Consider the following 115,343-nt stretch of genomic DNA (forward strand, 5'->3'; position numbering starts at 1 on the left):
GGAAGCCGAGCAGCTGCGCCAGGAAATGCGCCGCGAGCTGATTCAGCAAGTGGTCATGCGCATCCAGCGCATTACCCCGGCCCAGCTCGACCAGCTGCAGCAAGAGGCGGAGGCCAGGGCTCGCGCCGAGGCCGAGGCGCTCGAAGCCGCTCGGCGCGAGCAGGGCGCGCAGCCCCTGCAGTCGCCGATCCAGCTGCCGCTGCAGTGAAGCCGGAGGAGCCGCCGCCGCGGCTCCTCTCGTTTGCCGTCAATGAAACTCTCCCCCGCCCAACTCGCCAAGCACCTGCAGGGTTCGCTGGCCCCGGTTTACGTGGTCTGCGGCGACGAGCATCTGCTCTGCCAGGAAGCCTGTGACGCGATCCGCCAGGCGACGCGTGGCCAGGGTTTCAGCGAACGTCAGGTGTTCAATGTCGAGACCGGCTTCGACTGGGGTCAGCTGATCGAGGCTGGCGCCAGCCTGTCACTGTTCGCCGAGAAGCGCCTGATCGAACTGCGCATCCCCAACGGCAAGCCCGGCGACAAGGGTGCCGCGGCCCTGCTCGATTATCTGGCGCGCCCGGCCGAAGACACCGTGCTGTTGATCAGCCTGCCGAAGCTCGACGGCAGCACGCAAAAGACCAAGTGGGCCAAGGCGCTGATCGACGGCAAGGATGTGCAGTTCGTGCAGATCTGGCCGGTCGACGCCGCGCAGCTGCCCCAGTGGATCCGTCAGCGCCTGGCGCAGGCCGGCCTGGCCGCTGACCAGGAAGCGGTGGAAATGATCGCGGCGCGCGTCGAGGGCAACCTCCTCGCCGCTGCCCAGGAGATCGAAAAGCTCAAGCTGCTGGCCGAAGGCGGGCAGATCAACGCCGAGACGGTCCAGGCCGCGGTAGCCGACAGCGCCCGCTACGACGTATTCGGCCTGATCGACGCCTGCCTGCACGGCCACGCCAGCCATGCCCTGCACATGCTCGAAGGCCTGCGTGGCGAAGGCATCGAGCCACCCGTGATCCTCTGGGCCCTGGCCCGCGAGCTGCGCCTGCTGGCCGGCATTGCTCAGCAATACGCCCAGGGCCTGCCACTCGAGAAGGCCTTCGCCCAGGCGCGGCCTCCGGTGTGGGACAAACGCAGGCCACTCGTTTCCAAGGCCTTGCAGCGGCACAGCGCGCAACGCTGGAACCAGCTGCTGATGGATGCCCAGCGCATCGATGCCCAGATCAAGGGCCAGGCCGAAGGCAATCCCTGGACCGGGCTGGCCGATCTGTGCCTGCAGTTGGCTGGCACGCGCATCCTGACCCGCTGAGCCAAGCGTGGCACAGGCGGTCGCCTGCCCCGCGCAAGCCGCACAAAGCGTGATAATGTTCTCAGCCGATTTCCCCATCGAGAGTGGTGATGTTCTACCCCTTCGTTCCCGTGCTGTTGCTACGCACGCTGGTCGCCGGCACGGCGCTAGGGCTGGTGGCCTGCGCCGCCAAGCCGCTCGCCGAGAGCTATGCGCCCCAGCCCGCTTCATCGGCAAGTCAGAGCACCGCAGAGGCGCCGACGGCCGGCGCCCCCGCGGCACTGCCATTGCCGGGTTTTGCTGAATGGCGCGATCAGTTTCGGCAGCAGGCGCTGGCCGCGGGCATCAGTCCCCGCGTATTCGACGAAGCCTTCGCTGGCGTGACTCCGGACCCGACCGTCATCACTGCCGACCGCAGCCAGCCGGAATTCACTCGCCCAGTCTGGGCATATCTCGACGGGGCGCTTTCGACGCAACGCGTCGAGCGCGGCAAAAGGCTATTGACCGAACATGCCGACACGCTGGCCCGCATCGAAGACCGCTACGGTGTGGATCGCCAGGCGCTTGTCGCCGTGTGGGGTCTGGAAAGCAGCTTTGGCCAGATCATGGGCGACAAGTCGGTCATTCGCTCGCTGGCCACCCTCGCTCACGAAGGCCGGCGGCCGGAGTTCGCTCGCACCCAGCTGCTCGCCGCCTTGCAGATCCTCCAGAGCGGCGACGTCCGCCCCGAGCGGATGCGCGGCTCCTGGGCCGGCGCCATGGGCCAAACCCAGTTCATTCCCACCACCTACAACACCCACGCGGTCGACTTCGACGGCGACGGTCGCCGCGACATCTGGGGCAGCGCGGCTGACGCACTGGCATCGGCTGCCCACTACCTGCAAGCCTCGGGTTGGAGCCTCCATCAACCCTGGGGTACGGAAGTGCGCCTGCCCTCGGGGTTCGACTACGCCCTGGCCGATGCCAGCATCCGCAAGCCGCTCGGGGACTGGCGTGCGCTGGGCATCGCCGGCATTCCGGACGGCGACGACAGCGCGCAGGCCAGCTTGCTGTTGCCGGCCGGGCACCGCGGCCCCGCGTTCCTGGTGCTGGATAACTTCCGTAGCATCCTTCGCTATAACAACTCGTCTTCGTACGCGCTGGCGATCGGCCTGCTGGCCGATCGTTTTCGCGGCCGTGGCGAGGTCGCCGGCGAATGGCCGCGTGACGAACAACCGTTGAGCCGCTCCGAGCGGCTGGAACTGCAGGAGCGCCTTGCGCGCCAGGGTTACGACCCCGGCACGGCCGACGGCATCATCGGCGCCAATACGCGCAAGGCGATACGCGGTTTTCAGCAAACCCTCGGCTGGCCGGCCGACGGGCACCCCACCCAGGAGCTGCTGGGCCGTCTGCGCGCGCGTCCCTGAGCGATCACGGCAACGAAAAAGCCCCGGAATCCGGGGCTTTTCATTTGACGCTGCGGTCCGCTCAGTGCTTCACGGCCACTTCGTAGAGATAATCCGGCAGTGGATCGATGACGATCTGCTGGCCTTGATAGTGGGCGCGAACCGACTCCCGCGGCACGACGCCGTGCGGGACCCGCTCATCGCCACCGAGGCGCTGCCGAGCACGGTAGTCGATGACGCAACCATCGGCCTCGACCCAGAAATGCGGCTTGACCACTTTTCCGTCGAGCTCGACCTGCCCCAGCATGGCGCGATAGGGAATGTGCTGCTTGGCCAGGCGCGTCACCACCAAGCGACTCATCGCGTCGCATTCGACCTTGGCGGTATCCAGATCATCGAGCAGATTCTTCAACTGGGGGTGGTTCATGAGCTATGGCCCTCGGCCTGATGTTGACGGCCGACACTATAGACCAAAGTCTAATGCGGCGGAATGACGCAATTTACTTGCCAAGCTAACTAACGATCCTGTGGTTTTTTCAGGCAGCCGTCAGCATCCCGGTGCATCAGGTCAAGAGGAAAAGCCACTACATGGAAAAAGGCCCGGCGATTGCCGGGCCTTTCTAGGTCACTCGCCCTTGGCGGCATGCGCCTGTTGGTCGGCGTGATAGGAGGAGCGCACCAACGGGCCCGAGGCGACGTTTTTGAAACCCATCTTCTCGGCTTCGTCGGCGAACCAGGCAAAAGTGTCCGGATGGACGAAGCGCTGCACCGGCAGGTGGTTGCGCGAGGGCTGCAGGTACTGGCCGAGCGTGAGCATGTCGATGTCATGCTCGCGCATGCGCTGCATCACCTCGATGACCTCCTCGTCCGTCTCGCCGAGGCCGAGCATGAGGCCGGACTTGGTGGGGATACCGGGCACGCGCTCCTTGAACTTCTGCAACAGGTCCAGCGACCACTCGAAGTCAGACCCCGGACGCGAGGAGCGGTACAGCCGCGGCACCGTTTCCAGGTTGTGATTGAAGACATCCGGCGGCTCGCTGGCGGTGATGTCCAGAGCGATGTCCATGCGCCCGCGATAATCGGGCACCAGGGTTTCGAGCTGGATCGATGGCGACAGCTTGCGGATCTCCCGCAGGCAGTCGGCGAAATGCTGGGCGCCACCGTCGCGCAGGTCGTCGCGATCCACCGATGTGATCACCACGTACTTCAGACGCATGTCGGCGATGGCCTGGGCCAGGTTCTTCGGCTCGTCCGGATCGAGCGGCTTCGGCCGGCCATGCCCCACATCGCAGAACGGGCAGCGACGCGTACAGATGTCGCCCATGATCATGAAGGTGGCGGTCCCGCTGGAGAAGCATTCGCCCAGGTTCGGGCAGGAGGCTTCCTCGCAGACGCTGTGCAGCCTGTGCTTGCGCAAGGTCTGCTTGATATTCTCGACCTCCGGCGAAACCGGGATACGCACCCGAATCCAGTCGGGCTTCTTCGGCAACTCGTCGGTGGGAATGATCTTCACCGGGATGCGCGCCACCTTCTCGGCGCCACGCAGCTTGACCCCCGCCTCGACTTTCGCCGGTCGCTTGTCCGTCGTTTCAACAGTACTCATAGCTTTCGATTCCGCCCGCAAGGGTCTTCTGTTGCGTATAGCCAAGGTGGTCGGCGAGACGATCGCGCAAGCTGTGCGCGACCTCTTCCAGTTCGACCGGTTCGGCGATGAGGTCACGCAGCTGGGTCATGGCCAGCCCGGCATAACCGCAGGGGTTGATTCGCCGGAAGGGCTGCAGATCCATGTCCACGTTAAGCGCCAGGCCGTGGAAGGAGCGTCCGTTGCGAATGCGCAGGCCGAGGGAGGCGATCTTCGCGCCATCGACGTAGACGCCCGGGGCATCGGCCTTGGCCGCCGCAGTCACGCCCCGCTCGGCGAGCACCTCGACGATGCTCTGCTCGATCAGCGAGACCAGCTGGCGAACGCCAATGCCCAGCCGCCTCACATCCAGCAGCAGGTAGCAGATCAGCTGGCCGGGACCGTGGTAGGTCACCTGCCCTCCGCGATCAGCCTGCACTACCGGGATCTCGCCGGGGGACAGCAGGTGCTCGGCCTTGCCGGCCTGGCCCTGGGTGAATACCGGGGGATGCTGCAGCAGCCAGAGTTCGTCCGGCGTCTGCGGCCCACGCTCGTTGGTGAAACGCTGCATCGCGCGCCAGGCGGTCTGGTACTCGACCAGACCGCACTCGCGCACGACAAGCTCGCCAGACGCCATTACAGGACCATATGCACGCGGCCGGTCGCCCGCAGGTCCGTGTGGATGGCCTGCAGCTGCTCGACGCCGGTCGCGGTGATCAGCACCTGGACGGAGAGGAAACGCCCGTTGCGACTGTCGCGCAACACCACGCTGGACTCGTCCAGTCCGGGCGCATGCCGCTGAATGACTTCGATGATCAACTCACGGAAGCCGTCACCGGCATCACCGATCACCTTGATCGGGTAGCGCTCGCAGGGAAATTCGATTTTCGGCGCCTGGGCGTCGTTAGAGGTATCGGTCATGAGACGGACCCGTGATCCGCAAGGCGCACCGGCGGCCTGGTGAGCACCGGTGCGCGAACGCGTCAGTTGAACAGGCTGAAGAAGAACAGGCGAATACTATCCCACAGACGACGGAACAGCCCACCCTCCTCCACGGCTTCCAGCGCGATCAGATCGCTGGTGTGCAGCACCTGCTCACCCTGCTTGACCTCGACCTTGCCAATCACCTGGCCCTGCGCAATCGGTGCGATCAGCGTATCGGCGAAGCTCATCGAGGCCTGCAGCTTGTCCAGCTGGCCGCGCTGCAGAGTCAGCGTCAGGTCTTCGGCCAGGCCAGCCTTGACCTTGTCCTGCTCGCCTTTCCAGACCTGCTGCTGCGCCAGCTCCACACCCTTCTGGTAGAAGGTCCGGGTTTCGAAGAAGCGGAAGCCGTAGGTCAGCAGCTTCTGCGTCTCGGCCGCGCGGGCCTGCTCGCTGTTGGTGCCGAACACCACCGCGATCAGACGCATGCCGTCACGCACGGCCGAAGCGACCAGGCAGTAGCCGGCCTCTTCGGTGTGACCGGTTTTCAGGCCATCGACGGTCTTGTCGCGCCACAGCAGCAGGTTGCGGTTCGGCTGCTTGATGTTGTTCCAGAGGAACTCCTTCTGCGCATAGATCGCATAGTGCGCCGGGTCCTCGTGAATGATCGCGCGCGCCAGCTTGGCCATGTCGGCAGCCGAGGAGTAATGCTCGGGATGCGGCAACCCGGTGGCATTCATGAAATGGGTGTTGTTCATACCCAGGCGCTGGGCAGTCGCGTTCATCAGGTCCGCGAAGGCCTCCTCGCTGCCGGCGATATGCTCGGCCAGCGCTACGCTGGCATCGTTGCCGGACTGGATGATCACGCCATGCAGCAGGTCGCCCACCGAGACCTGGCTATTGACCTGGATGAACATGCGCGAGCCGCCCGTGCGCCAGGCCTTTTCGCTCACAGTGACCATGTCGCTGTCGCTGATCTGCCCCTTCTTGATTTCCAGGGTGGCGATGTAGGCGGTCATCAGCTTCGTCAGGCTCGCCGGCGGCAGGCGCTCGTCGCCATTGTTTTCCACCAGCACGTTGCCGCTGGCGGCATCCATCAGCAGATAGGACTTGGCGGCCAGCTGCGGTGGTGAGGGGATGATCGGTGCCGCCCAGACCGCCGGCGCGATCGTCAGCAGGGCCAGGACCATGAAGCGTTTCAGGTAAATGGTGATGTTCATCCGGTTCTCGATGGGTTGGTGTATCGGGTGCCACGAAATGGCGCGGACTCAGTCAGCCTTGACTCGCCGGGGCTGACCGAGATTGGCAAGCCGCACGCTCTGCTCGAGCTGTGTGGCCTCACTCTGCGTCTTGATCGGCCCAAGCCTCACACGATGCAGAATCTGCTGGTTGTGCACGACCGAGCTGACGAACACCGGCGCGGTGACCACGCCCGCCAACTTGTCCTTGAGCAGTTCGGCGGCGTCCGGATTGGCAAAGGCGCCGACCTGCAGATACAGCCCCTCGTTACCGTTCGCGCGCTGCGAGGCGGGCTCGACCTCGACCGGCAGCACGGCCGCGGCGTGTTGCTGCGGCGGCGGTGTATAGCGCTCGACCGGCTGAGCGATGGAGCCAGCCGCCGGCTTGGCGGCCGCGGGCTGGGCCAGCACCATCGGCACGGCCTTGCCGCGCGCCGCCCACCACTGCTCCGGGTCGATGCCCTCGACCTTGACCCGCGCCGTGCCGCTTTCGGCGTAACCGAGCTTCTTCGCCGCGGCAAAGGACAGATCGATGATGCGATCGGAATAGAAGGGCCCGCGATCATTGACCCTGAGCGTGACGCTGCGGCCGTTGTCCAGGTTGGTCACCTTGACGTAGCTCGGCAACGGCAGGGTCTTATGCGCCGCGCTCATCCCATACAGGTCGTAGGTTTCGCCATTGGCCGTGGCCTGGCCATGAAACTTGGTGCCATACCAGGACGCTGTGCCGACCTCCGCATAGCGCCGGCCATCGTTCATCGGGTAATAGGTCTTGCCGAGCACCGTGTAGGGATTGGCCTTGACCGGGCCGTAATGAGGCATCGGCGTGGCATCGGGGATCTGCGAGACATCGACGTCCCACCAGGGCGCGCCATCCTTGTGGGGCCTGGCGTAGCTCCCAGCGGCGCCGGCCTGGCCGCCGCTCGTATCGCGCGGCCCCGGAGCAGACGAGCAGCCGGCCACGACCACGCAGGCAAGCGTCAGCGCCGACAGCCCGCGACGTGCCTTCATAGCGTCGCTCCCTTGGCTTGCGCGAGCTTCTCGGACAGCTGATGCACTGCCATGGCGTACATCACGCTGCGGTTGTAGCGCGTGATCACGTAGAAATTCGGCAGGCCGACCCAGTATTCGTCACCCTCGGCGCCTTCCAGGCGAAAGGCGGTTACCGCGGTGCCATCGGCCACCGGCGTATCGGTACGCCAGCCCAGGCCACGCAGCGCGGCGGCATCGAGCACCGGCTCGAGACCGACTGTCAGCCCCTTCTCGTGTTCCGGGCCGTCGACCTCGGCACGTGCGACCACCGGCTCGCCAGCCACCCAGCCATGCTGCTTGAAATAGCTCGCGGCGCTGCCGATCGCATCGACCGGATTGCTCCAGATGTCGATGTGGCCGTCGCCGTCGAAATCCACCGCATAGGCGCGGAAGCTGCTCGGCATGAACTGTGGCAGCCCCATCGCGCCGGCGTAGGACCCCTTGAGCGTCAGCGGATCGACCTGCTCCTCACGGGCAAGCAGGAGGAATTCCTTGAGCTGCTGGCGGAAGAACGGCTGGCGCGGCGGATAATCGAAGCCCAGCGTCGACAAAGCATCGATCACCCGGTAGTTGCCAGTATTGCGTCCGTAGAAGGTTTCGACGCCGATGATCGCGACGATCACCTGTGCCGGAACACCGAACTCGGCCTCGGCGCGCGCCAAGGCCGCCTCGTTCTGCCGCCAGAAGTCCACCCCCTGGGCGATGCGCGAGTCGGTGATGAAGATCGGACGATACTCCTTCCACGGCTTGACCCGCTCGGCCGGCCGCGAAATCGCGTCGAGGATCGCCTGCTTGCGCTGCGCCTGGCCGAACAGCTCGTGCAGCTGCTCGGCCGCGAAGCCGTATTCCTGGGTCATTTCGTCGATGAACTGGTCCACCGCCGGGCCCTGGTAGTCGCCGGCAATGGCCGACTGCGCGCCGGCGAAGACGCCGACCAGCCCCAGCATGCGGAGCGTTCGCGTCATCCAGACACGCGTTGTAGGAATCAAGGAATTCACTCTCATCAAACCTGGGCGATCCACTTGCGATGGGTGTGGATCGACATCAAAACCCCGAACCCTGACAGCAGGGTCACCAGCGAAGTTCCACCGTAGCTGATAAAGGGAAGCGGCACCCCCACCACGGGCAGCAAGCCGCTGACCATGCCGATGTTGACGAAGACATAGACGAAGAACGTCATGGTCAACGCACCGGCGAGCAGTTTGCCAAACAGCGTCTGTGCCTGCACGGTAATGGTCAGCCCCCGCGCGATCAGCAGCAGGTAGAGCACCAGCAACAGGCAAACGCCAACCAGCCCGAACTCTTCGGCCAGAACGGCAATGATAAAGTCGGTATGGCTTTCCGGCAAAAAATCCAGGTGCGACTGGGTGCCGAGCAGCCAGCCCTTGCCGAATACGCCGCCCGAGCCGATCGCCGCCTTTGACTGGATGATGTTCCAGCCGGTACCGAGCGGATCGCTTTCCGGATCGAGAAAGGTCAGCACGCGCTGCTTCTGATAATCGTGCATGACGAAGTACCACATGCCGACGGCGACCGGCACCAATGCGGTCACCGCACCGAGAATCCAGCGCCAGGGCAGCCCGGCAATGAACAGGACGAAGGCGCCGGACGCGAGGATCAGCAGCGAGGTCCCCAGATCAGGCTGCTTGAGAATCAGCACGAACGGCACGACGATCAACGCCAGGCTGACCAGCGTGTGCTTCAGCCGTGGCGGCAGGGGGCGCGACGACAGATACCAGGCGATGGTCATCGGCATGATGATTTTCATGAACTCGGACGGCTGGAAGCGGATCACGCCCGGAATGTTGATCCAGCGCGTCGCCCCCATCGCGGTGTGCCCGAGAAACTCGACGACCAGCAGCAGCCCGACCACCACCAGATAGCCCAGCGGCACCCAGCGTGCCATGAAGCGCGGCTCGAACTGTGCGATTACCAGCATCGCGCCGAGGCCGAGGCCAAAGGAACTGGCCTGCTTCATCAGCAGGTCGAGGTTCTTACCGCTGGCCGAGTAAAGGATGAACAGGCTGGCCGCCGCCAGCGTCAGCAACAGCAGCAGCAACAGCCCGTCGATGTGCAGGCGCTGCAGCAGCGTGGCCCGGCGACGCATCACGTCCTCGCGCGAAAGCGTGCGATCGAAGGTACCGCTCATGATTTTTCGCCTTCCGCCTTGGCCGCAGGCGCGTATTCCGCCTTCAGCTGACCACTGTCGTCGAGCAGCCAGGCGTCGAGCACCGCCTTGGCGACCGGGGCGGCCACGCCCGAGCCGGATTCGCCATTCTCGACCATCACCGCCACCGCAATCTCGGGGTCCTGGACCGGGGCGAAGGCAACGAACAGCGCATGGTCGCGATGCCGCTCGGCCAGCCGCGAGCTGTCGTACTTCTCGCCCTGCTTGATCGCCACCACCTGCGCCGTGCCACTCTTGCCGGCAATGCGGTAGGCGGCGCTGTCGCCAACCTTCTTCGCGGTACCACGCGGGCCGTGCAGCACCTGCTCCATGCCGTGGATCGAGTAGTCCCAGAACTTCGGATCGCGCAGCTCGATATCCGGCATCGGATCCGGATCCACCGGCGGCTCGCCGCCGATGCGCCGGGCCAGATGCGGACGAATCCACTTGCCGCGGGTAGCCATCAGCGCCGTGGCCTGGGCCAGTTGCAACGGCGTGGCCTGCATGTAGCCCTGGCCGATACCGAGAATGACCGTTTCGCCTGGGTACCACGGCTGCCGGTAACGGCTGCGCTTCCACTCGCGCGAAGGCATCAGGCCGGCGGTTTCCTCGTACATGTCCAGCGCCACGCGCTGGCCCAGGCCGAAGCGCGACATGTAGTCATGCATGCGATCGACCCCAAGCTTATGCGCCATGTCGTAGAAGTAGGTGTCGTTGGAACGCATGATCGCCAGCTCCAGGTCCACCGAGCCGTCGCCGCCGCGGTTCCAGTTGCGGTACTTGTGCTTGACGTTCGGCAACTGGTAGTAGCCCGGGTCGTAGACGCGGCTGGTCGGCGTGATCACCCCGGCATCCAGCCCGGCGATCGCCATCATCGGCTTGATCGTCGAACCCGGCGGATAGAGCCCGCGCAGCACGCGGTTGTACAGCGGGCGGTCGATCGAGTCGCGCAGCGCACCGTAGTCCTTGAAGCTGATGCCGGTGACAAAGAGGTTGGGATCGAAGCTCGGCTGGCTGACCATCGCAACCACCTCGCCGGTCTTCGGCAGCAGCGCCACGATCGCACCGCGACGCCCGGCCAGTGCCGCCTCGGCAGCCTCCTGCAGTTTCAGGTCGAGGGTCAGCGTGATGTCCTTGCCGGGCACCGGGTCGGTGCGCTTGAGCACGCGCAGCACGCGACCGCGCGCGTTGGTCTCCACCTCTTCGTAGCCAACCTGGCCGTGCAGCACGTCCTCGTAGAACTTCTCGATGCCGGTCTTGCCGATGTGATGGGTGCCGGCGTAGTTCACCGGATCCAGGCTCTGCAGTTCCTTTTCGTTGATCCGCCCGACATAGCCCACCGAGTGCGCGAAATGCGCACCCTGCGGGTAGTGGCGGACGAGCTGGGCGGCGACTTCGATGCCCGGCAGGCGGAACTGGTTCACCGCGATCCGCGCGATCTGTTCCTCGCTCAGCTCGTACATGATCGGCACCGGCTCGAACGGCCGCCGCCCCTGCAGGACACGCTTCTCGAACAGCTCACGCTCTTCGGCGCCGAGCTCGAGCACCTCTACCACGCGGTCGAGGACTTCCCGCCATTCGCCGGCGCGCTCGCGGGTGACAGTCAGGCTGAAGCTCGGCCGGTTGTCGGCGATCACCCGCCCGTTGCGATCGAAGATCAGCCCACGGCTCGGCGGAATCGGCTGCACATGGACGCGGTTGTTTTCCGACAGCGTGGAGTGGTAGTCGAACTGGATGACCTGGAGAAAGTACATCCGTGCCACCAGCACACCGGACAGCAGCAGCACGACGAGCGCGCCGACGATGATCCGGCGGCGGACCAGCAGTGCGTCTTTTTCGTGATCCTTGAGCTGAATCGGCTGCGGCATGTCGAGCGCTTCGGCGAACTACTTGTGATAGGGGTGACCGGACAGAAGCGTCCAGGCGCGATAGATCTGCTCGGCAACCAGCACGCGCACCAACGGATGCGGCAGGGTCAGCGGCGACAGCGACCAACGCTGCTCGCTGCGGGCACAGACCTCCGGTGCCAGCCCTTCCGGGCCGCCAACCATGAGGTTGACGTTACGTGCGTCCAGTCGCCAACGGTCGAGCTCGGCGGCCAGCTGTTCGGTGCTCCAGGGTTTGCCATGCACCTCCAGCGTGACGATTCGCTCGCCAGGCTGGACGCGCGCCAGCATGGCCTCACCTTCCTGGCGAATCAAGCGCGCGACGTCAGCATTCTTGCCACGCGTGTTGAGCGGGATCTCGGCGAGCTCGAGTGGCAGCTCGCCGGGCAGCCGGCGGGCATATTCCTGCCAGCCCTCCTCCACCCAGCGCGGCATCTTCGAGCCGACGGCGATCAGGCGGACGCGCACACCTACTCCGCGGACTGACCGTGCTGGGCGCGACTCTGTTCGGCGCCCTGCCAGAGACGCTCGAGGTCATAGAACTGCCGGGTCGGCACCTGCATGACGTGAACGACCACATCGCCGAGGTCCAGCAGGGCCCACTCGCCGCCGTCCAGCCCTTCGCTGCCGAGCGGACGCACGCCCTGCTCCTTGACCTTCTCCAGGACGTTCTCGGCCAGCGCCTTGACCTGGCGGCTGGAGGTACCGCTGGCAATCACCATGTAATCGGTAACGCTGGTCTTGCCTCGTACATCGATGACCACGATGTCCTGGCCTTTCAGATCTTCCAGCGCGGCAACCGCCAGCTGGACCAGTGCTTCATTTTGCATAGGGGAAAACAACCTCAGTTCGACGCCCGGTACAGCCCGTGCGCGTTGATATAGGCCAGGACCGCATCGGGCACCAGGAAGCGCACCGACTTGCCACTGGCCAGCAATTGACGAATCTGCGTGGCAGACACCTCCAGTGGTGTCTGCCAGACAAAGGCGATCTGCCCGGCCGCGCCGGCGAGCGCCTGTGGATCGGGCACGCTGCGCGCCGCCACCAGGTCCTGCAGCGCCTGCGGCGCCTCGCTGCCGGCATCCGGCCGCTGCAGGACCAGGATATGGCAGTAGTCGAGCAGTTCTTCCCAGCGATGCCATGTTGGCAACCCGCAGAAGGCATCCCAGCCCACGATGAGCAGCAGCTGATCTTCGGCTGCCAGTTCGGCGCGCAGCGAGATCAGCGTATCGAGCGTATAGGACGGCCGGTCGCGCTCCAGTTCGCGCGCATCGACCGCCAGCGGCGGCAGGTCCGCCACCGCCAGCCGGACCATGGCCAAGCGGTCCTCGGCCGAGCAACTGGGCGTCTCCCGGTGGGGCGGACGCGCGTTGGGAATCAGCCGCAGCTCGTCCAGATCGAACATTTCGGCCACCTCCAGCGCGCCGCGCAGGTGGCCGATGTGCACCGGATCGAAGGTTCCGCCAAGGATGCCGATGCGCCGAACCATCAGGTGCGAATATGCCCGTCGCCGAGCACCACGTATTTCTCGCTGGTCAGCCCTTCCAGGCCGACCGGCCCGCGTGCATGCAGCTTGTCCGTGGAAATGCCGATCTCCGCCCCCAGGCCGTACTCGAAGCCGTCGGCGAAGCGGGTCGAGGCGTTGACCATCACCGAACTGGAATCCACCTCGGTGAGGAAGCGCCGCGCATCGGTAAAGTTCTCGGTGACGATCGCGTCGGTGTGCTGCGAGCCGTAACGGTTGATGTGCTCGATCGCCGCGTCGAGCGAATCGACCAGGCGGATCGACAGGATCGGCGCGTTGTACTCGGTCGCCCAGTCCTGCTCCGTGGCTTCCAGCACATCGGCTCCCAGCAGCGCCCGCGTTGCGGCGCAGCCACGCAGCTCGACGCCCTTGTCGCGATAGATCGCGGCCAGCGGCGGCAGCACCTCAGCAGCGATCGCCTGGTGCACCAGCAGGGTTTCCATGGTGTTGCAGGGCGCGAAACGCTGGGTCTTGGCGTTGTCGGCGATGCGGATGGCCTTCTGCGGATCGGCCGCCACGTCGATGTAGACGTGGCAGATGCCGTCCAGATGCTTGATCACCGGCACTCGCGCATCACGGCTGATGCGCTCGATCAGCCCCTTGCCGCCGCGCGGCACGATCACATCAACGTATTCGGGCATGGCGATCAGCGCACCGACAGCCGCGCGGTCGGTGGTCTCGACCACCTGCACGCTGGCTGCCGGCAGCTCGGCCTCGAGCAGGCCCTGAGCGATGCAGCGGGCGATGGCTCGATTGGAATGGATCGCCTCGGAACCGCCGCGAAGAATGGTCGCGTTGCCGGACTTCAGGCACAGGCTGGCGGCGTCGATGGTCACGTTCGGCCGCGACTCGTAGATGATCCCGACCACGCCCAGCGGCACTCGCATCTTGCCGACCTGAATGCCCGACGGCATGTAGCGCATGTCGCGGATCGCGCCGATCGGATCGGGCAGCGCCGCGACCTGGCGCAGGCCTTCGATCATGCTGTCGATGACCTTGGGCGTCAGCGCCAGGCGATCGAGCATCGCCGCGTCCAGGCCGTTGGCCCGCCCCTGGGCCAGATCCTGCTCGTTGGCGGCGACCAGTTCGTCGCGCGCAGCGTCCAGCGCGCGAGCAGCGGCCTGCAGGGCGCGGTTCTTCTGTGCCGTGCTGGCACGGGCAAGCACCCGCGAAGCCTCTCGTGCGGAGCGGCCCAGACGGGTCATGTAGTCGAGTACGGACTCGGTCATGGTATGGCTGGCCTGATCTGGAGGGAAAGCGGCTGATTATAGCCAGGCGCGTCGCCCGCGCCCAGCGGCGTCGACCGAAGGCCCGGTTGTTGCAGCGGGTAAAGAATTCGCCGGCCGAGGCCGCCAGGGCGCGGCTATCATCGCGGCACGCAACCGCTCATCGCATCGGTGGTCGAAATCGTTCCGTAGCAAAGGAAGTCCTGCATGGGCCATTGGCTCGACTCGCTCACCGCCTGGCTGGCTGCCAACCCGCAGTGGCTCGGGCTGACCCTCGTCATTGTCGCCTGCCTGGAATGCCTGGCGGTCGTCGGCCTGCTGGTGCCCGGCACGGCGCTGGTTCTGGCCCTTGCCGTGCTCGCCGGCAACGGCGTGCTGAGCCTGGGCGAGACGCTGCTGCTGGGCTATGTCGGCGGGCTGCTCGGCGACCTCCTGTCCTATGCCCTGGGTCGGCGCTATCACCGCGGCATTCGCGGCCTGCCCGGTCTGCGCCAGCACCCCGAATGGCTGGAAGGCGCGGAGGCCTACTTCGCCCGTTATGGCGTCGCCAGCCTGCTCGTCGGCCGTTTCATCGGGCCGCTACGGCCGATGCTGCCGATGACCGCCGGCATGCTGGACATGCCGTTCGGCCGCTTCCTGCTGGTCAGCCTGGTCGCGGCGGCCGGCTGGTCGATGGCCTACCTGATGCCCGGCTGGACGGCCGGCGCCGCGATGCGCCTGCCTCTGGCCGAGGGCTTCTGGGGCGAAGCCGCGATCGTTGCCGGCGGCACCTTGCTGGTGATCGGTCTGATCGTCCACGGCAGCCTGCGGCAGTTTCGCTGGATCACCCTGCTGGCCGCCGGCGCGACCCTGGCGCTGCTGGCCGGCCTGTTCTTCGGCTGGCCATACCTGAAGATATTCGACGAAGGCCTGCTGGCCGTCATCCAGGGTGAGCGCAGTGCGGCCATGGACCAGGCGATGGTGCTGATCACCCGCCTGGGCGACTTCCACACCCAACTCTGGGCCGCCACCCTGCTCAGCCTGCTGCTGCTGACGATGCGTCAGTGGCGCGCGGCAACCTTCGCCGTCAGCACCCTGCTCGGCACCGCACTGGCCAATGGCGCGCTGAAGGCGACGTTCGCGCGCCTGCGCCCGGAGGTACTCAGCGAGCCTCTGACCAGTTACAGCTTTCCCAGTGGCCACAGTTCGGCGGCGTTCGCCTTCTTTCTCGTGCTCGGTGTGCTGGCCGGTCGCGAGCAGCCACCACGCATGCGGCTGACCTGGCTGCTGCTGGCCTGTCTGCCGGCCACGGCGATCGCCCTTTCACGCATGTACCTGGGTGTGCACTGGGCCACCGACGTACTGGCCGGCGCGCTGCTGGCCGCCACCCTGTGCGCGACCAGCCTGACCCTGGTGCAGTGGCATCGCCCGCTACCGGCGCTCAGCGCGCGTGTCTGGTGGCTGCTACTGCCGGCCTGCCTGGCGTTGCTCGGCGCCTTCGCCGCCTGGCGCCTGCCGGATGCGCTGCAGCTCTACCACTACGTGGCCGGCTGACCTGCGCTAATCGGGCACATCGCCCTGCAACCGTTCCAGCCACTGTTGGATCAGTTGCAGGCGCTCGGCGGGCTCGTCGGTCGCGAGCAACTGGAGCTTCTGTGCGGTTTCGAACGGCAGCAGGTAGGCCAGTTTGCTCGCCAGCTCGGCCTGCCCGCGGATTTCGCCCGGCATGCCCAGCGTTCGCACCATCGGGTGCTGCCCGAGCGCCTGCAGCAGCACCAGCAAGTCCTCGTACTGGGCATCGAGCGCCCGGTCGCAGACCTCGTCGCGCCAGCTCACCTCGGCGACCAGCAACTGATCGCGCTGCACCTCGGTCGACTGCACATCGAAACGCCGGCCCCCCTCGACGCGAATTCCCAACAGGCCATTGGGGCGCTGCTGCCAGTCGCGAATCAGGGCCTCGCAGCCGACCATGGCATGGGCGCTCGGCGCCGGGCCCACTTCGTGACCCTCGAGAATGCGCACCACGCCAAAGCCGTGGCCGGCCTTCAGGCAGGCGCTGACCATGTCCAGATAGCGCGGCTCGAACAGCTGCAGATCCAGTACGCAACCGGGAAACAGCACGGTATCGAGCGGGAACAGCGGCAGATTCATAACGGCTCCATCACAGCAACAGGGATACCACCAGCGGCAGCAGCACGGCGGTCATCACGCCCATCAGGCTCATCGCCAGCGCGGCGAATGCACCGCACTCGTCACCCTCCTGCAGCGCCTGGGCGGTGCCGACCGCGTGTGCGGTCAGGCCGAGCGCCATGCCGCGGGCCGCAGGATGGAGAACCCCGCAGCGGCGCAACAGTTCCGGCCCCAGGATCGCGCCGAGCACGCCGGTCAGCATGACGAACACCGCCGCCAGCGCGACCACGCCGCCGATCTGCTCGGCCACCAGCATGGCGATCGGCGAGGTCACCGACTTCGGCGCCAGCGTCATGAGAATCATCTGGTCGGCACCGAACAGCCAGGCCAGACCCATGCCCAGCGCCGTAGCCGCCGACCCGGCCACCAACAGGGTCACCACGATCGGCACGAAGAGTTCACGGATACGCCGCATGTTCAGGTACAGCGGTACCGCCAGCGCGACGGTCGCCGGGCCGAGCATGAGCGTGAGCAGGCGCGAACTGCCGGCGTAATCCTCATAGGCCAGGCCACACAGCAGCAGGATGGCGATGATCATCAGCGCCGAGACCAGCACCGGCTGCAGGAACACCCAGCGCGTCTTCTCATAGGCGGCAAAGGCCAGCTGGAAGGCGGCCAGCGTGATGCCGACGCCGAACAGCGGATGGTGGATCAGCGCCTGCCAGGCGGCGTGCCATTGCAGGGCCGTCATGCCTGTTCCCTCTGGCGCTGCTGCCGACGAATCAGCGCCTGCATCAGCCGCCCGGTCAGCACCAGCGACAGCAGCAGCGAAATCACCAGGGTGCCGACGATTGCCCAGAAGTCTTCGAGAATCGCCTCGGTATAGACCATCACGCCCACCGCCGGTGGTACCAGCAGCAGCGGCAGATAGCGCAGCAGACTGCTGGCCGCCAGCTGGATGGAGTCGCTGGCGCTACCTCGGAGCAACAGCGCGAGAAACAACAGCACCATGCCAATGATCGGCCCCGGCAGCATCGGCAGCACGAGCACGTTCACGACGGTGCCAAGCAGCTGGAACAGCACCAGCCAGGTCAAGCCGCGAAGCAGCATAGAAAAGCCTCCCGTTGAAATGCAGCGAGTATAAGCCGCCCGTGCCAGGCGGCAGGAATATCGGCCGGCGTGCGAGCTATGCCCGGGCATTCGTGCAGGTCATGCGAGTTGTCGCCCACTCGATGGCGTGCTGATCTAGCCGGACAACAACAAGTCTCAGGAGGTCACATGCCGCAGGTACCGATCGAACAACTCAAGGATTACATCGGCAAGGAACTCGGCCACTCCGACTGGCTGACCGTCGACCAGGAGCGAGTCGACCGTTTCGCCGACTGCACCGGCGATCATCAGTTCATCCACGTCGATCCGGAGCGCGCGCGCGAAACTCCGTTCGGCGGCACCATCGCCCACGGCTTCCTCTCGCTGTCGCTGATGCCGATGCTGATGGAAGGCCTGATGGTCACGCCCGCCGGCACCCGGATGGGCGTCAACTACGGGCTCGACAGCCTGCGGTTCATCCAGCCGGTGCGCGTCGGCTCGCGGGTTCGCCTGGCGCTGACGCTGCTCGACGCCTACGAAAAGAATCCCGGCCAGTGGTTGCTCAAGGGCCGCGCGGTGATGGAGATCGAGGGCGCGGAGAAGCCGGCCTACGTCGCCGAGACCCTGGCGCTCTGCATTCTCTGAGCGTCACCCATGGCGCTGGCGCGTCCTGCGCTTTGCGGCATACTCAGGGCATCCTGCAGTCCGGACCCGCCATGCGCCATCTCTTGCTTGCCACCGTTACCCTGCTGCTCGCCGCCTGCGGCGAGGGCGAGCCGATCCTGCCCGCCGATGGCGTGCTGCCCGATGGCGGGCGCTACCGGGGCACCCTGGTCGACGGCCTGATGCAGGGCGACGGGCGCATCGACTATCCCGATGGCAGCTTCTACCAGGGCCCGTTCCGCAACGGGCGCCGGCATGGCGAGGGCCTCTGGCAGGCCGCCAACGGTGACCATTACGAAGGCACCTTCCACGACGGCCTTTTCGACGGCCAAGGCCGCTTCAGCTTCGCCAGCGGCGGGGTCTACGAAGGGGACTTCCATCGTGGCCACATGCAGGGCAAGGGGCGGTTTCGCCAAGGCGAGGCCAGCTACCAGGGCGAGTTCCACGCCGACCTCTACCACGGCCAGGGCGTGCTCGAATATGCCGACGGCAGCCGCTACGAGGGGCAGTTCGTTGCCGGACACCCGCATGGCCTGGGCACCCGCCAGGACGCCCAGGGTACCTTCAGCGGGCAGTTTCGCGATGGCGTGCTCGCCGGGCCCGGTAGCTATGTCGATGCCTCGGGCGCGCGCTACAGCGGCGAGTTCGCCGATGACCAGTTCCACGGTCAGGGCCGCTACGAAGAAGCCGGCGACGTCTGGATCGGCACCTTCGTCAATGGCGAGTTGAGCGGCCAGGGCGAGCACCTGGCCGCCGACGGCAGCCGCTACAGCGGCGAATTCAGCGCCTGGCAGTACGACGGCCGCGGACGTCTGGAGCGCCCGGACGGCAGCGTTTATCTCGGCGAGTTCAGCCATGGCCGGTTCGCCGGGCGCGGCGAGCTGAGCCTGGCCGACGGGACCCGGCAGGTCGGCCTCTGGCGCAAGGGCCTGCGCGTGCGCGACGAGCAGGGTAGGCGCCTGCCGGACCCGCTGGAACTCGCCCTGCTCGAACAGGGCGCCCTGCTGCAGCGCGCCATTGACCAGTTGCCCGCCTCTACGCCGGCGCCGGAGCTCTACGCCCTGACGCTGGCTGGCGATGGTCGGCAGAGCGTATTCATGCGCGAGGCCGATTATGTCGACCAACTGCTGGGTGAACGTTTTGCCGCGCGCGGCCGGATCAGCCTGGTCAATCATCGCGACCAGCTCGCCGAGCGCCCGCTGGCCACGCGCGAGAATCTCGCGCGCGCCCTGCGTGCGATCGCCGAACGCAGCGGCCCCGAAGATCTGGTGTTCATCTACCTCACCAGCCACGGCACGGCAGATCATCGCCTGGTGCTGGCACAGCCGCGCCTGGCGCTGAGCGACCTCGGCGCGGACGAACTGGCCGAGCTGATGCAGCCGCTGGGCAAGCGGCGCAGCGTCGTGGTGATCTCGGCCTGCTATTCGGGCGGCTTCATCGAGCCACTGAAAAGCCCGCAGCGCTTGGTCATGACCGCCGCCAGTGCCGATCGGGTTTCGTTCGGCTGCTCGGAGCAGAACGATTTCACCTACTTCGGCCGCGCCCTGTTCGAGCAGGCCCTGCAACAAACCGACGATCTTGCCGAGGCCTTCGCACTGGCGCAAAGCCAGGTTGCCGAATGGGAAGCGGCCGACGACTATGAACCTTCGCAGCCGCAACTCTGGGCACCACCGCAGGTGCTTGAACAGTGGCTGGCGTTAAGGGCCGGCCAGGCCCGATCGATGACCGATCGCCACAAGGAGCAATAACCATGCAGTTGACGCCCCAGCACGTACTGCTTGCCGGCGCCACGGGACTGACCGGCGAACACCTGCTCGATCGCCTGCTCGACGAGCCCACTGTGGCACGTGTCCTGGCGCCGTCACGCAAGCCGCTTGCCGCACACCCGCGGCTCGACAACCCGGTTGGCGAACTCACCGAGCTGCTGCCACGGCTGCAAGGTCCGGTGGACACCGCCTTCTGCTGCCTGGGCACCACACTCAAGCAGGCCGGCAGCGAGGAGGCATTCCGCGCCGTCGACCGCGACCTGGTGATCGCCTTCGCGCAGCGCGCGCGGGAGCTGGGTGCACGTCACCTGCTGGTGATCAGCTCACTGGGCGCCGGTGCGGACAGCTCGTTTCTCTACTGCCGGGTCAAAGGCGAGATGGAGGCAGCACTCGAGGGGCAAGGCTGGCCACAGCTGACCATCGCCCGCCCTGCACAACTGCTGGGCCAGCGCCTGGAACCTCGCCTGGGCGAGCGCCTGACAGCGCCGCTGTCACAGCTGCTGCCGGGCAAATACCACGGCATCGAGGCCTGCAGCCTGGCGCGGGCGCTCTGGCGCCTGGCACTGGAGGATGGTGAAGGCGTGCGAATCGTCGAGTCCGACGAGCTGCGCCGGCTCGGCAAGTAGCGGCTGTGTCGGCCCGGGCGCGCAGCGCCTCCGGGCCGGCTCGCTCACACCTTGATGAAGTGCTCGCGATAGTGGCGCAACTCGGCGATGGAGTCGCGGATGTCATCCAGCGCCAGATGCGTGCTGCTCTTTTTGAAACCTTCCATGATCTGCGGCGCCCAGCGTGCCGCCAGTTCCTTGAGCGTCGAGACGTCCAGGTTGCGGTAATGGAAGTACGCCTCCAGCCGGGGCATCTGCCGGTAGAGGAAGCGCCGATCCTGGCAGATGCTGTTGCCGCAGATCGGCGACTTGCCCTTCGGCACCCACTGCTCGAGAAACGCCAGCGTCTGTTCTTCGGCCTCGGCCGTGCCGATGCGGCTCTCACGAACGCGTTGCGTCAGGCCGGACCCGCCGTGCTGGCGGGTATTCCACTCATCCATGCGCGCGAGCACCTCGTCGCTCTGGTGCACGGCGATCACCGGGCCCTCGGCCAGCACGTTGAGCTGACTGTCGGTGACGATGGTGGCCATCTCGATGATCACGTCGGTATCCGGGTCCAGCCCGGTCATCTCGAGGTCGATCCAGATCAGGTTCTGCGGGTTCTGCATGGGGGGCTCCTTGACTGTGGCGCGCAGTTTAGCCAGTTGCGCGGGGCCCGTCAGGCGGGTGCGCAGCCGGACGGTAGAGCAGCAGGCTCGATTGCCGCCAATCGTCGATCGGCCACTGCTCTTCGGGCGTCTTGCCGGGCACGGCGAAACTGTTGCTGATCAACTGCGCATCACGCCGCATCTCGCGCCGGGCCTTGTCCCAGAGCGCCGGCATCGGCGCTGGCGAGAGGAAACAGTAGACCACATCGTAACGACCGAGGTCCTCGCGCCAGAGGCTGCGCAGACGCACCCGGCAGTTGCGCCGCGGCAGGCAGCGCAACCAGGCGAGAAGAAAGCTCAGCGGCGCGGTCTCGACGCCGACGAAGCATCCGTCGGGGCAGGCGCGTGCCAGCCGGGCCAGAGTTCCGCCCAGGCCACAGCCCAGATCAATGAAGGTAAAGCCTGCCGGCCGCTGCTCGAGATGCTGTAGCAGCCGCTGCTCTGCCGCGCGGCCGGTGAGATACAGCGGTACCCGCTCGCCGATGGCATTCCAGTTCAGCGCCAGCAGCAGGCCGAAACCGGCCAGCAGCAGCGAGGGCGGCAACGCCTGTTCCTGCACCAGCAGCAGCCCGGGCACGAAGCCCAGGTTGATCGGCAGCCACCACTTCGACAGGCCGAGGCACTGGCCGACCGCAGCCGCGACCGCACCCTGCAACAGCGCGGCCGGAATACCCCCGAGGCGCAGACCGAACGCCAGCGCCAGGGTGTAGAGCAACAGCCAGACGATCGCCACGGCGATGACCTGGGCGAACAAGGCGACGAGCACGGGCAGACGACGGCGCAATCCGGCGAGCATGGGCGACCTCGGCATGGGGAGCGAGCCAGTCTATCCCAGTCGCCATTGCACAGGCAGGCGGAAGCCGGCGTGCTAGACTCCCGGCCCACTTATCCACTCAAGCGCAGTGCAACATCGATGGCCAAACGCCAACTCAATCGCCGGCAAAGCTGGCGTATCGAGAAGATTCAGGAAGAGCGCGCCGCGCGTGCGGCCCGCCGCGAATCCCGCGCCCAGGAAGAGCTCGAAGGGGGGGAGCTGGGCGCCGAGCAGGTCGGCCTGGTGATCGCCCACTTCGGCGTGCAGGTGGAAGTCGAGGCACAGGACGGTGACGACGCCGGGCAGGTGTTCCGCTGCCACCTGCGTGCCAACCTGCCGACCCTGGTCACCGGCGACCGCGTCGTCTGGCGCCCGGGCAACCAGGGCATCGGGGTGATCGTCGCGCAGCTGCCCCGGCACTCCGAACTCTGCCGCCCGGACATGCGTGGCCAGCTCAAGCCGGTGGCGGCCAATGTCGACCAGATCATCGTCGTCTTCGCGCCGATACCCGAACCGCACGCCAACCTGATCGACCGCTACCTGATCGCCGCCGAGCATGCCGGCATCGCGCCGCTGTTGCTGCTGAACAAGGCCGACCTGATCGACGAAGGCAACCGGGCCGCGCTCGAGTCGCTGCTTGGCGTCTATCGGCAGCTCGATTACCCGCTGCTGGAGGTGTCGGCGCACGATGGCGCCGGCATGAGCGCACTGCGCGAGCGCCTGGACGGACGCATCAGCGTGTTTGTCGGCCAGTCCGGAGTGGGCAAGAGCTCACTGGTCAACAGCCTGCTGCCTGACGTCGATACACGCGTCGGCGCGCTGTCCGAGCAGACCGGCAAGGGCACCCACACCACCACCACGGCACGGCTGTTCCATTTTCCTGGCGGCGGCGACCTGATCGACTCGCCCGGAATCCGCGAGTTCGGGCTGGGCCATGTCAGCCGTGCCGACGTGGAGGCCGGCTTCATCGAGTTTCGCGACCTGCTGGGCACCTGCCGCTTCCGCGACTGCCGCCACGACCGCGAGCCGGGCTGCGCCCTGCTCAAGGCCCTGGACGATGGCCGCATCCAGCCGCAACGCATGGCCAGCTATCGGCACATCCTCAGCAGCCTGCCGGAGCCGGAATACTGATCACCGCGGCACGTCTTCAATCGGCCGGAGGCTGATCGAAGCGCAGCGCGCCGTCCTCGAAGATGTTCAGTCGCTCTCGCAGCTGAGGCGCCTGCAGCGGTTCGGCCGGCGGCGCAGCGGCCCCACCGGCGGGCGCGGGGCCGGCCGGTGCCGGCGCCCCCCCCTCCTCGCCACCGGAGGCCTGTTCGCCCTCGATGTTGCGCTGCGCCTTGCGCGTGAGCACCAGGATGTCGATGCGGCGATTGATCGGGTTGAACGGGTCCTTGCGGTCGAACAATGCCGACGAGGCATAGCCGACCACCCGCGCGATCTGCTCGTCCGGATAGCCGCCGGCCACCAGCACGCGCCGCGCCGCGTTGGCACGGCTGGCCGACAGCTCCCAGTTACCGATGCCGCTGCGCCCGGAGTACGGCTTGGCGTCGGTGTGCCCGCTGATGCTGATCTTGTTCGGCACGGCGGCAATGGTCTCGGCCATCGCCAACAGGATGTCTTCGAAATAGGGCTGCAGTTCGGCGCTGCCGAGCTCGAACATCGGCCGGTTCTCGGCATCCATGATCTGGATGCGCAAACCGTCACGGGTGATCTCGAACAGGATCTGGTCCTTGAAGCGCTCGAGTTCGGGGTTCTCGTCGACCTTGTTCTGCAGCTCCTGCAGCAGCAACTCGAGGCGCTCGCGCTCGACCTGCTCGGCCAGACCTTCGGCCTGCTCCGCGTCGACCTCGGCCTTGGCCTGCTTCACATCCGGTTCGACCTCGGAGTTGAGGGTGCGGTCCGGCGAAGGCGTCGGCGTGCCGCCCAGATCGATGACGTGCGGGCTGGCGCTCTCGGTGAAGCCGATCGGATCCTGGAAATAGCCGGAGATCGCACGTTTCTGCTCCGGCGTGGCCGAGCTCATCAGCCACATCACCAGAAAGAACGCCATCATCGCGGTGGCGAAGTCGGCAAAGGCGATCTTCCAGGCGCCGCCATGGTGCCCGCCCGCGGTTTTCTTGACCCGCTTGACGATTATCGGCTGGTTGTTGTCCATGACCGGGCCTTAGCTGCCGCGCATGGCCTGCTCGAGCTCGGAGAAGCTCGGGCGATGCGCCTGGAACAGCACCTTGCGGCCGAATTCTGCAGCCAGCGAAGGCGGCATGCCGGAGGCCGAGGCGACCAGCGTCGCCTTGATCGCTTCGTACAGGTTGAGTTCTTCCTTGGCGTCATGCTCCAGCGCGCCGGACAGCGGACCGAAAAAGCCGTACGAAGCGAGAATGCCGAGAAAGGTGCCGACCAGCGCCGTCGCGACCTTTTCACCGATCTCGGCGTTGGTAGCGTCGGCGAGGATCGACATGGTGATCACGATGCCGAGCACCGCCGCAACGATACCCATCGCCGGCAGGCCATCGGCGACCTTGCTCACGGCGTGCGAGGGGTGTTCGAGTTCCTCCTTGAGGCTGGCCAGCTCCATGTCGAACAGGCCTTCGAGCTCATGCGGCGCCATGTTGCCCGACGACATGATGCGCAGGTAATCGCAGATGAACGCCGTCATCCGCTCGTCCTTCAGCACGCCGGGGTACTTGGAGAAGACCGCGCTGGCGGCCGGATCCTCGAGGTCGGCCTCGATCGCCATCATCCCCTCGCGCCGGCTCTTGTTGAGCACGGCATAGAGCAGCCCCAGCACTTCCAGGTAGAAGGCGTGGGTGAAGCGATTGCCGAACATCTTCAGCGACTTCTGGAAGACGATCTTCGTCGTGCTGCCCGGATTGGCCTGCAGGAAACCGCCGAGCGCGGCGCCGCCGATGATCATGACCTCGAAGGGGTGGATGAGCGCGGCGAGCTTGCCGCCAGACAGCAGGAACCCGCCGAACACGCTGCCGAGAACCACGAGAATGCCGATAATCTTGACCATACAAACCTGATTGCGGAAGGACTGCGAAGCAGCGGCACAGCGGAACCGCCAGAGGCCGGCAGCTCCCCGGCGACGCGGGTTACCAAAGAATTGTTCTGGTTATCGGAACTTTTGCGCCAGACTAAAGACCACCCCGACAAAAAGCCAGCCTGGCACCATGACGACACCCACTTCGCTTCCGCGCAGCATCCCCGCCTGGATCAAGGCTCTCGACGATGTCCAGCTGCCCGCCTTCGCCGGCCCGCATGCCAAGGTACGGGCGGCGTTGCGCAACGGCGAGCTGTCGATGCGACAGATCGCCGACGAGATTCACGCCAGCCCGGTACTGGCGCTGAACTTCATCCGCGAGGCCAATCGCAGCAGCGCCGGAGCCAATCCGGTCGACAGCCTGGAGAGCGCCCTGAGCCGCATCGGCCTGCAACGCGCCGAGGAACTGCTGGCGCGCTTCCCGGCCCGCGAGGCGCATGAAATCCCCCGGCCGCTGCGGCAGATGGTGCTGATCAGCCGCCACGCCAGCCAACAGGCCAACGGCCTGTTCGCCGCGCGCCTGGCGCGGCTGTGGCAGGAGATTCACTGGGGCAGCCTGCTGTTTCTGGCACCGGCGTGGACGCTGGTGGCGGCCTATCCGCAGCTGCTCGAACAGTGGGAACAGCGCCTGCTCGTGCGTCGTGAGCCGGCACGCCGCCTGGAGATCGAGCTGCTCGGCGTGCCCCTGCAGGAACTTTGCCTGGCGCTCGCCCGCCACTGGCACCTGCCGGAATGGATCGTTCAGGGCTATCGGCTGCTGGGCGGCAACCGCCGCCTGCTGGTCAAGGCGCTGCATATCGCGCGGGACAACGAGCACCCGCTGCACCAGCAGCAGATGCTCGATGCCGACCCGGACCTGCGACGCTGGTTGACGCTACCGTCCAACACCATCGTGCTCGCCAATGGCCTGGCGCTGTCAGCCCACCATAGCTGGGGTGACGTCCATGCCCTGCGCTGGCAGCGGCTGGCCGGCCTTTATCTGCAGGTACCGCTGGGCGAGCTGCAGCAGCTGGTCCATCAACAGGCCGTCGCCAGTGCCCAGGCCATCGGCCCGACCGATCTCTGGCATCCGGCGCAAGCGCTGCTCTGGCCCTGGGAAAGTCGCTTCCAGCGGCAGCAGGACAAACCGGCCGCGCCGCCCAGTGCCGAAGCGCTGGCTCGCTGGCGCGAACAGTGCCGCCTGCTGCTTGCCGAGCCCTCGCCGTTCGCCAACGTCCTGCAGTTGACGCAGGCCGTCCGCTCGGCGCTCGACAGCCTCGGCATGCAGCGCGTGCTGGTGATGCTCGTCGATCGCCGTCAGCAGCGGCTGGTCGCCCAGCAGACCGTCGGCCTGCCGGATTCGGCCGGCCGCCTGGTCCTCGTGCCGGAGCAGAGCCAGGTGCTGCGCAAACTGCTGGAAAAGCCTGCGCTGCTGAACCTCACGCCGGACAATCGGGCAACCTACTCGGCACTGCTGCCGGGCTCGCTCAAGGCCCTGTTCGCCGGCGGCCATCTGCTGCTGCGCTCGGTCGGTGCCGGCCGCCCGGCCATGCTCCTGGCCTCCGATCAGGCGGGCGCGCCGATCAGCGAGCTGTCGCTGCAGGCATTCGAAAAGACCGTGCAGTGCATAGAGCGGGCGATGGTCAATTTCGCCAAGCGCAGTGCCTGACGTTTTTCGCTAGACTGCGCCTTCATTCGTTCCGCAGAGGCTCATCGTGCCTGCCTTTTCCAATCTGCCCCTGGTGATCGAGCCCATCGACCTGGCGCAGCGCATCAACGCGCCGGAGCTGATCATTATCGACCTCACCAGCGCGGCGCGTTACGCGCAGGGCCATGTGCCGGGCGCGCATTTCGTCGACCCGAAACTGACCCAGCTGGCCCAGCCACCCGCCCCCGGCCTGCTGCCGCCAAAGGCGCAGCTCGAAGCGCTGTTCGGTCGCCTTGGCCATCGCCGCGACGCGGTCTATGTGGTGTATGACGACGAGGGAGGTGGCTGGGCCGGGCGATTCATCTGGCTGCTCGATGTCATCGGTCATCCTCGCTACCACTATCTGAACGGTGGCCTGCATGCCTGGCTGGCCGAACAGCTGCCGCTTTCGCGCGAGCCCGTAGCCGACGTGGGCGGTCCGGTTGCACTGCAGCTCGACCCGGCACCCACCGCGACCCGCGAATACCTGGAAAGCCGTCTGGGCGCCGAGGATCTGGTCGTCTGGGACGCCCGTTCGCCGGCCGAATACCGCGGCGAGAAGGTGCTGGCCGCCCGAGGCGGACACATTCCCGGCGCGGTGAATTTCGAATGGACGGCCGCCATGGACCCGGCACGTGCGCTACGCATTCGCCAGGACATCGCCGAGCAACTGCACGCGCTGGGCATCGTGCCGGAGAAGGAAATCATCACCCACTGCCAGACGCACCATCGCTCCGGCCTGACCTACCTCATCGCCAAGGCGCTGGGTTATCCGCGGGTCAAAGGCTATGCCGGCTCCTGGAGCGAATGGGGCAACCTGCCCGACACCCCGATCCAGTCATGAAAAGGTCCTCAATGAAAGATCGCCTGTTCGTCCTCAGCCAGTACGTGCTGCCGCACCATCTGATCTCGCGGCTGGCCGGCTGCCTCGCCGAGTGCCGTCTGCCCTGGGTGAAGAACACCTTCATCAAGTGGTTCATCGGCCACTTCCAGGTCGACATGCGTGAGGCCGCGATCGAGGAGCCCACCGCCTACGAACATTTCAATGCGTTCTTTACCCGCGCACTGAAGGACGGCGCGCGACCGCTCGACCCGACGCCCGGCGCAATCCTCAACCCCTGCGACGGGGCCATCAGCCAGCTCGGGCGCATCGAACAGGGGCGGATCTTCCAAGCCAAGGGCCACAACTACAGCGTCACCGAACTGCTCGGCGGCGACCATGAGCGCGCCGCGCCCTTCATGGGCGGCGATTTCGCCACCGTCTACCTGTCGCCCAAGGACTACCACCGCGTGCACATGCCGCTGGCCGGCACCCTTCGCGAAATGGTCTACGTGCCGGGGCGGATCTTCTCGGTCAACACGGTTACCGCGCAGGGCGTGCCAGAGCTGTTCGCACGCAACGAACGGGTCGTCTGCATCTTCGATACCGAGCGCGGCCCGATGGCCATGGTGCTCGTCGGCGCGATGATCGTCGCCAGCATCGAGACGGTCTGGGCCGGCTTGGTCACGCCGCCCAAGCGTACGCTGAAGGCAGTGCGCTACGACGAGGCCGCGCGTGCGCCAGTCCATCTGGACAAGGGTGCCGAGATGGGCCGCTTCAAGTTGGGCTCCACGGTAATCCTGCTGTTCGGCCCCGAGCAGGTCCGCTGGGCCGAGCAACTCGGCCCGCTGAGCCCGGTCTGCATGGGCGAGTCGCTCGGCCAGGCCGTAGCCGCCGAGTGACCATTCGGGTTCCGCGGCGCGGAACCCGAGGCCTCCACCGATCATCGCCTACCAGCACAAAGCCATTACTTCGCCCTGCGATACCCGGCCTTAGCTGTTAGAGTGACGGTAGATGCATCCGTCCAGCGCCGTGGAGTTGCCGGTTGGAAAGCAAGAGCCTGCATATACAGTTACGTGTTCCCACACCGAGCCGGGAGACGTTGTCCTTCTGCGAGGCGAGCCCGCGCGCGCTGCGTGACTGGCTGGCCGGCCTGCCCAAGGCCAACCTTGGCGAGACCGCCCGCCAGCTCTACCAGGCGTTGACCGAGCTCAACCAGCTGCGCGTGTCCTCTGAGCTGCGCCTGCAATTGCTGGAGCTGCTGCGCCCGGATGTCCATTTCGTCTGCAGCCATCTGGAACGCCATTACCTCAACCAGCCAATCGTACTCAGTGAACGGCCGCGCAAGGTCGCCGGCCTCTGCCAGGCGCTGCAGAACCACCTGGCGGCGGGCTACAAACTGATCGTCAGCCGCATCGTCTCGCGCCCTCAGATCGAGCGCCCACAGTTGCTCACCGCCGCGCTGCAGCGCGCCCTGCATGCACTCGGCGCACTGCTGGTACGCTCTACGCAACTGTATAGCCCGGCCAGCGAGGGGCTCTGGCTCGAGCTACACCAGCTCTACCGCCTGGCCAGTGAAAACGGGCTGCAGCACACCCCGGTACGCGATGCGCTGGCTCATGAAGGTGAGGCACTCAGCGCTGAACAGTGCTACCTCAGCACACTGCTATTCGGTAGTGCCCGCTGCAACCAGATCCGCCAGCAGCACATCGCGCCGCTGGCCGCTGCACTACAGGCCTGGGGGTCCCTGACCTGCCTGCGACCGGCCACCCACCCGGCCAGCCTGTTCGTCTTTTCGCCGCAGGTCGACGGCCCGCCGCGCTACCGTTCACTGTTCGCCGCCGACCGCCTGCCGAATATGCTCGGGCTCGACCCCAGCCAGCTGGTCGCGGCGATCGAGGCGCACCTGCAGCTCCCCGCCGAACAACGCCAGGGTTCGCGCCTGCCAGGGCGCAGCGCGCTCGGCGACGACCTGCTGCGCCATCTTGCCGCCGCCTGGGGCGTGGTCGCCGACCGCAGCTTCCAGCGCCGCCCCGGCAGCGGGCGGCTCGAAGCCTGCCTGGGCATGACCGCCCTGCACTATCAGCTGGCTGGCGAGCGCCCGTTCAACGAGGTGCTAGAGCGTCACGACAGTTCCAGCCGCGCCGTCTTCAAGCTCAACAACGGCGCTGCGGACGTCTGGGCGAAAGCGTTCGACGCGCAGAATGCGGAAACCGAACCTACCCTGGCCGACGACCACATCGAGTTCGTGCGGCCGGCCAAGCCGGCCCAGGCAACCAGACAGGAACCCGGCAGCGCACGCGAGCCCGCCTACCCGTGCTTCGCCGTCGACCTGGTCAACCAGAGCCCCGGCGGCTACTGCCTGGCCTGGCCGGCCGAGGTGCCTGCCCAGTTGCAGGCCGGCGAGCTGCTCGGCTTGCGCGAGGACGCCAATGGCCCCTGGCGGGTGGCCACGGTGCGCTGGGTACGCCAGGTACGCGGCGGCGGCACTCAGATGGGCGTCGAACTCATCGCACCGAACGCTCAACCCTGCGGCGTGCGCCTGCTGCGCAAGCTCGATCAGGGCAGTGAATACCTGCGCGCGCTCCTGGTCCCGCAAGTTTCGGCCATCGCCCGCGCGCCGACCTTGATCGTCCCGTTGCTGCCGTTTCAGGAAGGGCACAAGGTCAGCCTGAACCAGGAGGGTGAGGAATGCCGGGCGATCCTCGGCAGCCGGCAGGCGCACACCGGCAACTACAATCAGTTCGAATTTCGCCTGATCGGCGATGCGACCGTTGCGCGGGAGACCTCGATCACACCCTGGAGCTCCGCCCAGGGCAGCGCCGAGGCAGATTTTGACTCGCTCTGGAAGTCGCTGTAGATTGCCGATTCGCGTCTTTTTCCCGCCCCGCACCGCTTCGGTGTGCTTTTAAGCTGTCGCCATGGCCCTGCAGAAGAAAACCATCCGCCTGCTGATTCTCGAAGACTCGCAGAATGAGGCCGAGCGCCTGGTCAGCCTGTTCCGCAACGCCGGCCAAGCCACGCGCGTGCACCGACTGACGTCCAGCGACGATCTCGCCGAAGCACTGCAGCAGACCTGGGACCTGCTCATCTGCGCCCCGCAGAGCGAGGGCCTGGAGCCGAGTGAAGCGATCGCCGCGATTCGCCGGCAGGCCAAGGACATTCCGATTGTCCAGCTCACCGAAGGCAACGATGCCGAGGCGATCACCGAAGCCCTGCTGATCGGCGCCCAGGACGCTCTACCCAAGGGCGAAGACGAATGGCTGTTGCTGGCCGCCAACCGCGAACTCGCCAACCTGGAAGAGCGCCGTGCGCGGCGGGCTGCCGAACTGGCGCTGCGCGAAGCGGAAAAGCGCTGCCAGCTACTGCTCGACAGCTCGGTAGATGCGATCGCCTACGTCCACGACGGCATGCATATCTATGCCAACCGCGCCTACCTGGAGCTGTTTGGCTACGACGATAGCGAAGAGCTGGAAGGCATGCCGATGATCGACCTGGTCACCTCCTGCGATCAGGTCCAGTTCAAGACTTTTCTGAAGAACTACCAGAGCCTTGAAGGCAGCGCGGAGCTGACCTGCAGCGGTACCAAGCTCAGCGGCGAGACCTTCAAGGCCCGCATGCACTTTTCGCCGGCCAGCTACGATGGCGAGCCCTGCATCCAGGTAGTCATCCGCGCCGAGCAGGACAGCGCCGAGTTGCAGAAACTGCGCGAGGCCAGCAACCAGGATCCGGTCACCGGCCTGCACAACCGCAACCACTTCCTCGAATTGCTCGACGGCGCGGTCGAACGCGCCGTCAAGGAAGGTCGTGACGCCAGCCTGGCCTACATCCGTGTCGATCGCTTCGCTGCGCTACAGGCCGAAATCGGCCTGGCCGATGCCGACCTGTTGCTACGCGAGCTTGCCGAGTCGCTGCGTCGTCACTTCGGCGCCGAAACCCAGCTGGCGCGCTTCGCCGACGACGTGTTCACCGCCCTGCTCGATCAGCGCACGCCGCAGCAGGCCGAACCGCTGCTGCGCCAACTGCTCGCGCGGGTCGAGAGTCAGTTGTTCGAAATTTCCGGCCGCACCGTGCAGACCTCGCTGAGCATCGGCGTCGCCGCGCTCGATGAGAAGACCGCTCGCGCTCAGGACGCCATCGAACGTGCCCACCGCTGCGCTGACGAACTCAATGGCAATTCGCTGAAGCTCTACGATCCGGCCGATGAACTCGCGGCCGAAGCCAGCCGCGGCAACCTGCTGGCGATGGTTCGCCATGCACTGGAAACCAATGGCTTCCGCCTGTTGTTCCAACCGATCATCAGCCTGCGCGGCGACAGCCACGAGCATTACGAGGTACTCCTGCGCCTGCTCGATCCGCACCAGCAGGAGGTACCCGCCGCCGAATTCCTCAAGGCCGCCAGCGAAGCCGGCCTGGCCACGCGGATCGACCGCTGGGTGATCCTCAATTCGATCAAGCTGCTCGCCGAACATCGGGCCAAGGGCCATCGCACCCGACTGTTCCTCCACCTGACCAGTGCCAGCCTGCAGGACGCCGGACTACTGCCTTGGCTCGGCGTGGTGCTAAAGGCCGCACGCCTGCCGGCCGACGCGCTGGTATTCGAGCTTTCCGAGCCGGACGCCATTGCCTACCTGAGCACCGCAAAAGCGCTCAACCAGGGGCTGGCCGAGCTCGGCTGCAAGCTGGCCATCGCCAATTTCGGCTGTGCGCTCAACCCGTTCAACACGCTGAAGCATCTGGCTGCAGAGTACGTCAAGGTCGACGGTTCCTATACCCAGGACCTCAGCCGCCAGGAAAACCAGGAAGCGCTCCGGACGCTGCTGGCCGAACTGCACGAGCAGAAGCGCCTGAGCATTGTCCCCTTCGTCGAGAGCGCCACCGTGCTGGCCACACTGTGGCAGGCCGGCGTCAGTTACATCCAGGGCCACTATCTGCAGGGCCCGAGCCAGTCGATGGACTACGACTTCTCCTCCGACGAAAGCTGAGCCGTTCCGGCAACGTTGACCGGGATCAGCCAGCCGTCATCTGGCTCGACTAGAGTGTGCATAGCTTCGCCGCACTCTGGAGGAAACCGCCGTGGTCATGATGAGAGCCGCCGTCTTCGTCGAGCCGGGTCGTATCGAACTGCAGGACAAGCCGATCCCCGAGATCGGACCCAACGATGCGCTGCTGCGCATCACTACCACCACCATCTGCGGCACCGACGTGCACATCCTCAAGGGCGAATATCCCGTCGCCCCGGGGCTCACGATCGGCCACGAGCCCGTGGGCATCATCGAAAAAATCGGCGCCAACGTGCAGGGCTATCGCGAAGGCCAGCGAGTCATTGCCGGCGCCATCTGCCCGAGCTTCACCTCCTACGCCTGCCAGGACGGCGTGCCCTCGCAGGACGGCGGCTGCAGCTGCCACGGCTACAAGCCGATGGGCGGCTGGCGCTTCGGCAATACCATCGATGGCACCCAGGCCGAATACGTGCTTGTGCCCGATGCCCAGGCCAACCTGGCACCGGTGCCGGATGGTCTGAGCGACGAGCAGGTGCTGATGTGTCCGGACATCATGTCCACCGGTTTCGCCGGGGCGGAAGCCGCGAACATCAGGATCGGCGACATCGTGGTGATCTTCGCGCAGGGCCCGATCGGGCTCTGCGCCACCGCGGGCGCAAAGCTGCGCGGTGCGAGCACCATCATCGCCGTCGACGGCGTCGATGCGCGACTGGACATCGCCCGCCAGATGGGCGCCGATGTCACCCTGAACTTCCGCAACGTCGACGTGGTGGACGAGGTCATGAAGCTGACCGGCGGCCGCGGGGTGGATGCTTCGATCGAGGCCCTCGGCCTGCAGAGCACCTTCGAAAGCGCGCTGCGGGTGCTCAAGCCGGGCGGCACCCTGTCGAGCCTGGGCGTGTATTCCAGCGACCTGACGATCCCGTTGGGCGCGTTCCATGCCGGCCTTGGCGACCATCGGATCGTCACCTCGCTGTGCCCCGGCGGCAAGGAGCGGATGCGCCGGCTGATCAACGTGGTCGAGTCCGGCCGGGTCGACCTCAGCCCGCTGGTGACGCATCACTATGCGCTGAACGATATCGAGCAGGCCTACGACCTGTTCGCCCATCAGCGCGACGGGGTACTCAAGGTCGCGATCAAACCCTGAACACGGACAGCCCGGTCGGCGAGGAGCCGGGCTGCCCGGCCTTCACTCCAGGCCTTCGCGGTCGCGAAAGCCGAGCAGGTAGAGAATGCCGTCCAGGCCGAGCGTGGAAATCGCCTGCTTGGCCGACTGCTTGACCAGTGGCTTGGCACGGAACGCGACGCCGAGCCCGGCGAGCCCGAGCATCGGCAGGTCGTTGGCGCCATCGCCGACAGCGATCGTCTGCTCCAGGCACAAGCCTTCCCGCTCGGCCAACTCGCGCAGCAGGTCGGCCTTGCGCTGGGCATCGACGATCGGCTCGACGGCAACGCCGGTAAGCTTTCCGTTCTCGATCTGCAGCTCATTGGCGAACACGTAGTCGATACCGAGCCGCGCCTGCAGCTGTCGGGCGAAATAGCTGAAGCCACCGGAAAGGATCGCGGTCTTGTAGCCCAGACGCTTGAGTTCGGCGAACAGCACCTCGGCGCCTTCGGTTAGCCGCAGGCTCGCACCGATCTCGGCCAGCACCGTTTCGGACAGCCCTTCGAGCAGCGCCAGGCGCTCCTTGAAGCTGGCACGAAAGTCCAGTTCGCCACGCATCGCGCGCTCGGTGATCTCCGAGACCTTGTCGCCGACGCCGGCGGCCTTGGCCAGCTCGTCGATCACCTCGGCCTCGATCAGCGTCGAATCCATGTCGAACACAGCCAGACGCCGATTGCGTCGATACACCGAGTCGCGCTGGAAGGCGATGTCGACGTTCAGCTCCTGCGCGACGCTGAGGAATTCGGCGCGCAGCGCCGCGGTGTCCTCCGGCTCGCCGCGCACGGAGAACTCGATGCAGCCCTTGCCGCTCTCGTCGGGAAGCCCCAGGGGGCGCCGTCCGGAGAGGCGGTCGATATGGTCGATGTTCAACCCGTACTTGGCGGTAATGGTGCTGACACGGTGCAGCTGCTCGGCCGTGACCTTGCGCGTCAGCAGCGTCACGATATGCCGCGGCTTGCCCTGACCGGCGACCCACTGCTCGTAGTCGGCTTCGGCAACCGGCGTGAAGCGCACCTGCTGGTCATGCTTGTAGGCGGTGAACAACACGTCCTTGAGCACCCCGGAGGCGGCTTCGGTGGCGGGAATCTCGACCAGAATGCCGAAAGACAGGGTGTCGTGGATCACGGCCTGGCCGATGTCGAGAATGTTCACCCCATCCTGCGCCAGCACGCCGGTGATGGCGGCGGTCAGGCCCGGACGGTCCTCGCCGGTGATGTTGATCAGGACGATATCGCGCAAGGCGCAGCTCCCCTAGCAAATTAGGCCGGCATTCTACATCAAGGCCTCGCACCGACGCGCCCTGCCCGCGCAATGCCGACGCCAGCGAAGAGACTTTTCGTCAGCCGCCGACGCCAGACCTTCAACGCCCTGCAGGCTTTCCCTATACTGCGCGGCAATTTCCCTTCGAGAAGAGCCGCGCCCCTGTGAACCGGCCCGCGTCCGTCAAGCCTGACAATTTCTTCCTGCTGCTCTACCGCGCGATCCGCCAGCACCGCGTGCCGCTGGTGCTGCGCATTGCCGCGCATACCCTGCTGCTCGTTGTTCTGGCGCTGGTCATCTATTCCTGGGTCATCGGCATGCAGTTCAAGCACGCCATGGAGCAGCAGGCCGATGCCCTCGGCCAGAGTCTGGTGACCCAGACCGCCGCGTCCGCCACCGACCTGCTGGTGGCCAACGACATCCTCAGCCTCAATGTGCTGCTCAGCAACCTGGTGAAAAACCCGCTGGTCGCGCATGCAGCGATCTACAGCGTGGACAACCGTGTGCTGGCCGAGTCCGGCTCGCGGCCGCAGCACAACCTGCTCGGCGAGGACCGCGGCCTCTATTCGACTCCGATCAGCTTTCAGGAAGTGATCGCCGGGCACCTGCGCATCAGCCTGGACATGACCCAGTTCCAACAGCCGATGACGATCAGCCTGCAGAGCATGGGGTTGCTCAGCCTGATCCTGCTGGCCTTGGCGCTGAGCCTGAGCATGCGCCTGGGGCGCCAGCTGTCGATGCCTCTGATGCAGCTGCGCCTTTGGCTGCGCGATCCCGACGATCCCGCGCCGGGGGCCGGCCGCCAGGACGAGATCGGCGACCTGGCGCGCCAGCTGCAGGCACGCCTGGTACCGGAAAAGCCGGAACCCGAGCCGGAAATCGACCTGGGCGACATGCTCGAGGAGTTCGACGCCGAACCGCCAGTCCAGCAGTCGACGGCAGCTGCACCGACCAGCGCATCCCACCAGGCGTTTGCGGACCTCGACGAGGACGACGAGCCGCCGCTGTCCGCGCGCGATCGTTTCAGTGCCGACGAGGAGGACGACTTCGATCCGTTCGCCGAGCAAACCCCCAGTGCGCCGGCACCTGCGTCGGTGCCGCCTGCGGTCGCTGCAACGCCGGCCCGCAGCGCCGTGCTGGCCATTCAGCTCGGCGCCCAGGAGCAGTTGCGCCGCCTGCCGCGCGAACGCCTGACCGACCTTCTGCAGCGCTACCGCGACTGCCTGCAGCAAGCCGCCACGCTCTACCAGGCCGAGCTGCACACACTGAACGACGGCAGCAGCCTGATGCTGTTCCACAGCCAGGACGACGAGCAGAATTACCTGACGCACGCGGTTTGCTGCGGCGAGCTGATGCGCGCGCTGGGACATGCACTGCAGATCGAGGTCGCCGATAGCGGCATGACGCTGCAACTGCACCTGGGCCTGACAACCGGCCAAGGACTGGCCGACCTGGGCCAGGGCGAACTGCTACTCAGCGAGGCGGCGCAGGCCGCGCTGGACCTGGCGCAGCACAGCCGCAATCTGGTGCTGGTCGAGCGCTCGATCGGCGACGATTCACTGATTCGCCAGCGGGCGCGGATCCGCCCGATTGCCAGCCCGGAAGGGGCCTGCTGCGTCGAGCGCCTGCTCGACCCCTACCCCTCGCTGCTGGAGCGCCAACTGGCGCGCATGCACGAGCTGCGCAACCGTCACGCCTGAGAGTGATGGGGCAGCGAGCCGCGCAAACGGTTTTGCGCCGCCCTGGTGATCATCGGGCGGCGGGCTTAGAAGCGGAACACTTCCATATCGGTACGCAGCGGCTCCAGCGCCTTTAGTCGTGGCGCCTCCGGCTCGCTGCGCTTGGGCGCCTTCACCGTCGTCTTGGCGGCGTTGCGTGCGACGAGTACCGGCTCGATCGCCTCGGCGAGCATGACGCTCAGGCGCTGTAGCAACCGGCTCTGCGCCTGCACCTGATCGGTGATGCTGCCCTGATGTGCTTCCTGCAAGCGCACCAGGCGACTGCCCTGGCGCTTGCCGTGCTCATCGAGCAGCCGCCATTGCGCCTCCAGCACCGCAGGGTGCTGCGGGCCGGAGTCCAGGCGCGTGATAGCCAGCTCGATCTGTACATCGGCAACGAAGCCTTCGCTGGCTGGTGCAGACTCGATCTTCTGGGTCTTCAGCTGGGTAGCCAGCTGCCGCATCAGCAGTTGGTCGACGTCTTCCTTGAGGCTGCCGGCCCAACGGGCTTGCTGCGGGTCGGCGGCGATACTGCCATCGGGCAGGCGCTGCAGCAGCGCATCGCGCTGCAGGTAGTCGGCCACGCTGACCGGCCCGAGCAGCACGGCCACACCGCCCTCCTGTTCGGGCATCTCGGCCACGCCATTGTCGAGCCGGTACAGCGGCAGCGGCTGCTGGGCGACACAACCGACCAGTGCGGTGCTGGCCAGCAGCAGAACGAGGGGGAAACGCAGCACGTTGTTCATTACCTTCATGACGTTCAGGGCCACGCCTGTCTGAGTCGTTCAGCACGCAGCGACCAGGCGCCGTGGCCGGTCGCAACGTTGGAAAGGCGGGTATCTTCCGTTAATCGGCGCCCGGGTTCCAGCGTGAATTTGGCTCGACCTGTGTCAGCTTTCCACACGCAGCCCATCGACCCGCTGGAAGCCGCGTGGCAGCTTGTTGCCGCGCCGGCCGCGCTCGCCCTTGTAATGTTCCAGGTCTTCGGCCCGCAGCGACAGGGTGCGCTTGCCGGCCTGCAGCACCAGGGTCGCGCCGTCAGGCAGCACTGCCAGGTCCACCAGATATTCCTCGCGACTGGCCACGCGATCGCCGGGGATGCCGATGATCTTGTTGCCCTTGCCCTTGGCCAGCTGCGGCAGATCCCGCACCGGGAACACCAGCAGACGCCCTTCGGTGGTGACCGCCGCCAGCCAGTCCTGGTCGAGGCTACCCAATGGGCGCGGCGCGACGACCCGAGCGCCGTTCGGCAAGGACAGCAGCGCCTTGCCGGCCTTGTTCTTGGCCTGCAGATCGTCGCCCTTGACCACGAAGCCATAGCCCGCGTCGGAAGCAATCACGTAGAGCGCCTCATCCTCGGGCAGCAGCACGCACTCGAAGCTCGCCCCCGGCGGCGGGGTCAGCCGGCCGGTGAGCGGCTCGCCCTGGCCCCGCGCCGAAGGCAGCGAGTGCGCCGCCAGCGAGTAGCTGCGCCCGGTCGAGTCGATGAACACGGCGAACTGATTCGAGCGCCCGGCGGCGGCCGCCTTGAAGCCGTCCCCGGCCTTGTAGGAAAGCCCCGCGGCATCGATATCGTGACCCTTGGCGCAGCGCGCCCAACCCTTCTCGGAGATCACCACGGTGACCGGTTCGGACGGCAGCAGCTCGTTCTCCGACAGGGCACGCGCCTCGGCGCGCTCGACGATCGGCGAACGCCGTGCATCGCCATAGGTCTCGGCATCCTCGAGCAGTTCCTTGCGCACCAGCCTTTTCAGCTTGGCGTCGCTGGAGAGCAGGGCCAGCAGGCGCTCGCGCTCCTTGGCCAGCTCGTCCTGCTCACCACGGATTTTCATTTCCTCCAGCCGCGCCAGCTGGCGCAGGCGGGTGTCGAGAATGTAGTCGGCCTGCAGCTCGGAGAGCTCGAAGCGCGCCATCAGCACCGGCTTGGGCTGGTCCTCGGTACGGATGATGTGAATCACCTCGTCGAGGTTGAGGAAGGCCACCAGCAGGCCTTCCAACAGGTGCAGGCGCCTCTCCACCTTGTCCAGTCGATACTGCAGGCGACGACGCACGGTGCCGATGCGGTAGGTCAGCCATTCGCCGAGCAGGACCTTGAGATTCTTCACCTGCGGCCGACCATCGAGGCCGATGACGTTGGTATTGACGCGGTAGCTGGACTCCAGGTCGGTGGTGGCGAACAGGTGCTGCATCAGCTCGTCGGCGTTGACCCGGTTCGAGCGCGGAATGATCACGATGCGGCAGGGGTTCTCGTGGTCCGACTCATCACGCAGGTCGGCGACCATCGGCAATTTCTTGGCCTGCATCTGCGCGGCGATCTGTTCGAGCACCTTGGCGCCCGAAACCTGGTGCGGCAGCGCGGTAACCACCACGTCGCCATCCTCGACGCGATAGACCGCGCGCATGCGCACCGAGCCACGGCCGCTCTCGTACATCTTCAGCAGGTCGGCGCGCGGCGTGACGACTTCCGCCTCGGTGGGGAAATCCGGGCCGAGGATGTGCTCGCAAAGTTGCTCGACGGTGGCGTTCGGCTCGTCGAGCAGGCGCACGCAGGCGGCGGCCACTTCGCGCAGGTTGTGCGGCGGCACGTCGGTCGCCATGCCCACGGCGATGCCGGTGGTGCCATTCAGCAACAGGTTGGGCAGCCGCGCCGGCAACGTGGCGGGCTCCTCCAGCGTGCCATCGAAGTTCGGCACCCAGTCGACCGTGCCCTGCCCGAGTTCCGACAGCAGCACCTCGGAATAGCGCGACAGGCGCGCCTCGGTGTAGCGCATCGCGGCAAACGACTTGGGATCGTCGGGCGCGCCCCAGTTGCCCTGGCCATCGACCAGCGTGTAGCGGTAGGAGAACGGCTGGGCCATCAGCACCATGGCTTCGTAGCAGGCCGAGTCGCCATGCGGGTGGAACTTGCCGAGCACGTCGCCGACGGTGCGCGCCGACTTCTTGTGCTTGGCGTCGGCCGAGAGCCCGAGCTCGCTCATGGCGTAGACGATTCGCCGCTGGACGGGCTTCAGACCGTCGCCGATGTGCGGCAGCGCGCGATCCATGATCACGTACATGGAATAGTTGAGATAGGCCTGTTCGGTGAACTCGGCGAGGGAGCGGCGCTCCACGCCTTCCAGGCTCAAGAGGGATTCGCTCATGGTCGATCCGTGGCAGATTGGCGCAGCACCAGGGTGCCGGCGCGCTGGGTGAATTCGAGTTGTTTCAGGGCGCTCATGCCGAGCAGGACCTGCTCGCTGAGAAAGCCGGGGGCGACGATGGCGCGCACGTCATGCAGCACGATGTCGCCGAGTTCCAGCCGGGCCAGGCGCGTACGGTAACCGGTGCTCGGGCCATTGGCCGTCTGCAGCATGACCGGTGCGCCGCGCTCGAGGCCCAGGCGCTTGGCCAGTTCGATCGGCACCGCGACATCGGTCGCGCCTGTGTCGAGCAGAAAGGTCACGCGCTCGCCGTTGATGCGTCCATCCGCGACGAAGTGGCCGCTGGCATTGCCGGCCAGCTGGACCTCGACCTGGCCGCCTTCGATGCGCGAAACCGGCTCGCGGTTGGGGTTGAAGCGGTTGTCTTCCCAGTCGGCGAAAAAGCGCGTGGCCAGCAGCAGGCCCGCGCCCCAGGCGAGCACCAGCATGACCCGCCCGGCCCGTCGCCCCGCAGTCTGGGTCACGGCCGCGCGCCCCAGCCGCCGGCCGGAGCGGCGAAGCGCCAGATCACCGGCCGGCGTTCGCCATCGGCGCGCGCCTGGCCGTTGTTGTCCACGCCGATCCAGGCGCCTTCGGCATCCACCCAGAGCGCTTCGGCATTACCGAATGCACTGGGGTAGCGACGCGACTCGGCCAGCGCCGTGTCGGCATAGGACCAGCAGCGCTCGACATCGCCGGTCGTGGCGGCACGCCGGCATACGCGGTGGGCGTTAGGCTCGAGGCTGTACAGTGCGCCTTCGTGGTAGGCCAGATCGGTGAAGCCGAGCGGCAGCGGATCAGCGCCCAGGGCTTGCGGCGGTGGCTCGCTGCCGCCTTCGGCAAACAGCACGCAACCGCCCGTGCACTGAAAACTGCTCTGCTGGCGATGCAGCACCAGTACGCCACGGCGCTCACGCTCGGCCGCCAGCCACAGGCGGGCGGCTTGCGGGTCGACGGCGATGCCTTCGAGCATGGCGTTGAAGTTCAGCAGCATGCCGCTGGCGCGCGCCTGGCGTACCAGCGAGTCGGGTAGCGTCAACCATTGCGCCGAACCGGCCGGGCTTACCTGCAGCACGCCGGCATGGGCTTCGCTGACCAGGTAGCGATTGCCGAGCGCATCGCAGGTCAGCCCCTCGAAATCCATCTCGCCGCCGCGCACCGCCGCGCTCGCCAGGACACGCATGCGCATGCCCCAAGGCAGCCCGCTGTCTGGCACTGGCGGCAGCTCGAACGGCTCGGCGTCGGCACGCCATGGCGAGGCGCTTGCATCGAGCCGATAGAGCCGGTCGTCCTCACGGTCGGACACCGCCCACAGGGCGTCGCCACACCAGGCCAGCCCCGACAGGTTGCCGGCAGGCATGCCATCGACGACCTGCTCCTCGATCAGCTGCAGCTCTGCCACCTGAGCCAGCGCCAGCCACGGCGCACAGACCAGGCCCAGCGCCGCCATCCAGCGCCGCATCAGACCAGCACCTCGGCCAGATTGCCCTTGGATTCGAGCCAGGATTTGCGGTCACCGGCGCGTTTCTTGGCCAGCAACATGTCCATGATCTCGCGCGTGCCCTCGAAATCTTCGAGCGTCAGCTGTACCAGGCGCCGGGTATTCGGGTCCATGGTGGTCTCTCGCAGCTGCAGAGGGTTCATCTCACCAAGGCCCTTGAAGCGGGTGACCTGTGGCTTGCCGCGTTTCTTTTCCGCGGCGAGACGCTCGAGGATGCCGTCGCGCTCGGCCTCGTCGAGCGCGTAGTAGATCTCCTTGGCCAGATCGATGCGGTACAGCGGCGGCATGGCGACGTACACATGCCCCGCCTCGACCAGCGGGCGGAAATGCCGTACGAACAGCGCGCAGAGCAGCGTGGCGATGTGCAGGCCGTCGGAGTCGGCGTCGGCGAGAATGCAGATCTTGCCGTAGCGCAGCTGGCCGAGGTCATGGGCGCCGGGATCGACACCGATGGCCACGGCGATATCGTGGACTTCCTGACTGGCCAGCACCTCGCCGCCATCGACCTCCCAGGTGTTCAGGATCTTGCCCCGCAACGGCATGATCGCCTGGAACTCCTTGTCCCGCGCCTGTTTGGCCGAACCGCCGGCCGAGTCGCCTTCGACCAGGAACAGCTCGGCGCGCATCGGGTCCTGCCCGGCACAGTCGGCGAGCTTGCCGGGCAGCGCCGGCCCCTGGGTGATTTTCTTGCGCTCGACCTTCTTGCCGGCCTTCAACCGTCGACCCGCGTTGCTGATGGCCAACTCGGCGAGCTGCAGGCCGAGGTCGGGGTTGGCGTTGAGCCAGAGGCTGAACGCGTCCTTGACCACACCAGAGACGAACGCAGCCGCCTCGCGCGAGGACAGGCGCTCCTTGGTCTGCCCGGAGAACTGCGGCTCCTGCATCTTCATCGAGAGGACGAAGGCGATGCGCTCCCAGATGTCCTCGGGCGCCAGCTTGACCCCGCGCGGCAGCAGGCTGCGGAACTCGCAGAACTCACGCATCGCGTCGAGCAGACCCTGGCGCAGGCCGTTGACGTGCGTGCCGCCCTGCGCGGTGGGGATCAGGTTGACATAGCTTTCCTGCACCGCGTCGCCGCCTTCGGGCAGCCACAACAGTGCCCAGTCGACCGCCTCGGTATTGCCCGCCAGGCTGCCGGTGAAGGGCTCGTCGGGCAGGCGCTGGAACTCGCTAACCGCATCGGTGAGGTAGGAGCGCAGTCCGTCCTCGTAATGCCACTCGACCTTCTCGCCGCTGGCGCGATCCTCGAACGACACCGCCAGGCCCGGACAGAGCACGGCCTTGGCCTTGAGCACGTGCTTGAGGCGACTGATGGAAAACTTCGGCGAGTCGAAATACTTCGGGTCGGGCCAGAAATGCACACTGGTCCCGGTGTTGCGCCGGCCCACGCTGCCGACGATTTCCAGCTCGCTGGCCTTGAAGCCGTCGGCGAAGCTCATGCGGTACTCGTTGCCGTCACGCTTGACCGTCACCAGCACCCGCGTCGAGAGCGCATTGACCACCGAGATACCCACGCCGTGCAGGCCGCCGGAAAACTGGTAGTTCTTGTTCGAGAACTTGCCGCCGGCATGCAGCTTGGTGAGGATCAGCTCGACCCCGGAGACGCCCTCCTCCGGGTGGATGTCCACCGGCATGCCACGGCCGTCGTCGATGACCTCCAGCGAGTTGTCGGCGTGCAGGATCACCTGCACCGCGCGGGCATGGCCGGCCAGCGCCTCGTCGACGCTGTTGTCGATGACCTCCTGCGCCAGGTGGTTGGGGCGCGCAGTGTCGGTATACATGCCGGGGCGCTTGCGCACCGGATCGAGCCCGGAAAGAACCTCGATGGCTTCTGCGGTATAGGACATGGAGCTCCCTTAGAGAACGGAAAAGTCGATGTCTAGCCAGCGCGCCGGGGCCACGCCGGCGAACGCCAGCAGCGCGGGCAGGCGTTCGGCGAAGCCCTGGAAACCATGGTCGCCACCGGCCTGGATACGCAAGGCACAGCCCTTGTAGAAATCGGCTGCACGACGATAGTCGAGGGTTTCATCGCCGGTTTGCAGCCAGACCTGATAGCGCGCCGGATCCGCTGGCGGCGGTGTTTCCAGCTCGGCCAGCGCCGCGACGTGGTCGTGGGTCAGCTCCCAGACTTCGCCGGTGTAGAGATTGGTCTGCGCGCCCAGGTAGCCATCGAACAGGCGATGCGGCAGCACTGCCGGATTGATCAGCAGGGCCTTGAGGCCATGGCGCTCGGCCAGGTGCGTCGCATAGTAGCCGCCCAGGGAGCTGCCGACCAGCAGCGGGCGCCCGAGCTCGTCGATGCACTGCTCGAGCTGAGCGATCGCCCGACGCGGATGATGATGCAGCTCGGGGACGCGCAGTCGCTCGGCCAGGCCGACCCGCTGCATCGCTGCGCTGAGCTGGCTCGCTTTCTGTGACAGCGGCGAACTGTTGAAACCGTGAATGTAGAGAATGGCGGGTTGAGCGAGGGTCATTGGAATGCAGGCCGAAAAGGACAGGAAAGGCTACAAGGCCCGAGCGACCCACCGCAAGCCGAGCGCCCCGACGGCCCTCACGACAGGGCCCGCTCAATATCCCCGGACGCTGTAGTCGACCTCGAAGGCGATGCCGCTGACGCGGGAAACGCCGGTTTCGATCCGGCCGTCGGCATGCAGCCTCAGCCAGCGGTAGCCGGGTGCGCGGGTGTCGACCTGGAAGTCCTCGCTGCCGGGTGCGAACTGCACGCCGGTCGACGGCGACGCCAGCAGGCGCACGCCGTCACGCCAGCCGTCGAACTCCTGGTGAATGTGTCCCCACAGCAAAGCACGCACGTTGCTGTGCCGGTCGAGCACCTCGAACAGCGCCTCGGCATCGTGCAGCCCGATGCGGTCCATCCAGCGGCTGCCGATCGCAACCGGGTGGTGGTGCAGGCAGATCAGATGATGGCGATCCGGCGCCTGGCGCAGCGTCCGCTCGAGAAAGGTCAGCTGCTCCTCGGCCAGGCGGCCGAACACTGCGCCCGGCACCAGGGTATCGAGCAACACGACCCGCCAGGCGCCAACTTCGGCGACCGGCTCCAGCAGGCGTTCCGGATCGGCCACCGCGCGCATGGCGGTCAGTTCGTCGTGGTTGCCCGGGCACCAGCGAATCGGCGCACGAAGACGCGACGACTGCTCGCGAAAGCGCTGATAGGAGGCAACCGAACCATCCTGCGAAAGATCGCCGGTCGCCAGCGCCAGATCGATCACCGGCTGTTCGGCCAGCACCAGATCGACGACCTTGCCCAGGCTGTCATGGGTATCGAGCCCGAGCAGTCGGCCGTCCGCCTCGGCGAACAGATGACTGTCGGTGATCTGCACCAGCAGCACGGAATCTTCAGCGGTGGTAAGGGGGGCGCCCGGCAAGACCCTTCTCCTCGAACGGAATCGCCTGAAATTATGGTGGCCAGCCCCGTGAGGGGTAAACCACGGGTTTGGTGCCTCGGTCACATAACCGGCCGTTCACCCTGTACGCCGGCCCGCTCACCTGACCGCCGCAGCCGTCAGAGCACCGGAGCCAGTTCATGCCCGCAGGCCAGGCAATGGCTCAGCCACTCGCCAAGGAAGAGATTGAGCTGGCTCTTCTCGTCGGGCTGGTGCATCTGCGCGTTGGGATAGGCGTAGATGCTGCGCAGGCGCCGGGCGTTTTCCGCCCGCACCACCTCGGCCATGCGCGCGTCGTGGTACACGCGCACCTCCATCTTCGGCACCGGCAGCCAGCTCAGGCAATGCGCCTGACTGACCTGCACGGTACTGGTATAGGGGCAGCTCTCGAGCACCTCGAGCGTCAGCACGCCGAGGGCCAGATCGCCCTGGCTGAGGGCGATGCGGCGGGTCGCACCGACTTCGCGCATCTCGGGCAGCAGGCGCGTCAGCCGCAGATAATTGGCCTCGCAGGCGGCCTGCAATTCGCGCAGGTCGACGCGGTAGCGCTCACGCACCAGCCTCATCGCCATGCTCCCCTCACGTCGTCACGATTGAGCGCCAGCCATTGCAGGGCGATGATGCTGGCCGCGTTGTCGATGCGCCCGTCACGAACCGCCTGCAGTGCCTGCGCGAGCGGCCAGACATGCACGCGAATGTCCTCGCCCTCTTCGGCCAGCCCGAAGACGCCACCGGCAGTGGTGCTGTCGCAGCGTGCCACGTACAGGTGCACCTGCTCATCGCTGCCGCCGGGCGACGGGAAGTAGCGCGTCACCGGCCAGAGTTCGCCCAGCGTCACGCCCGCCTCTTCCATGGCCTCGCGGCGAGCCACCTCCTCCGGTTGCTCCTCCTTGTCGATCAACCCAGCCACCAGCTCGATGAGCCAGGGGTTGCTGACCTTGCCATAGGCGCCGACACGGAACTGTTCGATCAGTACCACCTGATCGGTCCGAGGATCGTAGGGGAGCACGCAGACGGCATCGTGGCGCACGAAGAGCTCACGGCTCAATTCGGCGCCCATGCCGCCGGCGAACAGGCGATGGCGCAAATGCAACCTTTCCAGCCGGTAGAAGCCGCTGAAGCATTGCTCACGTCGGAGGATCTGGACATCATCCGGACCCGGTTCGAAGGTTTCGGTCATTACTGCTCACTTTTGACTTCGGTTGCACCAGCGCAGCAGCGCCGGCACCTGGGGCGAATGAGAAGCTCCGCTGCCATGCTAGCGCGACAGCGGCAACGGCGCAGCCTCGGGCCGACCAGGCGGTCGCCCGATGGCCGCATGACGCCTGACGAACTTCACCCACCGACGACACTCGAAACGGCACTCGTATCGATAGGCAATCCGATGAAGCGTTCCCTGACTCTCGCCTCCCTGCTGCTGGTACCCCTGCTGCTTACCGGCTGCCAGCATGGCCTGCTGGCTCCAGCGATCGAACCGACCCGCAAGGTCACCGAGGTCAAGCCCGCCGGCTGCAGCAATGAAGACTGCCCACTGGTGAACATCGACCTGCAGCGTTTCGATCTGCCCGAGCTGGACCGTCTGGTCGACCAGCGCCTGCGGCAGATGACCCTCAACGCGCCGGACGACCGGCTGCCGGCCACGCTCGAAGCCTACCAGGCGGACTTCCTGGCCCGCGCCGAACCCGGCTGGGCAAGCTACCTGCAGGCCAAGCTGCGCGAGCAGCACGATGGGTTGCTGGTGGTCGAGCTGTCCAGCTATCTCTACACCGGCGGCGCCCACGGCATGCCGGGGCGTGGCTTCATCAATTTCGACCGCGAGACGAATCGCGCCGTCGGCCTGCAGGACATGCTCGTACCGGGCAAGGAAGGGGCCTTCTGGCGGCTCGCCGAGCAGGCCCATCAGCGCTGGCTGGCGGAAAACGACCTGGCCGGCGACCCGCAGTTCCAGCAGAACTGGCCGTTCCGCGAAACAAGCCATATCGCCCTGCTGAAAGACGGCGCGCTGCTCAAGTACGACGTCTACAGCCTTGCGCCCTACTCCTTCGGACATCCCGAACTGCTGATCGACTACGACCAGCTCAGGGGCATCCTGCGCGAGCGGTTTCTGCCCTGACCCCCACTGCGCATGGCGGTGGCGGAGCCGCCATGCGCAGCAAGGCGCCCGGCGCGCCGGCGGCCGCAACCGCCCGCCACCTCCAGGCGATCACACCTGCTTGTAGATCACCGAGCCTTCCTCGCGGAAGCGCTCGGCCTGCTCCTTGAAGCCCGCCTCGATGGCCTTCTGCTCCTCGGTCAGCCCGTTCTCGGCGGCGTAGTCGCGCACTTCCTGGGTGATCTTCATCGAGCAGAACTTCGGCCCGCACATGGAGCAGAAGTGCGCGACCTTGGCCGACTCCTTGGGCAGGGTCTCGTCGTGATAGGCCCGCGCGGTGTCCGGGTCGAGGCCGAGGTTGAACTGGTCTTCCCAGCGGAACTCGAAGCGCGCCTTGGACAGGGCGTTGTCGCGGATCTGGGCACCGGGGTGGCCCTTGGCCAGATCAGCAGCGTGGGCGGCAATCTTGTAGGTGATGATGCCGGTCTTCACGTCATCCTTGTTCGGCAGGCCGAGGTGCTCTTTCGGGGTGACGTAGCACAGCATGGCGCAGCCGAACCAGCCGATCATGGCCGCGCCGATACCGGAGGTGATGTGGTCGTAACCCGGTGCGATGTCGGTGGTCAGCGGGCCGAGGGTGTAGAACGGCGCCTCGTCGCAGCATTCCAGCTGCTTGTCCATGTTCTCCTTGATCATCTGCATCGGCACATGGCCGGGGCCCTCGATCATGCACTGGACGTCGTGCTTCCAGGCGATCTTGGTCAGCTCGCCGAGGGTTTCCAGCTCGCCGAACTGCGCAGCATCGTTGGCATCGGCGATCGAACCCGGACGCAGGCCATCGCCGAGGCTGAAGCTGACGTCGTAGGCCTTCATGATTTCGCAGATTTCCTCGAAGTGGGTGTAGAGGAAATTCTCCTGGTGGTGCGCCAGGCACCACTTGGCCATGATCGAGCCGCCGCGCGAGACGATCCCGGTGACGCGCTTGGCGGTCAGCGGCACATAGCGCAGCAGCACGCCGGCATGGATGGTGAAGTAGTCCACGCCCTGTTCGGCCTGCTCGATCAGGGTGTCGCGGAACAGCTCCCAGGTCAGGTCCTCGGCGATGCCACCGACCTTCTCCAGTGCCTGGTAGATCGGCACGGTGCCGATCGGTACCGGCGAGTTGCGGATGATCCACTCGCGGGTTTCGTGGATGTGCTTGCCGGTGGACAGGTCCATCACCGTGTCCGAGCCCCAGCGGATGCCCCAGGTCAGCTTGGCCACTTCTTCCTCGATGGAGGAGCCGAGCGCCGAGTTGCCGATGTTGCCGTTGATCTTCACCAGGAAGTTGCGGCCGATGATCATCGGCTCCAGCTCCACGTGGTTGATGTTGGCCGGGATGATGGCGCGGCCGCGGGCGACTTCGCTGCGGACGAACTCCGGGGTGATTTCCTTGGGAATCGACGCACCAAAGCTTTGGCCCTGATGCTGGGCACTCAGCAGGCCGGCCTCGCGGGCTTCGGCGAGCTTCATGTTCTCGCGGATGGCGACGTACTCCATCTCCGGCGTGATGATGCCCTTCTTCGCGTAGTGCATCTGGCTGACGTTGTGCCCGGCCTTGGCGCGGCGTGGATTGCGCACGTGGGCGAAGCGCATGGCGGCCAATTCGGCGTCGTTCAGCCGGCGGTTGCCGAATTCGGAGGACAGGCCCGGCAGCTTCTCGGTGTCGCCGCGCTCTTCGATCCAGGCGCTGCGCACGTCGGCCAGGCCCTTGCGCACATCGATCGTGACGTTCGGGTCGGTGTAGGGGCCGGAGGTGTCGTAGACAGTGACCGGCGCGTTGATCTCGCCACCAAAGGCGGTGGGCGTCACGTCCAGGCTGATCTCGCGCATCGGCACGCGGATATCGGGCCGCGAACCCTGCACGTAGATCTTCTGCGAACGCGGGAAGGGTTGAATGGATTGCTGGTCGACCTGGGCGCTTTCGCTCAGATTCTTGTTGCTTTGCACGCTCATCGGCTTCTCCTGGGAAATGTCGGAGCGAACCTGAGCAACACGGCGGATCAAGGGCACAGGGGGCCGCAGTGGCGGCGAGAGGCTCGCCGGTACCGCGGGCGAGGACATCTTGTTCCCTACGCAGGCCTTAACCTGATCAGGTTCAACGGGATCCGGAACTGTCCGATCTCAGCCCATGGCTCTGGGCACCCCGACAAGAACGAACCCGAGTCTAGAGGAGAGCGTTGGCGAATGCCATCGGCAACCGGCCAGGCGCCCGACCAGCGGGTCACAATCAGTCCGACGAACCACCGCGATGACCGCTTGCCAGCCCCGCAACGACGCCTGTTGCACGCGCCTTGACCCTCCAACACCTGCCGCTTAGCCTTCAGCGCTACGCCCCCCCGAGGATGGACCCATGTTCCGCAAACTTCCCCTGGCCCTCGCCCTGGCCGCATTGACCAGCGGAGCGGCTCTGGCCGCGCCCGAGGCGCCCCTGGCCAGCCGGACGGACCTGATCAGCGTCTACCAGCAGGCGGTCAACAACAATGCCGATCTCGCCGCGGCCCGCGCGCAGTTCCGTGCCACCCAGGAAGTCGTTCCGCAGGCACGCGCCGGCCTCCTGCCGAACCTGAGCGCCGGCGCCGAGCTCAGCGATACCGAAACGGACGTGGACACCAGCCTGGGCAACCGCAACCTCTCGCGCAGTGGCACCACCTACCAGGCCGTGCTCAGCCAGCCGCTGTTCCGCGCCGACCGCTGGTTCCAGCTGCAAGCGGCGCAGGCGCTGAGCGAGCAGGCCGCCCTGCAGTACTCGGTGGCCGAGCAGGATTTGGTGCTGCAGAGCGCCCAGGCCTATTTTTCGGTGCTGCGCGCGCAGGACAACCTGGCGGCGATCAAGGCCGAGGAGGCCGCCTTCAAGCGCCAGCTGGACCAGGCCAATGAGCGTTTCGACGTCGGCCTGTCGGACCGCACGGATGTCCTCGAAGCCCAGGCCGGCTACGACACCGCGCGCGCCAACCGGATGATCGCCCAGCGCCAGGTCGACGATGCCTTCCAGGCGCTGTTCACCCTGACCAACCGCGAATACCTGGCACTCGAAGGCATCGAGCATGGCCTGCCCGTGCTGCCACCGGTGCCGAACGACGCCCGCGCCTGGGTCGATACCGCCACCCGGCAGAACCTCAACCTGCTGGCCGCCAACCATGCCGTCGACGCCTCCGAGCAGACGCTCCGCCAGCGTCGCGCCGGGCATGCGCCCACGCTGGATGCCGTGGCCTCCTATCGCAAGGGCGACAACGACGCCCTCGGGTTCGCCAACAGCGGGATGGCCGACGCACTGCCCGGTTTCCCCCGCTACAACGGCGACGTCGAGCAGCGCAGCATCGGCCTGCAGCTGAACATACCGCTCTATACTGGCGGCCTGACCAGCTCCCAGACCCGCGAGGCCTACTACCGGCTCGACCAGACCGAACAACAGCGCGAAAGCCTGCGCCGCCAGGTGGTCGAGGCCACGCGCAACCTGCACCGTGCGGTGAACACCGACATCGAGCAGGTCCAGGCACGGCGGCAGTCGATCATCTCCAACCAGAGCGCGCTGGAGGCAACGGAGATCGGCTACCAGGTCGGCACCCGTAACATCGTCGATGTGCTCGACACCCAGCGCCGCCTGTATGCGGCGGTTCGCAACTACAACGACGCGCGTTACGACTACATTCTCGATACGCTTCGCCTGAAGCAGGCCGCCGGCACCCTCAGCCCGGACGACCTCGCCGAGCTGTCGGGCTACCTCAAGGCGGACTACGACCCGGATCAGGACTTCCTGCCCCCGGATCTGTCGCAGAGCGTCGGCCAGCCGGTGCGGGTCGATTATTGAGACAGGGTCTGCGAAGGCTCGCTTGAGCCATGATCGGGTGGGCTTCAGCTCACCCGACCTCTCCGAGCGCCCCGCCGCTCACGGGCGCGTTCACCCGCCAGGCCGCTACCGGCCAAGCAAGCGCTCGAGTCCCGCCAACAGCCGTTGCAGCGCGCCCTGGTTGGCCTTGAGCACGCGCAACCCGGCGTCACGCATGCCTTGCGCGACCGCCGTATCGCACCAGAGCTCGCCAACCGCCCTCGCCAGCTGCTCGGCATCCGCCACTTCGCGCAGCGCACCGGCCTCGCGCAGTTGCGCTGCGATCTCGAGGAAGTTGAACAGGTGCGGCCCGCTGAGCACCGGCTTGTCCAGCGCCGCCGGTTCCAGCAGGTTGTGCCCCCCGTTGGGCACCAGGCTGCCACCGACGAACGCCACGTCGGCAAGCGCAAACAGAAACAGCAGCTCGCCCATGGTGTCACCGACCAGTACCTGCGTTTCGCCCTGAACCGCTTCGCCGGTCGAGCGCCGAACCGCGCTCAGGCCTTCGCGGCGGCAGAGTTCGAACACCGAGGCGAAGCGCTCCGGATGCCGCGGCACCAGGATCAGCAAGGCGTCAGGGTGCGCAGCGAGCAGGGTGCGATGCGCGGCGAGCACGATTTCGTCCTCGCCCTGGTGAGTGCTCGCCGCTATCCAGACCGGGCGATGCTGCGCCTGCCATTGCCCACGCAGTTGCTCGGCCCGCTGCGGCAGCGCCGGGTCGATGCTCAGGTCGAATTTGATCGAGCCGGTGACCTGCACACATGCGCTGCGGGCGCCGAGCCGGCGAAAGCGCTCGGCCTCGGCTTCGGTCTGCACCGCGATCAGCGCCAGTTCACCGAGCATTGGCGCGGTCAGCCCGAAAAAGCGTGCATAACCGCGCGCAGAACGTTCGGACAGGCGGGCGTTGGCCAGCGCCACCGGAATACCGCGCTGCGCACACTGATGAATGTGGTTCGGCCAAAGTTCGGTTTCCATCACCACCGCGAGCCGCGGACGGGCCCGCTCGATGAACCGCGCCGCGGCCCAGGGCAAGTCGTAGGGCAGATAGCAATGCTGCACGCTGTCGCCAAACAGCGCACGGATGCGCTCGGAACCGGTCGGCGTCATGCAGGTGACGGTGATCGGCAGTTGCGGATGGCGCGCCATCAGCTGGCGAATCATCGGTGCCGCGGCAATGCTCTCGCCCACCGACACGGCATGCACCCAGATGCCGCCGGGACGCAACGCCGGCAGCCCGAGCGCGAAGCGTTCACCGATGCGCTGCCGATAGGCCGGCGCACGGCGTCCGCGCCAGAACAGACGCAGCAGGATCAGGGGCAAGCCGAGGTGGAACAGCAGCGTATAGAGGGTGCGATTCATGGGCGCGGAGCTTAACAAGCCGCCTGGCCGCGAGCCACAGCCGCTGCCGGGCGAACTTGTCAGCGGGAGCACGACCGAACGATATGGCCCTCGTCACCAACAGGATTGCGTCATGTCCGGCTACCTCTACCTGGCTATCGCCATCTGCGCCGAAGTTGTCGCCACCACCTCGATGAAAGCTCTGGCTGGCTTCAGCCGCCCTCTGCCCTTGCTGCTGGTGGTCACCGGCTACGGCCTGTCGTTCTGGATGCTTGCCCTGGTGGTTCGCACCATCCCGGTGGGCATCGCCTATGCCATCTGGGCCGGGCTCGGCATCGTACTGGTCAGCATCGCGGCGGCGATCCTCTATCGCCAGCACCTGGACCTGCCGGCCGTGCTGGGCATGGCGCTGATCATCGCCGGCGTGGTGGTCATCCAGTTGTTCTCCGGCAGCACCGGCCACTAAGCTGCTGGCGGACTGCAGTTATACTGCGCGACCGTTTCCTCCAGATGAGGTCTGCACATGCCCGAATCCCTCAGCACCGACGTCCTGATCGTTGGCGGCGGCGTCGCCGGCCTCTGGCTCAACGCACGCCTGCGCCGGCAGGGCTTTGCGACGCTGCTGGTCGACAAGGGAACGCTGGGCGGCGGGCAGAGCGTGAAATCCCAGGGCATCATTCACGGCGGCACCAAGTACGCATTGCACGGAGCGCTGACCGGCGCCTCGGAAGCCATTGCCGATATGCCGCGGCGCTGGCGCGAAGCGCTCGATGGCACCGGCGAGCTGGACCTCTCCGGCGTGCGCCTGCTGTCCGACGCGCATTACCTGTGGTCGCCAGGCACCCTGGCCGGCAACCTCACCAGCTTCTTCGCCAGCAAGGCCGTGCGCTCGCGGGTCGGCCAGGTCAAGGGGGACGAGCTGCCGCCTGCGCTGCAGCATCCGCGCTTCAAGGGCAAGGTCTACCGCCTTGCCGAGCTGGTTCTCGACGTGCCCAGCCTGATCGCTCGCCTGGCCGAACTCGCCGGGCCCAGCCTGCTGGCTGCCGAGCGGATCGAACCGCTGCGCGAGGGCGACGAACTGGTCGGTCTGCGAGTCGATGGCCGTGACATCCGCGCGCAGCGCATCGTCTTCAGCGCCGGCGGCGGCACGGCCGAGCTGCTCGGCGCGCTCGGCCTGCAGCAACCGGCGATGCAGCGCCGGCCGCTGCACATGGTGCTGGTCAAGGCGCCGACCCTCAAGCCGCTCTATGCCCACTGCCTGGGCGGCGGGCCGAAGCCGCGCATCACCGTCACCAGCCATCCCACCGAGGACGGTCAGTGGCTGTGGTACCTGGGCGGCGAACTTGCCGAAGCCGCGGGCGTTGCACGCGACGAGGCGAGCCAGATCGCCGTGGCGAAGAAGGAGCTCGCCGAGCTGGTGCCCTGGCTCGACCTCTCCGAGGCGCAGTGGGCGACCCTGCGCATCGACCGCGCGGAACCGGCGCAATCCAGCCAGGCGCGACCGGACAACGCCTTTCTCGCCGAACAGGGTCGCCTGCTGGTGGGCTGGCCGACCAAGCTCGCCCTCTCGCCGGACTTCGCCGATCGCGTCGAGGCGGCGCTGGCCCGTGACGGCATCCGCCCCGCCGCGCATGCCGCACTGCCGGCCCTGCCCCGTCCGCCGATCACCGGGCCGTTCTGGGAGGGCTTGCTGTGACGATACCAAGCCTGCATGGGCTGCTCCGGCCGCTGGGCAGCACCGGCCTGCTGGTATCGCCACTCGGCCTCGGCACCGTCAAGCTCGGCCGCGATCAGGGCGTGAAGTACCCCAGCGGCTTCCGCATTCCGGACGATACCGAGGCGGCCGCGCTGCTCGACCAGGCCCGGGCGCTCGGCATCAACCTGATCGACACCGCACCGGCCTATGGTCGCAGCGAGGAGCGTCTCGGCCCGCTGCTCGCCGGGCAGCGTGACGCCTGGGTCATCGTCAGCAAGGTCGGTGAAGAATTCGAGGATGGTCAGTCCCGCTTCGATTTTTCCCCCGCCCATACGCGACGCTCGGTAGAGCGCAGCCTGCAACGCCTGCAGACCGATCGCCTGGAGCTGGTACTGGTGCATTCCGATGGCCACGACGTCGAGGTTCTGCGCGACAGCGGCGTCTACGAGACCCTTGCCGAACTCAAGCGCGAGGGCAAGATTCTCGCCTTCGGCCTGTCCGGCAAAACGGTCGAGGGTGGCCTGCTCGCCTTGGCTGCCGGCGACTGCGCCATGGTCACCTACAACCTCAACGAGCAAAGCGAGCGTCCGGTACTGGACTATGCTGCGGCGCACGGCAAGGGCATTCTGATCAAGAAGGCGCTGGCCAGCGGGCATGCCTGCCTGGCACCGGGCGAAGACCCGGTGCGCAAGAGTTTCGAGCTGATTTTCGGCCACCCTGGCACGACCAGCGCCATCATCGGCACGATCAATCCCGTGCACCTGGCACATAACGTCCGCACCGCCGCCGCGGTGCTGGCTCAAAGCAAGAACTGACGCCGCCTTGCGGCCGCCCGCGACGAGGTAATCGCCGATGCCGCAGACCCTGGTCCGCAAGAACCCCACCACCTTCAAGACGCTGCCACTGTTCGTCGAAGCCGGCCCCGAAGGGCTGAGCTACCAGAGCATCGGCCGGGCGCTCAATTTCAGCGAAGTGCTGCAGCGCAGGCGCCCGATCGAAATTGCCGATCCGCTGCATTTTGCCGGCGAACTGGCCAACCTCGGCGTGTCGGTGCGCCTGACGCTGCGCTGGCAGGGCCAGGCGTTCTGGGTGCTGGTGCGGCAACGGCGCGAGGACCGCGGCGACGTGGTCCTCAAGCTGATTTCGGGCTACGTACCGGCACACGAGGTGAATCTGCCGCTGCTGACTGCCGTGCAGGAGATCGCCGAGGAATGCCTGCTGGAGACGCCGTCCGGCTGGCTCGCCGGGCGCTTCGCCGATACCTGGCTGCCGACCCCCTACGATATGGCGCTGGACTACCTCGACAGCGAGCATTTTCGGCTCGCCCCGCTCACGGGCGCCGCGCGCCCGGTGCGCTGCGGCAATCAGCCGCTGGTGGAGAGGCCGCGCGCCTATGTGCACCTGCCGACCGCTTCGCTGCAGCTGGTCTACGACATGTGCCTGGACATCCCCGACAGCGCCGCGCAGCTGAGCCTCTACCATGTCGACGAACGCCTCGAGGAGGGACAGCTGGTCGCCCGCCTGGATCGCCAGCAACCGGACCTCTATCTGCTGCCGCTGCAGCAGGGGCAGCCGCAGCGGCGCTTGCTGCAGCTGCAAGGCGGCCAGCTGCTGCCGGTCGACACGCGCGAACTCTGGCTTTCGGAAAGTTTCGCCAGACCGGACGGCTGGCTGGTGCGCGAAGAGCGGATTCGCTGGGAAGACTGGTGGGCCGCCAAGCCCGTCGACGCGACGGCCTGACGACCCGGTGCGGCCTCAAGCCTTGCGGATCTTGTCGACGATAGCGGTGGTCGAGCTGTTCTCGACCAGGCCGAGCACGCGCACTTCGCCGCCATAGGCCTTGACGAGTTCGGCACCGACTACCTGGTCGACGCCATAGTCACCACCTTTGACCAGCACATCGGGGCGGACCTGGCCGAGCAGCCGCTCCGGGGTGTCTTCGGCGAAACAGACCACCCAGTCCACCGCGCCGAGACCGGCCAGCACCGCCATGCGCCGATCCACCGAGTTGATCGGCCGACCGGGGCCCTTGAGCCGGCTCACCGAGGCGTCGTCGTTGACTGCCACGACCAGCCGGTCGCCCTGCGCGCGCGCCTGCTCGAGGTAGGTCACATGGCCGGCATGCAGAATGTCGAAGCAACCGTTGGTGAACACGATCTTCTCGCCTTGCGCGCGCGCGTCCTCGACCGCCGTCAGCAGCTGTTCGACGCTCATCACGCCGCGCTCGGAGCCTTCCTCGCGCTGCACGGCGCGGCGCAGCTCCGGTGCGCTGATGCAGGCGGTCCCCAGCTTGCCGACGACGATGCCAGCGGCCAGGTTCGACAGCGCGACGGCGCGCGGCAACGCCTCACCGGCGGCCAGCGCGGCCGCCAGGGTGGAGATGACGGTGTCGCCGGCGCCGGTGACATCGAATACCTCGCGGGCACGCGCCGGCAGGTGCAGCGGCGAATGCTCGGGGCGCAGCAGGGTCATGCCATGTTCGCCACGGGTCACCAGCAGCGCGCCGAGGTCGAGCTCGCGCATCAGCGCGCCACCCCTGGCCACCAACTCGGCCTCGTCGGCGCAGGGGCCGACGATCGCCTCGAACTCGCCAAGGTTGGGGGTGATCAGCGAGGCCCCCCGATAGATCTCGAAGTCCTTGCCCTTGGGGTCGGCCAGCACCGGGATGTTGCGCTTGCGCGCGGCCTGGATCAGCGCCTGGTGATTCTTCAGCGCACCCTTGCCGTAGTCGGAGAGCACCAGCACCTTCACGCCGTCGAGCAGTGTCTCGACTTCGGCCAGGATCGCCGCCGCGTCGGTCTCGAAGGGCTCCTCGAAATCCATGCGCAGCAGTTGCTGGTGACGGCTCATGACCCGCAGCTTGACGATGGTCGGCTGATGTTCGATGCGCTGGAAATGCGCCTGCACGCCGGCCGCCGCCAGGCTATCGGCCAGGCTCTGCCGCGCCTCGTCCTCGCCCGTCACGCCGACCAGCGCCACCGGGGCACCGAGGGCCGCGATGTTCAACGCCACGTTGGCTGCGCCGCCTGGGCGATCCTCGATCTGCTCGACCTTGACCACCGGCACCGGCGCCTCCGGTGAAATCCGCGAGGTCGCGCCATGCCAGTAACGATCGAGCATGACGTCCCCCACCACCAGAACGGGGGCTTGGTCGAAACGGGGCATGGACAACTTCATGAAGGGCTCCGGCGGGCAGGAAAAAACGGCGGGATCATAGCACGCGACCGAGCGGCGACCCGGCTACAGGTCGCGCACCCAGAACAGCTCATGCCGGCGCACGCCCTTGCGGAAGAATTCGTCATCGCCGGTCGCGGGCCAGCGACGGCCAGCCAGCACATGCTGGATCAGGCGACGCAGCCGCTTCTTGAAGGGTAGCGGCCCCTGCAGATCATGCTGCATCGCCAGGGCCATGGCCTTGTCCAGCCGCGCCGCGGAGTCCAGCGTCGGGCTCCACAGGCGGTCGGCCGGCAGCGCCTCGATGGCCGGAGGCAGGGCGACCCCGCCTTCGGCCGGCCCCATCGGCCAGCGGTCGTTGTCATGCAGATGATTGGCGTAGAGCAGCAAGGTCTCGGGCATCCACTCGCCCTCCTCGATCGCCTGGCAGACGGCCTGGGTTGCCGCGACATGATCGACGTGCGGGTCGAGCTCGGGGTGCGGTGTGATGACCACTTCCGGGCGGAAGTGGGCCAGCAGCGTTCGCAGGTCAGCCTGCAGGTTCCGCCAGGTCGGCTGGCCGTCCTCGTCGCCGGGCAGGCGCAAGGGATTGGCTTGGCGCACGCTGCGGATGTCGGTCTCGCCCGATTCTCGCGAACCGATGGCGCGCTCCGGCTCGGCCGCCATGGCCGGCAACTGCAGGCAGTAGTAGCCAAGCTGCACGCAGCGCTGCTGCGCCACGCCGCCCCAAAGCGGTACAGCCAGGCTGTCCCAGCTGCGCAGGCGGCCCTTGAGGCGTGCCGCAGCCGCCGCATCGAGCCCGAGACGACGGTACCGACCGGCCTCGATCTCCCCTTGGGTCAGGGTAACGATCGCCACCTCGCTGGCCCTGCTGTAGAGCCCGAACGCCGCCAGTTCGGCATCATCGGCGTGCGGCGCGACGATCAGCAGCCGACGTGCGGCATAGTCCGGGTTGGTCATCGCATGCAGGATCACCTCGGGCTCGATGCGGCAATGACGAGTGCCGATGCGCAGGCTACCGTCGCGCAGGGCCTGCTGCTGGCCGGACAGGTTCAGGTAGCGCCGGCCGCGCACGCCGCGCTCGAAGTCCTGGCGATCGTCGCCGACCAGCACGTAAGGGTCACGCAGACGCCCGAGCCAGCTCGAGCGCAACCGCACCTCCAGCACCAGGGTATCGGCCTCGGGCAGCGCCTCGCTCAACCGCAGGCGGCCCTGCTCGATCCGGCCGGAGAGCTGCGGGGTGCCCGCGGGAAACGCATAGCGATAATCATCGCAGGGCCGATAGAACAGGTGGTCGGCAAACCAGGCTTCGTGCGCGACCCAGAGCAGCACCAGCAGCACGGGCACCAACCAGACGCTGACCGCCACCCCGACCACCAGCAGCCCCGCGAGTGCGGCCAGCAAGGTGATGCGCTTGTTGCGCCGATGCTGCCTGAGCAGTTGCTGTTTGCGTGACACCATGCTTACACCTGATAGACCGGCACGCGGTTGCACCAGCGGTCCTTGTATTCGCGATCGGCACGACCGAAGGAATAGCGCAAGGGCTTGCCCAAGGCCCGCGCCTCGGCCCAGGCCTCTTGCGTATTGACGAAGCTGAGCACGCTGCCGGGGCTGAAATCGCGCTGCCCCGGATCGACGCCACCGTTGATGTACTCGATCGAAACCCAGTTCGGCGACTCGACGCGGTAAAGGATCTGAATGGCGATCGGCTGATCCTCGAGCAATACCACCGAGCCCACCATGAATTCACGCAGCAGCTCGAAAACCCTTTCCAGATGCCCCTTGCCGGGCGCCTCGAAGTTCCAGCGGCGCTGAAACAGATCGGCATAGATGCTCGCCTGCTCGGCAGGGCTGAACGCCTGCATCGGCCGCAGCACGCCGCCGACCTCCTCCAGCAGGCGCTGCTCGCGGCGCTGGTTGTAGCGGAACTTCTTGGAGTATTCCTCTGGCTCCCGGGCCAGGGCGAGGCCTTCGGGCTGCTCGCGCAGTGCGGCGATGCGCCCGACGTTGAGCGAAGACACATAGCGCAGGCGCTGGCGCACCGGCACGCAGGCCGTGTCCGCGATCGGCAGAATGACTTCGGCATTGCCCAGATCGAACAGCCCGCGCTTGCCGCTCTTTTTCAGCACATCCTTGGCCAGCGCCAGATGCCGGCCCCAGCAGGGCACGGCAGCCACCAGCTCGCCGCCCTGCTCCCAGCCCAGATAACGCACCGGAATACCGGCCAGAGCGGCCAACCGTTCGATGACGTCCGGATGGGTGGCCACACTGCCGCCAAAGCGCTGCCAGATGGAACGGTAGGTCGGCGCATCGATCACCTGCCAGCCGCGCTCGCGCCAGCTCCGCAGAAACCCAAGCATCACACGCCAGTCTCCGCCACGGGTGGCTCGTCCTTGAACTGGGTGGCATGCAAGCGCGCATAGGCGCCGTTGGCCGCCAGCAACTCGGCATGACTACCACGTTCGACGATGCGGCCCTGCTCCATCACCAGGATCAGATCGGCTTTCTCGATGGTCGACAGCCGGTGCGCGATCACCAGCGTGGTCCGGCCTTTCATGACCTCATCGAGCGCCGCCTGGATATGCCGCTCGGACTCGGTATCGAGCGCCGAGGTCGCCTCGTCGAGGATCAGCACCGGTGCGTTCTTCAGCAGCGCGCGCGCAATCGCCAAGCGCTGGCGCTGGCCGCCCGAGAGCAACACGCCGTTCTCGCCGACGAGCGTGTCGTAACCCTGCGGCATCTGTTCGATGAACTCGTCGGCATAGGCCGCACGCGCGGCCTCGCGAATGTCCTCGAGCGGCGCGCCAGCGAGGTCGCCATAGGCGATGTTGTTGGCCACCGTATCGTTGAACAGGGTTACCTGCTGCGTCACCAGCGCAATGTGCCGGCGCAGGTTGCGCAGCGTGTAGGTCTCGACGTCCTCGCCATCGAGCAGGATTTGCCCGGCCTCGTGGTGGTAGAAGCGAGGGATCAGGTTCGCCAGTGTTGACTTGCCACTGCCCGAACGCCCGACCAGCGCCACCATTTGCCCCGGTTCGGCGGTAAAGCTGATGCCCTTGAGCACCTGCTTGTCGGTCTGCGGATAGACGAAGCTCAGATCCCGCACCTCCAGACGGCCGCTGACCCGCTCGCGCTCGAGCGTGCCCGTATCGACCTCGGGGACCTCGTCGAGCTGCTCGAAAATGCTCTCGGCTCCGGCGACCCCCTTCTGAATGGTGGAGCTGACCTCCGATAGCTGGCGAATCGGCTTGGGCAAGAGGCCCGCCAGCGTGATGTAGGCCACCAGATCGCCCGCCGAGGCATCGCCGCGCAGCAGCAGCACCAGGAACATCAGCATGGCCATGGCGCTGTAGATCACCAATTGCAGCGACGGCGTGTAGACCGCGTTGGTCTTGACCATGCGCAATTGCTTGGCCGTGTTCTCACTGCTGGCGGCAAGAAAACGGCTCTGCTCGTAGGTTTCCCCGCCGAAGCTGCGCACCACCCGATAACCCTGGATCGTCTCGGAAGCGACATGCGTGACGTCGCCCATGGCCGTCTGGATCTTCTTGCTCTGCTTGCGAAACTTGCGGCTCGCGCTGGAGACCATCACCCCGATCACCGGCAGGATCGCGACCATCACCAGAGTCAGCTTCCAGTTCATCCACAGCAGCGTGGCGAACAGGAAGATCACCGTCATGCCCTCGCGCACCACGACCTTGATCGCATCGGTCGCCGCCCCCGTGACCATCGTCACGTTGTAGGTAATGCGCGAAATCAGGTGACCGGAGTTGTGGCTGTCGAAGTAACGATTGGGCAATGTCAGCAGGTTGTTGAACAGCGCGACGCGCAGATCATGCACCAATCCCAGCGATACCTTCGCCAGGAAGAAATTGCCGAGGAACGATCCGACCCCCTGCAACAGCGCGATCAGGATGATCAGCAGTGGCACCGCCTGCAGCAGCTTCAGCTCAGCCAGCCACTGCACCTCCTGCAGATGCGGAACGCGGGCGAACAGACTGGCGTCCGGATTGTTCAGCCCGTCGACAAAGAACTTCAGCATGTAGCCGAGCATCGGCTGGGTGGAGGCGAAAAGCAGAAAGCCAAGCAGGCTCATCGCGAACAGCCCCCAGTAAGGGACCACATAGCGCAGCAACCGCAAATAGACCTTCACGCTCGATTGCTGGGTAGAATTGGCCATTCGGCAGCCCCATACGACTGGCTAGAGGAACAAGATGCGGATTGTAACAGCGCAGGAGTTGGAAAACTGGCTGGCGGAAGGCAAGGTACTCGAAAGGGACGCGCGGGGTCCCAAAGTTCTGGCGTTGGAAGACGGAAGCTTTCTAAAGATCTTCCATACTCGCCGACACCCTTTTCTGGCTCGCCTTTTCCCCTCGGCACAGCGGTTCGCCAGAAATCTTGCCGTGCTTCACGACGCTGGCTTCAGTGCTCCTGAAATTCTGGAAACGTTCTGGCTTGACAAGCACGCAGGCCTGAGCGGCTGCCTATATCAACCTCTGCCTGGTGTCTCGATAGAAACCCTCTTTCGCGCCGAACCGGAACGAATCGATCAGCACTTGCCTGATTTAGCCGCGTTCATCAAAAGACTGCATAGCAAAGGCATCTATTTCCGGTCATTGCACATCGGCAATATCATCCTGCTCCCGAACGGTTCATTTGGCCTGATCGACGTCCTTGACTTGCACAAGAAGCGTAGACCTCTAAACGAAAGCCTCACAAGACGAAACTTTTGTCACTTACGCAATCATCTAAAAAGAAAAAAGCTTGAGCAGTTCCCCTTTGAACAGCTTCTCAAGCTTTATAGGAGCGCTTAGCGAAAAGACAAGAAGCCGATCATGCGCCGGGCAGGTCAACCACAGCATCACAACCGAAACGCTCTAGAACCCTCTTGTTTACGTAGGTGCCGGGGCAGGAAATATCCTTGTTCACCAAGGTCATCGCGCCGATTACCACATTATCGGCAATGGAAATAACATCGCCGATGACACATGAATTAACGCAAAGACTGACATTATCCCCAATAACTATCGACTTCTCCCCCGCGCCACCTTTTATTCCAACTGTACACCCTTGCCAAACCTTGAAATTCCTACCAATTTTAGAATAGGCGCTAATTACGATACCTGAGGTATGGGCAATCCATAAGCCTTCACCAACCGCTGCACCAAGCATGATCTCTACGTTGTACTTCCGGCTAATTCGCTCGTTCAGCATCTTGGCGCGCCGTTTCAAGAAACGGCCACCGTCTGCGTGAAGCACATAGGCGACGCGAAACCAGAACAAATAAGCATAGCGATTGCTTCTTTTGCATTTTTGCCTGATACGACGCCACGAAAACCGTTCTTGTTCGCCGCCCAATATTTCCAGGCACCAGTATCGCTTCATGCTATTCAACATCGACATCATTGAACCTCGGACCTCGTGCGCCCCGCTCCTGCGCACATGAGGATTGCCACCGGCAGCCAAAACACAATCCAGTACACTCCAGGGCGCAGAAAAATCACATAAAAGTTTGCAACGGAAACAACGATAACGAACACCATCAGCGCCAGGCCGAGCGAGGCGGAATTTTCCTCGGAACGATAGCGCCACCCGCCTACCAGAAGCGCAGCCATCAAACCAAGAAGCAATACCAGGCCGGGAAATCCGTACTCGTAGAATATCTGCAGATAAAGGCTGTGGGCCTGATTGAAACAGCGCTTAATTCCCTCGATGCAGATATTCGGATCGGCTCCGGCGCCAGCTCCCCACAACCAGAAGCTATCGATCTTCGACCACCACTGCCAGAATATTTGGTCTCTATAACTTGCGTCTATCCCACCCGCTTTCCCAAGAAAAAACAGCCCGAGAACGGCCAGAGGAATAACGACACACAGCAACACGCGAAACTGTCGCGCAGAAAGCGACACTGCAAGTAAAGTCATAACCGCAGCCAAGAGACCAAGCCAGACTCCCCGCGAGTAGGTGAAATAGCAATATGCCGATGCACCGATAAATGCAACCACGGACAAAAGCCTGGCTCCACCCTTTTCGCGCAGCGACAAAAAAAGCGCCACAATCGCAACCACTCCGAAGTACAAGGCGGACACGATAGGATTTTCGAAATCTGCCATTTCATGACCAGACCAGGAATCCAGCCTGAAGGTCCTGAAGCCGAACCCTCGATCGTCGATGAGCAGCGCCTGGATCAGACTGAGCCATGCAAAAATGCCTGCAGTAACGACTACAGCCATAAGCAGGAACCGCCAGAGATTTCTGCTTTGCATGACCAGGCCGATAGCAAGCACATAGAGCCCCACGTAAAGAAGCAACCGCAGCCATCGCCAGGGCGTGCCTACACTCCCCTCGTTGAATACGGCAACGAAGGTCACCCATGCACACAGGGTCACCAACAGGCCAAACGCTTTCTTATTGAACGGCGGCCATACTGACCTAAAGAAAACGAGCGCGATAAGTGCGGGCGCGAACAGCATTATGTTAGTGATGGTAGCGTAACGACTACCATCAGAAATAAAACAAAGCCCGGCCAACTGCAGGTACAACCCAATCGCAAGCATCAGCCGTACAAAAATCATCCCTTTTACCGCCGATTCCATACTTACTCCACCAAACTCTTGATTCGTTTAACGACGGCCGCATAATGTTCTTGCTTAGCCTCTTGCCAACGACCCGGCACGCAATACTCATCACGCAGGTAGCTGATGAACGCCTGCCGCAGCTCCTCGCTTACCCCCCAAGACGGCAGCGTTTCCAGCAAAGCGAGACCTTCCTCGGCACTTCGCGCACTGGCCGCAATACCCTCGATCGCATAGAAAGCCTCCCCCAATACCAGCACGGGTTTTGCCAAGAGAATGCTTTCAAGGCCTACCGTCGAGTTGATCGTAACGACGCAATCGGCGTTTTCGATCAGCTCCTGTGTGGAGTTGCCGTTGGCGAAGATAACCTTGTCTGAAGCCCGCGTGACAAGGTCGGGGTATTTCACACGGCTCGACGGATGCTCCTTCAGAACCACCACCCTTCCGCTGCGCTGCGCCACCAACTGGGCAAAGGAGAACAGCTCGCGCATGTCGCTTATCCAAGGCGAGAACAGCCTGATCTGCGTATCCCAGTCGTCTTGAAACGGGATGAAGATATAACTGCCCGGCAGCTCGACAGACTGGCTTTGACGCTTTGCTTGCCGCGGTACCAGGGTTACCGCTTGGACACCGCGAAGTCGATCGGGGTGTCGCCTTGCATAGCTTCGATAGAACTCAGGATCTCTAGGTACAGAGTTGCGATAATTCACACCACGTGGATCGAGGGTTGTGGTACCCGGAAGCAGACCATTCTCGAAATATAGTTTCAGCACGCGCGCCTCGCACATGCTCGTAAAGAGCGCACAATAGCGGTGGCTGCCATTCCACACTGCCACCGCATCAGGCCGTTCCTTGCGCAGTAGACGTCCGAAACGGAGCGCCATTACCAGCAACTCCAACCTAAGCAGAAGCCGATATACAGCACCGCGATAACGCCCTTTCTTCGCCCGCTCGGCACACTTCTCCCGTACCAGTCGACTCCACTCCACCTGATAGAACGCCCGTCGCAGATCGAAGATCGATGGGAAGGGCAATGTCGCAGGCGTGACAACCGTTCCGGTCAACTCGGACTGCTCAAGAACGGCGCTGAAGTACTTAATCTGGTGCTTAGCCAAGCCGAGAAAAAAAACTTTCATAAATTTAATTATTGATATCCGGGGGGCGGAGCAGACAAACGCAAACCAGGCAGCTCCGAGCCATTCGCCGCCAGTCGCACGCTATGCACTAGCGACTCAAGCGGCTTGTCGGCATGGCCTATGTGATAGTTCAGGAACTCGAACAAGCGCCCTCTCGCCTTTTCCGGCTGAGAAAGAACGCTTTCGACGCATGACGCCAAATGGGCCTCGTCAACGCTTACGGGAAGCCCATATCGCGCAACCGAAAAATGATCCTCGCCCTGCCCAAGCAGCACAAAAGGCACTCCGGCCCGAGCTACATCCAGGACGGCGTTGGTATAGCCGCACAGCACAAGATCGAAGCGCCCAGCGCACTGCTCAAGCGTCTCGTCTGCATCCAAAATCGTGATTCGCTCGGAACGAGCTGCATAATCCAACCAGGGTTTGCCATGTCCGCGAGGGTGAAGCTTTACCGAAAGCGCTGCATCTCGATGCTGCTCGAGCCACCTCAACACCCAGTTGCAATATTGCTGATAGGACTCAGTAGGCTCGTAATCGGGTCCCGAGCCGAGGAACAGCAAACGTGGCGTCCGTTGACTGCCTCTATCGACTAACACGGTTTTTTTTTGATCGGTCAGATAGTACGGCCCCCCAAAGACAGCGCAGCATTCACCAAAAGCCCCGCCAAGCGAAGAAAGATAGTCGTAGGAACTTCTGCCAAACATCAGGTAGTAGTCGTAGTCAAAATAGGCATAACGACTAGACTGCCCGGAGGGCACCGAATGTGCCATATGCATCACTCGCATCCCCTCGGTGCGTAAGGCCTTGATGAAGCTTGGTACTATCCACCCGTTTCGCTCGGTCAGCACCACCTTGGCCCGATAACGTCGCAACAGAAACGCAGCGTGCGCAGCGTGCCAATACAACAGGAACGGGACTGACTTGGCGGGCCTGGCGAATTGCCGGGCCCGAATCAGAACATCATCTGACTCTTCGATAAACTCCTCGACGTGGAGTCCGCTGGACCTCAACGCCTGCAGAAGGGCGGCTTTCCGACCTTGCTCATAGGACTTACGTGAAGGATGAATCAGCAGGACATCGCATGACGCTACCGGGACCCGGCGACCAAGTGACAACAAGAGAACCAGCAGGCTCTTGACTGCCAACCGGGAGCGCAGCCGCCAGGCCGCCACTCGCCCCTTTCCGCGACGTACTGGCTCGCTAACCACGAAGTCACGCAGTTGGCGCAACGTCAGCTCCACGGAGCTTTTCACGCTCAGCGCTTTCCGCTCAGCCAAAGCCGTAGCGCTTTGCGTGTATAGGACGTCTTGAATATCACCCGCCAGTCAGTGCCGATCGCCTGGAGATACATGTCGCGCGCTTCGGCAAACCGCCCGGCGCTCAACAGACCGCGGAACAGCGAGAGGCAGCGCTGAGCCTTGAAGGGTCTACGCAACGATGCCATGAACGCAGGCACTCGCCCTTTGTCAAACACCTCCTCGACGACGGCAAGCCCAACTGCACAGTCCTGCTTGATGTCGTGCCGCATGCTGTCGTCGTGCTTGTAGATCAATGCCATCGGTGCAGCAAGAATCGTGCAGTCGAAGTTTGCCAGCGCTTGGCTGAAGACCGGAATGTCCTCGGCGTTACGAAAACTCTCGGGATAGGTCCCGAGCCGGAATACTTCACGATGGATAGCGGACGCGCCATTGGCGAGCCCGATGGTCTTGTCCAACAAATACCCCCGCAACCGCTCCAGACGATTTGCCGGTAGCGACGCTGGCAAATGCTTGCGGCGCTTTCCGTCGGGCCATACCGCCCAATGGCCGCCGATCACCATGCGCGTGTTCGGATATTGCTTGAGATGCTCGCTCAGCAGCCTCATGGCGTCCGGCGCCAACTCGTCGTCGGCGTCCAGAAATACCAGATAGGTCCCTGCGGCCTCTGAAATACCGCAATTGCGCACGGAGGAAAGACCTCCGTTAGGCTTGCGGATCGCGCGAAAGCGTCCTGGATATCGGCCCTGTAGCTCGGCAAGCACGGCAGGTGTTTCGTCGGTAGAGCCGTCATCAATCACCAACAGCTCGCTATCTTCGCTTAGCTGACTTATTACCGACTCGACTGCGCGCGGCAGGGTCTTCGCGTAGTTGTAGGCCGGTATGACCACGCTGATCAACAAGTCAGGCGTGCTCATACCAATCCATCCCATCCTTCACGACCAGCACATCCTCCATGATCAGGTACTGCAGGTCGGAGCCATAGAACATGTTCAGCGCATCGGTCGGCGAGCAGATCATCGGCTCGCCGCGGCGGTTGAGCGAGGTGTTGAGCGAGACGCCGTTGCCGGTGAGCTTTTCCAGTTCCAGCATCAGGTCGTACCAGCGCGGGTTGTGGCGGCGCTCCAGCACCTGGGCGCGGGAGGTGCCGTCCTCGTGGACCACCTCGCCAACACGATTCTTCCATTCTTCATTGACCTCGAAAGTGAAGGTCATGAACGGGCTCGGGTGATCGACCTTGAGCATCTGCGGCGCCACGGTGTCGAGCATCGACGGGCAGAAGGGTCTCCAGCGCTCGCGGAACTTGATCTGCTCGTTGATGCGGTCGGCCACGCCCGGCACGCTCGGGCAGCCGATGATCGAACGGCCGCCAAGCGCGCGAGGGCCGAACTCCATGCGGCCCTGGAACCAGGCAACCGGATTGCCATCGACCATGATCCTGGCGATGCGCGCAGGGGTGTCGTCGATCTTCTTCCACACCGGCTTGTTGGGGTGGCGCGCACAGGCTGCAATGACGTCCTCGTTGGAGTAGGACGGCCCGAGGTAAACGTGCTCCATCTTTTCCACCGGCACGCCGCGCGCGACGGAGACATAGGCCGCAGCGCCTACCGCGGTGCCGGCGTCGCCGGAAGCCGGCTGAACGAACAGCTCCTTGACCTCATCGCGAGCGATGATCTTCTGGTTCAGCTTGACGTTCAGCGCGCAGCCACCGGCGAAGGCGATCTTGCCGGTTTCACGGATGATGTCACCCAGGTAGTAGTCCATCATCTCCAGCGCCAGCTTCTCGAACAGCGCCTGCATGCTGGCGGCGTAGTGAATGTAGGGGTCGTCGGCGATGTCGCCCTCGCGCTTCGGGCCGAGCCACTCGATCAGCTTGGGCGAGAAGTAGTAGCCCTTGCCCTTCTCTTTATAGCGGCGGAAGCCAATGACGTTGGCGTAGTCGGTGTTGATCACCAGCTCGCCATTCTCGAACTTGGCCAGGCGCGAGAAGTCGTACTTGGCGGCATCGCCGTAGGGCGCCATGCCCATGACCTTGAATTCGCCGTCGAGCATCTCGAAGCCAAGGTATTCGGTGATCGCGCCGTACAGCCCGCCCAGCGAATCCGGGTCGTAGAATTCCTTGATCTTGTGGATCCTGCCGTTCTCGCCCCAGCCGAAGAAGGTGGTGGCGTACTCGCCCTTGCCGTCGATGCCCATGATCGCGGTCTTCTCGCTGAAGCCGGAGCAGTGGTAGGCGCTGGAGGCATGGGCCAGATGGTGCTCGACGGGCTCGATACGGACCTTCTTCAGATCGAAACCGAGCTGCTGCAGGCACCACTGGATGCGCTTCTTGTAGCGATGGTAGCGGCGGTTGCCCATGAGAATCGCGTCTAGCGCGCGGTCCGGCGCGTACCAATAACGCTTGGCGTAGTGCCAGCGGGCCTTCTCGAAGATGCTGATGGGCGCAAACGGAATCGCGACGACATCGACGTCGCCCGGTTTGATGCCCGCCTGCTCCAGGCAGAACTTGGCCGACTCGTAGGGCATGCGGTTCTTGGCATGCTTGTCACGCACGAAGCGCTCTTCTTCGACCGCAGCTATGAGCTTGCCGTCGATATAGAGCGCAGCGGAAGGGTCATGACTGAGAGCGCCGGACAAACCGAGAATCGTCAGTGCCACGGTATAGCCTCTTGTACGTGCGACAGCCAAAGGCTGTCGCGAAACAGATCGGACGCAGCCGACTCAGCGACCGCAAAGAAAGTGGCGAATTATAACGGCACCGGCAGCCGCGAGACATCACGACGAACGTAACTGCGCCAAAGCGATCCACCCCGATGGGCAGAGGATCGTCAAAGCCGCGGCAAGCGCTGATCGAGCAGGCGATACAGCTTCGACTCGACGGGCCAGTTGCGCAGCAGCCGCGCCCGATCCCGGGCGAAAGCGCGGGCGAAGCCGGCGCGGCTGTGGTGTTGCTGTACCGCATCGAGGTCGATCAGCGCCCAGCGCCCGTCTTCCCAGAACAGGTTGTGCCCCTTCAGATCACCATGGCTGACCTGTTCCCGGATCAGCGCCAGCAGCAGGCGTTCCAGGGCACGCAGCTCCGCTTCCGGCGGGTGATCCTCGACATAGGGCCGCCAGCGCGCGATGAGATCCTCGCCCTCGAGCAGCTCGGTAACGAGCCAGGCCGGCCCGCGCGCCCACAGCCAGCGCTGCTCCTTGACAGCCAGCAGGCGGGGCGTGGCAATGCCGAGCAGGTCTAGCCGATTGCCCTGCAGCCAGCTGTGCCAGGCGCGGCTGGGGCGCCAGAAGCGCTTGAGCCAGTGCAGCGGGTTCTTGATGTTGTAGCGCTTGATCAGCAGCGGCCGGCCGGCCAGCGCCACTCGCGCCACCGTGGCCGCACCGCCGGTCTTGAAGATCTGCCCCTGCGCAATGAAGCGGTCCGGGTCGGCCAGGAGTTCCGCCAGACCAGACGCCTCGTCGCGGCGCACCACCTGAGCGCCAAAGGGACCGATCTCCGCCTTGAACAGCGAGCAATCGCGCGCGAGCTTTTTCATGTAATCGCGCACCCGCCAGCGGCGTACCTCATGCACCTGGTCGAGCAACGCATCGAGCGACAGCGCATGCTCGGCATTGGCGAGCAGGTAATGGGCCAGCAGGCTCTCGATGAAGGGTTCCAGCTCGGCCGGCAGCTGGGCGAAGAATACCCCCAAGTTCTGCAGGGCCTGGCCGGAGGACAGCGCCCGGCCAGGCGTCTCGGCCCGCACGCCGCCGCCGTCGACGATGAACAGGCGATCATGCTGGCGCAACAGGTTGTCCAGGTGCAGATCACTCTGCCAGAGCCCACAGGCATGCATTCGGCCGATCAGGGTCAGCGCTTCGGCCAGTATCGCTTGCTGTGCCGGGCAAAGCGGCACCTCGCGCTCGACTTCACGCCAGGCGTCCCAGAGGCTGCAAGCATTTTCCAGGTATTCGAACAGCAGCCAGCCGCCCTCTTCCTCCTGCCAACCCTCGGCGAGTACGCGCGGCGTCGGCAGGCCCTGCCCGACAAGCAGCCGCGCACCGTCACGCTCCCGCTCGAAGTGCCGCCGCGCCTTGTCGCCAACCATGAGCTTGGCAAGCACCTGCCGGTCGTTCCAGCGTGCGCGCCCGACATAGCGTTGACCGGGCAAGGTGCGCAGCCAGGACTCGATCGTCAGCGCGTCGCCGTCCCCCAGTTCGATACGACAGGGCAGCGTCGGGCAGCGCCCGGCATCGGCGAGCTGCGACAGGTTCATCGCCGCTCCTTGTCGCGCCGCCGTTCAATCAGCTGCGCCAGCCAGCTGGCGACGAGTGACTCAGAGCCCAGATAGGCGCTCAATACCTGCCGCACCTCAGCCTCGTGCCAGGGGTTGGCACGCCGGAACAGCGGTTCGAGATCCTTGATGCGATCGCGACGACCGAACAGGAGCGGACGGGTTTTTTCCAGATCGATGAGGCAAGCCTGCCACCGATCGGCAGCCGGGCGCAGGAAGATGTGTTTGGGGTAGAAGCAGCCGTGCATCTGCCCGGCCTCGTGCAGTTGGCGCGCCAGACCGCCTACGGCCTCGGTGATCGCCAGGCGCTCCGCCTCGGCCAGGCTCTGCCAGCGAGCCAGCCAGCTGTCCAGGTCGTTCCAGCCGTCCAGCGCGCGGGTCAGCAGCACCGCACGGCGTTCCGCGCCGACCCGCCGAGCACCGTAGAAACTGGCCTGCAGCGCCGGAATTCCGCGCCGCTGATAGCGCAGAATGTTGCGAAATTCGCGGGCAAAGGTGGGCTCCCCCAAGGGATGGCTCAGGGTGCGCGTCAAATGGTTGCTCTGCCGCTTGAGGTAGAACCCCGCCCCCTCGAGCTCCAGGCGAAACACGCTGCTCCAGCCGCCACGCTCTACGTTCGGCTCGTCCACGGCCTGCAGCTGCAGGCTCCACAATGCATCGAAACCGGCCAGTCCGTTGCGTTCGAGCAGGGCGGCGTCACCCGCTGCGATGTAGTCCTTCACGTCATTCGCGCCCCTGGAAGTACTGGAGAATCTGCCGGATGCGCCGCTTGTCCGCCGCGCCCAGGCGCGCGCGTCGGCGATATTGCAGGTAGAAACGCAGGCGCTGGGTCCGGCTCAGCTGATACTTGGCGACCTTGTCCAGGCAGGCGAGGTCCTTGATGATGCGCCGCTGCAGGAACGGCCCCCACCAGAACGCGCCGGTCGGGCAGTCGATGAAGTACAGCTCGGCGTCCCGGTTGACCAGCAGATTGCGCCATTTCAGATCGTTGTGGGCAAAGCAGTGCTTGTGCATCGTTCGGGTCGCCTGGGCCAGCTGCAGGCTCACCCGCTGTACCCAGTGCCGATCCGCCAGGCGCGGGTCACGGCCGCTCGCCAGCTGCGCGAGGTCTTCGGAGTACAGGATCTCGCGGGTGATCAGCGCGCCGCGCACGAACTGCCCCGCGCGACGCTCCAGGCCATAGGCCACGAGAGGGGCCGTGGGAATGCCCCAGCGCTCGAACAGCCGCAGGTTCTGCCACTCGGCCTTGACCCGCGGCCGGCCCAGGTACTGCCTCACGCCCTTGCCCGCCCCGACATAGCGCTTGACGTAGTAGCGCACGCCATCGCGCTCGATCCGGATCACTTCCGACAGCGGGTCTCGGGTCAGGCGCTCGCCTTGCAAGGCGAAGACCGCCTCCAGGCTGCCGAACTCCACCGAGCGCTCGGCGTAAGCCGGCGCCAGGGTCCAGCCGGCCATCAGAGCGCGTCTCCATAGCGCAGCTTGCGCCGATAGAGTTTCTCCGCCTTGCGCTCCAGCCAGCCGAGCAGCGCAGCTTCGTCGCTGAGCACCTGGCGCAGCGGTTGCCGGAAGTAAGCGCGCAGGAAGCGCAGCTTGTCACGACGGGTCAGGCCGACATCGAGCGCGGAAAAATACAGGGCAGCCAGGTCCTTGTCGCGCCAGCGGCGCGGCGTGCGACGACGGGTCTGGGCGCGATGCAGATCGATCACCGAGAGGCGGAAATCCTCGGGCGTCACCGCACGATCGGTATGCAGCAGGAAGTGGCAGATGTAGCAGTCGCGGTGATTGACCCCGGCGCGATGCATGCCACCGACCATCTCGGCGACACGGTGGATCAATGCGCGCTTGAGTGGCGGCGCTGGCGGCGTTTCGCCCCAGCCGAGGCTGTAGTCCTCGAGACTGATGGTCGGCGCCAATTCCTCGGTAATGATGAACGAGTGCTGGGTCGCCGGGTTGGCGCCACGCTCACCATAGGCAACGGCCGTCATCGTCGGGATGCCTGCCTGTTTCAGCCGCTCGATGGCACGCCATTCCTGCCCGGCACCGAGCACCGGTGCCTTGGCGCTGAACAGGTTCTTGGCGATTTCACCCCAGCCAATGCCACGGTGGATCTTGACGAAATAGCCACGCCCGTCGACCTCGGTACGCAGCGTGCGCCGCCCTTCCAGCTCGCGATAGACCTGGCCCTGAAGCGTCTCCACCTCGGCAAAGGCATCACGTCCCTGCCAGAGCGACTTGAAGGGTTCAGAGAGGATCAGTTGCATGGCCTGCCCCGAGACGGCGCCTGCGGACGGCGGGCATCCGCCGTACCTTTGCAGCGGTGATGCCGGCCACGCGCGCAGCTGGACATCACCACGCCGCTTCCCACCCGGCGCAGTAGAGCTCGAACCCGGCTCATGCCGCATCCCCGAGAATCACGTCGGCCGCTCTCTGCGGCATGGAGTACAGATCGGCGGTGTCGGCGAAGGCCAGCCCGTTGCGGCTCCAGGTCGCCCGCTGCGCCGGGTCGGTGAGCATCTCGGCCAGCGCGCGGTCCAACGCACCCTGGGCGAAGGGGCTCGGTACGACGCGCCCGCAATCGGCCTCGGCAATGTAGTGCGCGTAGCCGCAGACATCGGTAACCAGCACCGGCAACCCGGCGACCAGCGCCTCGAGCAGCACCGTGCCGGTGTTCTCGTTGTAGGCCGGATGGATCAGCAGGTCGGCGCCGAGCAGAAAACGCGGCACGTCGCTGCGCCCCTTGAGAAAGGCGACCTGATCGGAAATGCCCAGCGCCTTGGCCTGCAGCTGGAACGGCTTGGGATCATCCTGACCGATGACAAACAACCGGGTGCGCTTCTTCAGCTCGCGAGGTAGCGCCGCGACGGCCTTCAGGCTGCGGTCGACGCCCTTGGTCTTGAAGCCTGAACCGATCTGCACGAGCAGCAGATCGTCTTCGTTCAGGTCAAACTCATCGCGGAACTCGCGGCGCACTTCATCGGCGTTCGCCGGCGCCCGACGGTCCTGCGCAATGCCGGGCGGCAACAGGTGGAAACGCCTGGCCGGCGTGCCGTAATGCTTGACGAAAAGTGGCTGCTGCACCTCGGAGATCATCAGGATCTCGGTCTTCGCCTCGGGAGCGAACACCGCTCGCTCGTACTCGGCAAAGTGCTTGTAGCGGCCCCAGCGCCGATAGAGCGGGTTGCGCAGCGTTTGCGCCTTGTCCTCGAAGCAGGGGTCTGCCGCGTAGTACACGTCCAGCCCGGGCATCTTGTTGAAGCCCACCACGCGGTCGACCGGGCGCGCCGCCAGGTCGCGCTCGAGCCAGGCGGTGAAGCGCTCGTTGCGCGTGTGGTTGAACAGCGCCTTGACCGGCGCCACCAGCACCTCGAAGCCGGCCGGCACCTCGCCCTCCCAGATCATCGTGTAGACGCGAATGGCATGGCCGCGCCGCTGGCACTCCAGCGCGATGCGCATGAAGTCGCGCTGCAGCCCACCGAAGGGAAAGTATTTGTACAGGATGAAGGCCAGTTGCATCAGACGGGCTCCGCCCGCAGCAGGGCTTTGAGTTCGGCAGCCACGCGCTCGGCGGGCAGATCATCGAAACAGGGCTTGTGGCGATCGCCGCTACCGGCATTCGGCCCATCGGCACAGAGGTGGACCTGCGAGCGGCCGTAGGCACCGACGCGGCCAGGCCGTGTCGGGCCATAGAGCGAAATGCAGGGCACATCCAGCGCCGCAGCCAGGTGACCGAGGCCGGTGTCCACCGCCACGCAGGCGCGCGCGCCGGCAATCACGCCAGCCACGCCGGCCAGGTTCAGCTTCGGCAGCACCGCGACCTGTGGCAGGCCGCTGGCGATGCGTTCGGCACGAGCTTTCTCCTCGGCATTGCCCCACGGCAGACGGATCGCCCAGCCAAACGCGCACATGCGCTCGGCCAGTTCGCGCCAGTTGGCCTCCGGCCAGTGCTTGCTTGGCCAGGTAGTGCCGTGCAGGAACAGCAGATAGGGCTCTTCGCTGCCGCTGGCCAGGCGCGAGCGCTCCAGCCCATAGTCGCCGGTACCGACCGGCAGCGGATATCCAAGCGCCTGGGCAAACAGCTGGCGCACGCGCTCCAGTGCATGTTGCTCGCGCGGCACCGCATAAGCGCGGTCGTAGAACCGCGTGGCCAACGGCTCACGCGCCGAATCACGATCCAGCCCGGCCACCGGCGCCTTCACGTAACGGGTCAACCAGGCGCTCTTCAACAGGCCCTGGGCATCGATTACCAGGTCGTAGTGCATCTCCCGCAGGCGCGCCTTGAAGCGTCGGAATTCGCCGGAGCGCCAGGTCTGCAGCGGGTGCTTGCGCCAGCGGCGGATGGCCACCGGGATCACCTGCGCCACTGCCGGATGCCAGGCCGGAATCTCGGCGAAGCCCTCCTCCACCACCCAATCGAAGCGGATGCCGGGCAGCGCCCGCTGCGCATCGGTCAACGCCGGCAAGGTATGGATGACATCGCCGAGCGACGAAGTCTTGATCAGCAACACCCGCACCTAGCGCACCTCGACCGGCTGCGGCACGAGGCGCTCGAGCGCCTCGACCACCTGCTCGGGCAGCAGTTCGCGCATGCAATTGTTGTGACCGAAACGACAGGTACGATCGAAGCACGGGCTGCATTCGAGCCCCAGCCGTACCGTTTCGACGCGATCGGACAGCGGCGGCGTGAAGGCCGGCGAAGTCGAACCGTACACCGCGACGAGCGGCCGCCCCAGAGCAGCGGAGACATGCATCAGCCCGGAGTCGTTCGATACCACCGCGTCAGCGCACGACAGGAGATCGATCGCCTCGGCCAGCGAAGTCTCGCCGGCCAGGTTGACCACTTCTTCGCGCAGCCCCGGAATCAGTCGCTGAACGATGTCCTGGCCTACCAGATGATCATTTTTCGAGCCGAACAGCCAGACCTGCCAGCCCTCGCGAATCTTGCGTTCGGCCACCTCGGCGAAGTGCGCCGCCGGCCAACGCTTGGACTCGCCGAACTCGGCCCCCGGGCACAACGCCAGCACCGGCCGATCGAGGCTCAGGCCGAACCGGGCCAACGCCTGATCGCGGCTGTGCATCTCGATTCGCAACTGCGGGTGCGGATAGGGTTGCGGCAAGGCCGCATCCGGCTCGAAGGCCAGCGCCATGAAGCGCTCGATCATCAGCGGATAACGCGCCTTGTCCAGCTTGCGCAGGTCATTCAGCAGGCCGTAGCGCATCTCGCCTTTCCAGCCGGTGCGCTTGGGAATGCCCGCCAGGAACGGCACCAGGGCCGACTTCAGCGAGTTGGGCAGCAGGATGGCCTGCTGGTACTGACCGCGCAGACCCTGGGCGACCCGGCGACGGGTCGCCAGGTCGAGCACGCCGTGGCCGACCGGAAAGCTCAGCGCCTGGCGGACCTCGGGCATGCGCTCGAGAATCGGCCGACTCCACTCCGGGGCCAGGACATCGATGTTGCAGGACGGGTGCTGGTGCTTGAGGCAGATGAACAGCGTCTGCGCCATCACCATGTCGCCCACCCAACTGGGGCCGATGATCAGGATGTTCATAGGGGCAGCTTCAGGCCTCTGGCGTCGGGCCGCAAGCCGAAACGCAGCCACTGGCTGCTCGGCCTGCCGCCTGGCGCTCGCCGCTTACTTGACCAGCGTCCGCCATTCGGCATGCGCGGCGGTCTTGCCGGTGACCAGGTCGAAGTAGGCCTTCTGCAGGGTCTCGGTGATCGGGCCACGGCGGCCGGCACCGATCTGGCGGCCATCGACTTCGCGAATCGGCGTGACTTCGGCAGCGGTACCGGTGAAGAAGGCTTCGTCGGCGATGTACACCTCGTCGCGGGTGATGCGCTTTTCGACCACCTTCAGGCCGTGTTCGGCGGCCAGGGTCAGCACGGTGCCGCGGGTGATGCCGTTCAGGCAGGCGGTGACTTCCGGGGTGTAGATCACGCCATCCTTGATGATGAAGATATTCTCGCCAGAACCCTCGGCCACGTAACCTTCGGGGTCCAGCATCAGCGCCTCGTCGGCGCCGCCGGAAATCGCTTCCTGCAGGGCCAGCATCGAGTTGATGTAGGCACCGTTGGATTTGGCGCGCGTCATGGTGATGTTGACGTGGTGACGGGTGAAGGAACTGGTGCGCACCTTGATACCCAGCTCCAGCGCCTCGTCGCCCATGTACGCACCCCAGTGCCAGGCGGCGACGATCACGTGCACTTTCAGGCCGCTGGCGCGCAGGCCCATGCCTTCGCTTCCGTAGAACACCATCGGGCGGATGTAGGCGCTTTCCAGGTTGTTCTCGCGCACCGCAGCGCGGGTCGCTTCGTTGATCTCGTCACGGCTGTACGGGATCTTCATGTTCATGATGTGAGCGGAGTCGAACAGGCGGTCGGTGTGCGCCTGCAGGCGGAAGATCGCCGTGCCGGCCGGCGTGTTGTAGGCCCGCACGCCCTCGAACACGCCCATGCCGTAGTGCAGGGTGTGGGTGAGCACGTGGGTGGTCGCATCGCGCCACTGCACCAGCTCGCCGTCGTACCAGATCACGCCATCACGATCGGCCATGGACATGGTTGCCAACTCCTTCAGAATTCGATACTTGCAGGTTGCCCGACGAGGGCTCAGCCGAGCCCCAGTTCGCGCCAGATGCGCGTGACGGCGCGGCGCTCGTCGTGGAATTGATCCCCACTCACCACTCCGGGCAGCTTCTGCAGTGACTGTCGGTGCGCCGCCGCACGGTAGGCCTTGTAGGCGTCCTGCAGCAGCCGGACCTCATCGCCGGTCATCAACCCGGCCTGCTCCAACCCATCGAGAATGCGGATGTTATCGGTGTAGCGCAGCAGCTCAGGATGCTCATGCGACCACGCCAAAGCCGCGTATTGCACCATAAATTCGATATCGACGATACCACCGGCGTCCTGCTTGAGATTGAACGGCGAGGCCGCCTCGAAGGCAGACTCGCTGGTGCCCCCGAGCGTAGCCGAGGTACCGAGGCTGTCGCGCATCTTCGCGCGCATCTCGCTGACCTCCTGGCGCAGCATGTCCAGATCACGAGGCCGCCCGAGCACCGCCGCCCGCACGCGCTCGAAGTCGTTGCGCAGGCGCTCGCAGCCGACCAGCACGCGGGCGCGGACCAGCGCCTGATGCTCCCAGGTCCAGGCCTCCTGCTGCTGGTAGCGCTCGAAAGCGCCGAGCGAGCTGACCAGCAACCCCGAGGCACCGGACGGTCGCAGGCGCATGTCCACCTCGTAGAGCTGGCCGGAGGTGGTCTGGGTGGTGAGCAGGTGGATGATGCGCTGGCCCAGGCGGGTGTAGAACTGCGCGCCGTCGATGGGCTTGGCGCCATCGGTTTCGGCGGTGGGATCGCCGTCATGGATGAACACCAGGTCAAGATCCGAGCCATGGCCGAGTTCGATACCGCCGACCTTGCCATAACCCACGATGACGAATGCCGGATCGCAGGGCGAGCCGTCGCTGCGCCGCGGCTGCCCATGGCGCGCCACCATGTGGCGCCAGGCCAGGGTCAGCACCTCGTTGAGGATCGCCTCGGCCAGCCAGGTCAGATAATCGCTGACCTTCATCAACGGCAGCGTGCCGGCAATTTCCGAGGCAGCGACGCGCAGGCGGTGCGCCAGCTTGAAATGCCGCAGCGCCTCCATCTGCTGCTCGAGATCTTCTTCCGGGATGCGCATCAGCCGTTCGCGCAGCTCGGCCACCAGCTCCGGCGCCTGCGGCGGGTTGTAGAGGCGTCCGGCATTGAGCAGCTCGTCGAGCAGCAGTGGGAAGCGGGTGATCTGTTCGGCAACCCAGGGGCTCGCGGCGCAAAGCTCGAGCAGGCGCTGCAGCGCGCCGGGATTTTCCGTCAACAGCACCAGATAGGCCGAGCGGCGGGCCACCGCCTCGACCAGCGGCAGGACGCGTTCGAGTACCAGATCCGGGTCATCCTGTTCGACTGCCTGAGCCAGCAGCCGTGGAATGAAGGCATCCAGACGCTCACGTCCCAGCCGCTGCATGGTGCGCACCTGGCTGCCATGGCGCAGCGCGACCAGGCGCTGGCAGGCCAGGGCGCCATCGCGAAAGCCCGCCTCGCCGAGCTGCCGGCAGGCGTACTCCTCGTCCCACTCCTGCTGCCAGAGCGGCATCCATTCGTCGACGGCCAGTACGTCGCCTTCGCTCTCCTCGTCCTCGTTCGGATCGGCGATGACCTGGCGGAAATGCCAGTCGATGCGTCCGCGCCAGTGCAGCAAACGTTCGTGGAAGGCATCCCAGTGCTCGAAGCCGAGCATGAAGGCCAGACGATCGCAGTCGGTCTGGTTGTCGGGCAGCATCTGCGTCTGCCGGTCGGCGATCGCCTGCAACGCATGTTCGACATAACGCAGGAAGCAGTAGCCCTCGCGCAGCTCGTCCACGGCCGCGGCGGGCAGGTAGCCCTGCCCGGCCAGGGTGGCCAGCACCTTGAGCAGCGAACGTTCCTGCAGGCTGAGATCGCGCCCGCCATGGATCAGCTGGAACGCCTGAGCGATAAATTCGACTTCGCGGATGCCGCCAGCGCCAAGCTTGATGTTCGCCGCCATGCCCTTGCGCCGCACTTCCTGCTGGATCAGTTGCTTCATGCTGCGCAGCGCTTCGATCGCGGAAAAGTCCAGGTAGCGGCGATAGACGAAGGGCCGCAACATCTCCAGCAGTTCGCGACCGGCCTGCTGGTCACCGCCGACCACGCGCGCCTTGATCATCGCGTAGCGCTCCCAGTCGCGCCCCTGATCCTGGTAGTACTGCTCCAGTGCATTGAAGCTCAGCACCAACGCGCCGGAGGAACCGTAGGGGCGCAACCGCATGTCGACGCGAAAGACGAAGCCGTCGACGGTGATGGCATCCAGCGCCTTGATCAGCTTCTGCCCCAGGCGCACGAAGAATTCCTGGTTGTCCAGCGAGCGCTTGGCACCGACCGTCTCGCCCCCTTCCGGGTAGCCGAAGATCAGGTCGATATCCGAAGAGAGGTTCAGCTCGCAGGCACCGAGCTTGCCCATGCCAAGGATAACCATGTGCTGCGGCTCGCCGGAGCGTGCGCCAGTAGGCACGCCGAACTGCTGGCAGTGGCGCTCGTAGAGCCAGCGATAAGCGAGGTCGATGCAGGCATCGGCCATGGCCGAGAGGTCGCGGCAGGTTTCCGCCAGATCGGCCAGGCGGTTGAGGTCGCGCCAGATGATGCGCACCTGATGGCGGTTGCGGAAGCGGCGCAGCGCGACCGCCAGCGACTCCTCGCTCTCGCACCCGGCGAGCTCCGTTTCGAGCAGCGAGCGCATTTCACCCTTGCCGAGTGGGCGCTCGAGCAGCCCGTCGGCGGCCAGCTGCAGCAGCTGCCGCGGTTCTCGGCTAACCTGTTGGCTGACGAAATCGCTGGCAGCGCACGCCCGGGCGAAGGCCTCGCGACGGGCCTGCGGCCAGCTTTCGAAGGGCGGCGCCTGCAGGTCATCGAGGGCGCCGGCCGCCGCGAGGAACGACTCCTCGGCACGACGGACAAAGGACTGGAGCGCAGCAGGAACGGCGATCAGCGAAGGCAGGCTCATGGGGTACTTCCTTTCTTCGGGCGGGAAAAGCCAACAGCGCGGGCCAGAGCCTCGCAAGCGCCTGAGCCAGGGCCCGCGGCGTCGCTGCGGTTGTAGTTTTGCTACTAAAGAATCCCTGAGGGGGCTGAACACGGGCGGCGTTTTGTAGTAAAACTACAGACGCCTGGTCCTACCCCCGGGCAGCATCCAAGAACATATAACGCACCCGCCCACAAAGCGGGATGCGAAGCAGGCAACCGATTCTGGAAGCCTTTCCGCCATGGAGCAAGCCATGCAAGATCTCGATCCCATCGAAACCCAGGAATGGCTGGACGCCCTTGAGTCCGTCCTCGACCGCGAGGGTGAGGAACGCGCTCATTATCTGATGACCCGGATGGGTGAACTGGCCAGTCGCAGCGGCACGCAGCTGCCCTATGCGATCACCACGCCATATCGCAACACCATTCCAGTCGCCCATGAGGCCCGCATGCCCGGCGACCTGTTCATGGAGCGACGCATCCGTTCGCTGGTCCGCTGGAACGCCCTGGCCATGGTCATGCGCGCGAACAAGCAGGACCCGGACCTGGGTGGCCACATCTCCACCTTCGCCTCCAGCGCGACGCTCTATGACATCGGCTTCAACTATTTCTTCAAGGCGCCGACCGAAGAACATGGCGGCGACCTGGTGTATTTCCAGGGCCACGCTTCGCCCGGCGTCTACGCCCGCGCCTTTCTCGAAGGCCGCATCAGCGAGGATCAGCTGAACAACTTCCGTCAGGAAGTGGACGGCAATGGCCTGTCCTCCTACCCGCACCCCTGGCTGATGCCGGAGTTCTGGCAATTCCCGACCGTATCCATGGGCCTGGGCCCGATCCAGGCGATCTACCAGGCGCGCTTCATGAAGTACCTGGAGCATCGCGGCTTCATCCCGGCGGGCAAGCAGAAGGTCTGGTGCTTCCTCGGCGACGGCGAGACCGACGAGCCGGAATCGCTCGGCGCCATCGCCCTGGCCGGTCGCGAGAAGCTCGACAACCTGATCTTCGTGGTCAACTGCAACCTGCAGCGCCTCGACGGTCCGGTGCGCGGCAACGGCAAGATCATCCAGGAACTGGAAGGCAACTTCCGTGGCGCCAACTGGAACGTGATCAAGGTGATCTGGGGCCGCCTGTGGGACCCGCTGTTCGCCAAGGACGACAACGGCGCCCTGCAGCGCCGGATGGACGAGGTGGTCGACGGCGACTACCAGAACTACAAGGCGAACAATGGCGCCTTCGTGCGCGAGCACTTCTTCGCCACCCCGGAGCTCAAGGAAATGGTCAAGGACCTTTCCGACGAGGAAATCTGGAAGCTCAACCGGGGCGGTCATGACCCGTTCAAGGTCTATGCGGCCTACCACAACGCGGTCAACCACCAGGGCCAGCCGACCGTCATCCTGGCCAAGACCATCAAGGGCTACGGCACCGGCTCCGGCCAGGCGCAGAACATCACCCACAACGTGAAGAAGGTCGACCTGGAAAGCCTGAAGGCCTTCCGCGACAGCTTCGGCATTCCGATCCCGGACGACCAGCTCGAGGCGCTGCCTTTCTACAAGCCCGAAGCCGACAGCCCGGAGATGAAGTACCTGCTCAAGAGCCGCGAGAAGCTCGGTGGCTTCATGCCACAGCGCCGCGCCAAGAGCTTCAGCATCCCGACGCCGCCGCTGGAGACGCTCAAGGCCATCCTCGATGGCTCCGGCGACCGCGAAATCTCCACCACCATGGCCTTCGTGCGCATCCTGGCGCAGCTGGTCAAGGACAAGGACCTGGGCTCGCGCATCGTGCCGATCATTCCGGACGAGGCACGCACCTTCGGCATGGAGGGCATGTTCCGCCAGCTCGGCATCTACTCCTCGGTCGGCCAGCTGTACCAGCCGGTGGACAAGGACCAGGTGATGTTCTACCGCGAGGACAAGAAGGGCCAGATCCTCGAGGAAGGCATCAACGAGGCCGGCGCCATGTCCAGCTGGATTGCCGCGGCGACCGCCTACAGCAACCACAACCAGCCGATGCTGCCGTTCTACGCGTTCTATTCGATGTTCGGCTTCCAGCGCATCGGCGACCTGGCCTGGGCAGCTGGCGACAGCCGGGCGCGCGGCTTCCTCGTCGGCGGCACCTCGGGGCGTACCACGCTCAATGGCGAAGGCCTGCAGCACGAGGATGGCCACAGCCACATCCTCGCCTCGACCATTCCGAACTGCCACAGCTATGACCCGACCTACGGCTACGAGCTGGCGGTGATCATCCGCGAAGGTATCCGTCGGATGGTCGAGCAGCAGGAAAGCGTCTTCTACTACCTGACGGTGATGAACGAGGCCTACCAGCAGCCAGCCATGCCCGAAGGCGTCGAAGAAGGCATCATCCGCGGCATGTACCTGCTCGAGGAAGATGGCAACGACAAGCCGCTGCGTGTGCAGCTGATGGGCTCGGGCACGATCCTGCGCGAGGTGCGCGAAGCGGCGAAGATCCTGCGCGACGACTTCGGCGTCGCCGCCGACGTCTGGAGCGTTCCAAGCTTCAACGAGCTGCGCCGCGACGGCCTGGCGGTGGACCGCTGGAACCTGCTGCACCCGACCGAGACGCGCCGCAAGTCCTACGTCGAGCAGTGCCTGGAAGGCCGCAAGGGCCCGGTAGTGGCCTCGACCGACTACATGAAGCTGTTCGCCGACCAGATTCGCCAGTGGGTGCCGACAAAGGAATACCGTGTCCTGGGTACCGACGGCTTCGGTCGCAGCGACAGCCGCAAGAAGCTGCGTCACTTCTTCGAGGTCGACCGCAACTGGGTCGTGCTGGCAGCCCTGGAACAACTGGTCGCCCGCGGCGATATGGAAGCCAAGGTACTGGCCGATGCCATCGCCAAGTTCGGCATCGACCCTGAAAAGACCAATCCCCTGGACTGCTGAGGAGCGAACAAATGAGTGAGTTGATTCGCGTACCCGACATCGGCAGCGGTGAGGGTGAAGTCATCGAGCTGTTCGTCAAGGTCGGCGACCGCATCGAGGCCGATCAGAGCATCCTGACCCTGGAGTCGGACAAGGCCAGCATGGAGATCCCCGCGCCGAAGGCCGGGGTGATCAAGAGCCTGAAGGTCAAGCTTGGCGACAAGCTCAAGGAAGGTGACGAGCTGCTGGAACTGGACAGCGAGGACGGCAGCGCCGCCGAGCCACCAGCAGCCGCAGCCAGCGAGCCGGCCAAGCCGGCCGAAGAGGAAGCGCCGGCACCCGCCGCCGAGGCGCAGGCTCCGGCCGCCGCTGCGGCAGGCACCGAGCAGAGCCAGGAGATCAAGGTGCCGGACATCGGTTCGTCCGGCAAGGCCAAGGTCATCGAGGTTCTGGTGCAGGTCGGCGACCAGGTCGAAGCCGACCAGTCGCTGATCACCCTCGAGTCGGACAAGGCCAGCATGGAGATCCCCTCGCCGGCTGCCGGCGTGGTGGAAAGCCTGACGGTCAAGCTCAACGACGAGGTCGGCACCGGCGACGCCATCCTCACGCTGAAGGTCAAAGGCAGCGCGCCGGCTGCGGCCGAGCAACCGGCCGCCGCACCGGCCCAGGCGCCTGCGGCGCCGCAGCAGAAGCCAGCCGAGCCGCCGGCACAGGCAGCTAGTGCCGCGGCACCGGCGCAGCCGGCTGCCGCACCCAGCCGCGACGGCGCGAAGGTCCATGCGGGCCCGGCAGTGCGCCAACTGGCGCGCGAGTTCGGTGTCGAGCTGGCAGCCGTGAACGGTAGCGGTCCGAAGGGCCGCATTCTCAAGGAAGACGTGCAGCAGTACGTCAAGAGCATGCTGCAGCAGGGCGCGCCGAGCACGGCTGCCGCCAGCGGCGCCGGCATTCCGCCGATTCCGGCAGTGGATTTCAGCAAGTTCGGTGAGATCGAAGAAGTCGAGATGAGCCGCCTGATGCAGATCGGTGCGGCGAACTTGCACCGCAGCTGGCTCAACGTACCGCACGTGACTCAGTTCGAGTCCGCCGACATCACCGAACTGGAAGCCTTCCGTGTGGCGCAGAAGGCGGTCGCCGAAAAGGCCGGCGTCAAGCTCACTGTACTGCCGCTCTTGCTCAAGGCCTGCGCGCACCTGCTCAAGGAGTTGCCGGACTTCAACAGCTCGCTGGCTCCGAGCGGAAAGGCGCTGATCCGCAAGAAGTACGTGCACCTGGGCTTTGCGGTGGATACTCCCGATGGCCTGATGGTCCCGGTGATTCGCAACGTCGACCAGAAGAGCCTGCTGCAACTGGCTGGCGAAGCCGCTGAGCTGGCAGAAAAGGCGCGCAGCAAGAAGCTCTCGCCGGATGCCATGCAGGGCGCCTGCTTCACCATCTCCAGCCTCGGACACATTGGCGGGACCGGTTTCACGCCGATCGTCAATGCGCCGGAGGTGGCGATCCTCGGTGTCAGCAAGGCCACCATGCAGCCGGTATGGGACGGCTCGGCGTTCCAGCCGCGCCTGATGTTGCCGCTGTCGCTGTCCTACGATCACCGCGTGATCAACGGCGCCGCTGCAGCGCGCTTCACCAAGCGTCTGTCGGAGCTGCTCGCGGACATCCGTACGATGCTGCTCTGAGGCAGGCTCGCGCAAAAAGAAGACCCGCCAACTGGCGGGTCTTTTTTTGCTCGCGGGTCAGCGCCGAACCGCTGTCAGCCCTTTTGCAGGTTGCGAATCAGGAACGACAGCGCCTTGGCCAACTCCGCAGCGCCCTGTTGGTCGCGCATGATGCGTACCAGCGGCTCGCCGTCGGCGGGGCTGCTCACGGTGCAGGAGGGTTCCTGCTCCAGGCAGCGATATTCCAGATAAGGATCGAGGCCGAACACTGACAGGCTGCGATTGTGCACGGCGACCTCGCTACCCGGGCCGCGGCGCTCTTCGCGCACGCGCAACTGGCCGGGCGAGCCGAGATCGAGCCGATAGAGCACATCCTGCGCATCAGGCTGGCCGACCTGGTAGCCGGCACGCAGCGCATAGGTTTCCAACAGGCCGTTGCCGTGCGCCAGCAGGGCCTGGCGATCACTGTTGGTGAGGTACAGCCTGCGTAGCTCGGCCAGGTAACGTGCCGACTCTTCGGAGCTCAACTGAAGCGGTTCGGCAGCCGAAGCGCAGAGCATCACAGAACCCGCAATCGCTGCCGTGAATATCCTTGCCAGCCGACTTGTCAGTCCCTGTCGCATAATGCACCCTTGCCTCTCGTTAGTATCAATTGGCTATCGTCAGATGCTAGAGGCCATTTGGCCAACTCGGTCAGCATACTGGAAGCGAACCGCTCGATGAAAATACATACCGATGCCGCCAGCCGCCTGGCGACCGAGGTTGTGACGCAGTTGCCAGTGCCCTCGCGCCTTGGCTTGCTGCGTTTCGAGCGGCTGAACGAGGCCAGCTGGGCACTGCTCTATCTCGATCCGGCATGCGAACAGCAGATGGGTGTCGCCGCCAGCGAGCTCTGCTCGCTGACCGAATCGCCGTATGCCAGCCTGATGGAGCCCTCGGTCCGTCATCGACTGCACGAGCAGATCCAACAGCAGCTGGTTCATGAAAACCACTACCGGGTCAGCTACTGCCTGCATTGCCCCACGGGCACCCTGGAGGTCATCGAAGTCGGCGAGCAGAGCCACCGATATGGCCGAGAACTGCTGGTCGGTTATCTCATCGCCGGTCGCCAGGCAGATTTGCAGCTGGCGATCGAAGCGGAATCGGCGGGCCAGCCCGCCTCGCTCGACGAGTCGCTGGCCACACCCGAGCTGGACCAACTGTTGCGTTCGCGCGCTCAACAGGCGCTGATCGTGCGGCTGGCGCGGCACCGTTACTGCTCGTCGAACCCACAGCTCGAGGCCGCGCAACTGATCACCCAGGCCGCCGTCGAAGCCTTCGACGTGGGGCGAGCGGCGATCTGGCATCTCGACGGCAGCCGGGCCGAAGCCGTTGCGTCCTTCCTGCGCGAGGATGACAGTTTCGAATACCCCGCCCATGTCGATCTGTCGCCCAGCCCCGGTTATCTCGACGCACTGCATAACAGCCGCACGCTGGAAGCCAACGATGTCGCCGACGACCCCCGCCTCGAAGAACTGAATCGAACCTTTTTCGCCCCGCGCGGCATTCGTTCGATCCTTCACGCAGCCATCCGGGTCGGCGGCGAGGTCGCCGGCATCCTGTGTCTTCAGCACAACGGCGCACCGCGCAACTGGCAACCCGACGAGATCACCTTCGCCGGCGAGCTGGCCGATCAATACGCCCAGGTGCTGGCCAACCAACAGCGGGTCAGCGCGACCCACCGCTTGCAGCTGTTTCGCCGCGCCATCGAACAGAGCGCCAGCGCCTTCATCCTTGTCGATCGCGACGGCAGGGTCGAGTACGTCAACCCGAGCTTCACCGGCATCACGCAGTTCTCTGCGGACGAGGTGTGCGGCCGACGCCTGACCGAGCTGTCGGCCATGGAGAACCTCAGCGAACTGCTGTTCGACACCTCTTCGACACTCAGCCATGGCAACAGCTGGCAAGGCGAATTCCGCAGCCGGCGCAAGAACCTGGAGCCCTACTGGGGCCAGCTGTCGATCTCCAAAGTATTAGGTGAGGATGGCGAGCTGACGCACTACATCGGCATCTACGAAGACGTCACCCACAGCAAACTGGCGCAACAGCATATCGAGCGACTGGCCTATACCGATAACCTCACCAGCCTCAGCAACCGGCCGTTTTTCATCCGCAGCCTGGAGGAGCGCTTTGCCGGTAACCGCGAGCCCAGGCTCTGCCTGCTCTTGGTCGACATCGATAACTTCAAGCGGATCAACGACAGCCTCGGCCATCAGACGGGCGACAAGTTGCTGTCGAATCTCGCCCGCCGGCTGCGCAACAGCCTGGCGAGCGGCACGGTGCTGGCACGCTTCGCCAGCAACGAGTTCGCCATCCTGCTGGACGACCAGGAGGTCGACGACGCCCTTCGCTTGGCTGATCAGGTTCTGCATACCCTCGACCGGCCGCTGTTCGTCGACAAGCAGCTGATCAGCGTCAGTGCCTCGCTGGGCCTGGCCTGCGCCCCGTTGCACGGACGCGATCCGGAAACCCTGATGAAGCATGCCGGGCAGGCGCTGCACAAGGCGAAAGCCAACGGCAAGAACCAGGTCCAGATCTTCACCGAGGCGCTGCATGCCGAGGCCAACTACAAGCTGTTCGTGGAAAACAACCTTCGCCGCGCGTTGAACCAGAACGAGCTGGAAGTGTTCTACCAGCCGAAGCTGTGCCTGCGCAGCGGCCGCCTGCAAGGACTGGAAGCCCTGCTGCGCTGGAATCATCCGGAGAAGGGCATGATCCGTCCGGATCAGTTCATCAGCGTCGCCGAAGAAACCGGCTTGATCATCCCGATCGGCAAATGGGTCGTGCGCGAGGCCTGTCGCATGGGCGTATGGCTGGCTTCCAGCGGCCACGGGGCGCCGCAGATCGCGATCAACCTCTCGCCCAAGCAGTTCTCCGACCCCGATCTGGTCGCTTCCATCGCGACCATCCTGCGCGAGGAAAAGCTGCCGCCCAGCCAGCTCGAGCTCGAGCTCACCGAAGGGCTGCTGCTGGCCGCCACCCAGGAAACACGGCAACAGCTCATCGGCTTGAAGGCACTGGGCCTGACGCTTGCCATGGATGATTTCGGGACCGGCTACTCGTCGCTGAGCTACCTGAAGAAATTCCCGATCGATGTCATCAAGATCGACCGCAGCTTCATCAAGGACATTCCGGACATCCAGGACGACATGGAGATCACTTCGGCGGTGATCGCCATGGCCCACAATCTGCGTCTGAAAGTCGTGGCCGAGGGCGTGGAAACGGCCGCGCAGCTTCGCTACCTGCGCAGCCAGCGCTGCGACATTGGTCAGGGCTACCTGTTCGACCGCCCGATCGCCGGCAAGCTGCTCGCCGAACATCTGCGCCGCTATCCGAACTGGTTGTAACACCGCGCGACATCCGCCGGTCCGCATTCGGCTTTCACCGTCGCGCCAGCTTGGGTAGCCTTGAGCGATCGACCGATACCGAGGCCACCGACATGACACTGCGCTCGCAGATTCTCGTTCACCGTCAGGCGTTGCCAACCGCGGAGCAGGCCCTGCCCGGACGTTCGACGCCCATGCCGGTGCCTGGCAGCCATCAGGTCAACGGCCATCCGCTCACCGGCCCGTTTCCGGACGGCTATGGTCGGGCGCTATTCGCCATGGGCTGCTTCTGGGGTGCCGAACGGCGCTTCTGGGAACAGCCGGGCGTGTGGGTCACTGCGGTCGGCTACGCGGGAGGAATTACGCCCAACCCCACCTATGAAGAAGTCTGTTCCGGTCTGACCGGCCATACCGAGGCGGTGCTGGTGGTGTTCGATCCCGGCGTCATCGAGTACGGCCAGCTGCTCAAGCTGTTCTGGGAATCGCACGACCCCACCCAGGGCATGCGCCAGGGCAACGACATGGGAAGCCAGTATCGTTCGGCGATCTACTGTACCGACGCCGCGCAACTTGCCCAGGCGCTCGATAGCCGCCAACGCTTCCAGCAGCAGCTGGACCGCGCCGGCCTCGGGCCCATCACCACGGAAATCGCCGACGCCCCGACGTTCTACTACGCCGAGGCCTACCACCAGCAATACCTGGCAAAGAATCCCGGTGGCTATTGTGGACTAGGGGGCACGGGCGTCTGCCTGCCCTGAGAAGGCCGGGATTAACGCGGCGGAAAAAGAAAACCCCGCGTTAGCGGGGCCTTTGCAGACTGAATTCCGACATCCGTGATCTGCGCCTCCATGGCGCTTTCCTTCTGGTTTCCTTGTTGTGCTAGGCGCGTTTCCCTGCGCAACGTCCATGTGCAAGTAGCCTAACCCGGCGGCCTTGTGAGCCAACAGTCGCCATCTTGCATCGCGCGATGTAAGCCATCACCTACAACCCGCCATCCGTAGCGAAGGCTATAGGCGATGGCTTACATGCACTCGAATTAAGACTCGACTGATGGCGATATCGTTCCACACGCTGGCGAAATAATTTCAGGATGCCTTCAGATTAAGTCTCAGAACTGCCCTGCCTCCAGGAGATAGAGCGACTCGCTGCCGGCGCGCACGCTCGCCGTGAGCGAGTGAATCCTTGGCAGCAGACGGGCAAAGTAGAAGCGCGCAGTGGCCAGCTTGCCCTGATAGAAGTCGTCGCCTTCTCGCCCCATTGCGGCCTTGGCCATCAGCGCCCACATGAAGGCATAGGCGGTGTAGCCGAACACGTGCAAGTACTCGACAGACGCGGCGCCGATCTCGTTTGGCGAACGCTTGGCTTCCTCGAGCAGCCAGCCGGTCAGCTCATCGAGGTTGTTCAACGCGGCCTCGAGTGGCGCGGTGAATTCGGCCATCTCGGCACCCGCCGAACCGATGAACGCCCGAATGTCCTCAACGAACGGCCGGTAGAGCTCGCCGCCGCTACCCACCACCTTGCGCCCCAGCAGATCGAGTGCCTGGATGCCGTTGGTGCCCTCGTAGATCTGCGTGATGCGGCAATCGCGCACCAGCTGCTCCTGCCCCCATTCGCGAATGAAACCGTGACCGCCAAACACCTGCTGGCCATGCACGGTCGTTTCCAGCCCCAGATCGGTCAGGAAGGCCTTGGCCACTGGCGTAAGCAGAGCGACCAGCGCATCGGCACGCTGGCGGACCTCGGTGTCTTCGCTGAACTTGGCGATATCCAGCTGCATCGCCACGTAGGTGGAGAATGCGCGACCGCCTTCGTTCAGCGCCTTCATGGTCAGCAGCATGCGACGCACATCCGGATGCACGATGATCGGATCGGCCGCCTTGTCCTGCGCCACCGGGCCGGTCGGCGCACGGCTCTGGATACGTTCGCGGGCGTACTCGATGGCGCTCTGGTAGGAGCGCTCGCCGGTCGCCAGACCCTGGATGCCTACGCCCAGGCGCTCGTAGTTCATCATGGTGAACATCGCCGCCAGCCCCTTGTTCGGCTCGCCAACCATCCAGCCGGTGGCGCCGTCGAAGTTCATCACGCAGGTAGCCGAGGCCTGGATACCCATCTTGTGCTCGATCGAGCCACACGACAGCGCATTGCGCTCACCCAGCGAGCCATCTTCGTTGACCAGCACCTTCGGCACGAGGAACAGCGAAATACCGCGCGAGCCGGCCGGCGCATCCGGCAGCTTGGCCAGCACCAGATGGATGATGTTCTCGGTCAGGTCGTGCTCGCCCCCGGTAATGAAGATCTTGGTGCCACTGACCTTGTAGCTGCCATCGGCTTGCGGCTCGGCGCGGGTCCGGATCATCCCCAGGTCGGTGCCGGCGTGCGGCTCGGTCAGGCACATCGAGCCGGCCCAGACGCCGGCGTACATGTTCGGCAGATATTTCTGCTTGAGCGCTTCGCTGGCGTGGGCGTAGATCGACAGGCAGGCGCCCGAGGTGAGCATCGGATACAGGCCGAAGGCCAGGCTCGCCGAGTTCATCATTTCCTCGACCTGCGCCGAGATCGCTTTCGGCATGCCCATGCCACCGTAGGCTGGGTCACCGCCCACACCGACCCAGCCACCCTCGGCATAGAGCCGGTAGGCCTCGGGATACCCGGTCGGTGTACTGACCTTGCCGTCCTGCCACCGACAACCCTCCTCGTCACCGCTGCGGTTGAGCGGGGCAATGGTACCGGCAGTGATCTTGCCGGCCTCCTCGAGGATGGCGTCGGCGGTTTCGGCATCCACCACGTCGGCGAGTGCTGGCAGGCTCTGCCAGAGGCGGGGAAGGTCGAAAACCTCGTTGAGCACGAAACGCATGTCGCGCAGCGGCGCTTTGTAATCAGCCATGGGAAATCCTCGCAAGACGCTTATCGACAGCCTTGAACAGGCCGGTCTCCGGAGTCTAACTGAACAACCAATACCGAATTAAGCGTCTTTTTGTGACCGCATGGTTTTGTATGGTCACCGAATAACCCTATCGGTCGAACAACGGCCGCGCGCCCGTACGCACTGCGCCACGGCCGGCGCCGTGGACGCGAACGCAGTTGCGACCGGCCTTCTTGGCGGCGTACAGCGCCTGATCGGCCGCTTTGATCACGTCCTCCGCGCTGCGCTGCTCGCCAAGGCCCGCCGCCACCCCGATACTGATGGTCACCGACACGCTCGCTGCCGCCGCTCGGCCACGGGCTTGCCGGCCCAGCCGATCGTCGCTTGGGCGCTTGCCACGATCGCGCAACTGCAACGGATACTCCTCGATGGCCTGGCGTACGCTCTCCAGGTAAGGCAGGCATTGCTCTATACAGCGCCCGGGAAACAGCAGGGTGAACTCCTCACCGCCATAGCGATAGGCTCGGCCACCGCCCCCGACCTTGCTCAGCCGGCTGGCAACCAGGCGCAGCACCTGGTCACCGACATCATGTCCGTGCGTATCGTTGAAGGCCTTGAAATGATCGACATCGGCCATCGCGACCACATAGCTGCGTCCCAGCCGCTGCAGTCGCTCGTTCAGTGCCCGACGCCCGGGCAGGCCGGTCAGTTCGTCGCGAAATGCCATCAGGTAGGCTTCGTGCGCTATAGCTCCCACGAGCATCAGCATCGCGTGGCTCGCCAGTACATTCAGCGCGAAGGGCCAGGCAAAAGTCTGCGGCAGCATGAACAACAGCGTACCCAGCGCGACCAGGCCGGCCGCATGCGTCGGGCGTGGTTGACGCAGGTACTGAACCAGCAGCACGACCCAGGCCAGCAGAAACGCCGGATACGCCAGTTGGATCAGCGTCAGCCAGGGGAGCTGCAGCATCGGCCAGCGGATCTCCACCAGCCAATCGTGCATGGCGAGCGGAAAGCGCTGCGCCAGCGCAGCCGCCATCACCGTTACGATGAACAGCACCGCAGTTCGGGCAAGTGCCTCCTGCAACAAATGAGTGCGCTCGCGCCAGGCGCCGAACAGACCATATAGCAATGGCAGCAGCAGGCTGCAGAGATGAAAGATCAGGGCCGCATCGGGCCGTAACTGTCCGCTGGCCCGGTAATGGTCGACCTGGTTGTCGAGCAGGAAATAGGCGAGGTAGATCACCGCCAGCATGAAGCCTTCGCGGATCCGCCCGTAGCTCAGGCAAAGGGCGGCACCAAGCAGCAGGAGCAGAGTCGGCAGCACGTTATACAGCGATGCGAAGAATTCGCTCAGGGCGGGCTGGCGCGCCATCACCAGCCCGGTGACGAGCAGGACCGCGGGAGCCGCGAAATGGGATGGGCGAAACGCGTGCGGGCGTGACACAAGCTGACCGTCAGGTTGTGGAGGCTGGCATTTTGCCCTCACCCGACTGGCAAGGCACGTGACGCTTTGGCAAAAAACCAGATGAAATGAAAAAAGGCCGCTGCAATGCAGCGGCCTTTGCTCGACGCCTTCGTCCTCAGAAACCGAGGGCGAAGTCCTCTTCAGCCATATCCATCAGGTTGTCCGCGCCGGAAAGGATCGCCGCCACATGCGCACGGGTGCGCGGCAGGATGCGCCCGTAATAGAAGCGCGCGGTCTGCAGCTTGGCCTTGTAGAAGCCCTCCTCCTCGGTGCCGGCGGCGAGTTTCTCGGCCGCGACACGCGCCATGTCGGCCCAGAAGTAGGCCAGGCAGGCGTAGCCGGAGAACATCAGGTAATCCACCGAGGCAGCGCCTACTTCCTCACGGTTCTTCATCGCCGCCATGCCGATCTTCATGGTCAGCTCGCCCCACTCCTTGTTCAGCTGCGCCAGCGGGCCGACGAATTCCTGGACGGCTTCGTTGCCTTCATTGGCCTGGCAGAACTTGTGAACGATCTTGGTGAAGCCCTTGAGCGCCTCGCCCTGGGTCATCAGCACCTTGCGGCCCAGCAGATCGAGCGCCTGGATCCCGGTGGTGCCTTCGTACAGACAGGAGATGCGGCTGTCGCGCACGTTCTGCTCCATGCCCCACTCGGCAATGAAGCCGTGGCCGCCGTAAATCTGCACGCCGTGGTTGGCTGCCTCGAAGCCGACTTCGGTCATGAATGCCTTGGCAATCGGAGTCAGGAACGCCAGCATCGCGTCGGCCGCCTTGCGCTGCTCTTCGTCGGCGCTGCGCTGCATGACGTCGACCTGCTTGGCCGCGAAGTACAGCATCGCGCGGTTACCTTCGGCGAAAGCCTTCATGGTCAGCAACATGCGGCGCACATCGGGATGCACGATGATCGGGTCGGCTGCCTTCTCCGGCGCCTTCGGCCCGGTCAGCGAGCGCATCTGCAGACGCTCGCGGGCATAGGTAATCCCGCCCTGGAAGGCGACTTCAGCGTGCGCCAGGCCCTGCAGGGCAGTACCCAGGCGGGCGGTGTTCATGAAGGTGAACATGCAGTTCAGGCCCTTGTTCGGCGGGCCGATCAGGAAGCCGGTAGCGCCGTCGAAGTTCATGACGCAGGTAGCGTTGCCATGGATGCCCATCTTGTGTTCGATCGAACCGCAGCTCACGCCGTTGCGCTCGCCAACCTCGCCTGCCGCGTTGGGCAGGAACTTCGGCACGATGAACAGCGAGATGCCCTTGGTACCTTCCGGCGCATCGGGCAGGCGAGCCAGCACGATGTGGACGATGTTCTCGGCCATGTCGTGCTCGCCAGCGGAAATGAAGATCTTGGTACCGGTGACCTTGTAGCTGCCATCAGCCTGCGGCTCAGCCTTGGTGCGCAGCATGCCCAGGTCGGTGCCGCAATGCGGCTCGGTCAGGCACATGGTGCCGGTCCACTGGCCGGAGACCAGCTTGGTCAGGTAGGTCTGCTGCTGCTCGGGGGTGCCATGCTCGTGCAGGGTGTTCATCGCGCCGTGCGACAGCCCCGGGTACATGCCCCAGGACCAGTTGGCTTCGCCGATCATTTCGCTCATGGCCATGCCGAGCGACTCCGGCAGCCCCTGGCCACCGTGCTCGACATCATGCGCCAGGCTTGGCCAGCCGCCTTCGACGAACTGCTGGTAGGCCTCCTTGAAGCCGGTCGGCGTCTTCACCCCGGTCTCGGTCCAGGTGCAGCCTTCGGTGTCGCCGACGCGATTCAGCGGTGCCAGGACCTGCTCGCAGAACTTGGCGCCTTCTTCGAGGATGGCGTTGACCATGTCCGGGGTGGCGTCTTCACAACCCGGCAGGCTCTGATAGTGCGCCTCGTAACCGAGCAGCTCGTCGCGTACGAAACGAATATCGCGCAAGGGGGCCTTGTAGTCGGGCATAGCGTAAACCTCAACGGTTGGTTCTAGTCTGCTGACCGGCAAGCGGTCATGGCGTATGGAGGTGCTCCAACGGAGCGACCATCATCAAACAGGTGTTTGAAACATACGTTTATGGCAGAGCGAATGTCAAGCAGGGGCCATGACGCCGTTCATCGCCTTTCAGAGAGAAATGGGAGGGAAAAACGCCTCGGGAGGCGAGGCGGCTCAGGCCTGAGTGTCGATCAGCGTACCGAGCACTTCATCGGCGCTGCGGATCATGCGCACCGCAGCCATGGCATCGTATTGACCGCCGCGCAACTCGAGCATCTGCTCGCCGAGGTCGGTCAGTGCCAGGGAATTGCTCACAGCTGGCACAGCGGAAGTGGCGATGGCTGCACCGGCGTCGTCGATACGCCGCTGCCCGGCCTGATAGGCCGCCAGCGCCGAACCAAGAAAGCTGTTGATCTGCATGGCCATGCTTGTGAAGTCGTTCTGCCAGCATTCAAGCAGGCATTGGCACGCCTCGCAACCCGGCGTGCCGGATGCGGCTCAGGAATCCGCCGGTATCGAGATGCCCAGCGGCGCCAGCGCCACGTGTTTCGCCACCGTCGAGGCATCCGAGTCCTCCAGCCATGGCACCGTACCCAGGCAGGGTGCGGGCATCAGCTCGCCGAGCGTGGCGAGATTCTCCGCCAATCGTGAGGTGTGCGGATCGACCACATTGGCGATCCACCCAGCAAGGGCAAGGCCGTCGCGGTGGATCGCCTCGGCCGTGAGCAAGGCGTGGTTGATGCACCCCAGCCGCACCCCGACAACCAGCAGCACCGGCAACTGCGACGCGACCGCAAGGTCGGCCAGGGTTTCCCGACCGCTCAGCGGTACGCGCCAGCCACCGGCACCTTCGACGAGGGTGAAATCGGCCCCGCGCGCCAGCACGCGCTCGATGCCCGGTCGCAGGGTCGCAACGCTCAGTTCGACTCCTGCCTCCCGGGCGGCGATGTGGGGAGCGATGGCGGGCTCGAAAGCCAGTGGGTTCACCGCCGAATAGTCCAGCGGCGGATTGCATTGCGCCTGCAGCGCCAGCGCATCGTCGTTGCGCAGGCCCGCGACGGTGTGCCAGGAACCCGAAGCGACAGGCTTGACCGCCGCCGTGGACAGCCCGGCCAGACGCGCGGCGCAGAGCAGACCTGCGGCGATGGTGGTCTTGCCGACATCGGTATCCGTGCCGGCGACGAAAAAGGCTTTCATGCACTTATCCCCGTACGAAAAAGATACCGCTCACTGGCGCTTGCGCAGCACGCCATAGATCGCCTGATAGGTCGCCGGCAGCCCGCTGGCACACCGGAACGACTCATAGGCGGCAACCAGCGCGCGAACGCGGGCGCGCCCGGTGAGGCCACCCGGGCGGCCTGGGTTCAGATTGTGCGCACCGAGCGCCTTGAGTTCCTGGGTCAGCTGACGCAAGTCGTCGAAATAGAGGACCTCGGGGCGAACCTGCAGACTGACCAGTTGCAGACCGCTGGCCTCGCAGAGTGCGCGGTACACCGCCTCGCTACGGAAACGGTTGACGTGGGTAAAGCCATCGACGCGCTGCCAGCTGTCACGCAGCTCAGCCAGTGTCCCGCTGCACAGGCTGCTGAAGGCAAACACTCCGTTGCTGCGCAGCACCCGGTGTGCCTCGCCGAGCACCGAGGAAAAATCCTCGCACCACTGCAGCGCCAGGCTGCTGAAGATCAGATCGGTGCTATCCGCGCGCATCGGCAGCGCTTCGGCATCGCCGGCCACGAAATGCGTCGCGCCGCCACGCGGTCGTGCATAGCGCAGCATGCCCTCGGCGATGTCCAGGGCGACGCCCCGGGCCTCGGCAAAGCGCGAGTGCAGCGCGCGGGAGAAATGCCCGGTGCCACAGCCCAGATCGAGCCAACTGGACGGTTGCCAGTCACGCGGCAGGTCGGCCAGCAGCGTCTCGCCAACCCGTCGCTGCAGCTCGGCGACGGCATCGTAGCTGCTGGCGGCGCGGGAAAAGGATGCAGCGACCTGGCGCTTGTCGGGCAACGCGTGGGACGACAGCTCGGCCAAGTCAGTCCTCCTCGCCGCGCTGCATGAAAGCCAGCATCGCCGTTGCGATGTCCTCGGCACGCTCGAGAGGCAGCGCGTGGCTGGCGTTTTCGATCACGTCGACCTCCACATCCGGTAGCCAGTCGAGCAGCGCCTGCGCAGCGGCCGCTGGCACCAGCGCATCATTGCCGGCGAACAGATGCAGCTGCGGGCCGACGAAGCGGCGCAGCGCCTCGCGCCCGTCGAGCGCAGCCAGCAGCTGCAGCCCGGCATCGAGCGCGGCGACCGGACACTCCAGACGACTGACCTCGAGCTGCCGGGCCAGGGTACGCGCATCGAAGCCGCCCCGACTGGCCAGCAGGCTGAAGCGCTTTCGTGTCTCCTCAGGCCCCAGGCGAAATGCGGCATGAAAGGCCTCGAACACTTCCGCCGGCATCGCCGCGGGCCAATCGTCCCGACTGCGAAAGCAGGGGTTGCTGCACAGCGTGATCAGCCCGTTGCAGGCATCGCCTCGACGTGCCGCCAACTGTGTGGCCAGCATGCCGCCCAGCGACCAGCCGGCCAGCCAGCTGTCGGCTGGCAGCCGGGCATCGAGCTCATCCAGCCAGGCATCGGGATCACCCAGCGTCGGCAAGGAGACAATATCCACCTGCAGATGCGGCCCCCGTTCGCGCAGCAGCTCGGCCAGGGGTTCCAGCGCAGCCGGGCCGAACGCCCAGCCAGACAACAGCATCAGTCGGTCACGCATCTTCAGCCTCCTTGACGAGTTGGCGCCAGCTCTCGGCCAGCGCCTGCAGCAGGCGCTCGAGCTGCGCTTCGCTGTGCGCCGCGCTGAGCGTGATGCGCAGGCGCGCACTGCCGGCCGGAACCGTTGGCGGGCGAATCGCCCCTACGAGGATGCCGCGCTCGCGCAGCAGGGCGGACAGCCGCAGCGCGCGGGCGCTGTCGCCGATCAACACAGGCTGGATGGGCGTCGGGCTGTCCATCAGGGTCAGCCCGATCTGCGCCGCGCCTTCGCGCAGACGCGCCACCAGCCGCTGCAGATGCTCGCGCCGCCAGCCCTCGCTACGCAGGAGTTCCATGCTCTTGAGTGTGGCACAGGCAACGGCAGGCGGCTGGCTGGTGGTATAGATGTACGGCCGGGCGAACTGGATCAGCGTCTCGATCAGCTCGTCGCTGCCGGCAACGAAAGCGCCGGCGGTTCCGAACGCCTTGCCGAGCGTGCCGACCAGTACCGGCACATCGTCCAGCTCGAGGCCGAAATGCTCGACGACCCCAGCGCCGCTGGCCCCCAAAGCACCGAAACCATGGGCATCATCGACCATCATCCAGGCACCGTGCCGCCTGGCCTGGGTGCACAGCGCCGGCAGCTCGGCCAGGTCGCCATCCATGCTGAACACGCCATCGGTCACCACCAGCGTGCTGCCTTCGGCCTTGCCCAGGCGCTTGCCGAGGCTCTCGGCGTCGTTGTGCAGGTAGCGCGAGAAGCGTGCCCCGGAGAGCAGGCCGGCATCGAGCAGCGAGGCATGGTTGAGTCGGTCCTCGAGCACCGTATCGCCCTGCCCCACCAGCGCGGTAACCGCGGCCAGGTTGGCCATGTAGCCGGTGGAGAACAGCAGCGCGCGCGGCCGACCGGTGAACTCGGCCAGCGCCTCCTCCAGTTCGTGATGCGGCCCACTGTGACCGATCACCAGATGCGAAGCGCCGCCACCCACGCCCCACTTCGCCACGCCGTCCTGCATGGCTCGGATCACCTCGGGATGGTTGGCCAGCCCGAGGTAGTCGTTGGAACAAAAATTCAGCAGGCGCTGGCCATCGACCACCACCTCGGGGCCCTGGGGGCTGGCAAGCAGCGGGCGCTGGCGATACAGATGCTCCGCGCGGCGGGCGGCGAGGCGGGCTTGAAGATCGAAGGGCATGTACGGTTACCGTAGGAGCGAGTCTGCTCGCAGACGAGGTCTGGCACCTGCTTCGCGCGCGAACTCGCTCCTACAAAAGGGCCGGTCAGGCAGTGGCGTCGTAGAACAGTTTGGAATCGCGCTGCTCGATCAGCGCCTGCTCGATGGCCGCCTGGTGCACCTCGTCGTCATGCTCATGGCGCTCCTCGGGCTGGATGCCCAGGCGCTTGAACAGCTGCATGTCCTTGTCGGCCTGCGGGTTGCCGGTGGTCAACAGCTTCTCGCCGTAGAAGATCGAGTTGGCGCCGGCGAAGAAGGCCAGGGCCTGCATCTGCTCGTTCATCTGCTCGCGCCCGGCGGACAGGCGCACATGGGATTTCGGCATCATGATGCGCGCCACGGCGAGCATGCGGATGAAGTCGAACGGATCGACGTCCTGCTCTTCGGCCAGCGGCGTGCCCTTGACCTTGACCAGCATGTTGATCGGTACCGATTCCGGATGCTCGGGCAGGTTGGCCAGCTGGATCAAAAGGCCGGCGCGGTCGTCCAGCGACTCGCCCATGCCGAGGATGCCACCCGAGCAGATCTTCATCCCCGCCTCGCGCACGTAGCTCAGCGTCTCCAGACGCTCGGCGTAGGTGCGGGTGGTGATGATGTTGCCGTAGAACTCCGGCGAGGTATCCAGGTTGTGGTTGTAGTAGTCCAGGCCCGCTGCGGCCAGGGCGCGGGTCTGCTCCTGATCGAGCTTGCCGAGGGTCATGCAGGTTTCCAGGCCCATGGCCTTGACGCCCTCGACCATCTTCAGCACGTAGGGCATGTCCTTGGCCGACGGATGCTTCCAGGCCGCGCCCATGCAGAAGCGCGTCGAGCCGATGGCCTTGGCCTCGGCGGCGGCCTCGAGCACCTTCTGCACTTCCATCAACTTTTCCTTGTCCAGACCGGTGTTGTAATGGCCGGACTGCGGACAGTACTTGCAGTCTTCCGGGCAGGCGCCGGTCTTGATCGAGAGCAGTGTGGAGACCTGCACGCGGTTGGCGTCGAAATGCTGGCGATGCACCGTCTGCGCCTGGAACAGCAGGTCATTGAAGGGCTGGGAGAAGAGCGCCTTGACCTCCTCGAGGGTCCAGTCGTGGCGAATGACGGAAGCGGACGTGGCGCTCATGGCTGTTCCTTGTAATAAATAGCGGCTCGCGGGCCTGGCACGGATGCGGAATGGTTAGCCAAGGCCCGGAAGCTGTCAACCAGGAATGGAATCATGGTTTACAAGTGGCTAACTATTGAGCAATTTTGCCTATTGTGTGACGAGGCCATCGGCGACGGAGCGTTTTGCCACGCCTGTGAACGAGAGCTGCCATGGCTCGGCGGTCACTGTGCGATCTGCGCCCTGCCGCTGCCGACCGCGGGCCTGGCGTGTGGTGAATGCCTGCGCCATCCGCCCGCCTACGATCGGGTGGAGGTGCCCTGGCGCTTCGCCTTTCCGGTCGACACCCTGATCAATCGTTTCAAGCACCAGGCGCGCTGGCCCCTGGGTCGCGTCCTGGCCGACGGCCTCGCGGGCCATCTGCGGCACGCCTTCGGCGAAGGGCTCGAACGCCCGGATGCGCTGCTGCCGGTGCCGCTGGCGCGCCGGCGTCTGCGCCAGCGCGGTTTCGACCAGGCCAGGATGCTCGCCGCCTGGCTGGGTGCATCGCTGGCACTGCCGGTCGACACGAGCCTGCTGCGACGCCACCAGGACACCGCACCGCAGCAGGGGCTGGATGCGGCCAGTCGCCGGCGCAACCTGCGCCACGCGTTCACCCTGGCGAGCGATGCCCAGGTGCGCGAGCGGCACTTCGCCCTGGTCGACGACGTGCTCACCACCGGAGCTACCGCCAGCACACTGGCACGCCTGCTCAAGCGAGCCGGCGCGGCGCGGGTGGACGTCTACTGCCTGGCCCGAACGCCCAAGCCGGGGGATTGAGTGTGTCGTCGTGCACGGTGGAAATTCGCTGCGCGAGAGTCATGCCCTACGTACACTGCACGGCCCAACTCGCGGAGCCGGTCATGTCCCATCCCTTCGACAACCTCACCCCCGACCTGGTCCTCGATGCCGTGGAAAGCCTCGGCTTTCTCAGCGACGCCCGTGTACTGGCGCTCAACAGCTATGAGAACCGTGTCTACCAGGTGGGCATCGAGGATGCCGAACCGCTGATCGCCAAGTTCTACCGCCCCGCCCGCTGGAGCGATGCGGCGATCCTCGAGGAGCACCAGTTCAGCCTGGAGCTGGCCGAACATGAGGTGCCGGTGGTGGCGCCGCTCGCGCGCAACGGCACGACGCTGTTCGAACACGCCGGCTTTCGCTTCGCCCTGTTCCCGCGGCGTGGCGGTCGTGCGCCGGAGCCGGGCAACCTCGATCAACTCTATCGCCTCGGCCAATTGCTCGGGCGCCTGCATGCGGTGGGCGCCAGCCGGCCGTTCGCGCACCGCGAAAGCCTCGGCGTGCAGAACTTCGGCCATGATTCGCTCACCACCCTGCTCGAGGGCGACTTTGTCCCCCGCAGCCTGCGCCCGGCCTATGAATCGGTGGCACGCGACCTGCTCAAGCGGATCGAGGACACCTTTGCCCAGGTGCGATTCACGCCGATTCGCCTGCATGGCGACTGCCACCCGGGCAACATCCTGGCCCGCGACGAAGTCTTCCACCTCGTCGACCTGGACGATTGCCGCATGGGGCCGGCCGTGCAGGACCTGTGGATGATGCTCGCCGGCGAGCGTCACGAACGGCTCGGCCAACTGGCCGAACTGGTGGATGGCTACCAGGAATTCCACGATTTCGCCCCGCGCGAGCTGCCGTTGATCGAGGCCCTGCGCGCCCTGCGGCTGCTGCATTACAGCGCCTGGCTGGCGCGGCGCTGGGACGACCCGGCGTTCCCCATGAGCTTTCCCTGGTTTGGCAGCGAGCGCTACTGGGGCGACCAGGTGCTGATCCTGCGCGAGCAGATGTCGGCGCTGCAGGAAGAGCCGCTCAGACTGTTCTGAGACGGCCAAGCGGGGCGACTTCAGCCCCGTGACGGTGGATGTGAAAAGCGACATCCACCCTACGAATCCAGGCGTCTGCGTAGGCTGGATCGCGCTTTATCGATCCACCGGGTGGCGATCCACCGGGTGGCGATCCAACAGACGGCGCTCTCGGCGGCTCAGGCCTCTTCGATCAGCCAGTCCAGCCGCCAACCGCCCTGGCTCTGCGCCAGGCGTTCGGCCAGCCAGGGCAACAGCTCGCGCAGTTCCTCCTCCAGCCCCCACGGCGGGTTGGCAATGGCCAGGCCCGAACCGGCCAGGCGACTGGCGTCGTCGGCGGGGTGGACGAACAGTTCGGCGCGCAGCAGTTTCGGGGCGCCGCTGCGGGCGAGGTCCTGATAAAAGCGCTTGAGCTGACGCTCGTCCTTGATCGGATACCAGATCACGCCGATGGTCTGGCGCATGCGGCCGAGCGCTTCCTTGAGCGCCGTGACGCATCGGCTCAGTTCGTCGGCCTGTTCGAACGGCGGGTCGATCAGCAGCACCACGCGCTTCTCGCGGGTCGGCATCAGCGCCCGCGGTACATGCCAGCCCTCGCCCCGGTGCACCGCCACGCGGCGGTCGCCGGACATGTTGTCCTTGAGCAGGGCGCCATCCTCGGGGTGCTTCTCGTTGAGCTGCAGGCGATCCTGCTCGCGGGTCAGCTGCCGCGCCAATTCCGGCGAGCCCGGGTAATAGCGCAGCGCGCCGTCCGGGTTGAGCTGGCGGATCACGCCGAGGTAGTCGTCTAGCAGCGCCGGGCGGGTTTCGGCCTGCCAGATGCGAGCGATGCCCTGCAGCCACTCGCCGGTGCGGCTGGCCTGGTCGCCGGCCAGGTCGTAGAGCCCTACGCCGGCGTGGCTGTCGAGGTAGGCCAGCGGGGCCTCCTTGCGCGACAGCAGGGCGAAGATCCGGCTCAGGACGAGGTGTTTGAGCACGTCGGCATGGTTGCCGGCGTGGAAGGCGTGGCGGTAGTTCATCTGATCGCTCCTCGAGAGGCGCGCAGTTTACTCGCGCGGCCCGCCGCTGCGCAGGCCGTTCATGACCGTTGACGTGTCCCTATGGGTAGGCTGCGGCTAGAGTGTCAGGCATATCCACCCATCACCACGGAGCCGACCATGAACCTGCGCGATCTACTTGGCATACAGCACCCCATCATCCAGGCCCCCATGGCCGGCGCCCAGAACCACCAGCTCGCCGCGGCGGTGTGCCAGGCCGGAGGCCTGGGCTCGGTGCCGGCAGGCATGCTCGATGCCGCCGGCCTGGAAACGGAGCTGAGCGCCCTCGAAGCGCTGACCGACCGGCCCTACAACGTCAACTTCTTCTGCCATCAGACTCCGCCGCATGACCCGGCGCGCATCGAAACCTGGCACCGGTTGCTGGCGCCCTATTTCGCCGAATTCGGTGTCGACCCGGCGCAGATCCCCGGCGAGGCGACCCGCCAGCCGTTCGACGCGACGATGGCCGAAGTGCTGGAACGCCATCGGCCGGCACTGATCAGCTTCCATTTCGGCCTGCCAACGCCAGACCTGCTGCAGCGCGCCCGTGCCACCGGCGCCAGGATCGCCTCCAGCGCCACCACGCTCGAAGAAGGCCTCTGGCTACAGGAGCACGGCGTCGACCTGGTGATCGCCCAGGGGCTCGAGGCCGGCGGCCATCGTGGCATCTTTCTCAGCGAAGACCTGACTACCCAGCTCGGCACCTTTGCCCTGTTACCGCAGCTGGTCGCCGCGCTGGATGTTCCGGTGGTGGCCGCCGGCGGCATCGCCGATGCACAGGGAGTGACCGCCGCGCAGGCATTGGGCGCGGCCGGCGTTCAACTCGGCACCGCTTACCTGCTGTGCCCGGAAAGCCGCACCAATGCGCTGCACCGCGCGGCGCTGAAGAGCACGCGTGCCCGGCACACGGCGTTGACCACGGTGTTTTCCGGCCGGCCGGCGCGCGGGATCCTCAACCGCCTCATGCGTGAGCTCGGCCCAATGCCCGACGGTGTGCCGGAGTTCCCCCTGGCCGGCAATGCCATCGCCGCGTTGCGTGCCAAGACCGAGCGTCTCGAGCTGGATCACTGCACGCCGCTATGGGCCGGACAGAACGCCAGCGGTTGCCGGGAAGTCCCGGCCGCCGAGCTGACCCGCGAACTGGCGGCCGGCTGGCGCAGCTGATCAACCGCCCGTATCGATCAGCCGCGCCTGCGCCAGCGCGGCGAGATCGGCCGAGCCGGTGCAGAAGCAGACGACCCGCAACTGCTCGATGACCGCGCGAAAATGCTCGACCACCGCCTCGCTCGACTGCAGCGCGCTTTCCAGCACGGCGGCGGCCTGGGCGACGAGGTTGGCGCCAAGACGGATCGCCTTGGCCGCATCGACGCCGTCACGGATGCCACCGGAGCCGATCAACAAGGCCTCGGGGCAGGCCTGGCGCACCTGGCGAAGCGCCTCGGCCGTGGGAATGCCCCAGTCGACAAAGGCTTCGGCCACCAGCCGCTGCCGCTGATTGGTCGCCCGCGCCGCCTCCACTGCGGCCCAGCTGGTGCCTCCCAGGCCGGCGATATCGAGCGCGGCGACACCCGCATCGAGCAGCCGCCGCGCCACCGCGGGCGACAACCCGCAGCCGACCTCCTTGACCACCAGCGGCACCTCGAGCCGCGGCGCCAGCGCCTCGATGGCGCCGAGCACGCCGCGCCAGTCGCGGTCGCCTCCCGGCTGCACGGCTTCCTGTAACGGGTTGAGGTGGATGATCAGCGCATCGGCCTCGATCATCTCCACCGCCCGCCGCGCCTCGTCCACGCCATATCCCAGCACCAGCTGCGCCGCGCCAATGTTGCCGAGCAGCGGTACGTCCGGCGCCAACCGACGCAGCTCGCGGGTCAGCCCCTGGTTGGCCTCGCCCGCCTCCAGCGCCACCCGCTGCGAGCCCACCGCCAGCGCGATACCAAGCGCCTGTGCGGCCTCGGCCAGATGCCGGTTGATCGCCTCGGCGCGCGCCGCGCCACCGGTCATCGAGCTGATCAGCAAGGGTGCCGCCAGCGGCCGGCCGAACAGCGTGGTACCCAGGTCGATTGCGTCGAGGTCCAGCTCGGGCAAGGCGCAGTGCTCGAAGCGCAACGCTTCGAAGCCCGCGGATGCCGAGGCGCGCCGGCGCGAGGCATCGAGGACGATGTCCAGATGATCGTTCTTGCGCGTGGTCAGCTCGTTGTCGGCCATGTCGTCCTCCTCGGTTACCGCGCAGGATGCCAGAAGAGAGCCGGTTTTATGGCTCCATCACCCGAATGTATGGAGCTAGGCAGCGCGCGCGGGCGCTCCTTAGACTCGGCCGCACAAGAACCGGAGGTGCCACCATGCCCGAGACCCTGATCTGCCAGCGCAACCTGGCATTCGAACTGTACGAAGTGCTGGATGCCGAGGCGCTGACCCGGCGCGAGCGCTTCGCCGAGCACAGCCGCGAGACCTTCGACGCGGCGCTGGGCACGGCGCGCACCATCGCCGAGAAGTACTTCGCCCCGCACAACCGCAAGTCCGACGAGCACGAACCGGTCTACCAGAACGGCGAGGCGGTGCTGATTCCCGAGGTCAAGCCGGCGGTCGATGCCTTTATCGAGGCGGGTTTCCACAACGCCGGGCGCAGCTTCGAGGACGGCGGCATGCAGCTGCCCAACCTGCTGTCGCGCGCCTGCTTCGCGCACTTCCAGTCGGCCAACATCGCCACCAGCTCCTATCCGATGCTGACCATGGGCGCGGCCCACCTGATCGAGGCCTTCGGCTCCGACGAGCAGAAGCGCCTGTTCCTGCAGCCGATGATCGATGGCCGCTTCTTCGGCACCATGGCGCTCACCGAGCCGCACGCCGGCTCCTCGCTGTCGGACATCCGCACCCGCGCCGAACCGGCCGGCGACGGCAGCTATCGCCTGAAGGGCAACAAGATATTCATCTCCGGCGGCGACCACCCGCTGTCGGAAAACATCGTGCACATGGTGCTGGCCAAGCTGCCGGACGCGCCGCCCGGGGTGAAGGGCATCAGCCTGTTCATCGTGCCGAAGTTCCTGGTCAACGACGACGGCAGCCTCGGCAAGCGCAACGATGTGCTGCTCGCCGGGCTGTTCCACAAGATGGGCTGGCGCGGCACCACCAGCACCGCGCTGAACTTCGGCGACAACGGCGAGTGCGTCGGTTATCTGGTCGGCGAGCCGCACAAGGGCCTGGCCTACATGTTCCAGATGATGAACGAGGCGCGCATCGGCGTCGGCATGGGCGCGATCATGCTCGGCTACGCCGGCTACCTCTACTCGTTGAACTACGCCCGCGAGCGACCCCAGGGGCGCCTGCCGGACGGCAAGGACCCGGCTTCGGCGCAGGTGGCGATCATCGAGCACACCGACGTCAAGCGCATGCTTCTACTGCAGAAGGCCTATGTCGAAGGCGCTTTCGACCTCGGCCTGTACTCGGCGCGGCTGGTCGACGACGAAATGACCGCCGAGAGTGAGCAAGAGCGGCGCAACGCGGGCGAGCTGCTCGACCTGCTCACCCCCATCGTCAAGTCCTGGCCCTCGGAGTTCTGCCTCAAGGCCAACGAACTGGCGATCCAGATCCTCGGCGGCCATGGCTACACCCGTGAATACCCGGTGGAACAGTACTACCGCGACAACCGTCTTAATCCGATCCACGAAGGCACCCACGGCATCCAGTCGCTGGACCTGCTCGGCCGCAAGCTGATGCAGAACAAGGGTGCCGGCCTGCGCCAGCTGCTCGGGCTGATCCAGGCCTGCTGCGCACGCGCCGCCGAATACGACTCGCTGACCGCACTGCGCCAGCCGCTGGAGCAGCACCTCGCCGGCCTGACCCGCGTGACCCAGGCGCTGCTCGGCGATCTGATGGCCGGCAAGGTCAACCAGACCCTGGCCAACTCGGCGCTGTACCTGAAGGTCTTCGGCCATGCCGTGGTTGGCTGGCGCTGGCTGGAACAGGCGATCCGCGCCGAGCAGGGCCTGGCCGGCGGCCAGCCGGCGGACGCCGATTTCTACCGTGGCAAGTTGCAGGCGGCGCGCCTGTTCCTCACCTGGGAAGTCCCGGCATGCGCGTCGGAGCTTGCCCTTCTCGAGGCGCGCGACGACACTTGCCTCGCCATGCAGGACGCCTGGTTCTAGCATCGACGAGCCCTCCACCCGAAGCGCCCCGCCGATGCGGGGCGTTTTTTTGACTGTCCGTCAAAACATCGGGTTACAATCACTGGCACGTCTCATGCATAACCAGCCGTTAGCATGATCGCGGCCAGTCAGTATCTATCGGAGCGCTCATTTGGACGTCGGCAACATCAACCACCTGTTTTTCATTGGTGCCTTGTTGGTTGCGGCAAGCATTCTGATGAGTTCGCTATCGGCCAAGCTCGGCGTCCCCATCCTCGTCATCTTTCTCGCTGTCGGCATGCTGGCCGGTGTCGATGGCGTCGGCGGCATCGTCTTCAACGACTATCAGCTAGCCTTTGTGATCAGCAACCTGGCGCTGGCGGTGATCCTTCTCGACGGCGGCATGCGTACACGCACCGCGACCTTCCGCGTCGCGCTCAAACCGGCGTTTTCCCTGGCGACGCTGGGCGTGGCGATCACCTCCGGCCTGACCGGCCTGGCCGCCGCCTGGTTATTCGAGCTGCCCTTGCTGCAGGGCCTGCTGATCGGCGCGATCGTCGGCTCCACCGACGCTGCCGTGGTGTTCAACCTGCTCAACGGCAAGGGGCTGAACGAGCGGGTCGGCTCGACGCTGGAGATCGAATCGGGCAGCAACGACCCCATGGCCATGTTCCTGACCGTGGCGCTGATCGACATGCTGCTGGCCGGCCAGACCGGCTTCAGCTGGGACTTCCTGCTCAAGCTGGTCCAGCAGTTCGGCATCGGTACGCTGCTCGGCCTGGCCGGTGGCTGGTTGCTGCTGCAACTGATCAACCGTCTTTCGGTAGCCGACGGGCTCTATCCGCTACTGGCGGTGGCCGGCGGCCTGATGATCTTCGCCCTGTCCAGCGCGGTCGGCGGCAGCGGCATCCTGGCGATCTACGTCTGCGGCCTGCTGCTGGGCAACCGGCCGATCCGCAACCGGCATGGCATCCTGCACATGTTCGACGGCCTGGCCTGGCTCAGCCAGATCGGCATGTTCCTCGTGCTCGGCCTGCTGCTCACGCCCAGCGATCTGTTGCCGATCGCCGTGCCGGCATTGGCGCTGTCGCTGTGGATGATCCTTTGCGCCCGCCCGCTCGCGGTGTTCGTCAGCCTGCTGCCGTTTCGCAGCTTCCATCTGCGCGAGCGGCTGTTCATATCCTGGATCGGCCTGCGCGGCGCCGTGCCGGTGATCCTGGCGGTGTTCCCGCTGATGGCCGGGCTGGAAAATGCCCAGCTGTTCTTCAACGTGGCGTTCTTCATCGTGCTTGTGTCGTTGCTGCTTCAGGGCTCGACGCTGGCGTGGGCGGCGAAAAAGGCCAAGGTCGAGGTTCCACCCTCGCCTCTGCCGATCTCGCGTACCGGCCTGCAGGTCCATACCACCAGCCAGTGGGAGCTGTTCATCTACCGCTTGAGCGCCTCCAAATGGTGCGTCGGCGCCGCCCTGCGCGAACTGAAGATGCCGCCGGGCACCCGCATCGCCGCGCTGTTTCGTGGTACCGAGCTGCTGCACCCGTCCGGCAGCACGCGGCTGCAGGTCGGCGACATCCTCTGCGTGATCGGCCATGAAGAAGACCTGCCGGCGCTCGGCAAGCTGTTCAGCCAGGCGCCCAAGCGGGGCCAGGACATGCGTTTCTTCGGCGACTTCATCCTCGAAGGCGAGGCCGAACTCAGTGCCCTTGCGGCGCTGTACGGGCTCAAGCTCGGCGAGGTCGATGGCAGTCGCCAGATCGGCCGCTTCCTTGCCGAGCAGATCGGCGGCCAGCCGGTGGTCGGCGACCAGGTCGAGTGGAACGGCCTGACCTGGACGGTCGCGGCAATGGAGGGCGGCGAGGTTCGCAAGGTCGGCCTGCGCTTCCCCGAAGGCGAGAAACCCGGCCCTCAACTGCTGCTGTGAACCAACCGGATTGCGGTTGATCTTACGGGCTCGCGCTGCCCCGGCGCAGCCCGTAGACTCATCGCTCGTTCGACCTCCCAGATGGCATTCATGGCTCCCTTGCGCACGTTCCTGCTGGCCCTCCTGCTCACCCTGTCCGCCTTCGCGCCAGGTCTGCAGGCACAGCCGCTCGACGCCCTGAGCGGCAACCAGGCAAGCGCCGAAAGCGAGAGCAAGCCGGCCCAGCCGAGCCTCACCGAGCAGGCCCAACAGCAGCAGGACCAGGCCGCGACCAGCGCCCAGCAGCTCGAGGACCTCAAGCGCCTGCTCGCCCAGGCGCCGCGCGAGATCGAAACGGCGCAGCGCGACCTCGGCAAGCTCAAGGCCGGGCCGACGCCCGACCCGGCCAAACGCCATGCCGGGCTTTCGGTCGAGGCGCTGGAGCAGCGCCTGGCGCAGCGCCTGACCGAGCTGTCGGACTGGCAGAAGCAGCTGACTGAAGCGAACAGCCTGATCATCACCGCACAGACCCGCCCGGAGCGGGCGCAGTCGCAGATCGCCAATGCCCAGTCGCGTATCCAGACGCTCAATGCGCAGCTGAAAAGCGGGCGCGACAACGGCAAGGCGCTCAGCGACGAGCAGCGCGCACTGATCGAGGCCGAAATCGCCGCGCTCACTGCGCAGATCGAGCTGCGCCGGCAGGAACTGGCCGGCAACAGCCTGTTGCAGGACCTCGGCAAGGCGCGCCGGGATCTGCTGGCCGAGCGTATCGCACGGGCCGAGCAGGAAGCGCAGGCCCTGCAGGCGCTGATCAACGAGAAGCGCCGCGCCGAATCCGAGCAGACCGTCGCCGAGTTGTCGGCCAAGGCCCAGCAGGCCGGCTCCGACAAGCTGCTGGCCGCCGAAAGCGCCGAGAACCTGAAACTCTCCGACTACCTGCTGCGCGCCACCGAGCGGCTCAATGCGCTGAACCAGGAGAACCTGCGCGCGCGCCAGCAGCTGGACACGCTGACGCAGACCGACCGCGCGCTGGAGGAACAGATCGCCGTGCTCGAGGGCAGCCTGCTGCTGTCGAAGATCCTCTATCAGCAGAAGCTGAACCTGCCCAAGGTGCAGCTGGACAAGAACCTCGCTGACGAAATCGCCGACCTGCGCCTCTACCAGTTCGAGCTGAACCAGGCGCGCGACCGCGCCGGCAACCCACAGAGTTATGTCGACAAGCTGCTTGCCGACCAGCCGGCCGAGCAGGTGACCCCGGAGCTGCGCGCCGCCCTGCTCGACCTGGTGCGCACCCGCAGCGAACTGCTCGACCGCCTGAACCGCGAACTCAATGCCCTGCTCAATGAGTCGATCACCCTGCAGCTGAACCAGAAGCAGCTGCACGACACCGCGCGGGCGCTCAGCGCGACGCTCGACGAGCAGATGTTCTGGATCCCGAGCAACAAGCCGCTGGACTTCAGCTGGCTGGCCAGCGCCCCGCAGCGCCTCGAGCGCCAGCTCGGCAGCATTCCCTGGGCCGCGGTGGTGAGCGAGCTGGGCGCCGGGCTCAAGGAACGCCCGCTGCTGTTCCTGCCCTTGCTGCTGTCGATCGCCGTGCTGCTCTGGCGGCGCCGGGCGATCAACGCCAAGCTCGACGCACTGAGCCGCGACATCGGCCATTTCCGCAACGACAGCCAGCTGCACACGCCGCTGGCGTTGCTGCTCAATGTGCTGCTGGCGCTGCCCGGCGCGCTGTTGCTGGCGCTATGTGGCTATCTGCTGCAGATCGATGCGCGCGGCCAGAACCTCGGGCTGGGCGCGGCGCTGTACCAGATGGCGCAGGCCTGGCTGGTGTTCTACACCGCCTACCGAATGCTCTCGCCAGGCCGCGTGGCCGAGCTGCATTTCCGCTGGTCGCATCCGCAGGTGGCCTTTCTGCGCAACGAGATCCGTCGACTGGGCCTGGTCGTACTGGCGCTGGTGGTAGTGGTCAGCATCGCCGAGCAGCAACCGGCCAATCTTGCCGACGACGTGCTCGGCCTCGTCGTGGTGCTGACCTGCTATGCACTGATGAGCTGGCGTCTGATGCGCATCCTGCTCAAGGGGCCGGCCACCGAGAACGCGCCGCCGGCGCGGCTGTTCCTCGGCGTGCTGTTCAGCCTGCTGCCGCTGGCGCTGATCGTGGTCGTCGGGCTCGGTTACTACTACACCGCGCTCAAGCTCACCGACCGCCTGATCGACACGCTCTACCTGATGATGATCTGGGTGGCCCTGGAGGCGACGCTGGTGCGCTCGCTGACCATCGCCGCGCGCCGCCTGGCCTACCAGCGCGCCGTGGCCAAGCGCCAGGCAGCCGAGGAGAACGGCACCGCGGAGCAGCCCGAAACCATCGAGGAACCGGGGCTGGATATCGAGGAAGTCAACCAGCAGTCGCTGCGCCTGACCCGCCTGGCCACCTTTGGCCTGTTCCTGGTGGCGCTGTACTGGGTCTGGTCGGATCTGATCTCGGTGGTCTCCTACCTGGACAACGTCACGCTCTACGAATACACCAGCGGCACCGGCGAGGCCCTCAGCACCTCGACGATCAGCCTCAACGACCTGCTCGGCGCCCTGGCGGTGGCCTTCATCACCGTGATCCTGGCGCGCAACCTGCCGGGCCTGCTCGAGGTTCTGGTGCTCTCGCGCATGCGCCTGGCGCCGGGCAGCGCCTACGCCACCGGCACGCTGCTGTCCTACACCCTGGTCGGCACCGGCATCGTCTCCACGCTGTCCACGCTCGGGGTCAGCTGGGACAAGCTGCAATGGCTGGTGGCGGCGCTCTCGGTGGGCCTGGGCTTCGGCCTGCAGGAGATCTTCGCCAACTTCGTCTCCGGCCTGATCATCCTGTTCGAGAAGCCGGTGCGCATCGGCGACGTGGTGACCATCGGCAACCTCTCCGGCACGGTCAGCCGCATCCGCATCCGCGCGACGACCATCACCGATTTCGACCACAAGGAAATCATCGTTCCGAACAAGACCTTCGTCACCGACCAGCTGCTCAACTGGTCGCTGAGCGATACCGTCACCCGCGTCACCCTGCGCATCGGCGTGCGCTTCGGCTCGGACCTCGAACGGGTCCGCGAACTGCTGTTCGCCGCCGCGCGTGAAAACCCGCGGGTGTTGAAGGACCCGGAGCCACAGGTATTCTTTCTCAACTTCGGCGAGAGCCGGCTGGAACACGAGCTGCGCCTGCACGTGCGCGACCTTGGCGACCGCAACCCGGTGATCGACGAGATCAACCGGCGCCTGGACCGCGAGTTCCGCGAGCAGGGCATCGTCATCGCCTTCCGCCAGCTCGACGTGCACCTGAAGGACCGCAACGGCCATGAGCTGAACCTGCCGCAGCCGCAGGCCGTGCCGATCTCGGCCAGCGAACCCCGCGGGATCGAATAGGCCTAAGCTTCAAATCACCTGAAACGCGGAACCGCTCGCCCGGCGGGCGTTCCGCCACGTCGCCGACACCAGCGGCGGCACGGAGCCGCGAGTGAAGACCCTGACCGAACTGCATTTCGACAACCGTTTCGCCCGCCTGGGCGACACCTTTTCCACGGCGATCGAGCCGCAACCGCTGAACGACCCGCAACTGGTGGTCGCCAGCCGCTCGGCGATGGCCCTGCTCGATCTGCCAGCGGACGAAGCCGAACAGCCGCTGTTCACGCAGCTGTTCTCCGGACACAAGATCTGGGCCACCGCCGAGCCGCGGGCGATGGTCTACTCCGGCCACCAGTTCGGCGCCTACAACCCGCAGCTGGGGGACGGTCGCGGCCTGCTGCTCGGCGAAGTGGTCAACGAAGCCGGGCAGTACTGGGACCTGCACCTCAAGGGAGCCGGCCTGACGCCCTACTCGCGCATGGGCGACGGCCGTGCCGTATTGCGTTCATCGATTCGCGAGTTTCTCGCCAGTGAGCACCTGCACGCGCTGGGCATTCCCAGCAGCCGGGCGCTGTGCGTGACCTCCTCGAGCACGCCGGTCTACCGCGAGCGCCCCGAACGCGGCGCCATGCTGCTGCGCCTGGCGCAGAGCCATGTGCGCTTCGGCCACTTCGAATTCTTCTACTACACGCGCCAGCACGACGCCCTGCGCGAGCTGCTCGATCACGTGCTCGGCGCGCACTTCGCCGAGTGCCTGGAACATCCCGAGCCGTATCGGGCGTTCTTCCGCGAGGTGCTCGAACGCACCGCGACGCTGATCGCCTACTGGCAGGCCTACGGCTTCTGCCACGGGGTGATGAACACCGACAACATGTCGATTCTCGGCATCACCTTCGACTTCGGGCCCTACGCCTTTCTCGATGATTTCGATGCGCGTTTCATCTGCAATCACTCCGACGATGCCGGACGCTACGCCTTCGAGAACCAGGTGCCGATCGCCCACTGGAACCTCGCCGCGCTGGCGCAGGCCCTGACTCCCTTCGTCGAGGTCGCCGCGCTGCAGGAGACCATGGCGCTGTTCCTGCCGCTCTACGAGGCGCAGTGGCTCGACCTGATGCGCCGCCGCCTGGGCCTGACCCGTGCCGAGGAAGCCGACAAGGCGCTGGTGCAGACACTGCTCGGGCTGATGCAGGGCAGCCACGTGGACTACACCCGATTCTTCCGCGAACTCGGCGACAGCGAGCCGGAGCAGGCGCTGCGACGGCTGCGCGAGGACTTCGTCGACCTCAGCGGGTTCGACCGCTGGGCCGAGGCCTATCGCGCCCGCGTGGCCGCCGAGGAGCAGCTCGACCAGGCCTCGCGGCAGGCGCGCATGCACGCGGTCAACCCGCGCTACGTGCTGCGCAACTACCTGGCCCAGCAGGTGATCGAGGCTGCCGAACGTGGCGATTACGCGCCGGTGCGCGAGCTGCACGAGGTACTCAGCCGCCCGTTCGACGAGCAGCCCGGCCGTGAGCGCTACGCCGAACCACCACCGGAGTGGGGCAAGCATCTGGCGATCAGCTGCTCATCCTGACTGTGCCAGTTGTTGCGCAACCGACCCCGCCGCCGCCCTAGAAGAAAAGGCCGCCAACGCCGCCCGGCGCGGGGCGGCGGCCGTGTGCGCAGCTTTCCGCCGCCGCTGCGCAATGGCTTGCACAATGACATGCGAAGCGCTGCACAGCAGGTGCGCAGCCGCCTCGACGCAAAAAGCCTAACCAACTGATATATATACGATTTTTCAAAACAGGCATGACACTTGATTGAGTCTTGTCGCCACTCTGGCAACGACCCTACAAGCAAGGAGAGCACTCATGCCAACACCCGCGTACCTGTCCCTCGAAGGCACCAAGCAAGGCCTTATCACGGCCGGCACCTTTACCGAGGACTCGGTCGGCAACATTTTCCAGGAAGGACACGAAGACCAGATCCTGGTGCAGGCCTTTCAGCATCAGGTCATCATCCCGCGCGACCCGCAGTCGGGCCAGCCCACCGGCCAGCGCGTGCACAAGCCGCTGATGATCACCAAGGTGTTCGACAAGTCGTCGCCGCTGATCTTCAACGCCCTGACCTCCGGCGAGCGCCTGTCCAAGTGCCGCCTGGAGTGGTACCGCACCTCGGCCACCGGAACCCAGGAGCACTACTACACCATCGAACTGGAAGATGCGGTGATCGTTGACGTGCAGTCGCGCATGCCGAACTGCCAGGACCCGAACATGGCGCACTTCACGCATCTGGAAGACGTCTACTTCACCTACCGCAAGATCGTCTGGACCCACGAGGTCTCCGGCACCTCCGGCTCGGACGACTGGCGCGCGCCGATCGTCTGACCCGCGCCGCGCCACCGGGCCCGTCCGGTGGCGCGGCTTTGCCGCTGGCCGGGGAACGACCGCGGCGAGCACTAGACCGGCAGGGTCACCCTGAACAGCGAACCCTTGCCCTCCTCGCTTTCCACCTGAATCCGCCCGCCATGGGCCTTGACGATCTGTTCGGCGATGTACAGCCCGAGCCCGAGCCCGGCACTGCACTCGCTGCCCTCGGCACGCTCGAACTGCTGGAAGATGCGCGACAGGCTTTTCGCACTGATGCCGATGCCGTGATCGCGGACCTGGATGCAGGCGCCGTCCGGCACTCGCGATACGCTCACCTGCACCGGCTTGCCGGCGCCATAGCGCATCGCATTGGTCAGCAGGTTGGCCACCACCTGTTCGATACGGAATCCGTCCCAGACCCCGACGATCGGCTCGCACTGCTGGTACTGCAGGCTGCAGCCCTTGGCCTCCATCTGCGGGGCGAAGTTTTCCACCACGTTGCCCACCAGGCCGACCAGATCGACCTCGTGCGGGCGGATCGACAGCTTGCCGGTGCGGATGCGCGAGACATCCAGCATGTCGTCGATCAGGCGGATCAGGCTCTGTACCTGGCGCTCGTCCTTGTCGACCATGCTGCGCAGCTTGTCCTCGGTGAACGCCGCGAAGTTGTTGCGTGCCAGCTGCATCCGGCGTAGCTGCACCTCGAGGATCAGCGTGTTGAGCGGCGTCTTCAGTTCGTGCGAGACGATCGACATGAAGTCATCGCGCATGCGGATGGCGCTTTCCAGCTCGGCCTGGGTGCTGCGCAGTTCATCGAGCAGCACCTCCTGCTCGCGGCGGCTCTTTTCCAGCGCCTCGAGCTGACGCGAAAGCGCCTTGCGGCTGCGGTACAGATCGACGAATACGTTGACCTTGCTGCGCACCGCATGGGCATCCAGCGGCTTGTGCAGGAAGTCCACCGCCCCGCTCTCGTAGCCCTTGAAGGCATAGTTCAGCTCGCGCCCGGCGGCGCTGACGAAGACGATGGGGATCTGCTTGGTGCGCTCGGTGCCGCGCATCAGTTCGGCCAGCTGGAAGCCGTCCATGCCCGGCATCTGCACGTCGAGAATGGCCAGGGCGAACTCGTGCCTGAGCAGCAGCTCGAGCGCCTGTTCGGCCGATTCGGCCTGGTGCACGCGAATGCCCGGCATCTGCAGCAGGGCGCCCAGTGCCAGCAGGTTCTCCGGCAGGTCGTCGACGATCAGCAGGTTTGCCTCAACGGTGTGGTCGGGCATCGGTCACTCCAGTTCGCGCAACAGCTGGTGGATGTCGCGCAGGGGCAGTAGGTAATCCGGCGCGAAGCGCTGGAGTGCGGCACGAGGCATGGTGTCGACCTCGGCCTCGGCAGGATCCTGAACGATGGTCAGACCACCGGCGTGATGGATCGCCGCCAGGCCGGCGGCGCCATCCTCGTTGGCACCGGTCAAAAGGATGCCAAGCAATGCGGGACCCAGGGCGTCGGCCGCCGATTCGAACAGCACGTCGATCGACGGACGGGAAAAATGCACGGCGTCATCCTGACTCAGCGAGAGGCTGCGGTCGCTCTCGAGCAGCAGGTGATAGCCGGGGGGAGCAAAATACAGCGTTGCCGGCCGCAGTGCCTCCTTTTCGTCGGCTTCCTTGACCCGCAGCCCGGTCTTGCGCTGAAAGATCTCGGCAAGCTGCGTCGGTGTGCCGGCCGGTACGTGCTGGACCACCAGGATCGGCAGCGGAAAGTGGCTGCTCAGCCCGCTGA

Annotated in this window: 99 protein-coding genes and 1 riboswitch (2 of these 100 cut by a window edge); of the genes, 34 read left to right on the forward strand and 65 right to left on the reverse strand. The window is 65.6% G+C overall.

Going from position 1 to position 115,343, the window contains the following annotated elements:
- The 3 genes from AC0KXH_RS17070 to AC0KXH_RS17080 all read left to right on the forward strand — a co-directional run.
- Positions 1–208: the final stretch of an LPS-assembly lipoprotein LptE gene (locus AC0KXH_RS17070; protein WP_041108090.1), read on the forward strand. 398 nt of this gene lie to the left of the window's left edge; the window shows 208 of its 606 coding nt (coding positions 399–606); its start codon lies beyond the left edge, outside the window; it ends in the stop codon at positions 206–208.
- A gap of 42 nt (positions 209–250) precedes the next feature.
- A complete protein-coding gene (holA, locus tag AC0KXH_RS17075; protein ID WP_041108092.1) occupies positions 251–1,282 on the forward strand; it encodes a DNA polymerase III subunit delta in 1,032 nt (343 codons plus the stop codon).
- Between the two features lie 89 nt (positions 1,283–1,371).
- Positions 1,372–2,667 (forward strand): lytic murein transglycosylase, encoded by a 1,296-nt coding sequence (locus tag AC0KXH_RS17080; protein ID WP_212542608.1) that lies wholly within the window; start codon positions 1,372–1,374, stop codon positions 2,665–2,667.
- A gap of 61 nt (positions 2,668–2,728) precedes the next feature.
- Here the strand turns inward: AC0KXH_RS17080 and AC0KXH_RS17085 are convergent, their stop codons facing one another.
- The 13 genes from AC0KXH_RS17085 to AC0KXH_RS17145 all read right to left on the reverse strand — a co-directional run bounded on the left by AC0KXH_RS17085 (position 2,729) and on the right by AC0KXH_RS17145 (position 14,265).
- Positions 2,729–3,073 (reverse strand): hypothetical protein, encoded by a 345-nt coding sequence (locus tag AC0KXH_RS17085; protein ID WP_041108096.1) that lies wholly within the window; start codon positions 3,071–3,073, stop codon positions 2,729–2,731.
- Between the two features lie 198 nt (positions 3,074–3,271).
- Entirely contained in the window at positions 3,272–4,249 is a 978-nt protein-coding gene (lipA, locus tag AC0KXH_RS17090; protein ID WP_061341401.1) for a lipoyl synthase, read from the reverse strand.
- The gene (lipB, locus tag AC0KXH_RS17095; RefSeq protein WP_237145704.1) at positions 4,236–4,904 is read right to left on the reverse strand and encodes a lipoyl(octanoyl) transferase LipB; all 669 of its coding nucleotides are present in this window, start codon (positions 4,902–4,904) and stop codon (positions 4,236–4,238) included. The genes lipA and lipB overlap by 14 nt, the downstream gene beginning before the upstream one ends.
- Positions 4,904–5,188 (reverse strand): DUF493 domain-containing protein, encoded by a 285-nt coding sequence (locus tag AC0KXH_RS17100; protein WP_041108102.1) that lies wholly within the window; start codon positions 5,186–5,188, stop codon positions 4,904–4,906. The genes lipB and AC0KXH_RS17100 overlap by 1 nt, the downstream gene beginning before the upstream one ends.
- 62 nt (positions 5,189–5,250) lie before the next feature.
- The gene (locus AC0KXH_RS17105) at positions 5,251–6,408 is read right to left on the reverse strand and encodes a D-alanyl-D-alanine carboxypeptidase family protein (protein ID WP_041108104.1); all 1,158 of its coding nucleotides are present in this window, start codon (positions 6,406–6,408) and stop codon (positions 5,251–5,253) included.
- A 48-nt stretch (positions 6,409–6,456) separates the two neighbouring features.
- Entirely contained in the window at positions 6,457–7,437 is a 981-nt protein-coding gene (locus AC0KXH_RS17110; RefSeq protein WP_043222159.1) for a septal ring lytic transglycosylase RlpA family protein, read from the reverse strand.
- The gene (gene mltB, locus AC0KXH_RS17115; protein ID WP_488224621.1) at positions 7,434–8,405 is read right to left on the reverse strand and encodes a lytic murein transglycosylase B; all 972 of its coding nucleotides are present in this window, start codon (positions 8,403–8,405) and stop codon (positions 7,434–7,436) included. The genes AC0KXH_RS17110 and mltB overlap by 4 nt, the downstream gene beginning before the upstream one ends.
- A gap of 56 nt (positions 8,406–8,461) precedes the next feature.
- Positions 8,462–9,607 carry a rod shape-determining protein RodA gene (gene rodA / locus AC0KXH_RS17120; protein WP_041108110.1) on the reverse strand — a complete coding sequence of 382 codons (1,146 nt, stop codon included), beginning with the start codon at positions 9,605–9,607 and terminating at the stop codon, positions 8,462–8,464.
- The gene (gene mrdA, locus AC0KXH_RS17125) at positions 9,604–11,493 is read right to left on the reverse strand and encodes a penicillin-binding protein 2 (protein ID WP_041108112.1); all 1,890 of its coding nucleotides are present in this window, start codon (positions 11,491–11,493) and stop codon (positions 9,604–9,606) included. The genes rodA and mrdA overlap by 4 nt, the downstream gene beginning before the upstream one ends.
- An 18-nt stretch (positions 11,494–11,511) precedes the next feature.
- Complete coding sequence (rlmH, locus tag AC0KXH_RS17130; protein ID WP_041108114.1) at positions 11,512–11,979, reverse strand: 23S rRNA (pseudouridine(1915)-N(3))-methyltransferase RlmH; 468 nt, start codon at positions 11,977–11,979, stop codon at positions 11,512–11,514.
- 2 nt (positions 11,980–11,981) lie between these two features.
- Positions 11,982–12,341, reverse strand: coding sequence for a ribosome silencing factor (gene rsfS, locus AC0KXH_RS17135; protein ID WP_041108116.1), 360 nt, complete (start codon positions 12,339–12,341; stop codon positions 11,982–11,984).
- 14 nt (positions 12,342–12,355) lie between these two features.
- Positions 12,356–13,000 (reverse strand): nicotinate-nucleotide adenylyltransferase, encoded by a 645-nt coding sequence (gene nadD, locus AC0KXH_RS17140; protein ID WP_041108118.1) that lies wholly within the window; start codon positions 12,998–13,000, stop codon positions 12,356–12,358.
- Positions 13,000–14,265: a glutamate-5-semialdehyde dehydrogenase gene (locus tag AC0KXH_RS17145; protein ID WP_312198971.1), complete on the reverse strand. Its 1,266-nt coding sequence runs from the start codon at positions 14,263–14,265 to the stop codon at positions 13,000–13,002. Before AC0KXH_RS17145 ends, nadD begins: the two co-directional genes overlap by 1 nt.
- A gap of 204 nt (positions 14,266–14,469) precedes the next feature.
- On the opposite strand from AC0KXH_RS17145, the gene AC0KXH_RS17150 reads away from it, so the two are divergent.
- Positions 14,470–15,795, forward strand: a complete 1,326-nt coding sequence (locus AC0KXH_RS17150) for a bifunctional DedA family/phosphatase PAP2 family protein (RefSeq protein WP_488223759.1) — start codon at positions 14,470–14,472, stop codon at positions 15,793–15,795.
- Between the two features lie 6 nt (positions 15,796–15,801).
- On the opposite strand, the gene AC0KXH_RS17155 is transcribed toward AC0KXH_RS17150, so the two are convergent.
- From AC0KXH_RS17155 to AC0KXH_RS17165, 3 genes are read right to left on the reverse strand one after another with little or no spacing between them, the layout of a single operon-like run.
- Positions 15,802–16,392 carry an LON peptidase substrate-binding domain-containing protein gene (locus AC0KXH_RS17155; RefSeq protein ID WP_213151349.1) on the reverse strand — a complete coding sequence of 197 codons (591 nt, stop codon included), beginning with the start codon at positions 16,390–16,392 and terminating at the stop codon, positions 15,802–15,804.
- A 10-nt stretch (positions 16,393–16,402) separates the two neighbouring features.
- Positions 16,403–17,122: an LrgB family protein gene (locus tag AC0KXH_RS17160; RefSeq protein WP_041108126.1), complete on the reverse strand. Its 720-nt coding sequence runs from the start codon at positions 17,120–17,122 to the stop codon at positions 16,403–16,405.
- The gene (locus tag AC0KXH_RS17165) at positions 17,119–17,481 is read right to left on the reverse strand and encodes a CidA/LrgA family protein (RefSeq protein ID WP_041108128.1); all 363 of its coding nucleotides are present in this window, start codon (positions 17,479–17,481) and stop codon (positions 17,119–17,121) included. Before AC0KXH_RS17165 ends, AC0KXH_RS17160 begins: the two co-directional genes overlap by 4 nt.
- A 168-nt stretch (positions 17,482–17,649) precedes the next feature.
- Between AC0KXH_RS17165 and AC0KXH_RS17170 the strand changes: the two genes are divergently transcribed.
- The 3 genes from AC0KXH_RS17170 to AC0KXH_RS17180 all read left to right on the forward strand — a co-directional run bounded on the left by AC0KXH_RS17170 (position 17,650) and on the right by AC0KXH_RS17180 (position 20,515).
- Positions 17,650–18,105, forward strand: a complete 456-nt coding sequence (locus tag AC0KXH_RS17170) for a MaoC family dehydratase (RefSeq protein WP_061337559.1) — start codon at positions 17,650–17,652, stop codon at positions 18,103–18,105.
- Between the two features lie 71 nt (positions 18,106–18,176).
- Complete coding sequence (locus tag AC0KXH_RS17175) at positions 18,177–19,871, forward strand: C13 family peptidase (RefSeq protein WP_488223760.1); 1,695 nt, start codon at positions 18,177–18,179, stop codon at positions 19,869–19,871.
- A 2-nt stretch (positions 19,872–19,873) separates the two neighbouring features.
- Positions 19,874–20,515 (forward strand): oxidoreductase, encoded by a 642-nt coding sequence (locus tag AC0KXH_RS17180; RefSeq protein WP_041108134.1) that lies wholly within the window; start codon positions 19,874–19,876, stop codon positions 20,513–20,515.
- A 44-nt stretch (positions 20,516–20,559) separates the two neighbouring features.
- Here the strand turns inward: AC0KXH_RS17180 and orn are convergent, their stop codons facing one another.
- Together orn and AC0KXH_RS17190 are read right to left on the reverse strand one after the other, a co-directional pair.
- A complete protein-coding gene (gene orn, locus AC0KXH_RS17185; protein WP_041108136.1) occupies positions 20,560–21,102 on the reverse strand; it encodes an oligoribonuclease in 543 nt (180 codons plus the stop codon).
- 28 nt (positions 21,103–21,130) lie between these two features.
- Positions 21,131–21,937, reverse strand: coding sequence for a class I SAM-dependent methyltransferase (locus tag AC0KXH_RS17190; RefSeq protein ID WP_200290670.1), 807 nt, complete (start codon positions 21,935–21,937; stop codon positions 21,131–21,133).
- Positions 21,938–22,054: 117 nt separating this feature from the next.
- Here AC0KXH_RS17190 and rsgA point away from each other — a divergent pair, with 117 nt between their 5' ends.
- Positions 22,055–23,086, forward strand: coding sequence for a small ribosomal subunit biogenesis GTPase RsgA (rsgA, locus tag AC0KXH_RS17195; RefSeq protein ID WP_043222180.1), 1,032 nt, complete (start codon positions 22,055–22,057; stop codon positions 23,084–23,086).
- A 16-nt stretch (positions 23,087–23,102) separates the two neighbouring features.
- Here the strand turns inward: rsgA and motB are convergent, their stop codons facing one another.
- Both motB and motA read right to left on the reverse strand, forming a co-directional pair.
- Complete coding sequence (gene motB, locus AC0KXH_RS17200) at positions 23,103–24,113, reverse strand: flagellar motor protein MotB (RefSeq protein WP_488223761.1); 1,011 nt, start codon at positions 24,111–24,113, stop codon at positions 23,103–23,105.
- A 9-nt stretch (positions 24,114–24,122) separates the two neighbouring features.
- Positions 24,123–24,974, reverse strand: coding sequence for a flagellar motor stator protein MotA (gene motA, locus AC0KXH_RS17205; RefSeq protein WP_041108144.1), 852 nt, complete (start codon positions 24,972–24,974; stop codon positions 24,123–24,125).
- Between the two features lie 157 nt (positions 24,975–25,131).
- On the opposite strand from motA, the gene AC0KXH_RS17210 reads away from it, so the two are divergent.
- From AC0KXH_RS17210 to AC0KXH_RS17235, 6 genes are all read left to right on the forward strand, one after another.
- A complete protein-coding gene (locus tag AC0KXH_RS17210) occupies positions 25,132–26,649 on the forward strand; it encodes an HDOD domain-containing protein (protein WP_488223762.1) in 1,518 nt (505 codons plus the stop codon).
- Positions 26,650–26,695: 46 nt separating this feature from the next.
- Positions 26,696–27,511, forward strand: coding sequence for a rhodanese-like domain-containing protein (locus AC0KXH_RS17215; RefSeq protein WP_312763003.1), 816 nt, complete (start codon positions 26,696–26,698; stop codon positions 27,509–27,511).
- A gap of 11 nt (positions 27,512–27,522) precedes the next feature.
- The gene (asd, locus tag AC0KXH_RS17220; protein WP_488223763.1) at positions 27,523–28,389 is read left to right on the forward strand and encodes an archaetidylserine decarboxylase; all 867 of its coding nucleotides are present in this window, start codon (positions 27,523–27,525) and stop codon (positions 28,387–28,389) included.
- A 143-nt stretch (positions 28,390–28,532) separates the two neighbouring features.
- Positions 28,533–30,347 carry a molecular chaperone gene (locus tag AC0KXH_RS17225; RefSeq protein WP_488223764.1) on the forward strand — a complete coding sequence of 605 codons (1,815 nt, stop codon included), beginning with the start codon at positions 28,533–28,535 and terminating at the stop codon, positions 30,345–30,347.
- A 61-nt stretch (positions 30,348–30,408) separates the two neighbouring features.
- The gene (locus AC0KXH_RS17230; protein ID WP_041108153.1) at positions 30,409–32,472 is read left to right on the forward strand and encodes an EAL domain-containing protein; all 2,064 of its coding nucleotides are present in this window, start codon (positions 30,409–30,411) and stop codon (positions 32,470–32,472) included.
- A 97-nt stretch (positions 32,473–32,569) separates the two neighbouring features.
- The gene (locus tag AC0KXH_RS17235; RefSeq protein WP_167650316.1) at positions 32,570–33,637 is read left to right on the forward strand and encodes an NAD(P)-dependent alcohol dehydrogenase; all 1,068 of its coding nucleotides are present in this window, start codon (positions 32,570–32,572) and stop codon (positions 33,635–33,637) included.
- A 42-nt stretch (positions 33,638–33,679) separates the two neighbouring features.
- Here AC0KXH_RS17235 and serB read toward each other — a convergent pair whose 3' ends face one another.
- Positions 33,680–34,894, reverse strand: coding sequence for a phosphoserine phosphatase SerB (gene serB, locus AC0KXH_RS17240; RefSeq protein WP_041108157.1), 1,215 nt, complete (start codon positions 34,892–34,894; stop codon positions 33,680–33,682).
- A gap of 185 nt (positions 34,895–35,079) precedes the next feature.
- Between serB and AC0KXH_RS17245 the strand changes: the two genes are divergently transcribed.
- On the forward strand, positions 35,080–36,615 hold the full coding sequence (locus AC0KXH_RS17245) for an AhpA/YtjB family protein (RefSeq protein WP_488223765.1): 1,536 nt from the start codon (positions 35,080–35,082) through the stop codon (positions 36,613–36,615).
- A gap of 65 nt (positions 36,616–36,680) precedes the next feature.
- On the opposite strand, the gene AC0KXH_RS17250 is transcribed toward AC0KXH_RS17245, so the two are convergent.
- From AC0KXH_RS17250 to AC0KXH_RS17290, 9 genes are all read right to left on the reverse strand, one after another.
- Positions 36,681–37,379, reverse strand: a complete 699-nt coding sequence (locus AC0KXH_RS17250; protein WP_041108161.1) for a PqiC family protein — start codon at positions 37,377–37,379, stop codon at positions 36,681–36,683.
- A 144-nt stretch (positions 37,380–37,523) separates the two neighbouring features.
- Positions 37,524–39,773 carry a DNA topoisomerase IV subunit A gene (gene parC / locus AC0KXH_RS17255; RefSeq protein WP_041108163.1) on the reverse strand — a complete coding sequence of 750 codons (2,250 nt, stop codon included), beginning with the start codon at positions 39,771–39,773 and terminating at the stop codon, positions 37,524–37,526.
- Complete coding sequence (locus AC0KXH_RS17260) at positions 39,770–40,297, reverse strand: retropepsin-like aspartic protease family protein (RefSeq protein WP_041108164.1); 528 nt, start codon at positions 40,295–40,297, stop codon at positions 39,770–39,772. The genes parC and AC0KXH_RS17260 overlap by 4 nt, the downstream gene beginning before the upstream one ends.
- Positions 40,294–41,277 carry an esterase-like activity of phytase family protein gene (locus AC0KXH_RS17265; protein WP_041108166.1) on the reverse strand — a complete coding sequence of 328 codons (984 nt, stop codon included), beginning with the start codon at positions 41,275–41,277 and terminating at the stop codon, positions 40,294–40,296. Before AC0KXH_RS17265 ends, AC0KXH_RS17260 begins: the two co-directional genes overlap by 4 nt.
- Positions 41,274–43,160 carry a DNA topoisomerase IV subunit B gene (gene parE, locus AC0KXH_RS17270; RefSeq protein ID WP_041108168.1) on the reverse strand — a complete coding sequence of 629 codons (1,887 nt, stop codon included), beginning with the start codon at positions 43,158–43,160 and terminating at the stop codon, positions 41,274–41,276. The genes AC0KXH_RS17265 and parE overlap by 4 nt, the downstream gene beginning before the upstream one ends.
- Positions 43,161–43,169: 9 nt before the next feature.
- On the reverse strand, positions 43,170–43,787 hold the full coding sequence (locus AC0KXH_RS17275; protein WP_041108170.1) for a YqiA/YcfP family alpha/beta fold hydrolase: 618 nt from the start codon (positions 43,785–43,787) through the stop codon (positions 43,170–43,172).
- 93 nt (positions 43,788–43,880) lie between these two features.
- Positions 43,881–44,696, reverse strand: a complete 816-nt coding sequence (gene cpdA / locus AC0KXH_RS17280; RefSeq protein ID WP_043222210.1) for a 3',5'-cyclic-AMP phosphodiesterase — start codon at positions 44,694–44,696, stop codon at positions 43,881–43,883.
- A gap of 137 nt (positions 44,697–44,833) precedes the next feature.
- Entirely contained in the window at positions 44,834–45,280 is a 447-nt protein-coding gene (locus AC0KXH_RS17285) for a DUF1249 domain-containing protein (RefSeq protein WP_061337546.1), read from the reverse strand.
- Positions 45,277–45,894: an NUDIX domain-containing protein gene (locus tag AC0KXH_RS17290; protein ID WP_041108175.1), complete on the reverse strand. Its 618-nt coding sequence runs from the start codon at positions 45,892–45,894 to the stop codon at positions 45,277–45,279. Before AC0KXH_RS17290 ends, AC0KXH_RS17285 begins: the two co-directional genes overlap by 4 nt.
- A 204-nt stretch (positions 45,895–46,098) precedes the next feature.
- Between AC0KXH_RS17290 and AC0KXH_RS17295 the strand changes: the two genes are divergently transcribed.
- Complete coding sequence (locus AC0KXH_RS17295) at positions 46,099–46,827, forward strand: RsiV family protein (protein ID WP_488223766.1); 729 nt, start codon at positions 46,099–46,101, stop codon at positions 46,825–46,827.
- 90 nt (positions 46,828–46,917) lie between these two features.
- Here AC0KXH_RS17295 and thiC read toward each other — a convergent pair whose 3' ends face one another.
- Positions 46,918–48,801 (reverse strand): phosphomethylpyrimidine synthase ThiC, encoded by a 1,884-nt coding sequence (gene thiC, locus AC0KXH_RS17300; RefSeq protein WP_488223767.1) that lies wholly within the window; start codon positions 48,799–48,801, stop codon positions 46,918–46,920.
- A 96-nt stretch (positions 48,802–48,897) separates the two neighbouring features.
- Positions 48,898–49,004, reverse strand: a riboswitch (TPP riboswitch).
- 194 nt (positions 49,005–49,198) lie between these two features.
- Here thiC and AC0KXH_RS17305 point away from each other — a divergent pair.
- Positions 49,199–50,656: a TolC family outer membrane protein gene (locus AC0KXH_RS17305; protein WP_061339261.1), complete on the forward strand. Its 1,458-nt coding sequence runs from the start codon at positions 49,199–49,201 to the stop codon at positions 50,654–50,656.
- A 105-nt stretch (positions 50,657–50,761) separates the two neighbouring features.
- Here AC0KXH_RS17305 and waaA read toward each other — a convergent pair whose 3' ends face one another.
- Positions 50,762–52,033 (reverse strand): lipid IV(A) 3-deoxy-D-manno-octulosonic acid transferase, encoded by a 1,272-nt coding sequence (gene waaA, locus AC0KXH_RS17310; RefSeq protein ID WP_200629373.1) that lies wholly within the window; start codon positions 52,031–52,033, stop codon positions 50,762–50,764.
- Between the two features lie 112 nt (positions 52,034–52,145).
- Between waaA and AC0KXH_RS17315 the strand changes: the two genes are divergently transcribed.
- From AC0KXH_RS17315 to AC0KXH_RS17330, 4 genes are read left to right on the forward strand one after another with little or no spacing between them, the layout of a single operon-like run.
- Positions 52,146–52,478 (forward strand): DMT family transporter, encoded by a 333-nt coding sequence (locus AC0KXH_RS17315; protein ID WP_041108185.1) that lies wholly within the window; start codon positions 52,146–52,148, stop codon positions 52,476–52,478.
- A gap of 57 nt (positions 52,479–52,535) precedes the next feature.
- Positions 52,536–53,708, forward strand: coding sequence for an NAD(P)/FAD-dependent oxidoreductase (locus AC0KXH_RS17320; RefSeq protein WP_041108187.1), 1,173 nt, complete (start codon positions 52,536–52,538; stop codon positions 53,706–53,708).
- A gap of 2 nt (positions 53,709–53,710) precedes the next feature.
- Positions 53,711–54,523 (forward strand): aldo/keto reductase, encoded by an 813-nt coding sequence (locus tag AC0KXH_RS17325; RefSeq protein ID WP_041108189.1) that lies wholly within the window; start codon positions 53,711–53,713, stop codon positions 54,521–54,523.
- Positions 54,524–54,560: 37 nt separating this feature from the next.
- A complete protein-coding gene (locus tag AC0KXH_RS17330) occupies positions 54,561–55,448 on the forward strand; it encodes a metal ABC transporter ATPase (RefSeq protein WP_488223768.1) in 888 nt (295 codons plus the stop codon).
- A gap of 15 nt (positions 55,449–55,463) precedes the next feature.
- Here AC0KXH_RS17330 and hldE read toward each other — a convergent pair whose 3' ends face one another.
- The 4 genes from hldE to msbA form a co-directional block, all read right to left on the reverse strand.
- Positions 55,464–56,885 carry a bifunctional D-glycero-beta-D-manno-heptose-7-phosphate kinase/D-glycero-beta-D-manno-heptose 1-phosphate adenylyltransferase HldE gene (hldE, locus tag AC0KXH_RS17335; protein ID WP_041108193.1) on the reverse strand — a complete coding sequence of 474 codons (1,422 nt, stop codon included), beginning with the start codon at positions 56,883–56,885 and terminating at the stop codon, positions 55,464–55,466.
- A gap of 63 nt (positions 56,886–56,948) precedes the next feature.
- Positions 56,949–58,343 (reverse strand): PIG-L deacetylase family protein, encoded by a 1,395-nt coding sequence (locus AC0KXH_RS17340; protein ID WP_488223769.1) that lies wholly within the window; start codon positions 58,341–58,343, stop codon positions 56,949–56,951.
- 2 nt (positions 58,344–58,345) lie between these two features.
- Entirely contained in the window at positions 58,346–59,242 is an 897-nt protein-coding gene (locus AC0KXH_RS17345; protein ID WP_488223770.1) for a GNAT family N-acetyltransferase, read from the reverse strand.
- Complete coding sequence (msbA, locus tag AC0KXH_RS17350; RefSeq protein ID WP_395764049.1) at positions 59,242–61,062, reverse strand: lipid A export permease/ATP-binding protein MsbA; 1,821 nt, start codon at positions 61,060–61,062, stop codon at positions 59,242–59,244. The genes AC0KXH_RS17345 and msbA overlap by 1 nt, the downstream gene beginning before the upstream one ends.
- A 34-nt stretch (positions 61,063–61,096) precedes the next feature.
- Between msbA and AC0KXH_RS17355 the strand changes: the two genes are divergently transcribed.
- On the forward strand, positions 61,097–61,696 hold the full coding sequence (locus tag AC0KXH_RS17355; protein ID WP_488223771.1) for a phosphotransferase: 600 nt from the start codon (positions 61,097–61,099) through the stop codon (positions 61,694–61,696).
- A 19-nt stretch (positions 61,697–61,715) separates the two neighbouring features.
- On the opposite strand, the gene AC0KXH_RS17360 is transcribed toward AC0KXH_RS17355, so the two are convergent.
- The 15 genes from AC0KXH_RS17360 to glnE all read right to left on the reverse strand — a co-directional run bounded on the left by AC0KXH_RS17360 (position 61,716) and on the right by glnE (position 79,673).
- Positions 61,716–62,267 (reverse strand): LbetaH domain-containing protein, encoded by a 552-nt coding sequence (locus tag AC0KXH_RS17360; RefSeq protein WP_488223772.1) that lies wholly within the window; start codon positions 62,265–62,267, stop codon positions 61,716–61,718.
- A 17-nt stretch (positions 62,268–62,284) separates the two neighbouring features.
- On the reverse strand, positions 62,285–63,478 hold the full coding sequence (locus AC0KXH_RS17365) for an O-antigen ligase family protein (protein ID WP_488223773.1): 1,194 nt from the start codon (positions 63,476–63,478) through the stop codon (positions 62,285–62,287).
- Between the two features lie 2 nt (positions 63,479–63,480).
- Positions 63,481–64,593 carry a capsular polysaccharide export protein, LipB/KpsS family gene (locus AC0KXH_RS17370; protein WP_488223774.1) on the reverse strand — a complete coding sequence of 371 codons (1,113 nt, stop codon included), beginning with the start codon at positions 64,591–64,593 and terminating at the stop codon, positions 63,481–63,483.
- An 8-nt stretch (positions 64,594–64,601) separates the two neighbouring features.
- Positions 64,602–65,846, reverse strand: coding sequence for a hypothetical protein (locus tag AC0KXH_RS17375; RefSeq protein ID WP_488223775.1), 1,245 nt, complete (start codon positions 65,844–65,846; stop codon positions 64,602–64,604).
- 2 nt (positions 65,847–65,848) lie between these two features.
- Complete coding sequence (locus AC0KXH_RS17380) at positions 65,849–66,766, reverse strand: glycosyltransferase family 2 protein (RefSeq protein ID WP_439931845.1); 918 nt, start codon at positions 66,764–66,766, stop codon at positions 65,849–65,851.
- Positions 66,753–68,507: a carbamoyltransferase family protein gene (locus tag AC0KXH_RS17385; protein WP_043222237.1), complete on the reverse strand. Its 1,755-nt coding sequence runs from the start codon at positions 68,505–68,507 to the stop codon at positions 66,753–66,755. Before AC0KXH_RS17385 ends, AC0KXH_RS17380 begins: the two co-directional genes overlap by 14 nt.
- A gap of 170 nt (positions 68,508–68,677) precedes the next feature.
- Positions 68,678–70,102, reverse strand: a complete 1,425-nt coding sequence (locus AC0KXH_RS17390) for a lipopolysaccharide kinase InaA family protein (protein ID WP_488223776.1) — start codon at positions 70,100–70,102, stop codon at positions 68,678–68,680.
- Positions 70,099–70,842, reverse strand: a complete 744-nt coding sequence (locus AC0KXH_RS17395) for a lipopolysaccharide kinase InaA family protein (RefSeq protein WP_165562637.1) — start codon at positions 70,840–70,842, stop codon at positions 70,099–70,101. The genes AC0KXH_RS17390 and AC0KXH_RS17395 overlap by 4 nt, the downstream gene beginning before the upstream one ends.
- Before the next feature lies 1 nt (position 70,843).
- The gene (locus AC0KXH_RS17400; protein WP_488223777.1) at positions 70,844–71,578 is read right to left on the reverse strand and encodes a lipopolysaccharide kinase InaA family protein; all 735 of its coding nucleotides are present in this window, start codon (positions 71,576–71,578) and stop codon (positions 70,844–70,846) included.
- On the reverse strand, positions 71,578–72,384 hold the full coding sequence (gene rfaP, locus AC0KXH_RS17405; RefSeq protein WP_237145661.1) for a lipopolysaccharide core heptose(I) kinase RfaP: 807 nt from the start codon (positions 72,382–72,384) through the stop codon (positions 71,578–71,580). Before rfaP ends, AC0KXH_RS17400 begins: the two co-directional genes overlap by 1 nt.
- A gap of 130 nt (positions 72,385–72,514) precedes the next feature.
- Positions 72,515–73,636, reverse strand: a complete 1,122-nt coding sequence (locus AC0KXH_RS17410) for a glycosyltransferase family 4 protein (protein WP_165562634.1) — start codon at positions 73,634–73,636, stop codon at positions 72,515–72,517.
- Positions 73,636–74,634 carry a lipopolysaccharide heptosyltransferase I gene (gene waaC / locus AC0KXH_RS17415; protein WP_488223778.1) on the reverse strand — a complete coding sequence of 333 codons (999 nt, stop codon included), beginning with the start codon at positions 74,632–74,634 and terminating at the stop codon, positions 73,636–73,638. The genes AC0KXH_RS17410 and waaC overlap by 1 nt, the downstream gene beginning before the upstream one ends.
- Positions 74,635–75,669, reverse strand: coding sequence for a lipopolysaccharide heptosyltransferase II (waaF, locus tag AC0KXH_RS17420; RefSeq protein WP_395764054.1), 1,035 nt, complete (start codon positions 75,667–75,669; stop codon positions 74,635–74,637). It lies immediately after the preceding gene.
- 84 nt (positions 75,670–75,753) lie between these two features.
- A complete protein-coding gene (gene ilvE, locus AC0KXH_RS17425; RefSeq protein WP_041108220.1) occupies positions 75,754–76,677 on the reverse strand; it encodes a branched-chain-amino-acid transaminase in 924 nt (307 codons plus the stop codon).
- A 50-nt stretch (positions 76,678–76,727) separates the two neighbouring features.
- Positions 76,728–79,673, reverse strand: a complete 2,946-nt coding sequence (gene glnE / locus AC0KXH_RS17430; RefSeq protein WP_200290596.1) for a bifunctional [glutamate--ammonia ligase]-adenylyl-L-tyrosine phosphorylase/[glutamate--ammonia-ligase] adenylyltransferase — start codon at positions 79,671–79,673, stop codon at positions 76,728–76,730.
- Positions 79,674–79,944: 271 nt separating this feature from the next.
- On the opposite strand from glnE, the gene aceE reads away from it, so the two are divergent.
- A complete protein-coding gene (aceE, locus tag AC0KXH_RS17435) occupies positions 79,945–82,590 on the forward strand; it encodes a pyruvate dehydrogenase (acetyl-transferring), homodimeric type (protein ID WP_200629391.1) in 2,646 nt (881 codons plus the stop codon).
- Between the two features lie 11 nt (positions 82,591–82,601).
- Entirely contained in the window at positions 82,602–84,245 is a 1,644-nt protein-coding gene (gene aceF / locus AC0KXH_RS17440; RefSeq protein WP_061339245.1) for a dihydrolipoyllysine-residue acetyltransferase, read from the forward strand.
- Positions 84,246–84,319: 74 nt separating this feature from the next.
- Here the strand turns inward: aceF and AC0KXH_RS17445 are convergent, their stop codons facing one another.
- Positions 84,320–84,784 carry a hypothetical protein gene (locus AC0KXH_RS17445; protein ID WP_488223779.1) on the reverse strand — a complete coding sequence of 155 codons (465 nt, stop codon included), beginning with the start codon at positions 84,782–84,784 and terminating at the stop codon, positions 84,320–84,322.
- Positions 84,785–84,943: 159 nt separating this feature from the next.
- Here AC0KXH_RS17445 and AC0KXH_RS17450 point away from each other — a divergent pair, with 159 nt between their 5' ends.
- Both AC0KXH_RS17450 and msrA read left to right on the forward strand, forming a co-directional pair.
- Positions 84,944–87,610: a putative bifunctional diguanylate cyclase/phosphodiesterase gene (locus AC0KXH_RS17450; RefSeq protein ID WP_488224622.1), complete on the forward strand. Its 2,667-nt coding sequence runs from the start codon at positions 84,944–84,946 to the stop codon at positions 87,608–87,610.
- A gap of 92 nt (positions 87,611–87,702) precedes the next feature.
- Positions 87,703–88,347 (forward strand): peptide-methionine (S)-S-oxide reductase MsrA, encoded by a 645-nt coding sequence (gene msrA / locus AC0KXH_RS17455; RefSeq protein WP_041108227.1) that lies wholly within the window; start codon positions 87,703–87,705, stop codon positions 88,345–88,347.
- A 350-nt stretch (positions 88,348–88,697) separates the two neighbouring features.
- Here the strand turns inward: msrA and AC0KXH_RS17460 are convergent, their stop codons facing one another.
- The 9 genes from AC0KXH_RS17460 to bioB all read right to left on the reverse strand — a co-directional run bounded on the left by AC0KXH_RS17460 (position 88,698) and on the right by bioB (position 98,938).
- Positions 88,698–90,473: an acyl-CoA dehydrogenase C-terminal domain-containing protein gene (locus AC0KXH_RS17460; protein ID WP_312941455.1), complete on the reverse strand. Its 1,776-nt coding sequence runs from the start codon at positions 90,471–90,473 to the stop codon at positions 88,698–88,700.
- A gap of 127 nt (positions 90,474–90,600) precedes the next feature.
- On the reverse strand, positions 90,601–91,899 hold the full coding sequence (locus AC0KXH_RS17465; RefSeq protein WP_488223780.1) for a GGDEF domain-containing protein: 1,299 nt from the start codon (positions 91,897–91,899) through the stop codon (positions 90,601–90,603).
- Between the two features lie 136 nt (positions 91,900–92,035).
- Positions 92,036–93,841, reverse strand: a complete 1,806-nt coding sequence (locus AC0KXH_RS17470; RefSeq protein ID WP_041108230.1) for a phenylacyl-CoA dehydrogenase — start codon at positions 93,839–93,841, stop codon at positions 92,036–92,038.
- 204 nt (positions 93,842–94,045) lie between these two features.
- Positions 94,046–94,297, reverse strand: a complete 252-nt coding sequence (locus AC0KXH_RS17475; RefSeq protein WP_488223781.1) for a hypothetical protein — start codon at positions 94,295–94,297, stop codon at positions 94,046–94,048.
- A gap of 72 nt (positions 94,298–94,369) precedes the next feature.
- A complete protein-coding gene (bioD, locus tag AC0KXH_RS17480; RefSeq protein WP_488223782.1) occupies positions 94,370–95,068 on the reverse strand; it encodes a dethiobiotin synthase in 699 nt (232 codons plus the stop codon).
- Positions 95,069–95,098: 30 nt separating this feature from the next.
- On the reverse strand, positions 95,099–95,899 hold the full coding sequence (gene bioC, locus AC0KXH_RS17485) for a malonyl-ACP O-methyltransferase BioC (protein ID WP_043222271.1): 801 nt from the start codon (positions 95,897–95,899) through the stop codon (positions 95,099–95,101).
- A gap of 1 nt (position 95,900) precedes the next feature.
- Positions 95,901–96,626: an alpha/beta fold hydrolase gene (locus AC0KXH_RS17490; protein ID WP_165562623.1), complete on the reverse strand. Its 726-nt coding sequence runs from the start codon at positions 96,624–96,626 to the stop codon at positions 95,901–95,903.
- On the reverse strand, positions 96,619–97,797 hold the full coding sequence (gene bioF, locus AC0KXH_RS17495) for an 8-amino-7-oxononanoate synthase (RefSeq protein ID WP_488223783.1): 1,179 nt from the start codon (positions 97,795–97,797) through the stop codon (positions 96,619–96,621). Before bioF ends, AC0KXH_RS17490 begins: the two co-directional genes overlap by 8 nt.
- A gap of 85 nt (positions 97,798–97,882) precedes the next feature.
- Entirely contained in the window at positions 97,883–98,938 is a 1,056-nt protein-coding gene (bioB, locus tag AC0KXH_RS17500) for a biotin synthase BioB (RefSeq protein ID WP_041108240.1), read from the reverse strand.
- Between the two features lie 93 nt (positions 98,939–99,031).
- Here bioB and AC0KXH_RS17505 point away from each other — a divergent pair, with 93 nt between their 5' ends.
- Together AC0KXH_RS17505 and AC0KXH_RS17510 are read left to right on the forward strand one after the other, a co-directional pair.
- A complete protein-coding gene (locus AC0KXH_RS17505; protein ID WP_278470392.1) occupies positions 99,032–99,736 on the forward strand; it encodes a ComFC family protein in 705 nt (234 codons plus the stop codon).
- Between the two features lie 83 nt (positions 99,737–99,819).
- The gene (locus AC0KXH_RS17510; protein WP_224110455.1) at positions 99,820–100,794 is read left to right on the forward strand and encodes a serine/threonine protein kinase; all 975 of its coding nucleotides are present in this window, start codon (positions 99,820–99,822) and stop codon (positions 100,792–100,794) included.
- A gap of 158 nt (positions 100,795–100,952) precedes the next feature.
- Here the strand turns inward: AC0KXH_RS17510 and AC0KXH_RS17515 are convergent, their stop codons facing one another.
- Positions 100,953–101,792: a 23S rRNA (adenine(2030)-N(6))-methyltransferase RlmJ gene (locus tag AC0KXH_RS17515; protein WP_488223784.1), complete on the reverse strand. Its 840-nt coding sequence runs from the start codon at positions 101,790–101,792 to the stop codon at positions 100,953–100,955.
- Positions 101,793–101,930: 138 nt separating this feature from the next.
- On the opposite strand from AC0KXH_RS17515, the gene AC0KXH_RS17520 reads away from it, so the two are divergent.
- Complete coding sequence (locus tag AC0KXH_RS17520) at positions 101,931–102,974, forward strand: NAD(P)H-dependent flavin oxidoreductase (protein WP_488223785.1); 1,044 nt, start codon at positions 101,931–101,933, stop codon at positions 102,972–102,974.
- Here the strand turns inward: AC0KXH_RS17520 and fni are convergent, their stop codons facing one another.
- On the reverse strand, positions 102,975–104,015 hold the full coding sequence (gene fni, locus AC0KXH_RS17525; protein ID WP_041108250.1) for a type 2 isopentenyl-diphosphate Delta-isomerase: 1,041 nt from the start codon (positions 104,013–104,015) through the stop codon (positions 102,975–102,977).
- Positions 104,016–104,149: 134 nt separating this feature from the next.
- Here fni and AC0KXH_RS17530 point away from each other — a divergent pair, with 134 nt between their 5' ends.
- The 5 genes from AC0KXH_RS17530 to AC0KXH_RS17550 all read left to right on the forward strand — a co-directional run bounded on the left by AC0KXH_RS17530 (position 104,150) and on the right by AC0KXH_RS17550 (position 113,587).
- Positions 104,150–105,952 (forward strand): acyl-CoA dehydrogenase, encoded by a 1,803-nt coding sequence (locus tag AC0KXH_RS17530; protein ID WP_488223786.1) that lies wholly within the window; start codon positions 104,150–104,152, stop codon positions 105,950–105,952.
- Between the two features lie 151 nt (positions 105,953–106,103).
- Positions 106,104–107,849, forward strand: coding sequence for a potassium/proton antiporter (locus tag AC0KXH_RS17535; protein ID WP_041108253.1), 1,746 nt, complete (start codon positions 106,104–106,106; stop codon positions 107,847–107,849).
- 90 nt (positions 107,850–107,939) lie between these two features.
- Complete coding sequence (gene mscK / locus AC0KXH_RS17540; RefSeq protein WP_488223787.1) at positions 107,940–111,239, forward strand: mechanosensitive channel MscK; 3,300 nt, start codon at positions 107,940–107,942, stop codon at positions 111,237–111,239.
- 91 nt (positions 111,240–111,330) lie between these two features.
- On the forward strand, positions 111,331–112,794 hold the full coding sequence (gene selO, locus AC0KXH_RS17545) for a protein adenylyltransferase SelO (protein WP_488223788.1): 1,464 nt from the start codon (positions 111,331–111,333) through the stop codon (positions 112,792–112,794).
- A 277-nt stretch (positions 112,795–113,071) separates the two neighbouring features.
- Positions 113,072–113,587 (forward strand): Hcp family type VI secretion system effector, encoded by a 516-nt coding sequence (locus AC0KXH_RS17550; RefSeq protein WP_041108256.1) that lies wholly within the window; start codon positions 113,072–113,074, stop codon positions 113,585–113,587.
- 71 nt (positions 113,588–113,658) lie between these two features.
- Here AC0KXH_RS17550 and AC0KXH_RS17555 read toward each other — a convergent pair whose 3' ends face one another.
- Complete coding sequence (locus AC0KXH_RS17555) at positions 113,659–114,843, reverse strand: hybrid sensor histidine kinase/response regulator (RefSeq protein ID WP_041108258.1); 1,185 nt, start codon at positions 114,841–114,843, stop codon at positions 113,659–113,661.
- A gap of 3 nt (positions 114,844–114,846) precedes the next feature.
- Positions 114,847–115,343 carry the 3' portion of a chemotaxis protein CheB gene (locus AC0KXH_RS17560; RefSeq protein WP_043222303.1) on the reverse strand. Its footprint extends 103 nt past the window's final position, so 497 of the gene's 600 nt are visible here — the last part of the coding sequence; its start codon lies off the right edge, out of view; the stop codon is at positions 114,847–114,849.

The sequence above is a fragment of the Stutzerimonas sp. CXK-1 genome (genome assembly GCF_057738225.1).

Bases quoted from the DNA above. Each gene is read 5' to 3' on its own strand.
- AC0KXH_RS17555 (WP_041108258.1), bottom strand. From the start codon at position 114,843: ATGCCCGACCACACCGTTGAGGCAAACCTGCTGATCGTCGACGACCTG.
- asd (WP_488223763.1), top strand. From the start codon at position 27,523: ATGAAAGATCGCCTGTTCGTCCTCAGCCAGTACGTGCTGCCGCACCAT.
- AC0KXH_RS17380 (WP_439931845.1), bottom strand. From the start codon at position 66,766: ATGAGCACGCCTGACTTGTTGATCAGCGTGGTCATACCGGCCTACAAC.
- AC0KXH_RS17520 (WP_488223785.1), top strand. From the start codon at position 101,931: ATGAACCTGCGCGATCTACTTGGCATACAGCACCCCATCATCCAGGCC.
- mscK (WP_488223787.1), top strand. From the start codon at position 107,940: ATGGCTCCCTTGCGCACGTTCCTGCTGGCCCTCCTGCTCACCCTGTCC.
- AC0KXH_RS17175 (WP_488223760.1), top strand. From the start codon at position 18,177: ATGCGCCATCTCTTGCTTGCCACCGTTACCCTGCTGCTCGCCGCCTGC.
- AC0KXH_RS17400 (WP_488223777.1), bottom strand. From the start codon at position 71,578: ATGGCCGGCTGGACCCTGGCGCCGGCTTACGCCGAGCGCTCGGTGGAG.
- AC0KXH_RS17330 (WP_488223768.1), top strand. From the start codon at position 54,561: ATGCCGCAGACCCTGGTCCGCAAGAACCCCACCACCTTCAAGACGCTG.
- AC0KXH_RS17370 (WP_488223774.1), bottom strand. From the start codon at position 64,593: ATGAAAGTTTTTTTTCTCGGCTTGGCTAAGCACCAGATTAAGTACTTC.
- AC0KXH_RS17295 (WP_488223766.1), top strand. From the start codon at position 46,099: ATGAAGCGTTCCCTGACTCTCGCCTCCCTGCTGCTGGTACCCCTGCTG.
- orn (WP_041108136.1), bottom strand. From the start codon at position 21,102: ATGCAGAACCCGCAGAACCTGATCTGGATCGACCTCGAGATGACCGGG.
- AC0KXH_RS17460 (WP_312941455.1), bottom strand. From the start codon at position 90,473: ATGGCTGATTACAAAGCGCCGCTGCGCGACATGCGTTTCGTGCTCAAC.
- AC0KXH_RS17105 (WP_041108104.1), bottom strand. From the start codon at position 6,408: ATGAACATCACCATTTACCTGAAACGCTTCATGGTCCTGGCCCTGCTG.
- thiC (WP_488223767.1), bottom strand. From the start codon at position 48,801: ATGAGCGTGCAAAGCAACAAGAATCTGAGCGAAAGCGCCCAGGTCGAC.
- AC0KXH_RS17160 (WP_041108126.1), bottom strand. From the start codon at position 17,122: ATGACGGCCCTGCAATGGCACGCCGCCTGGCAGGCGCTGATCCACCAT.
- AC0KXH_RS17550 (WP_041108256.1), top strand. From the start codon at position 113,072: ATGCCAACACCCGCGTACCTGTCCCTCGAAGGCACCAAGCAAGGCCTT.
- rsgA (WP_043222180.1), top strand. From the start codon at position 22,055: ATGGCCAAACGCCAACTCAATCGCCGGCAAAGCTGGCGTATCGAGAAG.
- AC0KXH_RS17290 (WP_041108175.1), bottom strand. From the start codon at position 45,894: ATGACCGAAACCTTCGAACCGGGTCCGGATGATGTCCAGATCCTCCGA.
- AC0KXH_RS17355 (WP_488223771.1), top strand. From the start codon at position 61,097: ATGCGGATTGTAACAGCGCAGGAGTTGGAAAACTGGCTGGCGGAAGGC.
- bioB (WP_041108240.1), bottom strand. From the start codon at position 98,938: ATGAGCGCCACGTCCGCTTCCGTCATTCGCCACGACTGGACCCTCGAG.
- ilvE (WP_041108220.1), bottom strand. From the start codon at position 76,677: ATGTCCATGGCCGATCGTGATGGCGTGATCTGGTACGACGGCGAGCTG.
- AC0KXH_RS17340 (WP_488223769.1), bottom strand. From the start codon at position 58,343: ATGGTGTCACGCAAACAGCAACTGCTCAGGCAGCATCGGCGCAACAAG.
- AC0KXH_RS17475 (WP_488223781.1), bottom strand. From the start codon at position 94,297: ATGGCCATGCAGATCAACAGCTTTCTTGGTTCGGCGCTGGCGGCCTAT.
- AC0KXH_RS17360 (WP_488223772.1), bottom strand. From the start codon at position 62,267: ATGAAGCGATACTGGTGCCTGGAAATATTGGGCGGCGAACAAGAACGG.
- msrA (WP_041108227.1), top strand. From the start codon at position 87,703: ATGACACTGCGCTCGCAGATTCTCGTTCACCGTCAGGCGTTGCCAACC.
- AC0KXH_RS17100 (WP_041108102.1), bottom strand. From the start codon at position 5,188: ATGACCGATACCTCTAACGACGCCCAGGCGCCGAAAATCGAATTTCCC.
- AC0KXH_RS17165 (WP_041108128.1), bottom strand. From the start codon at position 17,481: ATGCTGCTTCGCGGCTTGACCTGGCTGGTGCTGTTCCAGCTGCTTGGC.
- AC0KXH_RS17210 (WP_488223762.1), top strand. From the start codon at position 25,132: ATGACGACACCCACTTCGCTTCCGCGCAGCATCCCCGCCTGGATCAAG.
- aceE (WP_200629391.1), top strand. From the start codon at position 79,945: ATGCAAGATCTCGATCCCATCGAAACCCAGGAATGGCTGGACGCCCTT.
- glnE (WP_200290596.1), bottom strand. From the start codon at position 79,673: ATGAGCCTGCCTTCGCTGATCGCCGTTCCTGCTGCGCTCCAGTCCTTT.
- AC0KXH_RS17470 (WP_041108230.1), bottom strand. From the start codon at position 93,841: ATGCCCGACTACAAGGCCCCCTTGCGCGATATTCGTTTCGTACGCGAC.
- AC0KXH_RS17445 (WP_488223779.1), bottom strand. From the start codon at position 84,784: ATGCTCTGCGCTTCGGCTGCCGAACCGCTTCAGTTGAGCTCCGAAGAG.
- aceF (WP_061339245.1), top strand. From the start codon at position 82,602: ATGAGTGAGTTGATTCGCGTACCCGACATCGGCAGCGGTGAGGGTGAA.
- AC0KXH_RS17390 (WP_488223776.1), bottom strand. From the start codon at position 70,102: ATGAACCTGTCGCAGCTCGCCGATGCCGGGCGCTGCCCGACGCTGCCC.
- lipB (WP_237145704.1), bottom strand. From the start codon at position 4,904: ATGGCGTCTGGCGAGCTTGTCGTGCGCGAGTGCGGTCTGGTCGAGTAC.
- rodA (WP_041108110.1), bottom strand. From the start codon at position 9,607: ATGAGCGGTACCTTCGATCGCACGCTTTCGCGCGAGGACGTGATGCGT.
- parC (WP_041108163.1), bottom strand. From the start codon at position 39,773: ATGAGCGAATCCCTCTTGAGCCTGGAAGGCGTGGAGCGCCGCTCCCTC.
- AC0KXH_RS17530 (WP_488223786.1), top strand. From the start codon at position 104,150: ATGCCCGAGACCCTGATCTGCCAGCGCAACCTGGCATTCGAACTGTAC.
- motA (WP_041108144.1), bottom strand. From the start codon at position 24,974: ATGGTCAAGATTATCGGCATTCTCGTGGTTCTCGGCAGCGTGTTCGGC.
- parE (WP_041108168.1), bottom strand. From the start codon at position 43,160: ATGTCCTATACCGCAGAAGCCATCGAGGTTCTTTCCGGGCTCGATCCG.
- AC0KXH_RS17250 (WP_041108161.1), bottom strand. From the start codon at position 37,379: ATGAACAACGTGCTGCGTTTCCCCCTCGTTCTGCTGCTGGCCAGCACC.
- msbA (WP_395764049.1), bottom strand. From the start codon at position 61,062: ATGGCCAATTCTACCCAGCAATCGAGCGTGAAGGTCTATTTGCGGTTG.
- fni (WP_041108250.1), bottom strand. From the start codon at position 104,015: ATGGCCGACAACGAGCTGACCACGCGCAAGAACGATCATCTGGACATC.
- rsfS (WP_041108116.1), bottom strand. From the start codon at position 12,341: ATGCAAAATGAAGCACTGGTCCAGCTGGCGGTTGCCGCGCTGGAAGAT.
- mltB (WP_488224621.1), bottom strand. From the start codon at position 8,405: ATGCTGGGGCTGGTCGGCGTCTTCGCCGGCGCGCAGTCGGCCATTGCC.
- holA (WP_041108092.1), top strand. From the start codon at position 251: ATGAAACTCTCCCCCGCCCAACTCGCCAAGCACCTGCAGGGTTCGCTG.
- AC0KXH_RS17305 (WP_061339261.1), top strand. From the start codon at position 49,199: ATGTTCCGCAAACTTCCCCTGGCCCTCGCCCTGGCCGCATTGACCAGC.
- nadD (WP_041108118.1), bottom strand. From the start codon at position 13,000: ATGGTTCGGCGCATCGGCATCCTTGGCGGAACCTTCGATCCGGTGCAC.
- waaF (WP_395764054.1), bottom strand. From the start codon at position 75,669: ATGAACATCCTGATCATCGGCCCCAGTTGGGTGGGCGACATGGTGATG.
- mrdA (WP_041108112.1), bottom strand. From the start codon at position 11,493: ATGCCGCAGCCGATTCAGCTCAAGGATCACGAAAAAGACGCACTGCTG.
- rfaP (WP_237145661.1), bottom strand. From the start codon at position 72,384: ATGCAACTGATCCTCTCTGAACCCTTCAAGTCGCTCTGGCAGGGACGT.
- AC0KXH_RS17315 (WP_041108185.1), top strand. From the start codon at position 52,146: ATGTCCGGCTACCTCTACCTGGCTATCGCCATCTGCGCCGAAGTTGTC.
- AC0KXH_RS17145 (WP_312198971.1), bottom strand. From the start codon at position 14,265: ATGACCGAGTCCGTACTCGACTACATGACCCGTCTGGGCCGCTCCGCA.
- bioF (WP_488223783.1), bottom strand. From the start codon at position 97,797: ATGCCCTTCGATCTTCAAGCCCGCCTCGCCGCCCGCCGCGCGGAGCAT.
- AC0KXH_RS17490 (WP_165562623.1), bottom strand. From the start codon at position 96,626: ATGCGTGACCGACTGATGCTGTTGTCTGGCTGGGCGTTCGGCCCGGCT.
- AC0KXH_RS17170 (WP_061337559.1), top strand. From the start codon at position 17,650: ATGCCGCAGGTACCGATCGAACAACTCAAGGATTACATCGGCAAGGAA.
- AC0KXH_RS17410 (WP_165562634.1), bottom strand. From the start codon at position 73,636: ATGCAACTGGCCTTCATCCTGTACAAATACTTTCCCTTCGGTGGGCTG.
- AC0KXH_RS17275 (WP_041108170.1), bottom strand. From the start codon at position 43,787: ATGACCCTCGCTCAACCCGCCATTCTCTACATTCACGGTTTCAACAGT.
- waaA (WP_200629373.1), bottom strand. From the start codon at position 52,033: ATGAATCGCACCCTCTATACGCTGCTGTTCCACCTCGGCTTGCCCCTG.
- AC0KXH_RS17365 (WP_488223773.1), bottom strand. From the start codon at position 63,478: ATGGAATCGGCGGTAAAAGGGATGATTTTTGTACGGCTGATGCTTGCG.
- AC0KXH_RS17230 (WP_041108153.1), top strand. From the start codon at position 30,409: ATGGCCCTGCAGAAGAAAACCATCCGCCTGCTGATTCTCGAAGACTCG.
- AC0KXH_RS17080 (WP_212542608.1), top strand. From the start codon at position 1,372: ATGTTCTACCCCTTCGTTCCCGTGCTGTTGCTACGCACGCTGGTCGCC.
- AC0KXH_RS17235 (WP_167650316.1), top strand. From the start codon at position 32,570: ATGATGAGAGCCGCCGTCTTCGTCGAGCCGGGTCGTATCGAACTGCAG.
- lipA (WP_061341401.1), bottom strand. From the start codon at position 4,249: ATGAGTACTGTTGAAACGACGGACAAGCGACCGGCGAAAGTCGAGGCG.
- AC0KXH_RS17510 (WP_224110455.1), top strand. From the start codon at position 99,820: ATGTCCCATCCCTTCGACAACCTCACCCCCGACCTGGTCCTCGATGCC.
- motB (WP_488223761.1), bottom strand. From the start codon at position 24,113: ATGGACAACAACCAGCCGATAATCGTCAAGCGGGTCAAGAAAACCGCG.
- hldE (WP_041108193.1), bottom strand. From the start codon at position 56,885: ATGAAGTTGTCCATGCCCCGTTTCGACCAAGCCCCCGTTCTGGTGGTG.
- AC0KXH_RS17155 (WP_213151349.1), bottom strand. From the start codon at position 16,392: ATGAATCTGCCGCTGTTCCCGCTCGATACCGTGCTGTTTCCCGGTTGC.
- AC0KXH_RS17450 (WP_488224622.1), top strand. From the start codon at position 84,944: ATGAAAATACATACCGATGCCGCCAGCCGCCTGGCGACCGAGGTTGTG.
- AC0KXH_RS17150 (WP_488223759.1), top strand. From the start codon at position 14,470: ATGGGCCATTGGCTCGACTCGCTCACCGCCTGGCTGGCTGCCAACCCG.
- AC0KXH_RS17180 (WP_041108134.1), top strand. From the start codon at position 19,874: ATGCAGTTGACGCCCCAGCACGTACTGCTTGCCGGCGCCACGGGACTG.
- AC0KXH_RS17190 (WP_200290670.1), bottom strand. From the start codon at position 21,937: ATGCTCGCCGGATTGCGCCGTCGTCTGCCCGTGCTCGTCGCCTTGTTC.
- AC0KXH_RS17505 (WP_278470392.1), top strand. From the start codon at position 99,032: ATGGTTTACAAGTGGCTAACTATTGAGCAATTTTGCCTATTGTGTGAC.
- AC0KXH_RS17515 (WP_488223784.1), bottom strand. From the start codon at position 101,792: ATGAACTACCGCCACGCCTTCCACGCCGGCAACCATGCCGACGTGCTC.
- bioD (WP_488223782.1), bottom strand. From the start codon at position 95,068: ATGAAAGCCTTTTTCGTCGCCGGCACGGATACCGATGTCGGCAAGACC.
- AC0KXH_RS17345 (WP_488223770.1), bottom strand. From the start codon at position 59,242: ATGCTTGGGTTTCTGCGGAGCTGGCGCGAGCGCGGCTGGCAGGTGATC.
- AC0KXH_RS17085 (WP_041108096.1), bottom strand. From the start codon at position 3,073: ATGAACCACCCCCAGTTGAAGAATCTGCTCGATGATCTGGATACCGCC.
- AC0KXH_RS17110 (WP_043222159.1), bottom strand. From the start codon at position 7,437: ATGAAGGCACGTCGCGGGCTGTCGGCGCTGACGCTTGCCTGCGTGGTC.
- AC0KXH_RS17285 (WP_061337546.1), bottom strand. From the start codon at position 45,280: ATGAGGCTGGTGCGTGAGCGCTACCGCGTCGACCTGCGCGAATTGCAG.
- AC0KXH_RS17320 (WP_041108187.1), top strand. From the start codon at position 52,536: ATGCCCGAATCCCTCAGCACCGACGTCCTGATCGTTGGCGGCGGCGTC.